A 115,343-nucleotide genomic window follows, 5' to 3' on the forward strand; every position below is an offset into this window, starting at 1 on the left:
GAGCCGGACGCCGGGACAGCTCCGGAGAGCGATCAGCGCTGCGCCGTGCGCGCCGCGGACGGCGTCCAGCGGTTTGGTGACGATCTGACAGTCCCTGCTGATCTGGAACGTGTACGCGGGGAACTTCCGCATCGCGTGGAGGAACGCGCTCGCAGCCCGGTGCCCGGGCCCGCCGCCGATGAGATCCTGCGCCGCGTAGACCACCACGTGGGTCGGCCCGAAGAGGGTGAGGAGCGTGGCGATGCCGCGGGCGATCGAGGTGCCGGCCTTGCGGAAGGCCGCCACCGCCTCGCGCGCCTGCGCGTCGTCGCTGTCGGCGATCGCGATCGCGGCCTCCAGTCCGTCCAGCTCCCGGCCGGTCCGCTCCTTGACCACGGCGGTCAGGGCCCGGTTGCCGACCTGGCTCTCGATGCACCCGCGCATCCCGCAGTCGCAGATGCGGCCCCGCGGCCACACCTGGAGGTGCCCGAACTCCACCGGCGCGGATAACGGTGCGCCCCGGACCACCATTCCGGCGCCCACGCCGTCGCGGATGAGGATGACCCCGAACGTGGTGCTGATGCGGCCCACGCCGAGGCTCTGCTCGTACGCCGCGAAGGCGTGCGCGTCGTTCTCCACCGAGGTGGCGCAGCCCAGCATCGAGGCGAGTTCCGCCCCGAGGCGGACGCCCTTCCACCTGTACGGGGGAGGTTTCTCGTGCCGGTGGTCGTCGGGGCCGTTGACGAGGTGGAGCACCGTACCCGTGTCCGGGTCGACGGGCCCGCCCACCTGGACCCCGACGCACACCCTGCTCCTGGGGAAGGCGCACCCCAGCCTGTCGTCGACAAGATTGTCCGCAAGGTCGGCCACGCGCTTCACCACCTCCGCCGACCCCATGACCGTGAGGTGCCGACGGGAGCGTGCCAGGACCACGCCGTCGGACCCGACAACGACCCCGGTGAGCTTGTACGGCTGGATCTCGATGCCGATCGCGTAGCGCTCGTGGTCGAGTTCGTGCGAACGCCGGAGGATCTGCCGCACTTTCTCGTCGTGCACGTTCACGTTCATGTGCCACCTTGCGTCCGGTGGTGCGCTGGAGGGAGAAAGAGGCTCAGGTGAGGGAACCGGGGGACACCGCCTCCGGGTATCGCTGGACCGCGGAACGGATGGCGATGGGGGTCAGTGTGATGATCTCTTCGGCGTCGGTTTCGGCGTCAACTCCGGCTTCTTCGTCCATGTCCCGGGCCGCACGGCGCAGTTCCTGCGCCCGCCCGGTGGTCACGCAGTCCCACAGTGCGCCGACGAGATCGATATCGTGCGTGTCCTCGAATTCCTCGAAGGACACCTTTTCGGTGATGAGCCGGCGGCTTCGATTGACGTAGGGAAGATGGCGTACGCACTCGGTGAGAAATGCCGTCTTCAAGGCGGGATCGGCCTTCTGCGGTTTCGGAACGGGGAGCAGCTCCTGGTCGCGGAAGCTGCTCAGTGCCCGTGCCACCGTCTCCACCGCGAGTTCGTCGATAGCGTCCCGGCGGAGATGGGCACGTTTCGGGCGGTCCGCCGCGGCAATGGCGAGCAGCCACAGGTGGATGACGTGATAGCCGTAAGCGGCCCAGCCGGCCCGGGAATCGAAGCGGGGGATACCGGTCGTCCGGGCGCCGTCCGGGGCAGGTGCGCCCGGTGCCGGACCGACGAGCCGGTGCAGCCGCTCCTCCACCTCGTCCGGGGTGAGACGGCTCTCGACGTCGGCCCGGACGGCCCGGAGGAATCGCTCGAACGCCGGGTGCACGTGCTGTGCGGCGACTCTGGTGGACTTCGGCTGGGCCCTGCACGTGGCGAGACCGTTTTCATCCCTTGGGGACACGCGAACCTCCTTCTTATTTCTCGTAGTTCTCCAGTGAGCTCCGCAGCGTGGCGATCGCGTGCCGCAGATTGCTGCGGACCGTGCTCGCCTTCACGCCGAGCAGCGAGGCCATTTCCTGTGCGGAATAGCCGTCCAGGTGCAGGGCCAGGACCTGCCCCTGCCGAGGGGGGAGACCGCGCAGGATCTCCAGTACCCTTTTGCGCTCGTCCGGTTCGGCGCGGGGCCGGGCAGCCGGGTGCGGGCCCGCCAGGTGTGCGCTCCGGGACTCCAGGACCAGACGCCTGCGGTTGTGCTCGGCCTTCTTGCAGTACGCGTGCCACGCGACTTTCCAGACCCAGCCTGCGGGTTTTTCGCAGTCCGCCCACCTGAGCAGGAGCTTGTGCATGGCGTCCTGCGTGGCGTCCTCGGCTTCCTCATACGTCGCGCCGACTCTCATCAGGTTGTGTACGACTCGTGGATACTCCGCCGTAAAGAAAGCCGCGAAACCCGGCAGTTCGGCGGGTGCGGCTCCGTGATCTCCTTGGCGGCTCACTCAGCCACCTCCTCGGGATCGGTCACACCCTTATAGGTCCGCGGGGGGCCGGAAGTGTGCAATGCCCCGCCGGAGGCTTACGTTCCTGTTTTCTGCCTTCTCTCATGCTTACCGTCATGCCCGCAGCACTTGCACGAGAACGGCGCGTTCCGCCCCTTCTGCATAACAGCCCCGATGAATGCGAGGACCTCATGCGGCGCAATGGCAGCACAGAGCATCCCGACGCAACCGGCTCCACCCAGCGGAACCGCCACCCGGGCTCCATGGAGGCCGTGGCCCTGGTGAACGGCGTGACGGCGAGCATCGGAGGCACCTATGTGGTGACTTCGTCGCTCCTGATCGCGGCGCTGGCCGGGGTGCTGGCGGTCGCCGTGGTGACCCTGCACCTCAAGTTCGGTTCGTGAGCGGACTCAAGTCCGGTTTGTGAACGGGCCGTTCCGGAGGGCGGCGCCGACGACCGAGGTCACGACCTTGCGGACGGCGCCGGCCTCCGGCCGGGGGCCGGTGCGGTCGGCGAACAGCAGATGACCGGCGCCGATCAGCGCGGGAGCGAGCGTGCCGACGTCCGCATCGGCCGCGATGCGGCCCAGTTCGCGCTCGGCGGCCAGGTACGAGGCGACCATGGCGGTGGCCTCCGTCAGCAGCGGGACGCCGCCGCCGTCCGGCCCGGCGCGGCGCAGCCGGGCGCGCAGGTCGTCCCGGAAGGTGATGAGGGCGACGATCGCTACGGCGACCGAACCGAACAGGTCGGTGAGCGCGGCGGCGAGGTTGCCGGCGACCGAGCCGGTCCCCGCGGCGCCGCGCAGCGCCGCGGCCTGGCTGTCGACGCGGGCGATGCGGTCGCGCACGAGCTCGGCGAGGAAGGCGTCGAAGTCGGCGAAGTGCCGGTGCAGGACGCCCTTGGCGCAGCCCGCCTCCGTCGTGACCGCCCGGCTGGTCAGCGCGCTGGGCCCGTCCCGGAGCAGGATCCGCTCGGCGGCGTCGAACAACTGCTCACGCGCGTCGCGCAGGGCCACCCCTGTCGGCATGCCGCACATCCTTCCGTCTCCCGCCGGACCCTATCCGTTGACGAGTGGGCGCACGCCCACCGATAGTGGGCGCATGCCCACTCTACCGTCAGGGCGATCGCGCCCTTCAGAGCAAGAGCCGCACCAGCACCGGGAGATGGCCGAGTCGTTCGGCTCGGACGCCGAACGGTACGACCGGGCCCGGCCCCGCTACCCCGACGCCCTGGTGGAGCGGATCGTCGCCGAGGGACCCGGTCACGGCACCGGCCCGTACGTCCTCGACGTCGGCTGCGGCACGGGAATCGCCGCCCGGCAGTTCCAGGCGGCCGGTTGCAAGGTGCTGGGGGTGGAGCCCGACCCGCGGATGGCCGCGCTGGCGCGGCGGCTCGGGGTGGACGTCGACGTGTCGGCGTTCGAAGCCTGGGACCCGGCCGGGCGCGCCTTCGACGCGGTCGTCGCCGCCCAGGCCTGGCACTGGATCGACCCGGTCGCGGGAGCGGCCAAGGCCGCGCGGGCGCTGCGGACCGGCGGCCGGCTGGCGCCGTTCTGGAACGTGCCGCAGCTTCCGTCCGAGGTGACGGCCGCCTTCGCCGCCGTCTACCGGCGCGTCGCGCCCGACGCGCCGTTCAGCCTTCCGACGACGACGGAGCAGGCCATGGACGGGCACCGGCGGCTCGCGACCAGGGTCGCCGACGCCGTACGCGGGACGGGCGCGTTCGGGGATCCGGAGGAGTGGCGCTTCGACTGGGAGTGGTCCTACACCCGGGACGCGTGGCTGGACCAGATGCCCACCCACGGCGCGCTCACCCGGCTCCCGCCCGGCAAGGTGGCGGAAGTGCTGGAGTGCGTCGGGTCCGCCGTCGACGCGATGGGCGGCAGCTTCACGGTGCGCTACGCGACGGTGGCGCTCACGGCGGTGCGCACCAGTGGCGCATGAGGCGGCCGGTGTTGCCGCACGCCACTGATGTCTACTGACGCCTGCTGATACCTCCTGATGCCTATCGCGCCGCTGCGAGGACGAGCGACGCGGCGGCCAGCGCCAAGTAGGCGCCGGGGAAGGCCATGTTGCGGTAGACGCGGGCGCGGACGTGTGCCGTGACGGCGCCCACGTAGAAGAGGACCAGCCCGGTCGCTGCCGCGACACCGAGGACGGGGACGCCGAGCAGCCCGAGCAGGAGCCCGGCGGCGCCGGCCCCCTTGAGCGCGGCGAGCCACGGGAGCCAGGACTGCGGGAGGCCCACCTCGGCCGAGTTGGCGAGGACGAACCCGGCCTTCGCCAGGTCCGCGACGGCGATCCCGGCGTTGACCGCGATCGTGACGGCGGTGACGATCACGTAGGAGATGAACACGTGTCTCCCTTCGGTGGGGCGCAGCGTGAGCGCGCTCCGGCCGGCTTCTCTGCCGGCGCTGCCGGCGAGGCTACCCGGGCGCGTCAGACGAGGCCGAAGGGGGCCGGGGAGTGTCCCTCCCAGATGCGGCGGGAGGCCTCTTCCGGGTAGGGCACGGTCTCCGATTCGGCGTCCAGGACGCGAGTGAGCCGTTCGCCGGGCCGGTGGGCGGCCCATCCGGGGGCGCCGGTGGTCGTGATCCGGCCCTCCTGCAACTGGCCGGCCCGCGTGCTCGGGTGGATCCGCGCGTCCTACCCGGGGTTGCGCGGGGTTACGGTCATGCGGATGTCGTCGGCTGCCCGGAGGACGAACCGTTCGACCGGGGTCACCTCGTGCCCCGGGACGGGCCGGAACCGGAAGCGCTTGAGGAGCACGGCCAGCACCAGCTCGGCCGTGACCATGGCCAGGCCGGCGCCTTCGCAGCTGCGCGGCCCGAGCCCGAAGGGGACGTAGGCCAGCCGGTGCCGCCCGGCCTCCTCCTCCGGCGTGAACCGCTCGGGCCGGAACCGCTCGGGCTCGGGCCAGTGCTCCGGGTTCATGTGGACGGCCCAGAAGGGGTAGAAGACGGTCGTCCCGGCGGGGATGTCGTAGCCGCCCAGGACGAGCGGCTCGGTCGTCTCGCGCGCGCCGTAGGGGCCGGGCGGGTACAGCCGCATGGCTTCCTTCACGACCATGTCCAGGTACGTCAGCCGCCGCAGGTCCGCGTACCCGGGCGCGGCACGGTCACCGAGCACGCGGTCCAGTTCGGCGGCGACGCGCGCGGTGGCTTCGGGGTGCCGGCCCAGCAGGTGCAGGGCCCACGAGACGGCCACGCCGGTGGTGTGGTGGGCGGCCAGCATCGTGACCATGACGGTGTCGCGGATCCGCGCGGGCCGCTCGCCCGCCTCGACGAGGGCCCCGATCAGGTCGCTCCTGTCCGTGCGGTTGCCGGAGCGGTGGGCCGCGACGACTTGGTCGACCGTCGTGCGCAGGTGGGCGAGGGCCTGCCGCGCCCGCTCGGCGCGCTCCTCCGGCGAGCCGGGAGCCGGTATGCGGTAGAGCCGCCCCAGGCGTTCGGTGAGCACGTCCTCGAAGGCGGTGACGACGCCGTCGGGGTCGGCGAGCCGGCCCCCCAGCGCGTACGTGCAGATCATCCGCAGGGACAGCGCGGTGAGATCCTTCTGGAGCTCCACGGGTTCGCGGCCGGACCGCTCGGCCCAGCGGTCCGCGAGCTCCGTCGTCAGCGCGGTGAACTCCGCGAAGTGCCGCTCGTGGGACGGACGCCCCGCCAGCACCGACAGCAGCAGACGCCGCCACGGGCCGTGTTCACCGGCCGGCATCACCTGAAGGTTGCCCGTCTCGAACAACGGCGCAAGAAACGCGAACAGTTGCTCCGGCCGCTTGTCGATGCGCGCCGTGGCCTCCAGCAGTACGGGGTCGGAGACGGACACGGCCGTGCCCGTCTCCGACCCCGGGAGCTGGAACCGCACGACCGGCCCGTACGCGGCGTGCAGGTGCAACTGGTAGGTGTGCAGGCCGCCCGCCGCGGCGATGGCACCGAGACCACCGTCCTCCTGGGGCGCGGGACCGGGGATGTCCATGACGGATCCTCCTCGCCGAAACCGTATCCGTATCCGTAACGGCCCGGTCACGGCGTCTCCGTGACCGCTACCGCGGCCCAGGATCAGCTATCGCGGAAGGCGTCGGCCAGTGCTAGTTCCGGTACCGGAACACGATCCGGCCGCGCGTCAGGTCGTACGGCGGGAGCTCCACCAGCACCCGGTCCTCCAGCATGATCTTGATGTAGTTCTTGCGGATCTTCCCGCTGATGTGCGCGAGCACCCGGTGGCCGTTCTCAAGCTCAACGGTGAACATGGCGCTGCGCAGGCACTCGACGACCTTGCCCTCGACTTCGATGACGTTCTTGTCCTTCGTCATCGCACCAGCTCCAGGTTGCTGCTCATCGGCCGGGCGCCGATGCCCTGGAACAGCGCCGAAGCTGCCCGGTTGGACTCGTGGACTTCGGTCCACGCCTCGGCGGACCCGGAGCGGTGCAGCGTCTCCAGCGCGTGGGCGAGGAGCGCCCGCGCGATGCCGCGGCGCTGCTCACCGGCCCGGACCGCGACCAGCCCGATGCGCGGCCGGTTCACCGTCACCACCCGGATCAGGCCCAGGTAGCGGTCCGGTGCCGCGGCCACCGCGTACTTCGACGGATCGACGATGGTGTCGCCTTCGGGGCGGGGAATGACCTCCGCGGGCATCGACCGCCACCCGACGGTCGCCTCGACTTCGTCACGGATCGCGCGGTCCACCGCCCGCAGCAGACCCTCGTCCGCCTGACCGGCGGGCACGATCGTCACGCCCGGAGGCGGCAGGACCGCTTCGAGCCCCGTGACCCGCGGGCTGGTCGGCACGGCGTACTCCCACTCGCGGCGCCGGACCGTGAATCCGGCCCGCTGCCAGGCGGCCGTCAGCTCGGCGTCGGCTTCGTCGACCACCGTGTACAGCGGGGCCGACAGCTCGGCCAGCATTGCCTCGGCGAGCTGGTTGAAGGCGGCGTCGTGCCAGGCGTCGATGCTGACGAACAAGCGACCGTCGGGCCGGTACTCCGCATATCCGCGGCCGACCACCAGGTCGTCATCCAGTGCGTGCCATTGCCTGTCCGCGACGCGCGTGACCGTCACCGCGTTCTCGCTCAGGCCGGATGAGAAAGGCTTCGTGTTCAAAGGCTTCGTGTTCATCGGAATTTCCTTCCAGGAGTGCCTCGATAGCAGGCGCTCCTGGCGACACCGAACGTCAGCCGCCGGACCGTGACGGAGTGAGGGAGCACCCATGGGTAACTGCGTTCACGGTGCTCACCTCCCTACGACGATTTCACGGTCCACCGCGAAAGTAGCAACGGGGTGCTGCCTCGCTCAAATCCTTTTACGAGCTCTCAGGCCGGGGAGCACGTCAAGCCGTGACCCAGGTGCCGGTCACCGCCACCGTGGTGACGCCGGGGCCGAAGGCGATGACCAGGCCCTGGTCTCCGGGGTGCGGCGGGTCGGCGAAGGTCTGCTCCAGGACGTCGAGGACGACCACGCTCGCGGTGTTGCCCCGCCGGGCGAGGGAGTTCTCGCTGAGCTCGAACATCGCAAGCGGAATGCCCAGCCCCTTGCTCACCTCGTACATGATCCGGGGGCCGCCCGTGTGGCTGATGAGGAAGTCGGGCTGCGGCGCGAGGACGGACGTGTTGGCGCGCAGCCACTTGTCGAGGAGCGGCATCGACTCGGCCACGACGCGGGATATCCGCGGGTTGGTGTCGAAGTGGAAGCCGAGTTCGTCGACGTCGTAGGAGATGTGCCGCAGCGTGTCCGGGGCGAGGTCCTCGTAGGCGGCGTCGAGCCGCAGTCCGGGCCGGTCGTCGCGGACCACGCAGGCCGCGGCCGCGTCGCCGAAGAGGGCGGTCGAGACGAACGACGCGATGCGGTCGTCGCCCGGCTGGTAGGAGAGGGAGCACAGTTCGACCGCGACGACCAGGGTGACGGATCCCGGGTGGGCCAGGGACAGTTCCCGGGCGCGCGCGAGCGCGTACGCCCCGCCGGCACAGCCGACCTGGGTGAAGGCCAGCCGCCGGGCGTCGCGCCGTAGCCCGAGCCGGCCCGCGATGCAGGCGTCCAGCCCGGGGAGGAGGTAGCCGGTGCACGAGACCAGCACGAGGTGGTCCACCTCGTCCGGCGTGGTGTCCGCTTGCGCGAGGGCGCGTTCCGCGGCGCCGGCGCCCAGCGCGGTGCCGGCCGTGGCGTAGCGGCGCATGCGTTCGCCGAAGGTTCTCGGGCGCGTCACGGTGTCGAAGGGGTCTATGAGCGATCTGGTGCGTACTGAGGTGTTGCGCATGAGGCCGAGGGCGGACCGGATCCTGGGGTGGCCGGCGTGCAGCTTCGCCATGTGGGCCACGACCTCGTCGAGCGTGGCGGAGTGCTCGGGCAGGCTTAAGGCGGGACGGCAGACGATGGACATGCTTCTCCTCGCTCCGGCATCGGAAAGATCAAGCTCTGCGAGCGAGCCAACCACGGGCGATCGGCCACGTCACCCGACGAAGGGTTACAAGATCTTTACGGTGGTGCGTCCGCGCTCGGCCGGGCGTTAATCCAGTGGCAAATTACGCGGTCAGTGGCTTGGATACGCCCCGTGAACTCTGCTAATGATGATGATCGTCGCGAACTGCCGGCCCGGATCGAGCAGTACTACGACGCGGTGCCCCGGTCGGGCGCCCGCGCCGAGGACTTCGGGCCGTTGACCCTGTTCGTGCGGGAGGGCCGGGGCTGGCCCTTCTACGCGCGCCCCGCGCTCGGGTGGTCCGGGCCGGTGAGCGCCGGCAACGTGGCCCGGGTCCGCGCCCGGCAGCGCGAACTGGGCATCCCGGAGAGCTTCGAGTGGGTCGCCGAGACCACTCCTGCGCTGCGGGCCGCGGCCGAGGAGGCGGGGCTCACGGTGCACGAGCACCCCCTGATGGCGCTCGGCCCGGACGCGCCGCCGCTCGCCCTTCCCGAGCCGGCCGCCGGCCTGGAGCTGCGGATCGTCGGGCCGGAGGATCCCGTGTTGCCGAGCGCGCTGGCCGTCCCCCACCTGGCCTTCGCCGACCCCGGAACCCGTACCGGCACGGCCGGCACGGCGGAACTGCGCGAGGCGACGCGCGCCGTCGCCGCGGACGGGTCGGTGGAACAGATGGCGGCCCGCATCCGGGCCGGGCTGACGTGTGTTGCCGCAGTGGTCGAGGACGGCCTGGCGCTGTGCTCCGGCCAGCACCAGCCCGTCGGGCCGGTCAGCGAGATCGTCGCGGTGGGCACCCTGCCGGCGGCGCGCCGCCGCGGCCTCGGGCAGGCGGTCACGGCGGCGCTGCTGGCCGACGCCCGGTCGCGGGGCGCCGGGACGGTCTTCCTGTCGGCGGGCGACGAGGACGTCGCCCGGATCTACGGCCGCCTCGGCTTCCGCCGCGTGGCCACGGCCCTGATCGCCGAACCGCCGGCCGGGGAGTAGAGGGCCTCCCCGCCCGGCTCCTCGGGATCCCTGCCGCCCTCGTCAGCCGAGGGGCCCACAGAGGGCCGTGAGGACGGGGGCGGCGGCCAGGGCGAGGAGGGCCCAGGCGGTGAGGACCCGGCGGGAGGCCCGGGCGGGGGAGGCGGACGCGGCCGGCCGGAGCGCCGACCAGCAGCGTTCCGTCTCCCGCCGCTCCCGGGCGAGTTCCGCGCGGGCCCGGGACCGCAGCAGGATTCCCGCCGCGACGCCGCCTCCCGCCACGGCGCACAGCGCCGGCCACGGCACCGGGGTGAGCAGCAGCAGGCCGACCGCGGCGAAGGCCGTCCACGCGGTGACGCAAGCCCAGGCGGTGAGCCGCCGGGAGCGCGGGCGGTCGTCGCCGGCACGGAGGTCCGCGACCGCGGGCAGGTACCAGGTGCTGCCCGAGAGGCAGACCGCCAGCGCGCCGACCGCCAGGACGGTGTGGGACATGTGCGCTCTCCTGGGGATCAGGGGGGGAGGGGCGGTACAGGGGGTCAGCGGGGGCCGTGCTGCGCCGTTTCGAGTGCGGCGACTTCGGGGTGGTGCAGGTCGAACGCCGGGGATTCGGAGCGGATGCGCGGCAACGCACGGAAGTTGTGGCGCGGCGGCGGGCAGGAAGTGGCCCATTCCAGGGAGCGGCCGTAGCCCCACGGGTCGTCGGCCCCGACCTTCTTGCCGTACTTGGCGGTCTTCCAGATGTTGTACATGAACGGCAGGATCGACAGGCCCAGCAGGAAGGAGCTGATGGTCGAGATGGTGTTGAGTGCGGTGAAGCCGTCGGCCGCCAGGTAGTCCGCGTAGCGGCGCGGCATGCCCTCGGCGCCCAGCCAGTGCTGCACGAGGAACGTGCCGTGGAATCCCACGGTGAGCGTCCAGAACGTGATTTTGCCGAGCTTCTCGTCCAGCATCTTGCCCGTGAACTTCGGCCACCAGAAGTGGAATCCGGCGAACATCGCGTAGACGACCGTGCCGAAGAGCGTGTAATGGAAGTGCGCGACGACGAAGTACGAGTCGGAGACGTGGAAGTCCAGCGGGGGCGCGGCCAGGATGACGCCGGTCAGACCACCGAAGGTGAAGGTGATCAGGAAGCCGGTGGCCCACAGCATCGGGGTCTCGAAGGACAGCGAGCCCTTCCACATGGTGCCGATCCAGTTGAAGAACTTCACACCGGTCGGGACCGCGATCAGGAACGTCATGAAAGCGAAGAAGGGCAGCAGCACGCCACCCGTGACGTACATGTGGTGCGCCCACACCGTCACGGACAGGCCGGCGATCGAGATCGTGGCCGCGATCAGGCCCCAGTAGCCGAACATCGGCTTGCGGGAGAAGACCGGGATGACCTCGGACACGATGCCGAAGAACGGCAGCGCCAGCACGTAGACCTCCGGATGGCCGAAGAACCAGAACAGGTGCTGCCACAGCAGCGCGCCGCCGTTGGCCGGGTCGAAGACGTGCGAGCCGAATTTGCGGTCCATTTCCAGGGCGAACAGCGCGGCCGCCAGCACCGGGAACACCAGGAGGATGAGGACGGCGGTCAGCAGCACGTTCCAGGTGAAGACCGGCATGCGGAACATCGTCATGCCGGGCGCGCGCATGCAGATGATGGTGGTGATGAAATTGACGGCACCGAGGATGGAGCCGAAGCCGGACAGGGCCACCCCCATGATCCACATGTCGGCGCCGACGCCGGGGGAGTGCACCGCGTCCGACAGCGGCGCGTACGCGAACCAGCCGAAGTCCGCGGCGCCCTGCGGGGTGAGGAAGCCGGCCGCGGCCGTCAGGGAGCCGAACAGGAAGAGCCAGTAGGCCAGCATGTTCAGCCGGGGGAACGCCACGTCGGGCGCGCCGATCTGCAACGGCATCAGCCAGTTCGCGAACCCGGTGAACAGCGGCATCGCGAAGAGCAGCAGCATCACCGAACCGTGCATCGTGAAGGCCTGGTTGAACTGCTCGTTCGACAGGATCTGCGTTCCGGGCCGGGCGAGCTCCGCCCGCATGAGCAGGGCCATGAGGCCGCCGATGAGGAAGAACGCGAACGCCGAGACGAGGTAGAGCGTCCCGATCTTCTTGTGGTCGGTGGTCGTCAGCCACTCCACCACCGTGCTGCGGGGCGCCTTGACGGCCCTTCCGCCGGCCGTGGGGCGCCCGTCCGCGGACACCCTCCCCTTCGTACCCACCGTGTCCACTGGTCGGGGACCTCCGCTCTCGTACTGCTGAAGACGGCGGCCGGGAAGGGCTGATCCGGGAGTCCGGGGGTCCGGGGTCCGGGGAGGGGGGGCTCCTCCCGGCCGCTGTCACATGATCAGCCGAGGCGTGCGGGTGCCGGAGGGGCCGGACAGGCCCTGGACCTGGGGCCATTGGTCCCGGAGGGCGCGGCCCCGGGCTCGCGGACGGCGCCGGCCGGCCAGAAGACCGTCACCGGGATGCCGCGGGCGCGGGCGTAGGCCACGAGGTGCGCCGTGGCGTCCCGGCCGTCGGACGGCGAGCCGTCCCAGAGCGCCACCACCTGCCGGCACGACCTGATGAGCTGCTCGTCGGCGCTCACGGAGGCGTCGCGGTCGGCCGGGTCGTACGGCAGCAGGAGCACGTGCTCGGCCAGCACCAGCAACTCGCCGGCCGCGGTCCGGTCGTACGGGGGGAGCGCGGCCGCGCCCGGCGCCGGCGCGGGCAGCAGCACGACGAGCTTGCGGCCCGCCTCGCGCACGGCCCGCCCCACGACCACGGGCAGGCCCGCTCCGGCACGCACCAGAACCGACGCCCCGGTGGTGCAGCGCTCCAGCAGATGGCGCAGTTCGGCGGCGAGCGACGTGCCCGCGGCCAGGTCCCGGTGCCCCACCACAGCGATCACCAGTCGACTCCGTTCTCTCGATTCACTTCAACTTGGTCGGTTCACTTGGCGCAGGGATTGATGCAGGGATTGATGCCGGGCCTGATGTCGCGGATTGATTGCAGGGACGGCACACCCGGCCGCCCCGCCAGAAGATCGTCCGCAGTGCCCGGCCGGAAAGGGCCGAACGGCCCTGATCACCGTGACGGGCGGCCGTCAGCGTCCGCGCACCGGCCCGTGGCGGGCGGCACGGCCCGTGAACACGCGGTTGAGTGGACTGGCGGGGCGCCGCGGAGCAGCCTGGAGTCATGGGCTCGCTCATCCGCTCACCTCCCCGGCCGGATGCGGGCACCCTCGGACGGGGCCTGTTCACGCTGGGGCAGTGCCTGCCGTTCGCGCTCGCCCTGGTCGTGGTGGGCATCGAGTTCTCGCCCGCCCACTTCCTGTACACCGGCCCGATCCTCACCGCGACGCCGGCGCTGGCCGCCGTGACCATGGGCCCCAGAGGCACCCTCGCCGCGGCGGCGCTCGCGGTGCTCGTGAGCGTGTGCACCGCGACGTACAACCAGGCGTGGGGCAGCCAGCAGGTCTACACCAACTTCCTGGCGCTGTTCCTGGTGTCGGTCGCGAGCATCACGACGAGTAGCGCCGTGCGCACGCGCAGGCAGAACGAGCTGGAACAAGTGCGCCGCATCGCCACGGCGGCCCAGGAGGTCATCCTGCGGCCCGTGCCCGACCGGCTCGGCACGGTCCGCGCCGCCAGCCTGTACCTGGCGGCCGAGAAGGGCGCGCAGATCGGCGGCGACCTCTACGAAGCCGTGCAGACCCGGTACGGGATCCGCCTGCTTGTCGGGGACGTCCGCGGCAAGGGCCTGCCCGCCGTGCGCGCCGCCGCGGCCGTACTGGGCGCCTTCCGGGAGGCCGTGCACTACGAGGACGACCTGGCGGAGGTCATGGACCACTGCATGGCCTCGCTGCGGCGGGAGTGCGCCGTACCGGGCGCGTTCAGCGAGGAGGCGCTGGCGGAGGGATTCGTCACCGCGCTCGTGGCCCAGGTGCCGGACGACCCCGTCGTCGAGATCGTCAACCGGGGCCACCCGCCCCCGCTCCTGCTGCACAAGGGCGAGGCGCGGACCCTCATGCCCGCCTCGCCGCAGCCGCCGCTCGGCCTGGAGGACCTCGTCATCGGCATCTCCGAGGCGGAGACCTTTCCCTTCGGCCCCGGCGACCGCCTGCTCCTGCACACCGACGGCGTGATCGAAGCTCGCGACCGCGACGACGGGTTCTTCCCCTTGGCCGCGGCCATGGAAGCGGTCCACCTCCGCGCCCGCGACCCGGAGGAGTTCCTCGACGGGCTGCACGAGGAGCTGCTCCGGCACACCGAGGGCCGTCTGGCCGACGACGCGGCGATGCTCCTCATCGACCGGTACGAGGAGGAAGGCCATCCCGGCGGCGCGGTGGCCGACTGACACCGCGGTGCTAAGGGGCCGGCTGTCCGTACGGGTCGGGCCGGCTGTCCGTACGGGTCGGCCGTCGTACGGATCGGCCCCGGTACGGAAATCACCCGACTGCCCGGGCGACGATCAGGCCCGCCGCAACGGCAGCGTGCTGAGCTGGGAGCGCGCAGAGGCCGGGCGAGCGCCAGGGAGAGATCGTGACGGACGCCGACGACATCGACCGGCAGGACATCCGGGTGGCCGTCGTCATGAACGGCGGCGTCAGCCTGGCCGTGTGGATCGGCGGAGTCGCCGTCGAACTCCACCACCTGGCCATGGCCCGCCGCTGGGACCAGGCGGTCTACCGGCCGCTCCTCGACCTCCTGCACGCCGACGCACGCGTGGACGTCATCGCCGGGACCTCCGCCGGCGGGCTCAACGGCGCGTTCCTGGCCCTGGGCCTGGCCCGCGAACGCGACATCGGCTCCCTCTGCGGCCTGTGGCGGGACAAAGGCGACCTGGCGGTGCTCCTCCAGGACCCGCTCCGCCGCCGCGTGCCCTCGCTCCTGAAGGGCGACTACTTCCTCGACGAGCTCCGCAACGCCCTGCGCCGCGTCCTCGCGTCGCCGCCTCCCGCCGGCACCGGGGGCGAGCAGGCCGGTGACCGGCCCGTGGAGCTCATCCTCACGGGCACCCTCTGGCACGGCCGGAAGAGCTCCTTCTCCGACGACATGGGCGTACGGATCACCGAGGCCGACCACGACGCCCGGTTCCTCTTCGCCGCGGACGGCGGGGATACGGACCCGGCCGGCGACCTCCGTGACGACACCGTCGTCGACCGGCTCGCCGTCGCCGCGCGCTGCTCCTCCTCCTTCCCCGCGGCGTTCGCACCGCAGTGGGTCGCCGTGTCCCCCGAGCAGGGCCCGGCCGAGGGGCCTTGGCCGTCGACGGCGGGCCGCGCCACCTTCCGCGCTTCGCAGCACGTCGTCGACGGCGGCATCCTGCTCAACAAGCCGGTCCGGCCCGCCCTGGAGGCCGTCTACCGCCGGCCCGCGCAGCTACAGGTCCGCCGGCTCCTGACCTACGTCGTGCCCGACCCGGCGGAAGAACCGGCGACGGCCCCTTCCGTAGAGGCCACCTCCGCACAGGCCCCCTCCGTACCAGGCCCTTCCGCACAGGCCCCTTCCGGGACCGCCCCCCCGCCGCCCGACGCCCCCAGCGCCCCGGACGTCCTCCTCGGCGTGCTGACCCGGCTGAGGACCACCGACTCCGTCTCCCGCGAACTGACCGAGATCCAGGACCGCAACCGGGACGTCCGGCAGCGCCGCCGCGCCCGGGACCGGCTGGCCTCCGCCCTGACCGCCACGGCGGGGACCCTCTCCGAGGCGGCGTGGCAGGGCTACGTGGAGAGCCGGGTGCAGTACGCCGCCGAGACCATCGCCCGGTGGATCGCCGCGGGGCAGCCCACGGCACGCGCGGGCCGGTGGAGCGAACGGCAGATTGCGGACTGCCTGCGCCGCGTCCTCGCGGACAGGCGCACACGACCGGAGTCGTTCATCCCGCGCGGGGAGTCCACCGCCGGGGCCGTCGACCGTACCGGCGCCGAGTGGGACTGGGGGCAGACCACCGTCCGCAGGCTGCGCGACATCACCGTCGACGTCCTCAAGCGGGCCGTCTGGCTCGCGCCCACAGGCTCGCCGCAGCGCGCCGCGATCGTCGCGGAACGCGAGCGCGCGAGCGAGGTGTTCAAGGACGTCCAGGCCGACTGGAGCGAGCTGGAGGCCCACTGGTCCGCCGCGGGAGCCGGCCTGCCGTCTTGCACGTACGACGGGCTCGGCCGGGCGACACCGGACAGCCTCCGCGCCCTGGCGGCATGGCTGCGCCGGACCCTCGCCGACCGGGACGGCTCCCCGGAACCCGGCTCGCCCGGCTTCGCGGCACGGCGGGAGCGGTCGTACGCCCAGGCCCGGGCGCTCGCCGGATGCCTGGAGAACAGCGCGACCGCCCTGCGGGACGTCGCCCGGACCGGCAACGCCGTCGTCGACCCCGACGGCACCGAGCGCGCTCGCCTCCGGGCGCTGACCGGCTTCCTGCTCGGCCCTGGCGAGAACGACGAGAAGGACGAGAACGACGTCCTGCCCCGGATGCTCCGCCTGGAAGTCGTGCAGGAGGCGTACGGCGGCGCCCACCGCGACGCCGAGCAGGAGGTCGAGCTGGTCCAGGTCTCGTCGCACCACCCCGACCTGCTCACGGGCAAACAACTGCACCACTTCGGCGCCTTCTACCGCGCGTCGTGGCGGGTCAACGACTGGATCCACGGGCGGCTGGACGGCGCGGCGCACCTGGTACGGATCCTGCTGTCGGCCGAGCGGCTGCGGCAGGTCTGGGCCCGGGACGACGGCGCCGCCGCGGGCGCCGCGGCCGACCGCCTCGTCGCGCTGCTCCGCGACTGCGCCGTCGACGGCGCCGAACCGGCCGACCGGGCCTGGCTGGAGGAGACCTGGCGGCAGCAGTACGCCTCCGCCTGCCAGGACTTCGTCCGCGAACGGATCGTCCCCGCCGCGCCCGGGCCGGTATCCGAGCCCGAGCCGGTATCCGCACCTGAGTCGGTATCCGCACCTGAGTCGGTATCCGGGCCCGAACCGGTGTCCGAGCCCGCGCCCGAGGGTGGTGGCGTGCAGGACGACCCCCGGCTGGGCCTGTGCGTCGAGGCCGTGACCCACGCCCTCCACACGCGGATCCTCCGGCAGGAGCTGCCCGCACTGGCCGACGCGGTCCGCGCCGAGGGCGACGGCAGGCCCGCGGGCAGTACCCGGTGGCTCGCGGGGTACGACGCGGCGACGGCCGGCGCCGGAGCCACCGGCCGGACGGTGCCACCCACGGTGCTGTGGCAGCTGTGGGAGAGCGCCCACCTGATCGGCAGCCAGCGGATCGGCGAAGAAGCCGGCGGCGACCTCCTCGCCACCACGGCGGCGCAGGCCGCCGCCGTGACCGCCGGCGCCCTCGGCACGCTGTCGCGGGTCAAGGCGGTCGGCGCGGTGCTCGGCGCGCTCCGCGGCTACACCCTCGCCGTGTGGGCCATGGTCCGGTTCCTGACCCGCCCCGACAACTTCGGCAACCGCGTCGTGCAGCTCACCGTGGCCGCCGGGGCCGTCCTGCTGGCGGTGTCCCTGTTCGTCCCCGGCCTGCCGGTGGTCTTCACGCTCGCCGGCGTGCTCCTGCTGCTCGCGGGCTGGTCGGCCGCCGCGCTGCTGACCCGCGAGACGCGCCGCGTGGGCCGGAGGCTGGCCCTCGTCACGGGGTTCGTCGTGCTCGTCGCCGCGGGATACGTGTACACGCGCCTGCACGACCCGCACGCGCGGGAAGGGCTGTGGAGCCTGGCGGTCAAACTGGGCGCCGCGCTCCTCGTCGTCCTCCTGGGCGTCTTCCTCGCCCGCACCCCCGAGCCCCGCGCCGCCGCGCAGCGGCGCCGGAACCCCCCGCCGCCCGCCTGAGGGCTTCTGCCGCGACCTCTCCGAGCGGCCACGCGCGGCTACGTGCGGCTACGCGCGGAGCAGGAATTCGGTGAACGCGGCGAGGAGATTCTGGCCGGTGAGCGGTTCCAGGAAGAGGAACTGGCCCTGGGGATTCACCTCGAACCAGACGGTTTCCCCGCGGTCGGAAATCTTCAGGTCCATCACTCCGGTCCGCAGATCCAAAGCCTCCAGCAGGGCGATCAATTGCTTTTGCAGGGCCGCGTCGATCCGGTGTGCGGAGATGGGCACGTTGATGTCCGGTCTCCAGTCGAGAGCGTCCGTCTCGATCAGCGCGGCGTGGATGTCCGTACCGAAGCAGTTGACGCGCAGATGCGCCGTACCGGGAATGAATTCCTGGTAGAGGCTGGGGACTGCACGGATCTGGGCGTCGGAGATCCTGTCCAGATCGGCCGGCCGCGTCGCGAGGAAGACGCGGCTGCTGTTGAGTGCCGCCTTGATGATGACGCGGCCGCCGTGGCGCCGGTGGAAGGCCCGTACGGACGCCGGGTCGTTCGACAGGAGCGTGTCCGGTACCCGGAGGCCCAGGCGCCGTGCGACGTTCAGCTGGTGGAGCTTGTCCGCGGCGCGGTCCGTGGCCTCCGGGGAGGAGACCCAGGTGCCCGTGAACGAGCCGCGGAGGAACGACCGCAGGGTCGCCTTGCAGTTGGCGTTGACGAAGTGCACCTGGTCCTCGTCGAGGGCGCCCTCGGGAAGGCGCTGGTCGAGGGAGGGCCTGCGCCACCACACCGTCGAGACCCCGGCGGTCTCCACGCGCCCGCCTTCGGTCTCCAGGAACGGCTCACTGCCGAACCCGGAGGTCAGCAGGTGATCGCGGAGCCGGTCGCAGGCCAGGAGATGCACGGGGAATCCCCTGGCCGCGAGCTCCCGCCGGACGGCGAGCGCGTGCAGGTCGTTGGTGTTGCTGACGATGAGGACGCTCTTCCGGGCCATCGGCCGCTGCACCATCGATCGGCTGCGTCGCCGAGGCCGTCAGTCTTCCGCGCTGTCGCCGGGGATGGTCGTCGTTCCGGCGGTCGCCAGATGTACGTCATCCATCGAAACCCCGAATTCGGCGCCCAGTTGTTCTTCGTACGCCGTGACACGGCGGTTCGGAACCTGACCGCCCCGCGGTTCTTCCGCTTGGAGGGCGAAGATGGCGGGAGGCTCCAGGGCTGATGCCTTCATGGCTCCCCACTCCTTTGCAGCAGGTGTTTGAAAGCAAAGTAGCACCGCATGCGGAGAAGCGGGAGGATGAAATTTCCTACTGCATTTGAGGATAAAAAGAACGGCAGCCCGGCAAGCGGGATTTCAGCCGACGGTGATTTCCAAGTCGCCGGCCGTGGTGACCCTGGCGGACAGGGCGGTGAGGTCGGCGACCGAGGCGTCCGCGTCGAGTTGGTCCGGGCGGTGCGTCGTCGTCAGGGCGATCGTCGCCATGCCGGCCGCGCGTCCGGCGGCCAGTCCCGCGGGCGCGTCCTCGACGACGACGCAGCGGGCCGGGTCGAAGCCGAGGCGCTCGGCGGCCAGCAGGAACGGCTCCGGGTGGGGCTTGAAGCGGGTGATGTCGTCGTCCGACGTGATGAGGAACTTGGGGTGGATGCCCACCTGGCCCAGGCGGGTCCCGGCCACGCGCCGGCTGCTGGAGGTGACCACGGCCCAGCGGTCCTCGGGCAGCGAGGCCAGCAGCGCGAGGGCGCCCGGCACGGGCACGACGCCGCCGGCGAGCGCGTCGGCGACCTCCGCGTCGATCAGGCGGCGGAGCCCCTCGGCGGCCTGGTCGGCGGGCAGGAGGGCGGCGACGATCTCGGCGGCCGGGCGGCCGTGCACCTCGACGCGGGCCATGGCCTCTTCGAGCGTCATGCCGTACGACTCGGCCCAGCGGCTCCAGACGCGCTTGACCGACCGCAAAGAGGAGACCAGCGTCTCGTCGCTGTCGAACAGGAGGGCATCCGCCGGGAATCGCATGGCTGGGAGCGTACATGGCGGCCGGTCGCCCGATGCGTGCCGCCCCGGCCCTTGACTCCCCACCCCGTCCGTCTGTACGGGACCGGGCAGCTCTCCACGCGGGCCACGTTGCCCCGAGACGGCATGGGCGCAATCTTGGATCCAGATGCCCTGCCTCAGCAGGTCGCCGACCTGTTGAGGTTTTCCGGGGCGCTGAACATCGTCCAGGTAGACCGCATCGCGGTGGCAGCCGGCGTGTCGAGTGCGGAACTCATGAGTGTCGACACCTTTGATCCACGGCAGTCCCGACGATCTGCGCAATCCATGGGCTTCGGGTATCCGAAACGCGTACTGCGGACGGAACCTGACGAGTCCGTAACTCTGGCTGCCCTCGGGGCTGGCGCTGCGGAGGTTGCCACCCACCTTGCACAAGTGCTGATCTTGCAGGCCGGCAGGTAGCGTGGATTTTGTTGAATCTGCCCAAGCAGACCCGGTTGCCTGAGGCCGTGAACTTCTTGCACAGCAGCACGGCCTTGATCTTTTCGGGGGTCGCGTCCACGTCGTCGCCGGACTGCTCTGTGATGCTCCTGCTGATCTTCATGGACTAGAGGGGAGTCGCAGGAGATCTACTTCTGGGGCTTCTCCGACAACTGAGCCGACCCAGTAGACCAAGTAGACCAAGTGTGGACCGTTTGAGGCGGCGAAGGGATCGGAGGGCGGGGAAAGCAGGTCAGGTCTTACAGAGACGCTTCCCGCAGCACTCTCTTGAAAACCGTTCGGCGACTTTCCGTGTGTCCGGGCACAGTGGCCCCATGAACCGGCGAGGGCTTGATCATGACGGGGCGATTGCGCGCGACGGGTCGCTGGAGCGGGTGTCGGCGGTGTTTGTGCCCGTCGTCGACGCTGCGCGCGCCCGTATCGCCGGGGTGTTCGGTCGGACGCGGCTGCACAGTGCCTACGTCTACGGCAGCATTCCGCGCGGTACGGCCGTTCCCGGTGTTTCTGATCTCGACCTTCTCCTCGCGCTCCGCGACGAGCCCGCCGACCGCGACCGCGCCGACGCCGCGGCCATCGAGGCAGCGCTCGACCACGACTTTCCCGAGATCGACGGCGTGGGGACCCTGCTGGCCGGCACGCGCACGCTGTTGAGTGACCTCGAACGTCACGACCTCGGGTTCTTCGTCGCCTGCCTGTGCACACCGTTGCTCGGCACCGACCTCGCCGGGCAGTTGCCCCGCTACCGGCCCACGTCCCTGCTCGCCCGGGAAACGAACGGTGACCTCGCGCTTGTGCTGCCGCGCTGGCGTGCCCGGGTCGCCGAGGCGGTCACGGACAGGGAGCGCAGGGTCCTCAGCCGTGGTGTTGCCCGGCGGCTGGTGCGTACCGGGTTCACTCTGGTCATGCCCGGCTGGGGCGGCTGGACCAGTGACCTCGCCGAGGCCGCCGAGATCTTCGGTCGTTCGTACCCCGAGCGCGCCGAGCAGATGCGCCGCGCCGCGATCGTCGGCCGCAGCCCCGCGGCCGACCCGGAGGTGCTCGGCATGCTCATTGACGACCTGGGTCCCTGGCTCGCCGCCACTTACACGGCCGTGCACGGGGAGAAGGCGCCCCGTCCCTGAACTGCGCGTGACATTGTCCGCGTCGTGTACCGGGACGGTAACCGGCTGAGGCATGTGCGGAGTCGGGCCCGTACAGGGTGACGACGACCCCGGGACCGCCCGGGGCCAGGAGTGGGGGGACCTCACATGTTCCGCAAGCAGACCGCAGCAGTGATCGTGTCGTCGGCCGCCGTCGGAGCGCTGCTGCTCACCGGCTGCGGGGCCGGTGACGACGACAAGGGCTCCGCGGCGCCGGCCGGCCAGGCGTCCGGGGAGGCCGTGGACTTCCGCAGCGGCACCGCGAAGGCGAACAACGCCGCGCCCATGACGGGTGACTGGGCGAACGAGCCGGGGAAGGCCGCGGTGAAGCCGGAGGCGACGCGGTGGGTGCAGCTCACCGCGTCCAAGGCCGGTGCGCTCGACCCGGTGGTGGTCAACGGCGCGGGCTTCACCCTCTACCGCTTCGACAAGGACAGCGCGAACCCGTCGAAGTCCGCCTGCAACGGCGAGTGCGCGACGACCTGGCCGCCGGTCCTCGTGGCGCCCGGCGGCAGGATCTTCCTCGACGGGGTCGACAAGTCGAAGGTCGGGGTCGTCAAGCGCGACGACGGCACCCGGCAGGTCACGGTCGGCGGCTGGCCGGTCTACCGCTTCAGCAAGGACACCAAGCCGGGCCGGACCAACGGGCAGGGTGCCGGGGGCACTTGGTTCGGCGTGACGCCCGACGGCAAGAAGGCTGCCGGCAAGGCGGCGGGCGGGGGCGGCGGCGGTGCCCAGGCCGGGCCCGCCACCAGCGTCGTCCTCTTCGACGAGCGAAACTTCGGCGACCCGTCGCAGGGGCTGGCGGGCAAGGGCTGCCAGAACGTCGCACGCGACAACGTGGCGTCGTCCCTCCAGGCGAGCGGCAGCCTGAAGATCTGGTCCGAGCGGAACTGCACCGGCAAGTCCAAGGTCGTCAACGGTGACGTCGCCGATCTCGCCACCATCGGCTTCGACAACGACATTTCCTCGGTCTTCTTCGGCTGAGGTGATGCAAGGAGCGGGCCCCGGGGCGGTTCCGCCCCGGGGCCCGCCCACTTACCGCATCAGCCCCAGCGCTGGAGCTTGCCGCCCGCGTCGATGCCGGCGCGGAGCAGGAGCCGCCGGGGAGGGCGGGCGCTTCTGCTCGGTGCCTCGGGCGACCCTGCAACGATCAAGAACGCGTACGAGTTGGGGGCCGGGACTCACGGGGCTCATACGGCCGCCGCCTTCGCCTCCGCAGGTCCGGTTCCCAGGAGGTCGCGCAGCAGGCGGGTGGCGGGGAGGGCGTCGTTCAAGTAGACGTGTTCTCCGCGCTGTTCGACGGCCGAGAGCAGCGTACGGAAGGTCGCCTTCGCCTCTTCGGGGCGGCCCGCGTGGTGCTGGGCCTGGCCGAGGAGCCCCAGATGGAGGGGGTGGCGCAGGCGGGTGCTGGAGCGGCGCAGCTCGGCCAGCGAAGCCTGCATGAGGGTGAGGCCGTCCTCCTCGTGCCCCGAGTGGGTCAGGCCCCACCCTTCGAGCACGCCCAGCATGCCCTTCCAGTACAGCAGCCCGTGTTCGCCCGCCACGCGGACTCCCTCGGCGCCGGAGGAGCGCGCCCGCTGGGCGTCGCCCTCCCAGGCCGCCACGACCGCGTCCACGTAGAGGGCGAAGGACCGGTCGGAGGGCCTGCTGTCGTACTCGGTCAGGTGCAGCAGCTGGTGCCGGCGCGCCCTGGCGGTCCGCCGGTCGCCGAGGAGCCAGTGGGTGAACGTGTTGTACGAGCGGCAGGAGACGCGCGGGTCGTGCTGGAAGGTGCGGGCCAGCGAATGGCCTTGGCCGGCGTAGCGGTCCGCCATGTCGACGCCGTACTCCAGTTCGGCCAGTGCCTGCGACAGGCGGCCGCGGATGTGCAGCACGATGCCCTCGCCGTACGCGGCGCCGAGCACCGCCACGGGCGCCTCGGTCCGGCTCGCGAGGTCCCGCAGCAGGCCGGAGAACCGCCGCGAGGCGTCGTAGCGGCCGGTGACCAGGTAGGCGGCGCACAGCGCCCACAGCACCGACGGGTCCTCGGGGGCCTGGGCGGCCGCGCTCAGGGCCCGGCCGTGCGCGAGCGCCCGCTCGGCCTCGGGGTGGCCGTAGCCGCGGGTCGTGGCCAGCACCTGGCCGAGCTGGACGTGCAGCCGCCGTTCCAGGGGCACGACCGTAGGGTCGTCCTGGGGCAGCAGGTCGACCAGCTGCACCGCGCGGCGCAGCCAGGTCTCCACGCGCTCGTACGCCAGTTGGTGCTCGGCCTGCTCGGCGGCGCGCAACAGCCGGGGGAGGGCCTCCGCCGGGGGCAGGGCGCTCCTCGCGTGCCACGTGTGGTGGGCGACCCGCTCGGCGCCCGTGTCCCCCGCGCGCCCGTGCCGGCGGGTGCTCAGCGCTTCGGCCACCCTGGCGTGCAGCCGGTGCCGGTCCTCGCGCGTGAGCTCGTCGGTGAGCGTCTCCTGGACCAGGGCGTGGGCGAAGAGCAGCCGCCCCGGGTGCCGGAGGTCCTCGCCGAGCAGCCCGGCGCGGATGGCTGACTCCAGCGCGTCGGCGACGGGTTCGTCCTCCCCGGCCGTGCGCTCCAGCAGGTCGGTGTCGACCTCGGCGCCGATGACGGCGCACAGCCGCAGCACCCGCAGGACCGGCTCGGGCAACGCGGCGAACCGCTGGTGCAGCACCTCGCGCACCCCCGTGGGCACGCGCGTCAGCAGCACCTCCACCGCGTCCGGGCTGCGCAGGCCCCGGGCGTCCCCGAGGAGGGAGAGGAGCTGCATGACGAAGTACGGGTTGCCCTCGCTGCGCCGGTGCAGCGCCTCGACGACCTCGGCGTCCACGCCCGGCCCCGCCTGGGCCACGACCAGGTCGGCGACGGCTTGCCGGGAGAGCCCGTCGAGCCGCAGGGTCTCCGTGCGGGGGCCGCGCAGGACCTCGGAGAGCATGCGGCGCAGCGTGGCGTCGGACTCGACCTCGAATTCGCGGGCGGTGAGGACGATCGCGAGCGGGTGGCCCTGGCAGCGGGTGCTCAGCAGCCTGAGCAGGTCGAGGGAGGCGGCGTCGGCCCAGTGCAGGTCCTCCAGGAAGAGGACCAGCGGGCTCCGGGCGGCCAGGGCGAGCAGGACCTCGCAGACCGCGTCGTGGGTGAGGAACCGGGCCTGGCCCCAGTCGGACTCGCTGCCCGGGGCGGGGCCGGGGCCGCCCGACCACTCGGGCATGAGCGGGGCGAGCAGCGAGCCGAAAGGTTTCGCCGCGGAGTGGAAGGCTTCGGGGCGGGTGACGGACAGCCGCCGGAGCACCTGCGTCCACAGCCAGTAGGGCGGCACGCCCTCGCTGCGGAAGCAGTAGCTCCAGACGACTTCGAGACCCTCGCCGTCGCCGTCGGAGCCGTCCCGATCGGAGCTGTCGCGGCCGAAGCTGTCCCGGCCGGAGCCGGCGGCCTCCAGCCGCGGGGCGAGTTCGAGGAGCAGCCGCGTCTTGCCGACCCCGGCGGGGCCGAGGACTCCGGCTATGTGTCCCCGGCCGGCCAGGGCGCTCGCCGCCGCGGTCGTCAGCCGCGTCAGCTCCTCGCAGCGACCGGTGAAGGGGGAGTGGCCCGCTGAATGCGGTGTGTGCCGGGTGGCGTCGGCCGCCTCGTCTGATTCCTTTTCCTTGACGTCTTCCTTTACGTATCCCTTTACGTCAAGTGCTTCTGCTGCCGCAGGTGTTCCAGCCGTGGCGGCGGGTGTGACGGGTACGGTGCGCACGGCATCGTCCGCAGCAGCAGGGGCAGCAGCCGTGGCTGCATGAGCAGCCGTAGCCGTATGAGCGGCCGTGGCCTCTCCGGCGGCGTCGACCGCTCCGGCCTCCGCAATCCCTGTTGCCCTCTTCGCAGGCTGACGTTCCTCCGTCCCCGGCTCGTGGCGGAGTATCGCGGTCCGTACGCGGCGGAGCGCGGCGGTGGTGCCGACGCCGAACTCGCCGGCCAGGTGGCTGCGCGTCCGTTCGTACACCTCCAGCGCCTCGGCCTGCCGTCCGAGCCGGGAGAGGGCGGTCATGAGGTGGCCGACGAGGCGTTCCCGCGCCGGGTTGCGGCGCGCCTCCCGGTCCAGGTCCGCGGCCACTTCCTCGGCCGCGCCGAGGGCCAGCCGGGCCTCCGCGCAGGACTCGACGGCCGTGAGCCGGACGTGTTCGAGCCGGGTGGCTTCGTCGCTGAGCGGCGGGAGGCCGTCGAACTCCCCGTAGGGCGTGCCCCGCCACAGGGCCAGCGCCTCCGTGAGCCGTTCGCGCGCGGCGAGCGGGTCACGGCTGTCCACCAGGCGGCGCCCCTCGGTGACGAGGAGCTCGAAGCGGTGGGCGTCGGTCTGTCCGGGGTCGAGCTCCAGGACGTAGCCGCCGGCCCGGTGGCGCAGTACGGACGCGCCGTCGGGCCCGGCCGCCGGCTGGAGGGCGCGGCGCAGGTGGGAGACGTGGCTCTGGAGCGTGGCGACGGCCCGGCGGGGCGGTGCCCCTCCCCACAGCTCCTCGACGAGCAGCTCCGTGGGCACGACCCGGCCCAGGCGGACGAGGAGCAGGGCGAGCAGCGCCCGCCGGCGCGGCGGTCCGAGCGGGAGGTCCTGCCCGCCGTGGCGGGCCGACATGGGGCCGAGCACGCTCAGAAGTGGCTCGATCAGGACGGTGGCCGGCGGCTGTTCCGCCGGCGACGGGGTCGGCGCGGGGAGTGCGGGCATGTCGGTCCCAATCGCTCTTGCACGCTTGAGGGTGCTGACGGGTGGTCGGCGCGGCACTGCCGGCGCCTTCCAAATCGGATCCTTGCATAAGGAACAGGGCATTCCAAGATCGCGACCAGCCAACGGCAAGCGAACTGCAAGGTCTTTGCAAGGGGTTCGTCAGATCCGTGAAATCCGTTTGAAGGAAGCGGCAAGAAATCGTCAACAGCATGGTCAGGCCGCCCGCAAGGGCAATGGCGCACGATGCATCGTCATCGAGGACCACCGCTCACCGGGGGGCACATGAACATGACGCAAAAGCACGCCGCCGTCATGATGAACGGAACCGGCGTCCCCGCTCGCGACGGTCAGGACATCACCCAGAACCTCGGCCAGAACCTCGCCCAGGAAACGATTCAGGACACGGTCCAGGACATCGCCGTCGTCGGGCTGTCCCTGCGGCTGCCCGGCTCGCGCACCCCCGAGGAGTTCTGGGACCACCTGGCCCGGGGCCGTTCCCTGATCAGCGGGGCGCCCGAGCGCCGCTGGCGCAGTGAGGACCACCCCGGCCACCCGCGCCGCGAGTTCGACAGGGCGGGCAGCGTGTGGGGCGGCTTCGTCGACGACGCCGACTGCTTCGACGCGGACTTCTTCCGGATCTCCCCGGACGAGGCACGGACCATGGACCCGCAGCAGCGGTTGGCCCTGGAGCTGAGCTGGCACGCCCTGGAGGACGCCGGGTACCGGGCCGACCGGATGACGGGCTCCCGCACCGGAGTGTTCATGGGCGTCTGCCACTGGGACTACGCCGAACTGGTCGAGTGCGAGGCCGAGCAGATCGGCGCCCGCTATCCCACCGGCACCACCTGCTCCCTCGTCGCCGACCGGGTGTCCCGCCACTTCGGCTTCCGCGGCCCCAGCGTCGTCGACGACACCGAGTGCACCAGCTCTCTGGTGGCCGTCGAACAGGCCGTGCGGGCGCTGCGCCGCGGCGACTGTGACCACGCCCTCGCCGGCGGCATCAACCTGACCTGGTCGCCCCGCCACCTCATCGCCTTCGCCAAAGCGGGCATGGTCTCGCCCGGCGGCCGGTACAAGGCCTTCGACGCGAACACCAACGGCTACGTGCGCGGCGAGGGCGGCGGTGCCCTCCTGCTCAAGCGCGCCGCGGACGCCCGCCGCGACGGCGACGCCGTCCACGCGCTGATCAAGGGCATCGGCAGCCGCGACGGCAGCCGCACCAGTTCCTTGACGATCACCGGCCCGGCGGCCCAGGCCGAGCTGATCGCCTGGGTCCACCGCCGGGCGGGGATCGCACCCGAGACCGTCACGTACGTCGAGACGCACGGCCCCGGCACCCCCGTCGGCGACCCCATCGAGATCCGCGGCCTCCAGCAGGCCTTCGCCGACCTCCACGAGAACCGGCCGGAGGCGGGAGCGGCGGCGGGACCCCGGACGGGAGCGGACCGGCCCGGGAGCCGTATCGGCAGCGGCCGGCCGGGGAACGGCATGGGCCGCGCTGAGACCGGCAGGAGCTCGGCCGAGACGGGCAGGGGCCGTGGGGGCACGGGCAAGGGCCGGGCGGAGACGAGCAGGGGCCTTCCCGAGGCCGTGCGGGCACACCGCTGCGGGGTCGGCTCGGTGAAGACCGGAATCGGCCACCTGGAGGGGGCCGCCGGCATCGCGGGCATGCTCAAGGTGATCCTCGCCATGCGCCACCGCAAGCTGCCCGCGACCGTCGGCTTCGAGAAGCTCAACCCGCTCATCAAACTGGACGGCAGCCCGCTGTACATCGTGGACCGCCTCACCGACTGGACCCCGGGGCGGCCGGGGGCCGCGGCGGACGCATCGGCACCGCTGCGCGCGGGCGTCAGCTCCTTCGGCTTCGGCGGCACTGACGCCCACGTGCTGCTGGAATCACCCGGCCCTGCCTACGTCCCCGTCCCCGCCCACGCTCCCGCCGCGGCGGGCGGCGAGCAGTGGCTGCCGGTCTCCGCCAAGGACGAGGACCGGCTCCGCGAGATGTGTGCCGGGCTCGCCCGCTGGGCCCGTACCCGCATCGAGCGCAACGACGCCCCCGCCCTGGCCGACGTCGCCCGCACCCTGCGCGAGGGCCGCGTGCCGATGCCCGAGCGCGTGGTGTTCCGCGCGAGCGGCCTCGCCGAGTGGGCGGCCCAGCTGGAGGCCGTCGCCGCGGGGGAGGAGCCGCCGGCCGGCTGCCCGTACGGCCGGGCCGCCACGGACACTCCCGACGGGCTCGACGTGGACGACCCGGACGAGGCGGCGGCGTTCGCCGCCCACTTGCTGGAGCAGGGCCGAATCGACGAGTTCGCCGTCGCCTGGGCCCGGGGCCTGCCCGTCGACTGGGCGCAGTGGCCGGAGCCGGAGCACGGCCGCCGCATCCACCTCCCCGGCTACGTCTTCGCACGGACCCCGCACTGGTTCACGCCCACCGCGGGACCGGAACGCGCGGGGCGCCGGGACGGTGACGGCGACGGTATCGGTATCGGTATCGGTGTCGGTATCGGTGTCGGCGGTGACGAAAACGGCCTGCGCCGTCCACCCTCGCACGTGGTCCCGTCCGTGCCCGACGCACCCGAAGCCCACGCGACGACCTCGGCGATGTGGGCGTGGCTGCGATCGGCCGACCGCGCCGGGGACGAGGGGACCGCCGCCGCTCCCGGCGCGCCGGACTCCCCGGCTCACGCCCCGCTCGCGGCTCTCCTGAACACCGCGCACGAGGAGGACCCCTCCTTCACCGGCAAGCTCGTCCTCCTCGACGACTACGCTCCCCGCGACCGTACGAAAGAGGGCAACGGGGAAGTGGGCAACGAGGCAGAGGGCGACAGGGCAGAGGGCGACGGGGAAGAGAGCGACGTCCAGGACGGCGCGGTCGAGGAGGCCATCCACGACTGCAACGGGCGCAAGCTGCGCCGCACGACCGTCGAACTGCCCCCGGAGGCCACCGAGGAGAGCTTGCTGCGCGACGGCGGCATCTACTGGATCACCGGTGGTGCGGACGGTCTCGCTCTGCTCCTGGCCGAGCGGCTGTGCGAGCGGCACCGCGCGACGGTCGTCGTCGGCGGACGGTCGGAGCACAGCCCGGAGGTCGATGCGCTCCAAGTCCGCCTGCCGCACGGTGAGGTGACGTACCGGTGCACGGACGTCACCGACGAGGACGCCGTACGCGCCGCGGTGTCCGACATCCGCATGCAGTACGGCCGGCTCGACGGTGTTTTCCACGCGGCAGGTGTCCTCGACGACTGTTCCCTCGCGGACAAGCCGCTCGCGGGCGCCGCCGCCGTCCTCGCCCCCACGGTGGACGGCGCGGCGCACGTCGATGCGGCGACCCGCGGGCTCGGCCTGGACTTCCTGCTCCTGTTCGGCTCCGTCGCGGACGCCCCCGGCAACGACAACCCCGGCAACGACAACCCCGGCAACGACCACCTCGGCGACGCCGCAGGGACCGACCGTGCCACCGGCCACGCGACCATCAACGCCTTCCCCGACGCCTACGCGGCACGGCGCCGGCGGGCCTCCGCAGCGTGATCCGCACCGCGGCGGCACGCGACCGCACCGGCCGCCGTCGGTGAACTGCCCTGCTGTTGCCTCCGTTCATGCGGAGGCAACAGCAGGGCAGCGCTGCGTGGGGTGCCGGGGCGTCACTGCCGTCCGGAGCGCGGTCGTGGTCAGCCGACGGTGATGACCGCCATCGGGCACCGTAGGGCGGCCTCTTCCACCGCCGACCGGTGCTCGTCGCCCGGGGCGGCGTCGAGCAGGATCACCGTGCCGTCCTCGTCGTCCTGGTCGAAGACGTCGGGGGCGACGAGCGTGCACGTGCCCGCGCCGCAGCACAGGTCCTTGTCGATCTCTATCTGCATCACGATCTCCTCTTCACCAGCGCACCGGCAGGCCCAGGACGCCGTACGTCACCATCATCTCCCGGAGGCCGATCTCCTCCGCCGGAACGGCCAGTTCCAGCCCGGGGAAGCGGCGCAGCAGCGACTCGTAGCCGATGCTGAGTTCCAGGCGGGCCAGGTGGTGGCCCATGCACTGGTGGGGGCCGCTGCCGAAGGCGAGGTGCCGGGTCGCGCCGCGGCGGATGTCGAAGGCGTCGGGGTCGTCGAAGCCGAGCGGGTCGCGGTTGGCGGCGGGCAGCGACACCGTGACGACCTCGCCCTTGCGGATGGGCCGCCCCTCGAACTCGAAGTCCTCGGCGGCCACCCGGATCGGGCCGATCTGCACCACGCTGAGGTAGCGCAGAAGCTCTTCGACGGCACCGTCCATCAGGGACCAGTCGGCGCGCAGGGCCGCCAGCTGCTCCGGGTGGCGCAGCAGGGCGTAGGTGCCCAGCCCCAGCATGTTGGTAGTGGTCTCCAGGCCGGCGATGAGCAGGACGAACGTGATGCCGAGGAGCTCTTCGTCGGTCAGGTCGGTCTCGACGGTGAGTCTGCCGAGGATGTCCGGGCCCTGGTCCTTGCGCGCTGCCGCGATCAGGGCGTGCAGCATGCCGCCGAGGAGCGTCATCGACTCCTGCATCTCCTCGCCGCTGCTGGAGAGGCTGAAGAGGACGTCTACGTGGTGCCCGAACTGCGCACGGTTCTCTTCCGGCAGTCCGAGCAGCTCTGAAGTGACGAGCGTGGGCAGCGGCTTGGCGAAGGCCTCCACCAGGTCGACGGGCCCGCCCTTGCCCTCCATCTCGTCCAGCAGACGGTCCGTCATTTCCTGGATGCGCGGCCGGAGTTCGCGCACCCGCCGGATGGTGAAGTGCTTGCTGAGCAGGCGGCGGTAGCGGGTGTGCTCGGGCGGGTCCATGTTGACGAACATGCCCGGAGGGAGGACATCGGTGCTCAGCTCGGATCCGGGCACCTTGACCGGAGAGCGCTTCCCGGGCGGCAGTGAGCTGAACCGGGTGTCACCCAGCACGGCCCGCGCGCTCCGCAGGCCGGTGATCAGGTGACCGATGTGCCCGTCGGGGTACCGCAGCGGCGACACCGGGCATTCCTGGCGCGCTTCCGCGAAAGGGGCCGGCGGGTCGAAGGGACAGCCCGAGGGGCGCGCCGTCGGGAAGGGGCGGGTGGTTAAGGGGTGGTCGGATTCTCGCGATTGCGTCATGCCGGGGAAGCCTCTTCGCCAGAGGAGAAAGGGGAAAGGTTATACGGCCCACGACTCTCCTACAACTGCCCCTAGGGTTCTCCTTAGTGATGCTCACCGGCCGCCGGTCTCCGCGCGGCGCCGTCGCGTACCCCGTCCGTTTGGGATTCCCCTAGACCTGATCCCGTACCACGCCGGAATCGCGCTCACTGTGCCGAAACTAGGGTCACACCGCACCGCCATGTGCGCGGTGCCTTTTCGTTCTCTGTGTGGGTGGGTGGAGCGCAATATGGTCGAGTCCGGGCTCAACGGAACGGGGAATCGGGCCGGTTCGGCTTCGGAGGCTTCGGGCGTTTCGGAAGCTTCGGCGGCGCCGGAGGCTGCGGTCAACGGCATGAGCGACGGCACGGGCGAGGGCATGGTGGACGGCATAGCCGTCATCGGTCTGGCCTGCCGGCTGCCGGGGGCCGCCGATCCGGCCGCCTTCTGGCGGCTGCTCAGCGAGGGCACGGACGCCGTCACCGACGTCCCCCCGGACCGCTGGGACGGGGCCGCCGTGGCCGACGCCGACCCGTCCGAGCCGGGCCGGACCGACATCCGCCGGGGCGGGTTCATCGACCGCATCGGCCACTTCGACGCCGGGTTCTTCGGGCTCTCGCCCAAGGAGGCCGCGGCCATGGACCCGCAGCAGCGGCTCGTCCTGGAGCTGGCCTGGGAAGCGCTGGAGGACGCGCACGTGCGCGCCGGGACCCTGCGCGCCACCCGCACCGGCGTGTTCGTCGGCGCCATCTGGGACGACTACGCGACCCTGCACTACCGCTCCGGGCTCACGGCCATCTCCCCGCACACCGTCACCGGCCTGCACCGCAGCATCATCGCCAACCGGGTCTCGTACTTCCTCGGCCTCAACGGCCCCAGCCTGACCGTGGACTCCGGCCAGTCCTCCTCCCTGGTCTCGGTCCACCTGGCCTGCGAGAGCCTCCGCAAGGGCGAGTCGACGATCGCCCTCGCGGGCGGCGTGAACCTCAACATCGTGCCCGAGAGCACCCTGGGCGCCGCCAAGTTCGGCGGCCTGTCCCCGGACGGCCGCTGCTTCACCTTCGACTCCCGCGCGAACGGCTACGTCCGCGGTGAGGGCGGCGGCATCGTCGTCCTCAAGCCGCTGGCCCGGGCGATCGAGGACGGAGACCCGGTCTACTGCGTCATCCGCGGCAGCGCCGTCAACAACGACGGTGGCGGCGACGGGCTGACCGTCCCCTTGCAGTCCGGGCAGGAGCAGGTGCTCCGGCTCGCCTACGAGCGGGCCGGGGTCGACCCCGCCCACGTCGGCTACGTGGAACTGCACGGCACCGGCACCAAGGTCGGCGACCCCATCGAGGCGGCCGCGCTCGGCGCGGTCCTCGGCACGGGGCGCGAGCCCGGCCGGCCGCTGCGGGTCGGCTCGGCCAAGACCAACGTCGGCCACCTGGAAGGCGCCGCCGGCATCACCGGCCTGCTCAAGGCCGCCCTGTCGCTGCGCCACCGCGCACTGCCCGCCAGCCTCAACTTCGAGACCCCCAACCCGGCGATTCCCCTGACGCGGCTGAACCTCCAGGTGCAGACCGAGCACGCCGCGTGGGAGGCCGGGGACGACGACCGCCCGCTGCTCGCGGGAGTCAGCTCGTTCGGCATGGGCGGCACCAACTGCCACATCGTGCTGGCGGAACACCAGGCGGAGACGACGCGTACGGGGACGGGTTCCCGTACGGATACGGGTTCGCGTACGGGTACGGATGCGGGTTCGCGTACGGGTACAGGAGCGGAGACGGGTACGGGGACGGTCACCGGCCCGGTCCCGTGGCCGCTGTCCGCCAAGACCGCCTCCGGGCTGCGCGCCCAGGCCGCCGCCCTCCTCGCGCACACCGAGGCCCACCCCGGCCTCTCCCTGCCCGACGCCGGCTGGTCGCTCGCCACCGGCCGCACCGCCTTCGAACACCGGGCCGTCGTCGTGGGCGAGGACCGCGACGACTTCCTGCGAGCCCTGCGCGAGCTGTCCACCGGCGGAATCGACGCCGCACTGACCACGGGCCGCACCGGCCCGCGCGGCAAGCTCGCCTTCCTCTTCTCCGGCCAGGGCAGCCAGCGGGCCGGCATGGGCCGCGAACTGGCCGAGGCCTTCCCGGCGTTCACCGCCGCGCTCGACGAGGTGTGCGCGCACCTCGACCCGCGGCTGCCGCGGCCGCTCCGCGAGGTCATGTTCGCCCCCGAGGGCTCCGGGACCGCGGCCGAACTGGACCGGACCCTCTACACACAGACCTCGCTGTTCACCGTCGAGGTTGCCCTGTTCCGGCTGCTGGAGAGCTGGGGCATCACCCCTGACGTGCTCATGGGCCACTCCATCGGCGAACTCGCCGCCGCGCACGTCGCCGGCGTCCTCTCGCTCGCCGACGCCTGCGAGCTGGTCGCCGCGCGCGGCCGCCTGATGCAGGAGCTGCCCACCGGCGGCGCCATGATCGCGGTCCAGGCCGCGGAGGACGAGGTCCGCGCCCGCATCGGCGACCGCACGGAGCGCGTGAGCATCGCCGCGCTCAACGGCCCCGACTCCGTCGTCGTCTCCGGCGACGACGACCTCGTCACCGAGATCGCCGACGCCTTCGCGGCCCTGGGCCGCAAGACCAGCCGGCTGCGGGTCAGCCATGCCTTCCATTCCCCGCACATGGAACCCATGCTGGCGGAGTTCCGCCGGGTGGCCGAAGGCCTGACCTTCCACGCCCCGCGCATCCCGATCGTGTCCAATGTGACAGGCCGGCTGTCCGAGGAGCCCGCGGAATACGAGGGCCGCACGGCCGCGTACTGGGTCCGCCACGTCCGCGACGCGGTCCGGTTCGCCGACGGCGTCGCCCGCCTCGACGAGCAGGGCGTCCGCACGTACCTGGAGCTCGGCCCCGGCGGCGTGCTGACGTCCATGGCCCGCTCCGGCGCCGACGGCGATGCCCTGTTCGTTCCCGCCCTGCGCGCCCGCCGCCCCGAGGCGCAGGCCCTGCTGGCAGCGGTCGCCTCGCTGCACGTCCACGGCCTGGAGCCGGACTGGACCGCCCTGTTCGGCGGGCGGGACGCACGCCGCAAGGTCGCGCTCCCCACGTACGCGTTCGAGCGGCAGCGGTACTGGCTGGACGGCGACACCGCGTCTGCCGCCACCATGTCTTCCGCCACCACGTCTGCCGGCACCACTACGGCCTGGGCGCCCGCTCTCCCGCAGCCGGAAGCGGCCGCGGGCGACACCGGTACGGAGCGCGCGCCCGTCGGCGCCCTCGGACAGCGGCTGGCCGGCCTGCCCGAGGCCGAACGCGACGAAGCCGTACTCGACCTGGTCCGCGCGCACATCGCGGCTGTCCTGGGACACTCCGACACCCGCCGGGTCGAGACCGAGTGGACGTTCAAGGACCTCGGCTTCGACTCGCTCAGCTCGGTGGAACTGCGCAATCAGCTCGGCGAGGCCACCGGGCTGCGCCTGCCCAGCGGGCTGCTCTTCGACCACCCGACGCCCGCCGCGCTCGCCCGCCACCTCGGCGCGGAAGCCCTGGGCGAGGCCGCGGCGTTCTCCGCGGCCGGCATGCCCGGGACGCCCGGTACGGCGGCCGACCCCGACGAGCCCATCGCCATCGTGGCCATGAGCTGCCGCCTCCCCGGCGGAGTGAGCTCGCCGGAGGACCTGTGGCGGCTGGTCGCCTCCGGCGGTGACGCCATCACCGGATTCCCGGCCGACCGCGGCTGGGACCTCGAAGGACTCTACGACCCCGAGCCCGGCACCCCCGGCAAGTCCTCGACACGGCAGGGCGGCTTCCTGCACGAGGCGGCCGAGTTCGACGCCGGATTCTTCGGCATCAGCCCCCGCGAGGCCGCGGCCATCGACCCGCAGCAGCGCCTGGTCCTGGAGACCGCGTGGGAGGCGTTCGAGCGCGCCGGCATCGACCCGGCCACGCTGCGCGGCAGCCGGGCGGGCGTGTTCATCGGCGCGACGGCACAGGACTACGGCCCCCGGCTGCACGAGCCGGTCGACGGCATCGAGGGCTACCTGCTCACCGGCACGACCACCAGCGTCGCGTCGGGCCGCGTGGCCTACTCGTTCGGCCTTGAGGGCCCCGCGGTCACGGTGGACACGGCGTGCTCGTCGTCCCTGGTCGCCCTGCACCTGGCCGTCCAGTCGCTGCGGAGCGGCGAGTGCACGATGGCCCTGGCGGGCGGCGTGACCGTGATGTCCACGCCCGGCATGTTCGTGGAGTTCAGCCGCCAGCGCGGCCTGTCGGCCGACGGCCGGTGCAAGGCGTTCGCGGCAGGCGCGGACGGTACGGGCTGGGCCGAGGGCGTCGGCATGCTGCTCGTGGAGCGGCTCAGCGACGCCCGGCGCAACGGCCACCAAGTGCTGGCAGTGGTGCGCGGCAGCGCGGTCAACCAGGACGGTGCGTCCAACGGTCTCACGGCCCCGAACGGCCCGTCGCAGCAGCGCGTGATCCGGCAGGCCCTGGCCTCCGCCGGACTCGCGCCGGCCGACGTCGACGCGGTGGAAGCGCACGGCACGGGCACGCGACTCGGCGACCCGATCGAGGCGGAAGCCCTCATCGCGGCCTACGGGCAGGGGCGGGACGGCGACCGGCCGCTGTGGCTGGGCTCGCTCAAGTCCAACATCGGCCACACGCAGGCAGCGGCGGGCGTGGCCGGTGTGATCAAGATGGTCATGGCGATGCAGCACGGTGTGCTGCCGCAGACCCTGCACGTGGACGAGCCGACGCCGCACGTGGACTGGTCGGAGAGCGGCGTACGCCTGCTGACCGAGGCGGTGGAGTGGTCCGCGAGCGACGTGCCGCGGCGCGCGGCGGTGTCCTCGTTCGGCATCAGCGGTACGAACGCGCACGTCATCGTCGAGCAGGTGCAGACGAGCGAGGAGCCCGCCGGGGAGACGGCCGCTGCGGGTCCGGTGCCGTGGGTGCTGTCGGCGAAGAGCGAGGCGGCGCTGCGGGACCAGGCGGTGCGGCTGCTGTCCTTTGTGGGGGCTGAGGGTGCCGAGGTTCGGCCGATCGATGTCGGCTTCTCGCTGGCTACGTCGCGTGCGGTGCTGGAGCGGCGTGCGGTGGTCGTGGGCGAGGACCTTGCCGAGCTCCGGCGGGGCCTGGAGGCGGTGGCTTCGGGCGCTGCTGTGGTCGGCGGTGCCATCGGGGGCAAGGTCGGGTTCTTGTTCTCGGGGCAGGGGTCGCAGCGGATCGGGATGGGACGTGAGCTGTACGCGGCGTACCCCGTCTTTGCCGCGGCTTACAACGAGGTGTGTGCGCTGCTCGATGCGCCGGTCGATGTCGATGCGGAAACGCTTCACCAGACCGGGTGCACCCAGCCTGCGTTGTTCGCTGTTGAGGTGGCGCTGTTCCGGCTGTTGGAGTCGTTCGGTATCCGGCCGGATTACGTGGCTGGTCACTCCGTAGGTGAGATCGCGGCCGCGCACGTGGCTGGGGTGTTGTCGCTGGAGGACGCGGCGAAGTTGGTGTCGGCGCGTGCCGCGCTGATGCAGGCGCTTCCGGCCGGCGGGGCGATGGTCGCCGTGCAGGCGACTGAGGATGAGGTGCTGCCGCACCTGACGGAGAACGTCGGCATTGCTGCCATCAATGGGCCGCAGTCCGTAGTGGTTTCCGGCGCCGAAGATGCCGTGCTGAAGATCGCTGAGGTCTTCAAGGAGCAAGGCCGTAAGACCTCGCGTCTGAAGGTCAGTCACGCGTTCCACTCGCCCCTCATGGACCCCATGCTGGAGGAGTTCACCGAGGTCGTCGGCGCTCTGACCTTCAGCGAACCGCAGATCCCCGTGGTCTCCAACCTCACCGGCCGTCTCGCCGAGCCGTACACCCCGGAGTACTGGGTCCAGCACGTCCGCGATGCCGTCCGTTTCGCCGACGGCGTGCAGACCCTGCACGACCTGGGCGTGACGACCTTCGTGGAGATCGGCCCCGGCGGCGTCCTGAGCGCCCTCGCCCAGGGTTGCCTGGACGACGGCATTGTCACTATCCCTGCCCTCCGCGCCGATCGCCCCGAGCCGTACGCGTTCGTCACCGCCGTCGGTCAGCTCCACACCCACGGCATCTCCCCGGACTGGCAGGCCCTGTTCCCCAGCGCCCGCCGCATCGACCTGCCCACCTACGCCTTCCAGCGCGAGCGCTACTGGCTCGACGTGCCCCAGGCAGCAATCGCTGGCGCCCCGGAGGCGATGGACGCCGAGTTCTGGGACTCCGTCGAGAGCGAGGACCGTGCCTCTCTCAGTGCGCTCCTGGGGCTGGCCCCCGACGCCCTGGACGTGGTCGGGCCCAAGCTGTCCGCCTGGCGCCGGCAGCGGCGCGAGCAGTCCACCGCCGACGGCTGGCGCTACCGGATCACCTGGCAGCCCCTCGGCAACATCGAGGGCGCTGCTCCGTCGGGAACCTGGCTCTACGTGGTCCCCGAGGAGACCGCATGGACCGCGGCGATCCACGCCGGACTCACGGAACTCGGCGTCGAGCTCGTACCGCTCGTCCTGGGCGAGGACACTGACCGCGACTCCCTGGCCCAGGCCCTGGCCGAGGCCGGGCACGGTCAGGCCGACGGCATCGTGTTCGCCGCGGCAGGAGCTGCGGCAGAGACCGCGGCAAGAACGCAGCCCGGGCCGGACGCCCTCCACCGGCTCGTCCTGCTCGTCCAGGCCCTCGGCGACGCCGGCATCGAAGCCCCGCTGTGGTGCCTGACCGCCGGCGCGGTGTCGACCGGAGCCTCCGACCCGCTCACCGACCCCGCCTCGGCCCGGCTCTGGGGCCTCGGCCGGATCGTCGCCCTGGAGCAGCCGCAGCGCTGGGGCGGGCTCATCGACCTGCCCGCCGTACTCGACTCCCGCTCCCTGGAGCGGCTGGCCGGCCTGCTGGCGCAGGCCGACGAGGACCAGCTCGTCGTACGCGCCTCCGGCGTGTCCGGACGCCGTCTCGTCCGCGCACCGCAGAGCGCGGCACAGGTCGACGAGCCGTGGTCGCCGCGCGGCACCGTGCTCGTGACCGGTGGTACGGGTGCGCTCGGCGGGCACGTGGCCCGCTGGCTCGCCGGGGCCGGAGCCGAGCACCTGCTGCTCACCAGCCGCCGCGGGCCCGAAGCCCCCGGCGCCGCCGAACTCAAGGCGGAGCTGGAGGATCTGGGCGCCCAGGTCACGCTCGCGGCGTGCGACGCGGCTGACCGCGACGCCCTCGCCGCGCTGTTCGACCAGCACACCGTCAACGCCGTGGTGCACACCGCGGGCGTGCTCGACGACGGCCTGGTCGAATCGCTCACGCCCGAGCGCCTCGACCACGTGCTGCGCCCCAAGGTGGACGCCGCGCTCCACCTGCACGAGCTCACCCGCGACCGCCACGACCTCGACGCCTTCGTCCTCTTCTCCTCGATGACCGGCGTCTGGGGCAACGGCGGCCAGGGCGCCTACGGTGCCGCGAACGCCTTCCTCGACGCCCTCGCCGAGCACCGCCGTGCCCAGGGCCTGCCCGCGCTAGCCGTCGCGTGGGGCTCCTGGGCGGACGGAGGCATGGCCGACGGCGCCGCCGGCGACCACCTGCGGCGGCGCGGCGTCCGCGCGATCGCGGCCCTGCCCGCGATCTCCGTGCTGCACGGCGCGCTGACCCACGGCGAGACGTCCGTGACCGTCGCCGACGTGGACTGGGACCGCTTCGTCCCGGCCTTCGCCGGCACCCGCCCCTGCCTTCTGCTCCAGGGCGTGCCCGAGGCCCGTAAGGCCCTCGAAGCGCGCGCCCAGGCCGCGCAGAGCGCCGAAGTGCCCGCGTCCGCGCTGGTCCAGCGCCTCCTGGGCGCGGCGCCGGGGGAGCGGGACCGCACCCTGCTGGACCTGGTCCGTGAGCAGGCCGCCACGGTGCTCGGCCACGCGGGCAAGGGCGCCTTCGACGCCGACCGGACGTTCCGCGAGACCGGCTTCGACTCGCTCACCGCCGTCGAACTGCGCCACCGGCTCAACACGGCCACCGGCCTCAAGCTGCCCACCACCCTCGTCTTCGACCACCCGACCCCCACCGCCCTCGCCCGCCACCTGCGCGAGGAGCTCCTCGGCCGGCACGAGCAGGGGGCGGAGGCCGCGCAGGCGACGGCCGCCGCCGCGACCGACGAGCCCCTCGCGATCGTCAGCATGAGCTGCCGCTTCCCGGGCGGCGTCCAGTCGCCGGAGGACCTGTGGGAGCTGCTCCGCTCCGGCCGCGACGCGGTCTCCGGCTTCCCCACCGACCGCGGCTGGGACATCGACTCGCTCTACGACCCCGACCCCGACCGGTCCGGCCGCACGTACGCGCGTGACGGCGCCTTCATCGACGGCGCCGACCGCTTCGACGCCGGCCTCTTCGGGATCTCGCCGCGCGAGGCGCTGGCCATGGACCCGCAGCAGCGGCTGCTGCTGGAGACCGCGTGGGAGGCCTTCGAGCGCGCCGGCATCGCCCCCGCGTCCGTCCGCGCCAGCCGGACCGGTGTCTTCATCGGCACCAACGGCCAGGACTACGCCAACGGGCTGCGCAACGCGCCCGAGGAGATCGAGGGTTACGCGCTCACCGGCAAGGCGGCCTCGGTCGTCTCCGGCCGCATCTCGTACACGTTCGGCCTCGAAGGCCCGGCCGTCACCATCGACACGGCGTGCTCGTCGTCGCTCGTGGCCCTCCACCTCGCCGCGCAGGCGCTGCGGAGCGGCGAGTGCACAATGGCCCTGGTCGGTGGCGTGACCGTCATGACCACGCCGGACCTGTTCGTGGAGTTCAGTCGCCAGCGCGGCCTGTCGCCCGACGGCCGCTGCAAGGCCTTCGCGGCCGGTGCCGACGGCACGGGCTGGGGCGAGGGCGTCGGCCTGCTGCTGGTGGAACGGCTGTCCGACGCCCAGCGCAACGGCCACGAAATCCTCGCCGTCGTACGCGGCAGCGCCGTCAACCAGGACGGTGCCTCCAACGGCCTCACCGCCCCGAACGGCCCGTCGCAGCAGCGTGTGATCCGCCAGGCCCTGGCCTCGGCCGGGCTCACGCCCGCCGACGTGGACGCGGTGGAGGCGCACGGCACGGGCACCAAGCTGGGCGACCCCATCGAGGCGCAGGCGCTCCTCGCCACGTACGGCCAGGAGCACTCCGACGACCGGCCGGTGTGGCTGGGCTCGGTCAAGTCCAACATCGGTCACACGCAGGCCGCGGCGGGCGTCGCCGGTGTGATCAAGATGGTGCTGGCGATGCAGCACGGCATGCTGCCGCAGACCCTGCACGTGGACGAGCCGACCGCGCACGTGGACTGGTCGGCGGGCGCGGTGCGGCTGCTGACCCAGCCCGTGGACTGGCCCGGGACGGCCGGCCCCCGGCGCGCCGCGGTGTCGTCCTTCGGGATCGGCGGCACCAACGCCCACACGATCATCGAGGAGGCGCCCGCCGTTACGGCCGCGGCCGAGCAGGTGGGGGGGCACCGCCCGGTGCCCGTGCCGTGGGTGCTGTCGGCGAAGAGCGAGGCGGCGCTGCGGGCACAGGCGGAACGCCTGCTGGCCTTCGCGGCGGATGACGTGTCACCGGTCGACGCCGGATTCTCGTCGGCCACGACGCGAACGGCGCTGGAGCACCGCGCCGCGGTGATCGGCACCGACCCGGCCGAGCTGCGGGCGGGGCTGGAGGCCCTTGCCGCGGGCGAAGCGGCGGCGAACGTCGTTGCGGGACGCGCGCACTCGGCGGACAAGGTCGGGTTCTTGTTCTCGGGTCAGGGCTCGCAGCGCCTCGGGATGGGGCGCGAGCTGTACGCGACGTACCCCGTCTTCGCCGTGGCGTACGACGAGGTGTGCGCACTGCTGGACGCGCCGGTCGACGTCGACTCCGAGGAGCTGCACCAGACCGGGTCTACGCAGCCTGCGCTGTTCGCTGTTGAGGTGGCGCTGTTCCGCCTGCTGGAGTCGTGGGGTGTGCGGCCGGATTACGTGGCCGGTCACTCGGTGGGCGAGATTGCGGCCGCTCATGTGGCGGGCGTGCTGTCGCTGGAGGACGCGGCGAAGCTGGTGTCGGCGCGGGCCGCGCTGATGCAGGCGCTGCCCGCGGGCGGTGCGATGGTCGCCGTGCAGGCGACCGAGGAGGAAGTACTCCCGCACCTGACCGATCAGGTCGGCATCGCGGCGATCAACGGCCCGCGGTCCGTGGTGGTTTCCGGCGCCGAGGACGCGGTCACCGCAATTGCTGAGCTCTTCAAGGAGCAGGGCCGTAAGACGTCCCGCCTGAAGGTCAGCCACGCGTTCCACTCGCCCCTCATGGACCTCATGCTGGACGAGTTCGCCGGCGTCGTCGGCGGTCTGACCTTCCACGAGCCGCTGATTCCGGTGGTCTCGAACCTCACCGGCCGTCTCGCCGAGGCGTACACCCCCGAGTACTGGGTCCAGCACGTCCGTGAAGCGGTCCGCTTCGCCGACGGCGTCAAGACCCTGCACGACCTGGGCGTCACGACCTTCGTGGAGATCGGCCCCGGCGGTGTCCTGAGCGCCCTCGCCCAGGGCTGCCTCGACGACGACGTCGTCACCGTCCCCGTACTCCGCGGCGACCGCCCCGAGCCGCAGGCGATCACCACCGCGTACGCCCAGCTGCACGTCAGCGGCGTCGAAGTGGACTGGCACGCCTTCTTCCCCGGCGCCCGGCGCGTCGACCTGCCCACCTATGCCTTCCAGCGCGAGCGCTACTGGCTCGACGCCCCCGCCTCCGCAGGTGACATGCGTGCCGTGGGCCAGGGCGAGCCCGGTCACCCGCTGCTCGGCGCCGCCGTGCCGCTGGCCGACGGCGACGGGCACCTGCTCACCGGCCGGCTCTCCGCGCACACGCACCCGTGGCTGGTGGACCACGCCGTCAACGGCGTCGCCATCCTGCCGGGCACCGCGTTCGTCGAGCTGGCGATCACCGCCGCCGACGCCGTGGGCTGCGACCTGCTGGAAGAACTGACCCTGGAGACACCGCTGCTCGTCCCCGCGCGCGGCGGCGTCGCCCTCCAGGTGCGCGTCGGCGCCGACGACGGCACCGGCCGCCGGCCGCTGACCGTGCACTCGCGGACCGACGACGGGGAGCGGGCCGGGTACGCGCACGAGGACGAGTCCGAGCGCGTGTGGGTCCGGCACGCCTCCGGCTCCCTGGCCGTCGCCACGGGCCCGGTGGACGGTTCGCTCGCCGCGTGGCCGCCCGCGGGCGCGGAGCCGGTCGACGTCGACGGGTTCTACGACCGGCTCGCGGGCATGGCGCTCGACTACGGCCCCGTCTTCCAGGGCCTGCGCGCCGCCTGGCGCAGCGGGGACGACTTCTACGCCGAGGTGGAACTGCCCGGCGCGGAGCGGACGGACGCGAGCGCGTACGGTCTGCACCCCGCCCTGTTCGACGCCGCCCTGCACACCGTCTGGCTGGGGGCGGTCGAGCCCGAGGCCGGGACGGGCAACGGGCTGCTGCCCTTCGCCTGGAGCGGCGTGCGCCTGGCGGCCGCCGGAGCCTCCGTCCTGCGCGTGAAGGTCTCGCGCGCCGGCACCGGCACCTCCACGGTGGCGCTGGTGCTGGCCGACGGCACCGGCGCGCCGGTCGCGCAGGTCGACGCCCTGACGCTGCGCCCGGTCCCCGCCGACCAGTTGCGCGCCGGTTCCGGCAGCGACGACTCGGTCTTCGGCCTGGAGTGGGCACCGCTCACCTTGCCGCCCGTGCCGGACGGCTTGAGGATCGAGACGTACGAAGACCTCGCCGCGCTGCGGGCCGCTGACTCGTCGGCGGATGCCGGAGCCGGAGCTGAGACCGGAGCCGTGGCCGACGCCGTGGTTGTGCCGTGCCCGGCAGGGTCCGGCCCGGACACCGCTGTTCGGGTCCGCGAGGTCGCCCATGCCGTGCTGGAGCTGGTGCAGTGGTGGCTGGCCGAGGAACGCCCGTCGCGCCTGGTGCTGGTGATGCGTACGGGTGACCTGGCTCAGTCGGCGGTCCGCGGACTGGTGCGCTCGGCACAGACCGAGAACCCCGACCGCATCATGCTGGTCGAGACCGATGCTGATCTCGATGTCTCTCTTGCCGGGCTCCTGCCCGCCCTGCCCGCCCTGCCCGCCCTGCCTGCCCTGCCTGCCCTGATCGCCTCCGGTGAGCCGCAGGCCGCGGTGCTCGCGGGCGAGGCCCGGGTGCCGAGGCTGGTCCGCATCGCCGCGCCGGACGCGGAGACGGGGACGGAGCTTCCCGACCTCGGTTCCGGCACCGTCCTGCTGACCGGCGCGTCCGGCGGGCTGGGCGGCCTGTTCGCCCGGCACCTGGTCGCTGAGCACGGCGTTCGCAGCCTGCTGCTCGTCAGCCGCCGCGGCGGGGACGCGCCCGGTGCCGCCGAGCTCGCCGCGGACCTGGCCGCGCAGGGTGCCGACGTCACCTGGGCCGCCTGCGACGTGGCCGACCGCGACGCCGTCCGTGAACTCCTGGCCGGGGCCGGGCAGAGCCTGTCCGCGATCATTCACACCGCCGGCGTCCTGGACGACGGAATCATCGGTTCGCTGACTCCTGAGCGGCTGGACGGCGTGTTCCGCCCCAAGGTGGACGCGGCGCTGAACCTGCACGAACTGGCCGGTGAGCTGTCCGGTGAGCTGTCCGCGTTCGTGGTCTTCTCCTCCGTGGCGGGCACCCTCGGCACGCCGGGCCAGGGCAACTACGCCGCCGCCAACACCTTCCTCGACGCCCTCGCCGAGCACCGCCGTGCCCAGGGCCTGCCCGCCACCTCGCTGGCGTGGGGCCTGTGGGCGCAGGACACCGACAGTGCGATGACCGGCGGCCTCGACCACACCGATCTCACGCGCATCAAGCGCATGGGCCTCGCCGCGATCCCGCCGGCCGCCGGCCTGCGGATGTTCGACGCGGCCCTGGCCGCCGGGCGGGCGGCGGTCGTCCCGATCCGGCTCGACACCTCCGCCTTCCGCGACGGGCAGGGACAGCCCGTACCGGCGGTGCTGCGCGGACTGGTCCGGGTCGCGCCGGCCCGGCGCGCGGCAGCGGCGGCGAAGGCGGCATCGTCCTCCCTCGGGCAGCGGCTGGCCGGGCTGCCGGAGGCCGAGCGCGAGCAGGCGGTGCTGGACCTGGTCCGCACCGAGGTCGCCGCGGTGCTCGGGCACGCCGGCGCACAGGCGGTCGGCGCGGACGACTCGTTCAAGGACATCGGGTTCGACTCGCTGACCGCCGTCGAACTGCGCAACCGGCTCAACGCGGCCGTCGGCATGCGCCTCCCCGCCACACTGATCTTCGACTACCCGAACCCGCTCACCCTCGCCCGCTTCCTCACCGCCGAAGCCGCGGGCTCCGGCGAGGCGGCGGCCGTGCCGGCAACCGTCTCCACGGCGACCGGCGGGGCGGACGAGCCGATCGCGATCGTGGGCATGGCCTGCCGGTACCCCGGCGGCGTGCAGTCGCCCGAAGACCTGTGGCAGCTGGTGTTCTCCGGCCGCGACGCGGTGTCGGGCTTCCCCACCGACCGCGGCTGGGACGTCGAGAAGCTCTACGACCCGAACCCCGACCAGTGGGGCACCAGCTACACCCGGGAGGGCGGCTTCCTGCACGAGGCGGCCGACTTCGACGCCGAGTTCTTCGGGATCTCGCCGCGCGAGGCGCTGGCGATGGACCCGCAGCAGCGGCTGCTGCTGGAGACGTCGTGGGAGGCGTTCGAGCGGGCCGGCATCGACCCGGCCTCGGTACGGGGCAGCAGGACCGGCGTCTTCGCCGGCGTGATGTACCACGACTACGGCGGGCGCGTGCACACCTCGCCGGCAGGCCTTGAGGGCTACCTCGTCAACGGCAGCGCGGGCAGCGTCGCTTCGGGCCGCGTCTCGTACACGTTCGGGCTGGAGGGCCCGGCCGTCACGGTGGACACGGCGTGCTCGTCGTCCCTGGTGGCGCTGCACCTGGCGACCCAGGCGCTGCGGAGCGGCGAGTGCTCGATGGCGCTCGTCGGCGGTGTCACGGTCATGGCCGGCCCGTCCGTGTTCGTGGAGTTCAGCCGCCAGCGCGGCCTGTCGGCCGACGGCCGGTGCAAGGCGTTCGCGGCCGCTGCGGACGGCACGGGCTGGGCCGAGGGCGCGGGCATGCTGCTCGTGGAGAAGCTGTCGGATGCCCGGCGCAACGGGCACAAGGTGCTGGCGGTGGTTCGCGGTACGGCCGTGAACCAGGACGGCGCGTCCAACGGCCTGACCGCCCCGAACGGTCCGGCACAGCAGCGGGTCATCCGGCAGGCGCTGGCGAACGCCGGGGTGTCCTCGGACCAGATCGACGCCGTGGAAGCGCACGGCACGGGTACGAAGCTGGGCGACCCGATCGAGGCGCAGGCCCTGCTCGCGACGTACGGGCAGGAGCGCGCCGAGGACCGGCCGCTGTGGCTGGGCTCGCTGAAGTCCAACATCGGGCACTCGCAGGCCGCGGCCGGTGTCGGTGGCGTGATCAAGATGGTGATGGCGATGCAGCACGGTGTGCTGCCGCAGACCCTGCACGTGGACGAGCCGACGCCGCACGTGGACTGGTCGGCGGGCGCGGTGCAGCTGCTGACCGAGGCCGTGGAGTGGCCTGCGGGCGACGCGCCACGGCGGGCAGCGGTCTCCTCGTTCGGCGTGAGCGGTACGAACGCGCACGTGATCGTGGAGCAGGCGCCTGCTGTGACGGCGGAGTCCGCCCCGGCTTCGGACGCCGGCCCGGATGCGGTGGTGCCGTGGGTGCTGTCGGCGAAGAGCGAGGCGGCGCTGCGGGATCAGGCGGTGCGGCTGCTGTCCTTTGTGGGGGCTGAGGGTGCCGAGGTTCGGCCGATCGATGTCGGCTTCTCGCTGGCCACTTCGCGTGCGGTGCTGGAGCGGCGTGCGGTGGTCGTGGGTGAGGACCTTGCTGAGCTCCGGCGGGGCCTGGAGGCGGTGGCTTCGGGTGCTGCTGTGGCTGGCGGTGCTGTCGGGGGCAAGGTCGGGTTCTTGTTCTCGGGTCAGGGGTCGCAGCGCCTCGGGATGGGACGTGAGCTGTACGCGGCGTTCCCGGTGTTCGCGGCGGCTTACGACGAGGTGTGCGCGCGGCTGGGTGCCCCGGTGGACGTTGACTCGGAGGAGCTGAACCAGACCGGGTCGACGCAGCCTGCGTTGTTTGCTGTTGAGGTGGCGCTGTTCCGCTTGCTGGAGTCGTTCGGTATCCGGCCGGATTACGTGGCCGGTCACTCGGTGGGCGAGATTGCGGCTGCTCATGTGGCGGGTGTGTTGTCGCTGGAGGATGCGGCGAAGTTGGTGTCGGCGCGTGCTGCGTTGATGCAGGCGCTGCCGGCGGGCGGGGCGATGGTCGCCGTGCAGGCGACTGAGGATGAGGTGCTGCCGCACCTGACCGACCAGGTCGGGATCGCGGCGATCAATGGGCCGCGGTCCGTGGTGGTTTCCGGCGCGGAGGACGCTGTGCTGGCCATCGCCGAGGTCTTCGTACAGCAGGGTCGTAAGACCTCGCGTCTGAAGGTCAGTCACGCGTTCCACTCGCCCCTCATGGACCCGATGCTGGAGGAGTTCGCCGAGGTCGTCGGCGCCCTGACCTTCAGCGAGCCGCAGATCCCCGTGGTCTCCAACCTCACCGGCCGCCTGGCCGAGCTGTACACCCCCGAGTACTGGGTCCAGCACGTCCGCGAGGCCGTGCGCTTCGCCGACGGCGTCCGGACCCTGCATGACCTGGGCGTGACGACCTTCGTGGAGATCGGCCCCGGCGGCGTCCTGAGCGCCCTCACCCAGGGCTGCCTCGACGACGGCATCGTCACCATCCCCGCCCTCCGCACCGACCGCCCCGAGCCGTACGCGTTCGTCACCGCCGTCGGTCAGCTCCACACCCACGGCGTCTCCCCGGACTGGCAGGCCCTGTTCCCCAGCGCCCGCCGCGTCGACCTCCCCACGTATGCCTTCCAGCGCGAGCGCTACTGGCTCGATGTGCCCCAGGCTCCTGGTGACGTCCGGGCCGCCGGCCTGGGGGCGGCGGACCACCCGCTGCTCGGCGCCGCGATCGCGACCGCCGACAGCGACGGGGTGCTGCTCACCGGCCTGCTCTCCCTCGACTCCCACCCGTGGCTCGCCGACCACGCCGTGAACGGGACCGTTCTGCTGCCCGGCACCGCGTTCGTCGAGCTGGCGGTCAGGGCGGGCGACGAGGCCGGCTGCGGCTGGATTGAGGACCTCACGCTGGAACTTCCCCTGGTCGTGCCGGAGCGCGGCGCCGTCACCCTTCAGGTGGCGGTCGGCCCGGAGGACGAGTCGGGCCGGCGGCAGCTGAGCGTGCACTCGCGCGTCGAGGACGGTTCCTGGGTGCGGCACGCGACCGGTGTGCTGTCCTCGGCAGAGGCGCCGCCCGCCACGGACATCGGCACCTGGCCGCCCACTCGCGCGGAGGCCGTCGACCTGACGGAGTTCTACGCGGGCATGGCCGCCGCCGGCCTGGACTACGGTCCGGTCTTCCAGGGCCTGCGCGCGGTGTGGCGCGGCGGAGAGGACGTCTTCGCCGAGGTCGAACTGCCGGAGGACGCAGCTGCCGACGCGGCTTCGTTCGCCCTGCACCCGGCGCTGCTGGACGCCGCTCTGCACGCCCTCGCCGCCGGCGGGCTGGTCTCGCTGGACGACGGCCCCGCCCTGCCGTTCGCATGGTCCGGTGTGGCCGTTCAGGCAACCGGCGCGGCCATGGTGCGGGTGAAGCTGTCGCGGACGGGCACCGGCTCGATGACGCTGACCGTGGCCGATGGCGCGGGTGGCCTCGTGGCCTCGGTCGAGTCGCTGTCGCTGCGTGCCGTATCGGCGGAGCAGTTGCGCGGTGCGGGCGACGGCGGCAGCCCGCTGTTCGGGCTGGAGTGGACGCCGCTCGCGCTGCCCTCCGACCCCGCCACGCTGGTGATCGAGTCCGTCGCGGACTTCGGCGCGCTGCGGGAGTCGGAAGCGACGGCGGACGTCGTAGTCGTCCCGTGCCCGACGGGTTCTGAGACGGACAACGACAACAACGACAACACAGCCGCCCGGGTCCGTGAAGTCACCCATGCCGTCCTGGCGCTGGTGCAGTGGTGGCTGGCGGAGGAGCGTCCGGCGCGGCTGGCACTGGTGATCCGTCCTGGCGATCCGGCCCATGCCGCGGTGCGGGGTCTCGTACGGACCGCGCAGTCGGAGAACCCGGATCGGATCGTGCTGATCGAGGCCGAGACTGAGGACATCCAGGAAGCAATCCGCGTACTGCCCACCGCGATTGCCGCCGGTGAGCCGCAGTTCGCGGTGCGCGGCCAGGACGCCCTCGTGCCGCGCCTGGCGAAGCTCACCGGAGCCGGAGCCGGAGACGCCTCCGGCACGGTGGACACGGCGGACTTCGGCGCCGGCCCCGTCCTGCTGACCGGTGCGTCCGGTGCGCTGGGCGGGATCGTCGCCCGGCACCTGGTCGCCGCCCACGGCGTCCGCAGCCTGCTGCTGCTCAGCCGGCGCGGCGCGGAGGCCCCCGGCGCGGTCGAGCTGGAAGCCGAGCTGGCCGCGTGGGGCGCCGAAGTGCGCTGGGCGGCCTGTGACGTGGCCGACCGCGACGCCCTCGCCGCCGTGCTCGCCGAGACGCCGGTGACGGCCGTCGTGCACACGGCCGGCGTCCTCGACGACGGCGTGATCGCCGCGCTGACCCCGGAGCGCATGGACGCGGTGCTGCGCCCGAAGGTCGACGCCGTCCTGAACCTCCACGAGCTGACGAACGACCTGTCGGCGTTCGTGGTCTTCTCCTCGGTGTCCGGAATCCTGGGCAGCGCCGGGCAGGGCAACTACGCGGCGGCGAACACGTTCCTCGACGCCTTCGCCGAAGCCCGCCGCGCCCAGGGCCTGCCCGCGACCTCGCTGGCCTGGGGCCTGTGGGAGCAGGGCAGCGGCATGGCCGACCGGCTCGACCAGGCCGACCTCACCCGCCTCAAGCGGGTGGGCCTGGCCCCGATAGCCGTCGACGAAGGACTGCGGCTGTTCGACGCGGCGCTGGCCCTGGACCGGGCGACCGTCGCCCCCCTGCGGCTGGACCTCAGTGGCCTGCAAGGCACGGTGCCTGCGGTGCTGCGAGCGCTGCGGGGCCCCGTACGGGGCACGGCGCGGCGTGCGGCGCAGACCGCACCGAAGGGAACGCTGGGACAGCGGCTGGCCGGGCTGCCGGAGGCCGAGCGCGAGCAGGCGGTGCTGGACCTGGTCCGTACCGAAGTCGCCGCCGTGCTCGGGCACGCCTCCGTCCAGGCCGTCCAGCCGGAGCACGCCTTCCAGGACGCCGGGTTCGACTCGCTCACCTCGGTGGAACTGCGCAACCGCCTGAACACGGCGACCGGGCTGCGGCTCCCCGCGACCATGGTCTTCGACCACCCCACGCCCACCGCGCTCGCCCGCTTCCTGCTGGCCGAGACGCTGGGCGTCCAGGAGGAGTCCGAGGCCGCGGTCGCCGCGGTCGCCGGCACGGACGAGCCGATCGCGATCGTGGGCATGGCCTGCCGGTTCCCCGGTGACGTGCGGTCGCCCGAGGACCTGTGGCGCCTCGTCGCGTCCGGCGGCGACGCGATCTCCGGGTTCCCCGAGGACCGCGGCTGGGACGTCGAGAACCTCTTCGACCCCGACCCCGACCGCTCCGGCAAGTCCTACGTGCGCCACGGCGGCTTCCTGCACGAGGCGGCCGACTTCGACCCGGCCTTCTTCGGGATCTCGCCGCGCGAGGCGCTGGCGATGGACCCGCAGCAGCGGCTGCTGCTGGAGACGTCGTGGGAGGCGTTCGAGCGGGCCGGCATCGACCCGGCCACGGTGCGGGGCAGCAGGACCGGCGTCTTCGCCGGCGTGATGTACCACGACTACGGCGGGCGGGTGAAGACGGCCCCGGACGGCATGGACGCCTACCTGGGCAGCGGCAGCGCGGGCAGCATCGCCTCGGGCCGCGTCTCGTACACCTTCGGCCTCGAAGGCCCGGCCGTCACGGTCGACACGGCCTGCTCGTCCTCGCTCGTCGCCCTGCACCTGGCGACCCAGGCGCTGCGCACCGGCGAGTGCTCGATGGCCCTGGTCGGCGGCGTCACCGTCATGGCGACCCCCTCGACCTTCGTCGAGTTCAGCCGCCAGCGCGGCCTGTCCGGCGACGGCCGGTGCAAGGCGTTCGCGGCCGGCGCGGACGGCACGGGCTGGGCCGAGGGCGCGGGCATGCTGCTCGTGGAGAAGCTGTCGGACGCCCGGCGCAACGGGCACAAGGTGCTGGCGGTCGTCCGTGGCACCGCGGTGAACCAGGACGGTGCGTCGAACGGCCTGACCGCCCCGAACGGTCCTTCGCAGCAGCGCGTGATCCGGCAGGCCCTGGCGAATGCGGGCCTGTCCTCGGACCAGGTCGACGCGGTCGAAGCGCACGGCACGGGCACGCGGCTCGGCGACCCGATCGAGGCGCAGGCGCTCATCGCGACGTACGGGCAGGAGCGCGCCGAGGACCGGCCGCTGTGGCTGGGCTCACTGAAGTCCAACATTGGCCACTCGCAGGCCGCTGCGGGCGTCGGTGGCGTGATCAAGATGGTGATGGCGATGCAGCACGGTGTGCTGCCGCAGACGCTGCACATCGACGAGCCGTCGCCCCACGTGGACTGGTCGGCCGGCGGCGTACGGCTGCTGACCGAGGCGGTGGAGTGGCCGGCGAGCGGCCTGCCGCGCCGCGCGGCGGTGTCGTCCTTCGGCATCAGCGGCACCAATGCCCACGTGATCGTCGAGCAGGCGCCCGAGGTGGCGGAGGAGGCCCCGGCAACGGGCGCCGGTCCGGATGCGATTGCCGCGCCGTGGGTGCTGTCGGGCAGGACCGAGGCGGCGCTGCGGGCACAGGCGGAGCGTCTGCTGTCCCTCTCGAACGCGGACACGGCCACTGATCTGCGGTCGGCCGACATCGGCTTCTCGCTCGCCACCACGCGCTCGGCGATGGAGCACCGGGCCGCCGTGGTGGGGGAGAGCCGGGACGAACTCCTGGCCGGGCTCCGCGCGCTGGCCGCGGGTTCCCCGTCCGCCCGGGTCGTCCTGGGCGAGCCGGGCGCCGGAGGCAAGGTCGGATTCCTGTTCTCGGGCCAGGGCTCGCAGCGGATCGGCATGGGGCGTGAGCTGTACACGGCGTTCCCGCTGTTCGCGGCGGCGTACGACGAGGTGTGCGCGCTTCTGGACGCGCCGGTGGATGTCGACTCCGAGGAGCTGAACCAGACGGGGTCGACGCAGCCCGCGCTGTTCGCCTTCGAGGTGGCGCTGTTCCGGCTCCTGGAGTCGTTCGGCATTCGGCCGGACTACGTGGCCGGTCACTCGGTGGGCGAGATCGCGGCTGCTCATGTGGCCGGGGTGCTGTTGCTGGAGGATGCGGCGAAGTTGGTGTCGGCGCGGGCTGCGCTGATGCAGGCGCTGCCCGCGGGCGGTGCGATGGTCGCCGTCCAGGCGACCGAGGACGAGGTGCTGCCGCATCTCACCGACCAGGTCGGGATCGCGGCGATCAACGGGCCGCAGTCCGTCGTGGTCTCCGGTGCCGAGGAGGCGGCCGTCGCGATCGGCGAGACTTTCAAGCAGCAGGGTCGTAAGACCTCCCGCCTGAAGGTCAGCCACGCTTTCCACTCGCCGCTGATGGACCCGATGCTGGACGAGTTCGCCGAGGTCGTCCGCGGTCTGACCTTCCAGCAGCCGCGGATCCCGGTGGTTTCCAACCTCACCGGCCGTCTCGCCGAGGCGTACACCCCTGAGTACTGGGTCCAGCACGTCCGGGAGGCCGTGCGCTTCGCCGACGGCGTGCGGACCCTGCACGACCTGGGCGTGACCACCTTCGTGGAGATCGGCCCTGGCGGCGTCCTGAGCGCCCTCACGCAGGGCTGCCTGGACGACGGCATCGTCACCGTCCCCGCCCTCCGCACCGACCGCCCCGAGCCGCAGGCCGTCGCCACCGCGCTCGGCGAGCTGTACGTGCACGGTGTCTCTCCGGACTGGCAGGCGCTGTTCCCCGGTGCCCGTCGCGTCGACCTGCCCACGTATGCCTTCCAGTACGAGCGCTTCTGGCTCGACGCACCCGAGGAGTTCACCGGCAGCGCCGCTGCCACCGGACTCGGCCTGGGTGCGGCCGAGCACCCGCTGGCGGGTGCGGCGGTCGCGCTGCCCGGCGCCGGAGGGTTCCTGGTCACCGGGCGGCTCTCGCTCAAGACCCACCCCTGGCTCGCCGACCACACGGTCATGGGCAGCGTGCTGCTGCCGGGCACCGCGCTCGTGGAACTGGCGGTGCGCGCGGGCGACGAAGCCGGCTGCGCACAGATCGAGGACCTGACGCTGGAAGCGCCGCTGGTCGTCCCGGAGCGCGGCGGCGTGGCCGTACAGGTGTGGGTCGGCGCCGAGGAGGAGGAGCCGGGCAGGCGCGCGCTGAGCGTGCACTCGCGGCTGGAGGACGCACCGGACGACGCGCCGTGGGTGCGGCACGCGGTCGGCTTCCTGACGGACGCGCTGCCCGAGCCGCCGCACGGTACGGACCTCGTCGGCGCGTGGCCGCCGGAGGGCGCGGAGGCCGTCGACCTGACGGCGTTCTACGAGGGCCTGGCCGGACTCGGCCTGGGCTACGGCCCGGTCTTCCAGGGCCTGCGGGCGGTGTGGCGCAGCGGGGACGACGTCCTCGCCGAGGTCGCCCTGCCCGAGGGCACGGAGGCGGGCGCGTTCGCCCTGCACCCGGCGCTGCTGGACTCGGCGCTCCACGCGATCGGCGCGGGCGGGCTCGTGCCCGTCGAGGACGGGCCGCTGCTGCCCTTCGCCTGGTCCGAGGTGAGTGTCCGGGCCGCCGGGGCGGCGGCGCTGCGGGTCAAGGTCTCGCGGACGGGCACTGACGCGGTGTCGCTGACCGTGACCGATGCCGCGGGTGGCCTGGTGGCCACGGTCGGCTCGCTGTCGCTGCGGCCGGTGTCGCGGGAGCAGCTGCTCAAGGCCGGCGGCTCCGGCAGGCGTGGCGACGACTCGCTGTTCGGTCTCGCCTGGCAGCCGCCGGCTCTCCCCGAGGCTGCGGCCGGGCTCGACGTTCGGCGATACGCGGACCTGGCCGACCTCACCGCCCAGACGGCCCTTCCTGACGTCGCGGTCGTGCCGTGCCGGGCAGCATCCGGATCCGGTACGTACTCCGCCTCCGCCTCCGCCGAGCAGGTGCACGCCGTCGCGGCTGAGGCCCTGGAGCTGGTGCAGTGGTGGCTGGCGGAGGAGCGTCCGGCGCGGCTCGCGCTGGTGACGCGTCCTGGCGATCCGGCTCACGCTGCCGTGCGGGGTCTCGTACGGTCCGCGCAGTCGGAGAACCCGGACCGGATCGTGCTGGTCGAGGCCGAGGCCGAGGACATCGAGGAAGCAATCCGCGTACTGCCCGCCGCGATTGCCGCCGGTGAGCCGCAGTTCGCGGTGCGCGGCCAGGACGTCCTCGTACCGCGCCTGACGAAGGCCGCTGCCGATGACGCCGTCACCCCGGGCCTCGCCGACGGCACCGTCCTCGTGACCGGCGCCTCCGGCTCGCTGGGTGCGCTCGTCGCCCGGCACCTGGTGTCCGAGCACAAGGTGCGCCGGCTCCTGCTGGCGAGCCGCCGGGGCGCGGAAGCCCCCGGTGCTGCCGAGCTGGAGTCCGAGCTGGCGGCGTGGGGCGCCGACATCACCTGGGCGGCGTGCGACGTGGCCGACCGGGACGCCGTCTCCGCAATGCTGGACGGCCTCGGCGACCATCCGCTGTCGGGCGTCGTGCACACCGCGGGTGTTCTCGACGACGGGGTCATCGCCTCGGTCACGCCGGAAAGGCTGAGGGAGGTCTTCCGGCCCAAGGTGGACGCCGTGCTGAACCTGCACAACTGCACCCGGGGAATGGACTTGGCCGCCTTCGTCCTCTTCTCGTCCGTCGCCGGACTGGTCGGCAGCGCCGGCCAGGCGAGCTACGCGGCGGCGAACTCCTTCCTCGACGCGTTCGCGGCGCACCGCCGCGGTGAGGGCCTGCCCGCCGTTTCGCTGGCCTGGGGCGTGTGGGAGCAGTCGGGTGCGATGACGGACGGCCTCGCCGAGGCCGACCGGGCGCGGATGGCGCGCAGCGGCGTGCTGCCGCTGCCGCCGGAGGAGGGCCTGCGGCTCTTCGACGCGGCACTGGCCTCGGAGGAGGCGGTGCTGGCCCCGGTCCGCATCGACACCGGTGCGCTGCGTGCCGGTGAGGCGCCCGCGGTGCTGCGCGCTCTCGTGCCGGCCGCGGCCCGGAGGACCGCGCAGGTCGCTGCCGCGCCCTCCGCGTCCTCCCTGACCGACCGGCTGGCCGCCCTGCCGGAAGGCGAGCGGGACAAGGCCGTCGAGGACCTGGTCCGGGCCGAGGTGGCCGCGGTCCTGGGCCACGCGTCGGCCCACGCGGTACGGCCGGAACAGGCCTTCCAGGACCTGGGGTTCGACTCCCTCACGGCCGTCGAACTGCGCAACCGGCTGAACAAGGCCACCGGGCTGCGGCTCCCCGCGACCCTGGTCTTCGACTACCCGACACCCGCTCTCCTGGCCCGGCACGTGCTCACGGAGACGGCCGGGGTCGCCGAACCAGCCCTAGTGGATTCCCTACTTGCTGACCTGGACAGGGTCGAACAAGAATTGGTCACGAAGTTGTCAGAGGGTGATGCTCGCGACCGGATCCTGTCAAAGCTCCAGGCCGTATTGGCGATTGCCGGTGAATCCGGCAAGGCGCCGGTAACAGAAGGCACTGGAACGGGCAGCGATCTGGAATCGGCCACGGACGACGAAGTATTCGATCTGCTCGGCAAGGAATTCGGGATCTCCTGACCGTTTCCGGTTCCGGTGAGTCCCGGTGACCCCTTGCCGAATTCCGCAAAGTCTTCGCAAGGGTGAGGGACGATTTCGGTGGCGAACGAGGACAAGCTCCGCTATTTCCTGAAGCGAGTCACCGCAGATCTCCAGGAGACCCGGCGGCGCCTTCGTGACTACGAGGACGCCGCCGGGGAGCCGGTGGCCATCATCGGGATGAGCTGCCGCTACCCGGGAGGCGTCAACTCGCCCGAGGAGCTGTGGGAGCTGGTCGCCGGCGGCCGGGACACCGTCTCGGAGTTCCCCGCCGACCGCGGCTGGGACCTGGACGCCCTCTACGACCCGGATCCGGAGAACCGCGGCACCAGCTACTCCCGCGAGGGCGCGTTCCTGAGCGACCTGGCGCGGTTCGACGCCGGGCTCTTCGGGATCTCGCCCCGCGAGGCGCTCGCCATGGACCCCCAGCAGCGGCTGCTGCTGGAGACGTCCTGGGAGCTCTTCGAGCGGGCCGGCATCGACGCCGCCTCACTGGCGGGGAGCAGGACCGGCGTGTTCGCCGGAGTGATGAACCACGAGTTCCTCGCCGCCCTCCAGAACTCCCCGGAAGACCTTGAGGGTTACCTGGGCACGGGCACCTCGGGCAGCGTCGCCTCCGGCCGGGTGGCCTACACCTTCGGCCTCGAAGGCCCGGCCGTCACGGTCGACACGGCCTGCTCGTCGTCCCTGGTCGCCCTGCACCTGGCCATCCAGTCGCTGCGCAACGGCGAGTGCTCGCTGGCTGTTGCCGGCGGCGTCACCGCGATGGTCGGCCCCGCCACGTTCGTCGGCTTCAGCCGTCAGCGCGGCCTGGCCCCCGACGGCCGCTGCAAGGCGTTCGCCGCCGGGGCCGACGGCACCGGCTGGGGCGAGGGCGCCGGCCTCCTGCTGGTCGAGCGCCTCTCGGACGCCCGCCGCAACGGGCACGAAATACTCGCGGTCGTACGGGGATCCGCCGTCAACCAGGACGGCGCCTCCAACGGCCTGACCGCCCCCAACGGCCCCTCGCAGCAGCGCGTGATCCGCCAGGCCCTGGCCGCCGCGCAGCTGACCACCGCACAGGTCGACGCGGTCGAGGCCCACGGCACCGGCACGCGGCTGGGCGACCCGATCGAGGCGCAGGCGCTGCTCGCGACGTACGGGCAGGGCCGTAGCGACGACAAGCCGCTGTGGCTGGGCTCGATCAAGTCCAACATCGGCCACACCCAGGCCGCGGCCGGCGTCGCCGGCATCATCAAGATGGTCATGGCGATGCGCAACGGCGAGCTGCCGCGCACGCTGCACGTCGACGCGCCGTCCCCGCACGTCGACTGGTCGGCGGGCGCCGTGCGGCTGCTGACCGAGACCACGCCCTGGCCGGCCTCGGACCAGCCGCGGCGCGCCGGCATCTCCTCCTTCGGCATCAGCGGCACCAACGCGCACACGATCATCGAAGAAGCCCCGTCGGCCGAGGCGTTCACCCAGGACGAAGAGGCCGCACCGGAGACTCCCGAGGAAGGCGCCGAAAGCCCCCGGGCCGTCGTCGCGGAGGCCGCACGCCCGGCCGAGGGCGGGCCCGTGCCGTGGGTGATCTCCGGAAAGACCGAAGAGGCCCTGCGCGCCCAGGCCGAACGCCTGCTGGCCCGCGCGGACGACATCGATGTCTCCCCGCTGGACGTGGCGTTCTCGCTCGCCACGACGCGCACCGCCCTGGAGCACCGGGCCGTGGTGCAGGGCGAGACTCCGGCGGAGCGCGCCGAGGGGCTGCGGGCCGTGGCCTCCGGCGCCCCGGCCCCGGGCGTGGCGCGCGGCCACTCCGGCAGCAGCGGGCGCGTCGGCTTCCTCTTCTCCGGACAGGGCTCGCAGCGCCTGGGCATGGGGCGCGAACTGTACGCGTCCTACCCGGTGTTCGCCGCCGCCTACGACGAGGTCTGCGCGCACCTCGGCGCCGCGATCGACGTTGACTCGGAGGAACTGCACCGCACGGGCGCCGCCCAGCCGGCCCTCTTCGCCGTCGAGGTCGCCCTGTTCCGCCTCCTGGAGTCGTGGGGCATCCGGCCCGACTACGTGACCGGTCACTCCGTGGGCGAGATCGCGGCCGCGCACGTGGCCGGCGCGCTGTCGCTGCCGGACGCGGCGAAGCTGGTGTCGGCGCGGGCTGCGCTGATGCAGGCGCTGCCCGCGGGCGGGGCGATGGTCGCCGTTCAGGCCACCGAGGACGAAGTCCTGCCGCACCTCACCGAGCACGTCGGCATCGCGGCGATCAACGGGCCCCGGTCCGTGGTGGTTTCCGGCGCCGAGGATGCCGTACTGGCGATTGCCGAGGTCTTCAAGGAGCAGGGGCGTAAGACGTCCCGGCTGAAGGTCAGCCACGCGTTCCACTCGCCGCTCATGGACCCCATGCTGGACGACTTCGCGCAGGTCGTGCGCGGGCTGGCCTTCGAGAAGCCGCAGCTCCCCGTCGTCTCCAACCTCACCGGCCGGTTCGTCGACGCCTACACCCCCGACTACTGGGTCCGCCACGTCCGCGAGGCCGTCCGCTTCGCCGACGGCGTCCGGACCCTGCACGACCTGGGCGTGACCACCTTCGTGGAGATCGGCCCCGGCGGCGTCCTCAGCGCCCTCACCCAGGGCTGCCTCGACGCCGATGCCGGCGACGATGTCATCACCGTGCCCGTCCTGCGCGCCGACCGCCCCGAGCGGGCCGCGCTCGTCGCCGCGGTCTCCGAACTGCACGCGCACGGCATCTCCCCGGACTGGCACGCCTTCTTCCCCGGCGCCCGGCGCGTGGAACTGCCCACCTACGCCTTCCAGTACGAGCGCTACTGGCTCGACGCCGCACCGGCAGCGCCCGGCGACGTGCGCGCCGCGGGCCTGGGCTCCGCCGACCACCCGCTGCTGGGCGCCGCCGTCTCCCTGGCCGGTGGCGACGAGCGGCTGCTGACCGGCCGGCTGTCCCTGCGCACGCACCCGTGGCTGAGCGACCACGCCGTCCTCGGGAGCGTCCTGCTGCCGGGCACCGCGTTCGTCGAACTCGCCGTGCGCGCCGCCGACGAAGCCGGCTGCGAGGTCCTCGAAGACCTCACCCTCGAAGCGCCCCTGGTGGTGCCCGAGCGGGGCGGCGTCGCCGTCCAGGTCTGGGTCGGCGCGGACGACGGCTCCGGCCGCAGGCCGCTGACCGTGCACTCGCGCCCCGAGGACGACACCGACCTGCCGTGGGTGCGGCACGCGACCGGCTTCGTCACCGAGGACGCGGGTGCCCTTGCTGCCGGCGAGGCGCTCACGGCGTGGCCGCCGGAGGGCGCCGAGGAGGTCGGCCTCGACGGCTTCTACGACCGGCTGGCCGGCCTCGGCCTGGCCTACGGCCCGGCGTTCCGCGGCCTGCGGAGCGCCTGGCGCGCGGGCGAGGACGTCTTCGCCGAGGTCGCCCTCCCCGAGGGCACGGACACCGGCTCCTTCCTCCTGCACCCGGCGCTCCTGGACGCGGCGCTGCACGCGATCGGCGCGGGAGGCTCTCTGGTGGCCGAAGCGGACGGGCCGCTCCTGCCGTTCGCCTGGTCCGGCGTGTCCGTACGCGCCACGGGCGCCTCGACCGTACGGGTGCGGCTGTCGCCCGCCGGTACGGACACGGTGTCCCTGCTCGTGGCCGACGCCGCCGGCGAACCGGTGGCGTCCGTGGAGTCGCTGACGCTGCGCGCGGTGTCCGCCGACCAGCTCCGCAAGCGCTCCGGCGACGCGATGTTCACGGTCGAGTGGGCGCCGCTGGCCCTGCCGTCGTCCGACGACGCGGACACGACGGCGGTCGCGGTCACGTACGCCCCGGACATCGCGGCCGCGCTTGCCGACGCTGACGCGGCGTCGCAGCCGGACGCGGTCGTGGTCCCGTGCCCCGACGGCCCGGAGGGCGCCTCCGAGGCCGAGCGGGTCCGCGCGGTCACCGCGGAGGTGCTGGAGCTGGTCCAGCGGTGGTTCGCCGAGGACCGGGCGCCGCGCCTCGTGCTCGTGGCGCGCTGCGACGACCTCGCCCACGCGGCGGCGGGCGGCCTGGTCCGCTCGGCCCAGGCGGAGAACCCGGGCCGGATCGTCCTCCTCGAAACCGACCGCCCGGCCGACGCCGCCACGCTCGTGCCCGGGGTTGTGCGCTCGGGCGAGCCGCACGTCGTCGTCCGCGACGGGGAGGTCAGCGCACCGCGCCTGGCCCGCGCCGCCGCCGACCGTACCGAGGGCACGGTTTCCGGCCTCGCCGATTCCCTCGGCACCGTCCTCCTCACCGGCGCCTCCGGCGCCCTCGGCGGGACCCTCGCCCGGCACCTCGTGACCCGGCACGGCGTGCGCCGGCTGCTGCTCGTCAGCCGCCGCGGCGCGGACGCCCCGGGCGCCGCCGCCCTCGGAGCCGAGCTCGCCGAGCTCGGGGCCGAGGCGACGTGGACCGCCTGTGACATCGCCGACCGCGACGCGCTCGCCGCGCTGCTGGCCGCCGGCCCGGTCGACACCGTCGTGCACACCGCCGGCGTCCTCGACGACGGCGTGATCGCCGCCCTGACCCCGGAGCGTCTGGACGCCGTCCTGAAGCCCAAGGCCGACGCCGTGCTCAACCTGCACGAGCTCACCGGCGAGGGCACGGCGTTCGTGCTGTTCTCGTCCGCTGCGGGCGTCTTCGGCAACCCCGGCCAGGGCAACTACGCCGCCGCCAACGCCTTCCTCGACGCCTTCGCCCGGCACCGCCGCGCCCAGGGCCTGCCCACGATCTCGCTGGCGTGGGGCCTGTGGGAGCAGGAAGGCGCCATGGCCGACGCCCTCGACGAGGCGGGCAGGACGCGCATGGCGCGCTCCGGCGTGCTGCCGCTGTCCACCGAGGACGGCCTGCGGCTGTTCGACGCCGCGCTCGCCTCGGACGAGCCCGTGCTCGTACCGGTCCGCCTCGACACCACCGCCCTGCGGAACCAGGCGCCCGGGACCGTACCGGCCCTGCTGCGCGGACTCGTCCGCGTCACCACGCGCGGCACCGCCCAGCGGGCCACCGCCGGATCGCCGGCCGACCGCCTCGCCGGGCTGGCCCCGGACGAGCGCGACGAGGCCGTCCTGGACCTGGTCCGCTCCGAGGTCGCGGCCGTGCTCGGGCACGCCTCGCCCCGGGCCGTCCGGCCCGCGCACGCCTTCCAGGACCTGGGCTTCGACTCCCTGACGGCCGTCGAACTGCGCAACCGGCTGTCCACGGCCACCGGGCTGCGCCTGCCCGCCACCCTCGTCTTCGACCACCCCACGCCCGCCGCCCTGGCCCGGCACATCGGCACCGAACTCCTCGGCGCCGCCCCGGCGGCGACGGCCGCGGTCACGGCGCCGCGGACGGCGGCCACCGACGACGAGCCGATCGCCATCGTCGGCATGAGCTGCCGTCTCCCGGGCGGGGTGCGCTCGCCGGAAGACCTGTGGCGGCTGGTGGCCTCCGGCCGGGACGGCATCTCCCGGTTCCCGGACAACCGCGGCTGGGACACCGACGCGCTCTACGACCCCGACCCCGAGCGTCTCGGCAAGACCTACGCGCGCGACGGCGGCTTCCTGCACGAGGCGGCCGAGTTCGACGCCGGCTTCTTCGGCATCAGCCCCCGCGAGGCCCTCGCGATGGACCCGCAGCAGCGGCTGCTGCTGGAGGCGTCCTGGGAGGCCTTCGAACGCGCCGGGATCGACCCGGCGACCGTTCGGGGCAGCAGGACCGGTGTCTTCACCGGCCTGATGTACCACGACTACGGCCAGGGCCCGCGCGAACTGCCCGAGGGCGTCGAGGGCCTGCTCACCACCGGAGGCTCCGGCAGCGTCGCCTCCGGGCGCGTGTCCTACACCTTCGGCCTCGAAGGCCCCGCCGTCACCATCGACACGGCCTGCTCGTCCTCGCTCGTGGCCCTGCACCTGGCCGTGCAGGCCCTGCGCAACGGCGAGTGCACGATGGCCCTGGCCGGCGGCGTCACGGTCATGGCGACCCCGACGGTCTTCGTGGAGTTCAGCCGCCAGCGCGGCCTGTCGCCCGACGGCCGCTGCAAGGCCTTCGCGGCCGGTGCCGACGGCACGGGCTGGGGCGAGGGTGTCGGCATGCTGCTCGTGGAGCGGCTCAGCGACGCCGAGCGCAACGGCCACCAGGTGCTGGCCGTCGTCCGCGGCAGCGCCGTCAACCAGGACGGCGCGTCGAATGGCCTCACCGCCCCGAACGGCCCGTCGCAGCAGCGCGTGATCCGCCAGGCCCTGGCCTCCGCCGGGCTCGCGCCCGCCGACGTCGACGCCGTGGAGGCGCACGGTACGGGTACGAAGCTCGGCGACCCGATCGAGGCGCAGGCGCTGCTCGCCACGTACGGCCAGGAGCGTCCCGAGGGACAGCCGCTGTGGCTGGGTTCGCTGAAGTCCAACATCGGCCACACGCAGGCCGCGGCAGGCGTGGCCGGCGTGATCAAGATGGTCATGGCCATGCGCCACGGCGTCCTCCCGCAGACCCTGCACGTCGACGAGCCGACGCCGCACGTGGACTGGACGGCCGGTGACGTACGGCTGCTGACCGAAGCCGTCGACTGGCCGGAGTCTGACCGCCCGCGCCGCGCCGCCGTCTCCTCCTTCGGCGTCAGCGGCACCAACGCCCACACCATCATCGAGCAGGCACCTGCCACCGCGGAGCTGCCGCCCGCTCCCGAAGCCGGTGCCGGCGTCGACGGCACGGTCGTGCCGTGGGTGCTCTCGGGCAGGACCGAAGCGGCCCTGCGGGCGCAGGCCACCCGCCTCGCGTCCTTCCTGAACGACAGCGACGCTGACGGTGAGGCTGCTCCGGCGGCCGACGCCGCGTACTCGCTGGCCATGACCAGGGCGGCCTTCGAACACCGCGCCGTGGTCGTCGCGGACACCCCCGAGGAGCTCCGGCAGGGGCTGGCCGCCGTCGCGGACGGCTCCACGCCGGCCAACGTGGTGACCGGCACGGCACGCACCGGCGGCAAGACCGTCTTCGTCTTCCCCGGGCAGGGTTCGCAGTGGGTGGGCATGGCCACCGGGCTGCTGGAGACCTCGGAGGTCTTCCGCGACCGGATCGACGCCTGCGAGCGCGCCCTCGCGCCGCACGTGGAATGGTCGCTGACCGCGGTCCTGCGCGGCACGTCCGGCGTCGAACAGGACCGGGTCGACGTGCTCCAGCCCGTGCTGTGGGCGATGACCATCGCCCTCGCCGAGGTGTGGCGCTCCTTCGGGGTGACCCCCGACGCGGTCGTCGGGCACTCCCAGGGCGAGGTCTCCGCGGCCGTGATCGCCGGAGCGGTCTCGCTGGAGGACGGTGCGCGCATCGTGGCGCAGCGCAGCCTCGCCGTACGCGAACTCCAGGGCCTCGGCGGCATGGCCTCGGTGACGCTCCCGGACGAGGAAGCACAGGAACTGATCGGCCGGTGGGCCGGCCGCCTCGGCATCGCCGCCGTCAACGGGCCCGGCACCGTCGTGGTCTCCGGCGACACCGACGCCATGGACGAACTCCTCGCCCACTGCGAGAAGGAGGGCATTCAGGCCCGCAAGGTCGCCGTCGACTACGCCGCGCACTCGCCGCAGATCGAGCGGGTCCGGGCGCAGGCCGACGAGGGATTCGCCGGCATCAGCCCCCTCCCCGGCGCCGTGCCCTTCTACTCCACGGTGACGGGCGGGAAGCTGGACGCCGCCGAGCTCGGCTCCGGCTACTGGTACCGCAACATGCGGCAGACGGTGCGTTTCCACGACGCGATCCGCTCCGTCCTGGCCGATGGGCACGATGTGTTCGTCGAGGTCAGCCCGCACCCCGTGCAGCTCGCGGGCATCCAGGACGCCATCGAGGCCGCCGAGGCCGAGGCCGTGGTCGTCCCGACGCTGCGCCGCGGCGACGGCGGCCGGCACCGGCTGCTGCTGTCCCTGGCCCAGGCCCACGTGCACGGCGTCGCCATCGACTGGAACGCCGTCCTGCCGGGCGCCCGCCGCACCGACCTCCCGACATACGCGTTCCAGCACGAGCGGTACTGGCTGGAAGCGGGCGCGCCCGCCGGTGACGTGCGGGCGGCCGGAATGGACTCCGCCGACCACCCGTTCCTCGGCGCCGCGGTCGAACTGCCCGACGCCGGCGGCCACCTGCTCACCGGGCTGCTGTCGCTGCAAGCCCAGCCCTGGCTGGCTGACCACGCGGTGCTGGGCACGGTCCTGCTGCCGGGCACGGCCTTCGTGGAACTGGCCGCCCACGCCGCGGCCGAGACCGGCTGCGACCTGGTCGAAGAACTCACCCTCCAGGCACCGCTGCTGCTGCCCGAGCACGGCGGCGTCCAGCTCCAGGTCCTCGTCGGCGCCCAGGACGACTCCGGCCGCCGCCCGCTGAGCGTGCACTCGCGCGCCGGGGAAGGCCCCTGGATCCGCAACGCCACCGGCGCCCTCGCCACCGGAGGCACCCCCGCCGGCACCGACCTGACCAGCTGGCCCCCGGCCGACGCGCAGCCCGTCGACCTGGACGGCTTCTACGACCGGCTGGCGGACCTCGGCCTGAGCTACGGCCCGCTCTTCCAGGGGCTGCGCGCCGCCTGGCGCGGCACCGACGCGGTCTACGCCGAACTGGCCGTCCCCGACGAGGCGCACGCGGACGCGGAAACCTTCGGCGTGCACCCGGCCCTCCTCGACTCCGCCCTGCACGCACTGGGCGCGGGCGGCCTCGTACCGGCGGCCGACGGGCCCCTGCTGCCCTTCGCGTGGTCCCGCGTCACCGTGCACGGAACCGGAGCGGCCGGCCTGCGGGTACGGCTCTCGCAGGCCGGCGGCGACGCGGTACGCCTGGAGGCCGCCGACGGCACGGGCCGGCCCGTCGTCTCCGTGGAATCGCTCACGCTGCGCCCGGTGTCGACCGACCAGCTCCGTACGAGCTCCCGGGACTCCCTGTTCACCGTGGAGTGGGCGCCGCTCGCCGCACCGGCCGACGCGAACGGCACGACCGTACGCGTCTACGACGACATCGCTTCGCTGCTGGCCGCCCCGGAGCCGGAGACCGGGACAGAGATGGACGCGGACGCCGTCGTCGTGCCCTGCCCGGCCGGGTCGGGCAGTAACGACGCCGAGCGGGTCCGGGACGTCCTGGCCGAGGTGCTCGGGCTGGTGCAGTGGTGGCTGGCCGAGGACCGGGCCGCCCGCCTCGTGCTCGTGACCCGGGGCGCGGTCGCCACCGGCGACGACACGGTCCGGGACGACCAAGTGCACAACGACCCGGTCCAGGCGGCCGTGTGGGGCCTGGTGCGGTCGGCGCAGTCCGAGAACCCGGACCGCATCGTTCTTCTTGACCGTAGCGAGGACACCGACTGGAAGGACGCCGCGGCGACGGCCGTCCCCCGGCTCGTCGCCTCCGAGGAGCCGCAGGCGGCACTGCGCGGCGACGCGCTCCTGCTGCCCCGGCTCGCCAGGGCCGCCGCCGACGCCCCGCACCACACACCGGACTTCGGCACCGGCACGGTGCTCCTGACCGGCGCGTCCGGCGCCCTGGGCGGCCTCGTCGCCCGGCACCTGGTCGCCGGGCACGGCGTGCGCAGCCTGCTGCTGATGAGCCGGCGCGGCGCGGACGCCGAGGGCGCGGCCGAGCTCCGGGCGGAGCTCACCGCCGCGGGCGCCGACGTCACCTGGGCCGCCTGCGACGTGGCCGACCGCGACGCCCTCGCCGCGGCACTGGCCGGGAAGGAGGTGACGGGCGTGGTGCACACGGCCGGCGCCCTCGACGACGGCGTGATCGGCTCGCTCACCCCCGAGCGCCTGGACACGGTGCTGCGGCCCAAGGCCGACGCGGTGCTGAACCTGCACGAACTGGCGGGAGAGGCGAAGGCGTTCGTCCTCTTCTCCTCGCTCGCGGGCACGCTCGGCACCCCCGGCCAGGCGAACTACGCCGCCGCCAACGCCTTCCTGGACGCCTTCGCCCGGCACCGCCGGGCACAGGGGCTGCCCGCGGTGTCGCTGCCGTGGGGCCTGTGGCAGCGGACCGGCGCCATGACCGAGGACCTCGGCGGAGTGGACCGGACCCGGCTCGCCCGCGGCGGTGTGGTGCCGCTGTCCGACGAGGACGGCATGGAACTCCTCGACGCCGCGCTCGCGCTGGAGGAGCCCCTGGTGGTGGCGGCACGGCTGGACCTCGCCGCCTTGCGGAACGCGGCCGCCCCGGTGCCGCCGCTGCTCAGGACGCTCGTCGGCGGCCGGCCGCGGCGCACGGACCGGGCAGCCGCCGTACCGCTCGCGCAGCGGGTCGCGGACCTGCCCGGGAGCGAGCGCGAAGAGGTGGTGCTGGACCTGGTCCGCACCGAGGTGGCCGCCGTGCTCGGGCACAGCTCGGCCAAGTCCGTCCAGCCCGACCAGGCCTTCGGCGACCTGGGCTTCGACTCGCTGACCGCGGTGGAGCTCCGCAACCGGATGAACAAGGCCACCGGGCTGCGGCTGCCTGCGACGCTGGTCTTCGACTACCCCACGCCGGCAGTGCTCGCCCAGCGGATCCTCAAGGACCTGCCCGGCGGCACGGGCGGCACGGTGTCGCTGTTCGACGAGCTCGACCGCCTCGCCGCCGCCCTCGACGGCGCCGGAGCGGACAGCGTCGACAACGTCACCCGAACCAAGATCAACATGCGTCTCCAGGCGCTGCTCGCCCGCTGGAACGGGAACGAGCCGGCCGATCCGGGAGGCGCCGGCGGAGCCGGGGACGAAGACGACCTCAGCTCGGCGAGCGACGAGGAGCTGTACGACCTCCTCGACGACGAACTCGGCATCTCCTGAGACCCGGGACCTCCCGGAATTCCGGAGGTCCCGAAACTCGGCAACTCCTGAACTGCGCAGGCCAAAAGGGGCGGGCAACACCGATGATGAACGAAGACAAGCTCCGGGACTACCTCAAGCGGGCCACCACGGACCTGCGCCAGGCCCGGCGGCGCGTGCGCGAGCTGGAGGCCCGGGACCAGGAGCCCATCGCCATCGTGGGCATGAGCTGCCGGTTCCCCGGCGGCATCGACTCGCCCGAGGCGCTGTGGCGGCTGCTGGCCGGGGGCGGCGACGCGATCTCGCAGTTCCCCGACGACCGCGGCTGGGACGTCGACTCCCTCTACGACCCCGACCCCGAGCGGCCGGGCAAGGTCTACACCCGGCAGGGCGGGTTCCTCCACGACGCGGCGGACTTCGACGCGGACTTCTTCGGGATCTCGCCGCGCGAGGCCCTGGCGATGGATCCCCAGCAGCGGCTGCTGCTGGAGACCGCGTGGGAGGCCTTCGAGCACGCGGGCATCGACCCCGCCCCCCTCAAGGGCAGCCGCACCGGCGTCTTCGCCGGCCTGATGTACCACGACTACGGCTTCACGCCCGGCGTCCTGCCCGACGGTGTCGAAGGGCTGCTCAGCACCGGCAACTCCGGCAGCGTCGCCTCCGGCCGCATCGCGTACACCTTCGGCTTCGAGGGCCCCGCGGTCACCATCGACACCGCCTGCTCGTCGTCGCTCGTCGCCCTGCACCTCGCCGTGCAGGCGCTGCGCAACGGCGAGTGCTCCATGGCGCTCGCCGGCGGCGTGACGGTCATGGCGGGCCCGAGCGCGTTCGTCGAGTTCAGCCGCCAGCGCGGCCTCGCCCCCGACGGCCGCTGCAAGTCCTTCGCGGCCGCCGCGGACGGCGCGTCGTGGTCCGAAGGCGCCGGCCTGCTGCTGGTGGAGCGCCTGCGCGACGCCCGCCGGCTCGGCCACCAGGTGCTCGCGGTCGTACGGGGCTCCGCCGTCAACCAGGACGGCGCGTCCAACGGCCTTACCGCCCCCAACGGCCCTTCGCAGCAGCGCGTCATCCTCGAAGCGCTGGCCAGCGGCGGGCTGTCCGCCGAGGACATCGACGCCGTCGAAGCACACGGCACGGGTACGAACCTCGGTGACCCGATCGAGGCGCAGGCCCTGCTCGCGACCTACGGCCAGGACCGCGAACGGCCCCTCCTCCTCGGCTCGCTGAAGTCGAACATAGGCCACACCCAGGCCGCGGCGGGCGTGGCGGGCGTGATGAAGATGGTCCTGGCGATGCAGCACGGAGTGCTGCCGCAGACCCTGCACGTGGACGAGCCGACCCCGCAGGTCGACTGGTCGGCCGGCTCGGTCGAGCTGCTCACGGAAGCGGCCGCGTGGCCGGAGTCGGACCACCCGCGCCGGGCCGGCATCTCCTCGTTCGGCATCAGCGGCACCAACGCGCACGTCATCCTTGAGCAGGCGACTGACCCGGCGGCGGAGGAACAGGCCGACGACACGGCGGCCGGCGGCGAAGGCGCATCCGAGGAGTCGTTGCGGCCGCGCACGTCGGTGGTGCCGTGGGTGCTCTCCGGCAGGACCGAGGAAGCGCTGCGGGAACAGGCACGGCGGCTGCTGTCGTCCGTCGACTTCGCGACCGCGTCACCGGCCGACGTGGGCTTCTCGCTGGCGGCCACGCGATCGGCGCTGGAGCACCGCGCCGCGGTGGCCGGCGCCGACGCGGACGAACTGCGCGCGGGCGTGACCGCACTCGCGGCGGGCGAGCCCGCGGCGCATGTGGTGACGGGGCGTGCCGAGGGCGCCCGGGGCAAGACCGGGTTCTTGTTCTCGGGGCAGGGGTCGCAGCGGATCGGGATGGGGCGCGAGCTGTACGCGGCGTACCCCGTCTTCGCCGCGGCTTACGACGAGGTGTGCGCGCTGCTCGATGCGCCGGTCGACGTCGATGCGGAAACGCTTCACCAGACCGGGTGCACCCAGCCTGCGCTGTTTGCTGTTGAGGTGGCGCTGTTCCGGCTGCTGGAGTCGTGGGGTGCGCGGCCGGATTACGTGGCCGGTCACTCGGTGGGCGAGATCGCGGCTGCTCATGTGGCGGGTGTGCTGTCGCTCAGCGACGCGGCGAAGCTGGTGTCGGCGCGGGCTGCGTTGATGCAGGCGCTGCCGACCGGTGGCGCGATGGTGGCGATCCAGGCGACTGAGGACGAGGTGCTGCCGCACCTGACGGAGAACGCCGGCATTGCTGCCATCAATGGGCCGCAGTCCGTAGTGGTTTCCGGCGCCGAAGATGCCGTACTGGCGATTGCCGAGGCCTTCAAGGAGCAGGGTCGTAAGACGTCCCGGCTGAAGGTCAGCCACGCGTTCCACTCGCCGCTCATGGACCCCATGCTCGACGAGTTCGCCAAGGTCGTCGGCGGCCTGACCTTCAACGAGCCGCAGATCCCGGTCGTTTCGAACCTCACCGGCCGCCTGGCTGATCCCTACACCCCCGACTACTGGGTCCGCCATGTCCGCGAGGCCGTGCGCTTCGCCGACGGCGTCCGGACCCTGCACGACCTGGGCGTGACCACCTTCGTCGAGATCGGCCCCGGCGGCGTCCTCAGCGCCCTCGCCCAGGGCTGCCTCGACGACGACATCATCACCGTCCCCACCCTGCGCACCGACCGCCCCGAACCTCAGGCGATCACCCTCGCCGTCGGTCAGCTCCACACCCACGGCATCTCCCCGGACTGGCAGGTCCTCTTCCCCGGCGCCCACCGCGTCGGCCTCCCCACCTATGCCTTCCAGCGCGAGCGCTTCTGGCTCGAAGGCACGGCCGCGCTCGACGTCTCCTCCGCGGGCCTGGACTCCTCCGGCCACCCCCTGCTGGGCGCGGTCGTGGAGACCGCCGGGGGAGAGGACGTGCTGTTCACCGGCCGGCTGTCCGCGGCCGACACGCCCTGGATCGCCGAGTACACCGTCGGTGGTGTGCCGGTGCTCCCGGTCGCCGCGTTCGTGGAGCTCGCCCTGTGCGCGGGCCGGCAGGCCGGCTTCCCGCACCTGGAGCAGCTGGACGTGGACGCCCCGCTGGTGCTGGCGGAACAGGGCGCCGTACGCATCCAGGTGCAGGTCGGCGCGGGCGACGACGCCGACCGGCGGTCGGTGACGGTCTACAGCCGCGCCGCAGGCGGTGCCGACGAGCCGTGGGTCCGCCACGTCACCGGAGAACTCACCCGGACCGCTCCGGCAGCGGAGTTCGACATGATGATCTGGCCTCCGGCGGGCGCCGAGCAGCTGGACGTCGAGGACCACCCGGGCCTCCGCGCCGCCTGGCGCGCCGGGGACGAGCTGTACGCCGAGGCCGCGCTGCCCGTCGCGGAGCGGGACCGGGCGGACCGCTACGGCCTTCACCCCGTACTGCTGGACGCCTCCCTCGCCGCCTTCGCACTCGGCAGCGCCGGCGCTTCCGGTGACCTGCTCATGCCCTACGCCTGGAGCGGCGCGGCCGTGCACGCCCCGGGAGCGGCGGCCGTGCGCATACGGGTCCGGCCCGTCGCCGCCGGCAGCGGTGACGCGGTGGCGATCGACATGGCCGACGCCGACGGTGCTCCCGTCGCCTCGGTGGCGTCCGTGCGGACGCGCACCGTTTCCCCGCAGCAGGTGCTGGCGTCGCGCGTGGCGCACCAGGACTGGATGTTCGAGGTCGACTGGGTCGAGCACACCGCTCCCGGAGCCGCACCCGCGGCCGACTGGGTGCTCCTCGGCGACGACGGCCCCTATGCCGGCATCGACGCGCTCCGCAAGGCCGTCGACGACGGCGCGGCTCCGCCCGCCCTCGTCGTCCTGCCCTGCGCCCCGAGCGAGGGCGACGCGGCCCCGGCGACGCGCGAGTTGCTGGCCGGTGTGCTGTCGGCCGTCCAGGAGTGGGTCGGCGACGAGCGGTTCTCCGACGCGCGGCTCGTGGTGACGACGCGCGGAGCCGTCGAGCTGGACGGGGCCGCACCGGACCTCGCGCACGTCGCCGTGGCCGGCCTGGTGAAGTCGGCCCAGACCGAGAACCCGGACCGGCTCCTGCTCCTCGACGTGGACGGCCCGGTCACCGGCGCCGTCGCCGACCCCGCACTCGTAGCGGCCCTCGCCGCCCTGGACGAGCCGCAGGCCGCCGTGCGCGGCGGCAAGCTGTTCGTGCCGCGCCTCGCCCGGATCGCCCCGCCCGAGGAGCCCGCCGGTCACGCGTGGGACCCCGAAGGGACCGTGCTGCTGACCGGCGCGACCGGCGGCCTCGGACTGTCGCTCGCGCGGCACCTCGTCGCCGAACGCGGCGCACGCAGGCTGCTCCTGGTCAGCCGCCGCGGCCCCGCCGCCGAAGGCGTCGGCGAACTCGTCGCCGCCCTCTCCGGGCTGGGTGCGCACGTCGACGTCGCCGCCTGCGACATCGCCGACCGCGACGCCCTCGCGGAGCTCCTGGCCTCGGTCCCGGCCGAGCACCCGCTCGTGGCCGTGGTGCACGCGGCGGCGGCCCTGGACGACGGCGTGATCACCGCGCTGACCCCGGAGCGCCTGGACACCGTGCTGCGGCCGAAGGCCGACGGGGCGCTGCACCTGCACGAGCTGACCAAGGACATGAACCTCTCCGCGTTCGTGCTCTTCTCCTCCCTGGCCGGAGTCCTGGGCAGCGCCGGCGCCGCGAGCTACGCGGCCGCCAACGCCTTCCTGGACGGGCTGGCGCGGCAGCGCCGCGCCGCGGGCCTGCCCGGCACGTCGCTGGCCTGGGGACTGTGGACGGACAACGGCGGCATGGGCGACCGCATCACCGACGCCGACCGCAACCGCATGGGCCGGTCCGGAGTCGTGCCGTTCACCTCCGCGGAGGGACTGGCACTGTTCGACGCCGCCCTCACCGTGGACCGGCCGGTGATCGTGCCCGTCCGGCTGGACGTCCCGGGGCTGCGCTCCATGGCCCGCGCCGGCATGCTGCCCGCGGTCTTCCGCGGCCTCGTGGGCGACACCGGCAGCACGGCGGCCGAGGAGGCCGCCGCCACCCCCGCTCTCGCCCGCCGCCTGGCCGGCATGCCGGAGGCCGACCAGGAGAAGGTGCTGCTGGACCTGGTGCGCAACCAGGCCGCCGCCGCCCTGGGCCACGCCACCGCGGCCCGCATCGAGCCCACCACGGCCTTCCGGGGCATCGGCTTCGACTCCCTGACCGCCGTCGAGCTCCGCAACCGGCTCAAGGCCGCGACCGGGCTCCGGCTCAAGCCCACCCTCGTCTTCGACCACCCCAACCCGGTCGCGATCGCCCGGCTCCTGCACAAGGACCTGGTCCTCGACCTCGCCGCCGAGACCTCACCGGTGCTGGACGAACTGGACCGGCTGGACGCACAGCTGGCCGCGCTCGCCCCCGAGGACCCGGTACGGGACAAGGTCACCGCCCGGCTCAAGGCGCTCCTCTGGAAGTGGACCGACACCCACCAGGACGCCGCGCCGAACACCTCCGCCGCCACCCCCGGCACCGACCGCGACATCGACCTCGACCGGATCGACGCGGCCACCGACGACGAGATGTTCGACCTCATCGACCAAGAGCTCGGGTCCCTCTAACTCTTCTCACGCACTGCTACCGAGGACGTAAAACATGTCGAACGACGACAAGCTCAGGGATTACCTCAAGCGCGTGATGGTGGACCTGCGCCACACCCGCAGGCAGCTGGGTGAGCTCGAGGCGAAGGACACCGAGCCCATCGCCATCGTCGGAATGGCCTGCCGCTACCCGGGCGGCGTCAGCTCGCCCGAGGACCTGTGGCAGCTGGTCGCCTCCGGCGGCGACGCCGTGACCGGCTTCCCCGCCGACCGCGGCTGGGACCTGGACGCGATCTACGACCCCGACCCCGCGCGGACCGGCCGGACGTACGTCCGCGAGGGCGGCTTCCTCCACGACGCCGGCGACTTCGATCCCGCCTTCTTCGGGATCTCCCCCCGCGAAGCCCTGGTCATGGACCCGCAGCAGCGGCTGCTCCTGGAGACCTCGTGGGAGGCATTCGAACGCGCGGGCATCGACCCCGCCACCGCGCGGGGCACCCGGGCCGGCGTGTTCGTCGGCACCAACGGCCAGGACCACGCCTACCTCCAGCGGCAGGGCGACAGCGACATCGAGGCCCACCTCGTCACCGCGAACACCGCGGCCGTCGTCTCCGGCCGCATCTCGTACGCCCTCGGCCTCGAAGGCCCCGCCGTCACCGTCGACACGGCCTGCTCGTCCTCGCTGGTCGCCCTCCACCTCGCCGCCCAGGCGCTGCGCCGCGGCGAGTGCTCCGTCGCCCTGGCCGGCGGCGTGACCGTGATGGCCACGCCGAACACGTTCGTCGCGTTCAGCGCGCAGCGCGGCCTGTCGCCCGACGGCCGCTGCCGCGCGTTCTCCTCGACCGCCGACGGCACGGGCATGTCCGAAGGCGTCGGCGTGCTCCTGCTGGAGCGGCTCTCCGACGCCCGCCGGCTCGGCCACGACGTGCTCGCCGTCATCCGCGGCAGCGCCGTCAACCAGGACGGCGCCTCCAACGGCCTGACCGCCCCGAACGGCCCGTCGCAGGTCCGCGTCATCCAGCAGGCGCTGGAGAACGCCCGGCTGACCGCCTCCCAGGTCGACGCGGTCGAGGCGCACGGCACGGCCACCACCCTCGGCGACCCGATCGAGGCCGAAGCGCTGCTCGCCACCTACGGCCAGGAGCACGCGGCGGACCGGCCGCTGTGGCTGGGGTCCATCAAGTCCAACATGGGCCACACGCAGGCGGCCTCCGGCGTCGCCGGTGTGATCAAGATGGTGATGGCCATCCGCAACGGCGTGCTGCCGCAGACGCTGCACGTGGACGAGCCGACCGGCCAGGTCGACTGGTCGGCCGGCGGCGTCCGGCTGCTGACCGAGGCCGTCCAGTGGCCCGAGTCGGACCACCCGCGCCGCGCCGCCGTCTCGTCCTTCGGCGTCAGCGGCACCAACGCCCACACCATCATCGAGCAGGCCCCCGCCCTCGACGAGGAGCCCGCCGGCGAGCCCGCCGAAGCTCCCGCCGCGGGCGCGCTGCCGTGGGTGCTCTCGGCGAAGAGCGAGGCGGCGCTGCGGGCGCAGGCCGAGCGCCTGCTCTCCTTCCTGGAGGCCGGCCCCGGCCGGTCACCGGCCGGCATCGGCTTCTCCCTCGCCACGACGCGCGCGGCCTGGGACCGGCGAGCGGCGGTCGTCGGCGAGAGCCTGGAGGAACTCACCGAAGGCGTACGGGCACTGGCGTCGGGCACCCCGTCCGCGGCCGTGGTCCAGGGCGCGGGCCGCCTCGGCGACAAGACCGGGTTCCTGTTCTCCGGCCAGGGCTCGCAGCGGGCCGGCATGGGGCGCGAACTCTACGCCGCCTTCCCGGCCTTCGCCGCGGCCTACGACGAGATCCGCACCCACCTCGACGTCACCCTCGACGCCGACGCCGAGCAGCTGAACCAGACCGGGTCTACGCAGCCTGCGTTGTTTGCTGTTGAGGTGGCGCTGTTCCGCCTGCTGGAGTCGTTCGGCATCCGGCCCGACTACGTGGCCGGTCACTCCGTGGGCGAGATTGCGGCTGCTCATGTGGCCGGGGTGCTGTCGCTGGAGGATGCGGCGAAGCTCGTGTCGGCGCGTGCTGCGTTGATGCAGGCGCTGCCCGCGGGTGGCGCGATGGTGGCGATCCAGGCCACCGAGGACGAGGTGCTGCCGCATCTCACCGACCAGGTCGGCATCGCGGCCATCAACGGGCCCCGGTCCGTGGTGGTTTCCGGCGCCGAGGATGCTGTGCTGGCCATCGCCGAGCTCTTCGCACAGCAGGGCCGTAAGACCTCGCGTCTGAAGGTCAGCCACGCGTTCCACTCGCCGCTCATGGACCCGATGCTGGACGAGTTCGCCGGCGTCGTCCGCGGTCTGACCTTCCACGAGCCGCGCATCCCCGTGGTTTCCAACCTCACCGGCCGCCTGGCCGAGTCGTACACCCCGGAGTACTGGGTCCGCCACGTCCGCGAGGCCGTCCGTTTCGCCGACGGCGTGCAGACCCTGCACGACCTGGGTGTCACGATCTTCGTCGAGATCGGCCCCGGCGGCGTCCTCAGCGGCATGGCGCAGGGCTGCCTGGACGAGGCCGTCACCATCCCGCTGCTGCGCGCCGACCGCCCCGAGCAGCAGGCCGTCACCACCGCGCTCGCCGAACTGCACGTGCACGGTGTCTCCCCGGACTGGCAGGCACTGTTCCCCGGCGCCCGCCGCGTCGACCTCCCCACCTACGCCTTCCAGCAGCAGCGCTACTGGCTGGAGGCCCCCGAGGCCGAGGCGGCCGCCGTGGACGCGGTCGACGCCGAGTTCTGGGCGAGCGTCGAGCGCGAGGACGCCCAGTCGCTCGCCGCCACCCTGGGCCTGAGCGCCGAAGAGCTGGACGTTGTGGTCCCGAAGCTGTCCGCATGGCGCCGTCAGCGCCGCGAGCAGTCCGTCGTCGACGGCTGGCGCTACCAGCTGACCTGGCAGCCGCTGAACGGCCTGACCGCCACCGACCTGTCCGGCAGCACCTGGCTGTTCGCCGCGCCCGAGGGCGACGCGTGGGCCGAAACCGTCCGCGCCGCCCTCGCCGGACGCGGCGCGCGCCTGATCCCGCTGACGGCCGGCCCGGACGCCGGCCGCGAGACCCTGGCCGCCGAGCTGACCCGGGCCGCCGCCGAAGCCGCCGAAGCCGAAGGGGCTGAAACCGGCGCGCTCCAGGGCGTCCTGTCGCTGCTCGCGGCCGACGAGACCGCCTCGGCCGGACACCCCGCGGTCTCCCGCGGCCTCGCGCAGACCGTGGCACTGGCCCAGGCGCTGGGCGACGCGGGCATCGACGCGCCGCTGTGGTGCGCCACCCGCGGCGCGGCGGCCACCGGCCGCTCGGACGACGCGCCGCTCAGCGCCGTACAGCACCAGGTGTGGGGCTTCGGCCGCGCCCTGGCCCTGGAGCACGCCCGCCGCTGGGGCGGCCTGATCGACCTGCCCACGGCGGTCGACGAGCGCGCCGCCGGCCGTATCGCCGCCGTGCTCAACCAGGGCGCCGGCACCGTCGAGGACCAGGTCGCCGTCCGTGCGTCCGGCGTGTTCACCGCCCGGCTCGCCCACGCCCGCAGCGGCGCCGGCCGGCCCTGGACGGCGCGCGGCACCGCGCTGATCACCGGCGGTACGGGTGCGCTGGGCGGCCACGTCGCCCGCTGGCTCGCCGGCGCGGGCGCCGAGCACCTGGTGCTCACCAGTCGTCGTGGCGCCGACGCGCCCGGCGCGGCCGCGCTCAAGGCCGAGCTCGAAGAGCTGGGCGCACGCGTCACCCTCGCCGCGTGCGACGTCGCCGACCGCGACGCCGTGGCGGCGCTGCTCGCCGAGCACGACTTCACCTCCGTCTTCCACGCCGCGGGCGTGGAGCAGTTCGCCCCCTTCGACGAGCTCACCCCCGCCGACTTCGCCCGCACGAGCGCGGCGAAGGCCGCCGGCGCCGCCCACCTGGACGAGTTGCTGGGCGACCGGGAGCTGGACGCCTTCGTCCTCTTCTCCTCGATCGCCGGCGTGTGGGGCAGCGGACTCCAGACCGCCTACGCCGCCGCCAACGCCTCCCTCGACGGCCTCGCCGCCCGCCGCCGGGCCAGGGGCCTGACCGCCACCGCCATCGCCTGGGGCCCCTGGGCCGACGGCGGCATGGTCACCGACGCCGACGAGGAGCACCTGCGCCGCCGCGGCGTCAACACCCTGCCCGCGGCCCTCGCCGTGACCGCGATCCAGCGCGCCCTGGACTGCGACGACACCACGGCCGTCGTGGCCGACATCGACTGGGAGCGGTTCATCGGACCGTTCACCCTCGGCCGCCCCAGCGCGCTACTGTCCGACCTGCCCGAGGTGCGCCGCGCCGGGACCGCCGCACCGGCCGCCGGCACCGCCGCGGGCACCACACCGCTCGCGGCCCAGCTCGCCGGACTGCCCGAAGCCAAGCGCACCGAGGCCCTCACCGACCTGGTCCGCGCACACGTCGCGGCCGTCCTCGGCCACGCCTCGGCGGCCGACGTCGAGCCCGACCGGGCCTTCAAGGACCTCGGCTTCGACTCCCTGACCGCCGTCGAACTCCGCAACAAGGTCAACGCGGCGACCGGCCTCGCGCTGCCGCCCACCCTGGTCTTCGACTACCCCAACGCCACCGCGCTCGCCCGCTTCCTGCACGGCGAACTGCTCGGCTCGCAGGCCGCGGCGCTCCAGGAACAGCACACGGCCGCCGACGACGAGCCCATCGCCATCGTCGCGATGAGCTGCCGGCTGCCCGGCGGCGTCGACTCGCCCGAGGCCCTGTGGGACCTGGTGACGGCCGGCGGTGACGCCATCTCGGAGTTCCCGGCCGACCGCGGCTGGGACGTCGACGCGCTCTACGACCCCGACCCCGACCGCCCCGGCAAGACCTACGCCCGCGACGGCGGCTTCCTCTACGGCGCCACCGGCTTCGACGCCGGCTTCTTCGGGATCTCGCCGCGCGAGGCCCTCGCGATGGACCCGCAGCAGCGGCTCCTGCTGGAGACCTCGTGGGAGGCCTTCGAACGGGCCGGGATCACCCCCGCCCAACTGCGCGGCAGCCGGACCGGCGTCTTCGTCGGCATGGCCTACCAGGGCTACGGAGCCGACGTGCGCCGCACGCCGGAAGGCGTCGAAGGACACCGCCTGGTCGGCGGCGCGTCCAGCGTCGTCTCCGGCCGCGTGGCCTACACCTTCGGCCTCGAAGGCCCCGCCGTCACCATCGACACGGCCTGCTCGTCCTCGCTGGTCGCCCTCCACCTGGCCGTCCAGTCGCTGCGCAACGGCGAGTGCACCATGGCCCTGGCCGGCGGCGTCACCGTCATGGCCAGCCCCAGCGTCTTCGTCGAGTTCAGCCGCCAGCGCGGCCTCTCGCCCGACGGCCGCTGCCGTGCGTTCGGCGCGGACGCGGACGGCACCGGCTGGTCCGAAGGCGTGGGCGTGGTGCTCGTGGAGCGCCTCTCCGACGCCGTGCGCAACGGCCACGAAATCCTCGCCGTCGTACGGGGCAGCGCCGTCAACCAGGACGGCGCCTCCAACGGCCTGACCGCCCCCAACGGCCCGGCACAGCAGCGCGTCATCCGCCAGGCCCTGGCCTCCGCCGGGCTCGCGCCCGCCGACGTCGACGCCGTGGAGGCGCACGGCACCGGCACGACGCTGGGCGACCCGATCGAGGCGCAGGCGCTGCTCGCCACGTACGGGCAGGAGCGTCCCGAGGGACAGCCGCTGTGGCTGGGCTCCCTGAAGTCCAACATCGGCCACACGCAGGCCGCCGCGGGCGTCGCCGGCATCATCAAGATGGTCATGGCGATGCGCCACGGCCTGCTCCCGCAGACCCTGCACGCGGACGAGCCGACCCCGCACGTGGACTGGTCCGCGGGTGAGGTGCGGCTGCTGACCGAGGCCGTCCAGTGGCCCGAGTCGGACCGCCCGCGCCGCGCCGCGATCTCGTCGTTCGGCGTCAGCGGCACCAACGCCCACACCATCATCGAACAGGCCCCCGCGACCGCGGAGCTGCCGGCCACGCCCGGCACCGACGGCACGGTCGTGCCGTGGGTGCTGTCGGGCAAGGGCGAGGCGGCGCTGCGCGCACAGGCCGCCCGGCTGGCCGGCCACCTCGACACGACGGACGGCTGGACGGCCTCCGACGTCGGCCTCTCCCTGGCCTCCCGCGAGACGTTCGAGGACCGCGCCGTGCTCCTGGCGCAGGGCCCGGACGAGTTCCGGCAGGCACTCGCCGCCCTCGCGGCCGGTGAGCCGGCGGCGAACGTGACGCTGGGGCGCGCCCGCACCGAGGGCAAGACCGGCTTCCTGTTCTCCGGCCAGGGCTCGCAGCGCCTCGGCATGGGACGCGAGCTGTACGAGGCGTTCCCCGTCTTCGCCGACGCGTACGACGAGGTGTGCGCCCGACTGGACGCGCCGGTCGACGTCGACTCCGAGGAGCTGCACCGGACCGGGTCGACACAGCCCGCGCTCTTCGCTGTTGAGGTGGCGCTGTTCCGTCTACTGGAGTCGTTCGGCATCCGCCCCGACTACGTGGCCGGTCACTCCGTAGGCGAAATCGCGGCCGCTCATGTGGCGGGTGTGTTGTCTCTGGAGGATGCGGCGAAGCTCGTGTCGGCGCGCGCCGCGCTGATGCAGGCCCTGCCGGCCGGTGGCGCGATGGTCGCTGTTCAGGCGACCGAGGAGGAAGTACTCCCGCACCTGACCGACGCGGTCGGCATTGCGGCGATCAACGGCCCGCGGTCCGTGGTGGTTTCCGGCGCGGAGGATGCGGTCACCGCGATCGCCGAGGTCTTCGCCGGTCAGGGTCGTAAGACGTCCCGGCTGAAGGTCAGCCACGCGTTCCACTCGCCGCTCATGGACCCGATGCTGGACGAGTTCGCCGAGGTCGTCCGCGGTCTGACCTTCAACGAGCCTCAGATCCCGGTCGTTTCGAACCTCACCGGCCGTCTCGCCGAGTCGTACACCCCCGAGTACTGGGTCCGCCACGTCCGCGAGGCCGTCCGCTTCGCCGACGGCGTGCAGACCCTCGGCGAGCTGGGTGTCACGACCTTCGTCGAGATCGGCCCCGGCGGCGTCCTGAGCGCCCTCGCCCAGGGCTGCCTGGACGACGCGGTCGCCGTGCCGGTCCTGCGCGCCGACCGCCCCGAGCGGCAGGCCGTCACCACCGCGCTCGCCGAACTGCACGTGCACGGCGTCTCCCCGGACTGGCAGGCCCTGTTCCCCGGCGCCCACCGCGTCACCCTGCCCACGTACGCCTTCCAGCGCGAGCGCTTCTGGCTGGAGGGGGACGAGGACCCGGCCGCCGTCGCCGCTCCGGCCGACGCGGCGGACTCCGGGTTCTGGGACACCGTCGAGCGGGAGGACGTGGAGTCCCTCGCCGCGACCCTGGGCGTCGGCGCCGACGCGTCGCTCAGCGCGATCCTGCCCCGCCTGTCCGCGTGGCGCCGTCAGCGCCGCGAGCAGTCCGTGGTCGACGGCTGGCGCTACCGCGTCACCTGGAAGCCGCTCGGCGCGCTTCCGGAGGCCGGCGCGTCCGGGACCTGGCTGCTCGTGACGGCCGGCGAGAGCGCGTGGGCCGACTCCGTGCGCACCGCCCTCGGCGAGCGCGGCCTGGAGCTGGTGACGCTCGTCGCCGGGCCCGGCACCGACCGTGCCGCGCTGGCCGGCGAGCTGACCCGTGAGCTGTCCGGCACCGGCCCCGTGGCGGGCGTGCTGTCGCTGCTCGCCGAGGACGAGAGCGACTCGGCCGGTCACCCCGGCCTGTCGCACGGCCTCGCCGCGACGCTCTGCCTGGTGCAGGCGCTCGGCGACGCGGGCATCGACGCGCCGCTGTGGTGCGCCACCCGCGGCGCGGTGACCACCGGCCGCTCCGACCGCGTCGACCACCCGCTGCAAGCGCAGGTGTGGGGCTTCGGCCGGGCGGCGGCACTGGAGTACCCGCAGCGCTGGGGCGGTCTTCTCGACCTGCCCGAGCTGCTGGACGCCCGCACCGCGGCCCGCGTGGCCGCCGTCCTCGGCCAGAAGGCCGAGGACCAGGTGGCGGTCCGCTCCTCGGGCGTCTTCGGGCGCCGGCTCGTCCGGGCCGGCCGCACCGCCGATGCCGCTCAGGGATGGTCGCCGCGCGGCACGGTGCTGATCACCGGTGGTACGGGTGCGCTGGGCGGGCACGTCGCCCGCTGGCTCGCCGGTGCCGGCGCCGAGCACCTGGTGCTCACCAGCCGCCGCGGCCCCGCGGCGCCCGGCGCCGCCGAGCTCGTCGCGGAGCTGGAGGAACTCGGCGCGACCGCCACCGTCGTGGCCTGCGACGCCGCCGACCGGGACGCCCTGCGGGCGCTGCTCGCCGAACACCCCGTCAACGCCGTCGTCCACGCCGCCGGCGTCGGCGACCACGTCATGATCGAGGACTCCGGCCCGGCCGGGTTCGCGGGCACGGTGTCGGCGAAGGCCGCGGGCGCGACGCACCTGGACGAGCTGCTGGCCGGCCAGGAGCTCGACGCGTTCGTCATGTTCTCCTCGGGCGCCGGCATCTGGGGCGGCGCCAGCCAGGGCGCCTACTCGGCCGCCAACGCCTACCTGGACGCCCTCGCCGAACACCGGCGGGCGAACGGGCGCACCGCGCTCGCCGTCTCCTGGGGCGGCTGGGCCGAGGGCGGCATGGCCGGCGTCGGCGACGGCGAGGAGATGCTGCGCCGCCGCGGCCTGCCGCCCATGCAGCCCGCCCTCGCGATCTCCGCGCTGGAGCAGGCGCTGGCCGACGGCGAGACCACCCTGACCGTCGCGGACTTCGACTGGGAGCGGTTCATCGGACCGTTCACCGTCACCCGCCCCAGCGCCCTGCTCTCCGACGTGCCCGAGGCGCGCCGCGCCCTGGAGGCCCCGGCCTCCGGCGGCGCCGAGGCCGGCAACGCGCTCGCCGCGAAGCTGGCCGGGCTGTCCGCGGGCGAGCAGGACCGCACGCTCGTGGACCTCGTCCGCAGCCACGCGGCCGCCGTGCTCGGCCACGACGGCGCCGCCGCCGTCGAGCCCGGCCGGGCGTTCAACGACCTCGGCTTCGACTCGCTCACCGCCGTCGAACTGCGCAACAAGCTCACGGCCGACACCGGCCTGAAGCTGCCCACCACGCTGGTCTTCGACTACCCCAACGCCACGGCCCTGGCCCGGTTCCTGCGCGCCGAGCTCCTCGGCTCGCAGACCGCCGCGCCGCTGGAGCAGCGCACGGCCGGCGCCGACGACAACGAGCCCATCGCGATCGTGGCCATGAGCTGCCGCCTCCCCGGCGGCGTCGGCTCGCCCGAAGACCTGTGGCAGCTCGTGATGTCCGGCGGCGACGCCATCGCCGGCTTCCCCGAGGACCGCGGCTGGGACATCGAGAACCTCTACGACCCCGACCCGGGCACCCCGGGCAAGACGTACGCGCGCGACGGCGGCTTCCTCTACGACGCGGGCGACTTCGACGCCGCGCTCTTCGGGATCTCGCCGCGCGAGGCCCTCGCGATGGACCCGCAGCAGCGCCTGCTGCTGGAGGCCTCGTGGGAGGCCTTCGAGCGGGCCGGCCTCGACCCGGCCTCGCTGAAGGGCAGCCGCACCGGCGTGTTCGTCGGCATGTCCTTCCAGGGCTACGGCGCCGGCCTCCCGCAGGTCCCCGAAGGCGTCGAGGGGCACCTGCTCACCGGCAGCGCCGCCAGCGTCGTCTCCGGGCGCGTGGCCTACTCGTTCGGCCTGGAGGGCCCGGCCGTCACCGTCGACACGGCGTGCTCGTCGTCGCTGGTCGCCCTGCACCTGGCCATCCAGTCGCTGCGCAACGGCGAGAGCACGATGGCCGTCGCGGGCGGCGTCAACGTCATGGCCGTACCGGCCGCGTTCGTGGAGTTCAGCCGGCAGCGCGGGCTGTCCGCCGACGGCCGCTGCAAGGCCTTCGGCGCGGGCGCCGACGGCACCGGCTGGGCCGAGGGCGTCGGCGTGGTGCTCGTGGAGCGCCTCAGCGACGCCGTGCGCAACGGCCACGACGTCCTCGCGGTCGTCCGCGGCAGCGCCGTCAACCAGGACGGCGCGTCCAACGGCCTGACCGCGCCCAACGGCCCGGCGCAGCAGCGCGTGATCCGCCAGGCCCTGGCCTCCGCCGGGCTCACCGAGACCGACGTCGACGTGGTGGAGGCGCACGGCACGGGCACCGCGCTCGGTGACCCCATCGAGGCGCAGGCCCTGCTCGCGACGTACGGGCAGGACCGCTCCGAGGACGAGCCGCTGTGGCTGGGCTCCCTGAAGTCCAACATCGGCCACGCCCAGGCGGCTTCCGGCGTCGCCGGCGTGATCAAGATGGTGATGGCGATGCGGCACGGCGTGCTGCCGCGGACGCTGCACGCGGACGAGGCCACGCCGCACGTGGACTGGTCGGCGGGCACGGTGCGGCTGCTGACCGAGGCCGTCGACTGGCCGGAGCCGGGCCGCCCGCGCCGCGCGGGCATCTCCTCCTTCGGCGTCAGCGGCACCAACGCGCACACCATTATCGAGCAGGCCCCGGTGGCGGAGCCGGCCGCGGTCGCCCCGGTCGAGGTCGCCTCGGCGACCGTGCCGTGGCTGCTGTCCGGCAAGTCCGAGGCCGCGCTGCGGGCCCAGGCCGAGCGCCTGCTGTCCCTCACCGCCGACGGCGCGCCCGCCGAGCCGTCCCTCACCGACGTCGGCTTCTCGCTGGCCACCACCCGGGCCGCCCTGGAGCACCGCGCCGCCGTCGTCGGAGCCGACCGCGACCGGATCGCCGAGGGCCTGCGGGCCCTGGCCTCGGGAGCGCCCGCGCCCGGCGTCGTCCTCGGCCGCGCCGACACCGGCCAGGTCGGGTTCCTCTTCTCCGGGCAGGGCTCGCAGCGGCCCGGCATGGGGCGCGAGCTGTACGACGCGTTCCCGGCCTTCGCGGAGGCGTACGACGCGGTCTGCGCACACCTCGACCGGCACCTCGACCGGCCGCTGCGGGACGTGGCGTTCGGCGAGGACGGCGATGAGCTGAACCGCACCGCCTTCACCCAGCCCGCGCTGTTCGCCCACGAGGTCGCGATCCACCGCCTGCTGGAGTCCTGGGGCGTACGGCCGGACTACCTGGCCGGTCACTCCGTCGGCGAGATCGCGGCCGCCCACGTGGCCGGGGTCCTGTCGCTGGAGGACGCGGCCACGCTGGTGACGGCCCGCGCCCGGCTCATGCAGGCGCTGCCCGAGGGCGGGGCGATGGTCGCCGTCCAGGCCGGCGAGGACGAGGTCCTGCCGCACCTCACCGACCGGGTGAGCATCGCGGCGGTCAACGGGCCGCGGTCGGTGGTCGTCTCCGGCGCGGAGGACGCGGTCACCGCGATCGCCGAGGCCTTCGCCGGCCAGGGCCGCAAGACGTCCCGCCTGAAGGTCAGCCACGCGTTCCACTCGCCGCTGATGGACCCCATGCTGGAGGACTTCGCCCGCGTCGTCGGCGGCCTGCGCTTCGAGCAGCCGAGGATCCCGGTCGTCTCCAACGTGACCGGCGAGCTCGTCGACGCGTACACGGCCGCATACTGGGTGCGGCACGTCCGCGAGGCCGTGCGCTTCGCCGACGGCATCCGGACCCTGGACGACCTGGGCGTCACCACGTTCGTGGAGGTCGGCCCCGGCGGCGTGCTCAGCGGCATGGCCCAGGGCTGCCTGGACGGCGCGGTCACCGTGCCCTCCGTACGGGCCGGAAGCCCCGAGCCCGAGGCGGTCACCGCCGCCGTCGCGCAGCTCCACGTGCACGGCGTGCCCGTCGACTGGCCCGCGTTCTTCGCCGGCCGCGGCGCCCGCCGCGCGGACCTGCCCACGTACGCCTTCCAGCACCAGCGGTACTGGCTGGAGACCACCGCGCCCATCGCCGCCGTCGCGGCGAGCGACGCCGTGGAGGCGGGCTTCTGGGAGACGGTGGAGCGCGAGGACGCCCAGTCCCTCGCCGCGACCCTCGACCTGCCCGCCGAGCAGCTGGACGCGGTGCTGCCCCGGCTGTCCGCGTGGCGCCGGCAGCAGCGCCGGGAGTCCGCCGCGGAAGGCTGGACCTACCGTGCGGGCTGGAAGCCGCTCAGCGGCCTCCGGACGCACGAACTGCCCGGCACCTGGCTGTTCCTGGTCACCGAGGAGACCGAGTGGACCGCCGCCGTCGCCGACGGGCTCACCGCCCGCGGCGCCCGGCTGACCCCGGTCCTGGTCGACCCGGCCGCCGACCGCGGCACGCTGCTGCGGCAGCTCACCGAGGCGGCAGGCAGCAGCACACCGGTCGACGGCGTGCTCTCCCTGCTCGGCACCGACGAGCGGCCCCACCCCGCGCACCCGGCCCTCTCCGTCGGCACCGCCCTGACCCTCGCCCTCGTGCAGGCGCTGGGCGACGCCGGCATCGACGCCCCGCTGTGGGCGCTCACCAGGCAGGCGATGTCCACCGGCCGTTCGGACGCGGTGCCCAGCGCTGCCCAGAACGCCGTCTGGGGCCTCGGCCGCGTCGCCGCGCTGGAGTACGCGCAGCGCTGGGGCGGCCTGATCGACCTGCCGGAGACGATCGACGACCGGATCGCCGGGCGTCTCGCCGCGGTGCTCGGCCAGTCGGCCGAGGACCAGGTCGCCGTCCGCGCCCGCGGCGTGTTCGGCCGCAGGCTCTCCCACGCCCCCGCCCGCCGCAATGGCCGCGCCGGGCAGCGCTGGACGCCGCGCGGCACGGTGCTCATCACCGGCGGTACGGGTGCGCTGGGCGGGCACGTCGCCCGCTGGCTCGCCGGTGCCGGTGCCGAGCACCTGGTGCTGACCAGCCGCCGCGGCCTCGACGCCCCCGGCGCCGCCGAGCTGAAGAGCGAACTGGAGGAGCTGGGCGCCCGGGTGACGGTCGCGGCCTGCGACGTCGCCGACCGCGAGGCCCTGGCCGCGCTGCTCGCCCAGCACCCGGTGCACGCCGTCGTCCACACGGCGGGCGTGGACCACCTGGAGCCGCTGGACGGCATGACGCCGGGCTCCTTCGCCGACGTGCTCGCCGCGAAGGCCGCCGGCGCCCTGCACCTCCACGACCTGCTCGGCGATCAGGAGCTGGACGCCTTCGTCCTGTTCTCCTCCATCGCCGGCGTGTGGGGCAGCGGCTACCAGGCCGCCTACGCGGCCGCCAACGCCCTCCTCGACGGGCTCGCCGAACAGCGGCGCGCCCAGGGCCTGACCGCGACCGCCGTCGCCTGGGGCCCCTGGGCCGGCGGCGGCATGGCCGAGAGCGACGGCGCGGACGAACGCCTGCGCCGCCGCGGCCTGATCCCGATGCCCGCCGCGCTCGCCGTGGCCGGCCTCCGGCAGGCGCTGGACTCCGGCGAGCCGACCGCGACCGTGGCCGACATCGACTGGGAGCGCTTCCTGCCCCCGTTCACCGTCGGCCGCCCGAGCGCCCTGCTCGGCGACCTCCCGGAGGCCGGGCGGATCCTGACCGCCGGCAGCGGCACCGGTGGCGCGGACGGCGCGGCCGCCGCCTCGCCGCTGGCCGCCCGCCTCGCCGGGATGCCCGGGAGCGAGCAGCACGCGCTGCTGGTCGAGCTCGTCCGCACGCACGCGGCGGCCGTCCTCGGCCACAGCGGCGCCGGCGAGGTCGAGGCCGACCGGGCCTTCAAGGACCTGGGCTTCGACTCCCTGACCGCCGTCGAACTGCGCAACAAGCTCAACGCCGAGACCGGCCTCGCCCTGCCCCCCACGCTGGTCTTCGACTACCCCAACGCCCACGCCCTCGCCCGCCAGCTGCACACCGAGATCACCGGCAGCACCGCCGCGGCCGCACCGGAGACGGCCACCGCCGCCGCGGAGGACGACGACCCCATCGCGATCGTCGGCATGGCCTGCCGCTACCCCGGCGGGGTGCGCTCGCCCGAGGACCTGTGGCAGCTGGTGGTCTCCGGTGGCGACGCCGTCGGGGAGTTCCCGGCGGACCGCGGCTGGGACGTGGACGGCATCTACGACCCGGACCCGGACGCGTCCGGCAAGACGTACACACGCCACGGCGGATTCCTCTACGAGGCCGGGGAGTTCGACCCCGCGTTCTTCGGGATCAGCCCGCGTGAGGCCGTGGCGATGGACCCGCAGCAGCGCCTGCTGCTGGAGACCACCTGGGAGACGTTCGAGCGGGCCGGCATCGACGCGGACGCGGTGCGGGGCAGCCGCACCGGAGTCTTCGTCGGCTCCGGCTACCAGGACTACGCCGCCCAGGCGTTCAACGCCATCGACGACTCCGAGGGCTTCTTCGGCACCGGCAACTCGGCCAGCATCATGTCCGGCCGCATCGCCTACACCCTCGGCCTCGAAGGCCCGGCCGTCACCGTCGACACGGCGTGCTCGTCGTCGCTGGTGGCCCTCCACTGGGCGGTCCAGGCACTGCGCAACGGCGAGTGCTCCATGGCACTCGCGGGCGGCGTCATGGTGATGTCCACCCCGCGGGCCTTCGTGGAGTTCAGCCGGCAGCGCGGCCTGGCCGCCGACGGCCGCTGCAAGGCCTTCGGGGCAGGAGCCGACGGCACCGGCTGGGCCGAAGGCGTCGGCATGCTCCTGGTGGAGCGGCTCTCCGACGCCCGCCGCAACGGCCACCAGGTCCTCGCTGTCGTCCGCGGCAGCGCCGTCAACCAGGACGGCGCGTCCAACGGCCTGACCGCCCCGAACGGCCCGGCACAGCAGCGGGTCATCCGCCAGGCGCTCACCGCCGCCGGCCTCACCGCCGCCGACATCGACGCGGTGGAGGCGCACGGCACGGGCACCCGGCTCGGCGACCCGATCGAGGCACAGGCGCTGCTCGCCACGTACGGGCAGGAGCGTCCCGAGGGACAGCCGCTGTGGCTGGGCTCCCTGAAGTCCAACATCGGCCACGCCCAGGCCGCCGCGGGCGTCGGCGGGATCATCAAGATGGTCATGGCGATGCGCCACGGCCTGCTCCCGCGGACCCTGCACGTGGACGAGCCGACGCCGCACGTGGACTGGTCGGCCGGTGACGTACGGCTGCTGACCGAGGCCATGGACTGGCCGGAGTCGGACCACCCGCGCCGCGCTGCTGTGTCGTCGTTCGGTGTCAGCGGCACCAACGCCCACACGATCATCGAGCAGGCACCGCCGGCCCCGGCCGAGGAAATGGCCGAGGAGCCGGAAGCCGCCCCGGGCCTGCTGCCCTGGGTGCTCTCCGCCAAGACCAGCGCGGCACTGCGCGACCAGGCGCGACGGCTGCTGTCCTTCATGGACGACGGCATGTCACCCGCCGACGTCGGCTTCTCGCTGGCCACCACCCGCAGCACCCTGCGCCACAGGGCGGCGGTCATCGGCGAGACCTGTGACGACTTCCGGCGCGGACTGGGCTACCTGGCCGCCGGAATGCCGTCGCCCGGTGTCGTCCAGGGCCGGCCGGGGGGCAAGGCCGGGTTCCTGTTCTCCGGTCAGGGCTCGCAGCGCCTCGGGATGGGCCGTGAGCTGTACGAGGCGTTCCCCGTCTTCGCCGAGGCGTACGACGAGGTGTGCATGCGCCTGGACGAGCCTGTCGACGTCGAAGCCGAGACGCTTCACCAGACGGGATCCACGCAGCCCGCGCTCTTCGCCGTCGAGGTCGCGCTGTTCCGGCTCCTCGAATCCTGGGGCGTGCGGCCGGACTACGTGGCCGGTCACTCCGTCGGCGAGATCGCGGCCGCTCATGTGGCTGGGGTGTTGTCGCTGGAGGACGCGGCGAAGTTGGTGTCGGCGCGTGCCGCGCTGATGCAGGCGCTGCCCGCGGGCGGTGCGATGGTCGCCGTCCAGGCGACCGAGGACGAGGTGCTGCCGCACCTCACCGACGGAGCCGGGATCGCGGCGATCAACGGCCCCGAGTCGCTGGTGGTTTCCGGCGCCGAGGACGCCGTGCTGAAGATCGCCGAGGTCTTCAAGCAGGAGGGCCGCAAGACGTCCCGCCTGAAGGTCAGCCACGCGTTCCACTCGCCGCTGATGGACCCGATGCTGGAGGACTTCGCCGAGGTCGTCCGCGGTCTGACCTTCCACGAGCCGCGCATCCCGGTGGTCTCCAACCTCACCGGCCGTCTGGCCGAGACGTACACCCCCGAGTACTGGGTCCAGCACGTCCGCGAGGCCGTCCGTTTCGCGGATGGCGTCCGGACCCTGCATGACCTGGGTGTCACGACCTTCGTGGAGATCGGCCCCGGCGGTGTGCTGAGCGGCATGGCGCAGGGCTGCCTGGACGAGGCCGTCACCGTGCCCGTCCTGCGCGCCGACCGCCCCGAGCGGCAGGCCCTCGTCACGGCCCTGGCGCACCTGCACACGCACGGCGTCCCCGTGGACTGGAGCGCGTACTTCTCCGGTGCGCGCAAGACCGACCTGCCGACGTACGCGTTCCAGCACGAGCGGTACTGGGTGGACGCGCCGGAAGCCGCCGCCGCCTCCGCGGTGACGGACCCGGTCGACGCCGAGTTCTGGGAGACCGTGGAGCGCGAGGACCTCCAGGCCCTCGCCGGCACCCTCGACATCCGCGCGGAGGACACGTTCAGCGACGTCCTGCCGAGGCTGTCGTCGTGGCGCCGGCAGCGCAAGGAGCAGTCCGCCGTGGACGGCTGGCGCTACGGCATCACGTGGAAAGGGATCCCCGACCCCGGGGCACCGGCCGCCGACCGGAACGGTGTATGGCTGGTTCTGGTCAGCGCTGCTCAACTCGGCGACGACTGGGTCACCGCCTGCCTGAGCGGGCTGACCGGCCGCGGCCTGGCAGCGCTGCCCGTCCCGGTCGAGCCGGCCGCCGGCCGCAAGGACCTGGCGGCGCAGCTCGCCGGCGCGGCCGGTGACGAGAGCGTCGCGGGCGTCCTGTCCCTGCTCGCCGTCGACGGCTCGCCCTCCCCGGCGGCCCCCGCACTGACCAGCGGCGTCGCGCTGTCCGTCCTGCTCGTGCAGGCCCTGGGCGACGCGGGCGTCGACGCCCCGCTGTGGTGCGCGACCCGCACCGCGATGAGCGTGAGCACCGCCGACGCGGTGGCCGACCCCCACCAGTGCCTGGTCTGGGGCCTGGGCCGGGTGGCGGCGCTGGAGCACGCGCAGCGCTGGGGCGGTCTGATCGACCTGCCGGCGGCGGTCGACGACCGGGTCGCCGGGCGTCTCGCCGCGGTGCTCGGCCAGTCGGCCGAGGACCAGGTCGCGATCCGCGACCGCGGCGTGTTCGTGCGGCGCCTGTCCCGGATGCCCGCGGGCCGGACCGGCCGTACGTGGTCGCCGCGCGGCACGGTGCTGATCACGGGCGGTACGGGCGCGCTGGGCGGGCACGTCGCCCGCTGGCTGGCGGGCGCGGGTGCCGAGCACCTGGTGCTGACCAGCCGCCGCGGCCTCGACGCCCCCGGTGCCGGTGAGCTGAAGGCCGAACTGGAGGAGCTGGGCGCACGGGTGACGGTCGCGGCCTGCGACGTCGCCGACCGCGAGGCCCTGGCCGCGCTGCTCGCCGAGCACCCGGTGAACGCCGTCGTCCACACCGCCGGCACCGCCGAGGCGGGCATGCTCGCCGAGACGAACCTCGGCGACTTCGCGGCCACGGTCGCCGCCAAGGCCCTCGGGGCCGTACACCTCCACGACCTGCTGGGCGATCAGGAGCTGGACGCCTTCGTCCTCTTCTCCTCCATCTCCGGCGTGTGGGGCGGCGGCGGGCAGGCCGCGTACTCGGCCGCGAACGCCTTCCTCGACGGCCTGGCGCAGCACCGGCGCGACCGGGGCCTCGCAGCGACCGCGATCGCCTGGGGCCCGTGGGGCGAGGGCGGCATGGTCGCCGACGCCGGGGACGAGGAGCGGCTGCGGCAGCGCGGCCTGACGGTGCTGCGGCCCGACCGTGCCGTCTCCGCGCTGCACGGTGCGCTGAGCGACGGGGACGCGGCGGTCACCGTGGCGGACGTCGACTGGGAGCGGTTCGTCGTCCCGTTCACGCTCAGCAGGCCCAGCGTGCTGCTGAGCGAGCTGCCCGAGGTCAGGGACGCCCTGGCCGAGGAGCCCGCCGAGCCGTCCGCGGAACCGTCGGTGCTGAAGCAGAAGCTGTCCGCGCTGTCCGAGGGCGAACAGCAGCGCCTGCTCGTGGACACGGTGTGCGCCCACGCGGCGGCTGTTCTCGGCCACAGCGGATCCTCGGCGGTGGAACCGGACCTGGCGTTCCGCGACCTCGGCTTCGACTCCCTCACCGCGGTCGAGCTGCGCAACCTGCTCACCGCCGACACCGGCCTGACCCTGCCGGCGACGCTGGTCTTCGACCACCCGACGCCCGAGGCGATCGCCCGGTACCTGCGGAGCGAACTCGCGGGCGGGGCAGGGCCGGACGAGGTGTCGGTCTTCAGCGAACTCGACCGGCTGGAGTCGGTGCTCTCGACGGCCGCCTCCGCCGAGGAGACGGTCCGGGCAGGGGTGCGCAGGCGCCTGACGGAACTGCTGTCCCTGGTGAACTCCGCCGGGGACCAAGGGGCGGAATCCGCTGACGCACAGCGGCAGCTGGAGGACGCGACGATCGACGACATCTTCGATCTGATCGATCAAGATCTAGAAAATTCCTAGTTCTTGGCGCTCTACCTTTAACGACAGCCGAGGACGGATGGGGCGGATGAGCAGCAACGAAGACAGGCTTCTCGAGTATCTCAAGCGCGTCACCGGGGACCTTCGCCAGGTCCGCGAACGCCTTCGCGAGGTCGAGGAGAAGGACCAGGAACCCATCGCGATCGTCGGCATGGCGTGCCGGTATCCCGGCGGGGTGCGGTCGCCGGAGGACCTGTGGCAGCTGGTGGCCTCCGGTGGCGACGCGGTCGGGGAGTTCCCGGCCGACCGGGGCTGGGACGTGGACGACGTCTACGACCCGGACCCGGACGCGCAGGGAAAGACGTACGCGCGGCACGGCGGATTCCTTTACGAGGCGGGGGAGTTCGACCCCGGCTTCTTCGGGATCAGCCCGCGTGAGGCCGTCGCGATGGACCCTCAGCAGCGTCTGCTGCTGGAGACGACGTGGGAGACGTTCGAGCGGGCCGGCATCGACGCGGACGCGGTGCGGGGCAGCCGCACCGGAGTCTTCGTCGGCTCCGGCTACCAGGACTACGTCAACCTCCTGGTCGGGGTGGCCGGCGAGTCCGACGGCCACCTCGGGACCGGCAACTCCGCCAGCGTGATGTCCGGCCGCATCGCCTACACCTTCGGCCTGGAGGGCCCGGCCGTCACCGTCGACACGGCGTGCTCGTCGTCGCTGGTGGCGCTGCACTGGGCGATCCAGGCGCTGCGCGCCGGCGAGTGCTCGATGGCGCTGGCCGGCGGCGTGCAGGTGATGACCACGCCCACCGCGTTCGTGGAGTTCAGCCGCCAGCGCGGACTGGCCCCGGACGGGCGGTGCAAGCCGTTCGCCGCCGGTGCCGACGGCACCGGCTGGGCCGAGGGCGTCGGCATGCTCCTGGTGGAGCGCCTGTCCGACGCCCGCCGCAACGGGCACCAGGTCCTGGCCGTGGTGCGCGGCAGCGCCGTGAACCAGGACGGCGCGTCCAACGGCCTGACCGCCCCGAACGGCCCCGCGCAGCAGCGGGTCATCCGCCAGGCCCTGGCCTCGGCCGGGCTGTCCCCCGCCCAGGTCGACGCGGTGGAGGCGCACGGCACGGGCACGACGCTGGGCGACCCCATCGAGGCGCAGGCGCTGCTCGCGACCTACGGCCGGGAGCGGCCGGAGGGACGGCCGCTGTGGCTGGGCTCGCTGAAGTCCAACATCGGTCACTCGCAGGCCGCGGCCGGTGTCGGCGGGATCATCAAGATGGTCATGGCGATGCGCCATGGCGTCCTCCCGCAGACGCTGCACGTGGACGAGCCGACGCCGCACGTGGACTGGTCGGCCGGTGACGTACGGCTGCTGACCGAGGCCATCAACTGGCCGGAGTCGGACCACCCGCGCCGCGCTGCTGTGTCGTCGTTCGGTGTCAGCGGCACCAACGCCCACACCATCATCGAGCAGGCACCGGCTACCGACGAGGAGCCCGCGGGGGCTCCCGCCGCCGGCCCGCTCGCGTGGGTGCTCTCCGCCAAGAGCGACGCGGCGCTGCACGCCCAGGCGGCCCGGCTGCTGCCCTTCGTACGGGACGAGGCCCGGCCCGCGGACATCGGGCTGTCGCTGGCCACGACCCGGGCGGCGCTGCGCCACAGGGCCGCGGTCGTGGGGGAGACCCACGAGGAACTGCTCCTCGGGCTGGAGGACCTGGCCGCCGGGACCCCTTCGTCCCGTGTGCTGCTGGGACGCCCGGCCGGCGGCAAGACCGGCTTCCTGTTCTCCGGTCAGGGCTCGCAGCGCCTCGGCATGGGCCGTGAGCTGTACGAGGCCTACCCGGTCTTCGCCGAGGCCTACGACGAGGTGTGCGCCCGCCTGGACGCGCCCGTCGACGTCGATGCCGAGACGCTGCACCAGACCGGGTGCACCCAGCCCGCGCTCTTCGCCGTCGAGGTCGCGCTGTTCCGGCTCCTCGAATCCTGGGGAATCCGGCCGGACTTCGTCGTCGGCCATTCCGTGGGCGAGATCGCGGCCGCACACGTGGCCGGCGCCCTGTCGCTCGACGACGCGGCCAAGCTGGTGTCCGCGCGGGCCGCGCTGATGCAGGCCCTGCCGGCCGGCGGGGCGATGGTCGCCGTACAGGCCACCGAGGAGGAGGTGCTGCCGCACCTCACCGACGGAGTCAGCATCGCGGCGGTCAACGGCCCCTCGTCGGTGGTGATTTCCGGTGACGAGACGGCGGCTCTGGCGATCGCCGAGGCCTTCAAGGAGCAGGGCCGCAAGACGTCCCGCCTGAAGGTCAGCCACGCCTTCCACTCGCCGCTCATGGACCCGATGCTGGAGGACTTCGCGCAGGTCGTACGCGGCCTGTCCTTCCAGGAGCCGCAGCTGCCCGTCGTCTCCAACGTCACGGGCGAGCTCGTCGAGGCCTACACCGCCGAGTACTGGGCCCGGCACGTCCGCGAGGCCGTGCGCTTCGCCGACGGCGTGCGGACCCTCAGCGACCTGGGCGTCACGACCTTCGTCGAGATCGGCCCCGGCGGCGTCCTGAGCGGCATGGCGCAGGGCTGCGTGGACGGTGCCCTCACGGTGCCGCTGCTGCGCGCCGACCGCCCCGAGCGGCAGGCCCTCGTCACGGCCCTCGCCCAACTGCACACCCACGGCGTCCCCGTGGACTGGAGCGTCTTCTTCTCCGGAGCGCGGACGACCGACCTCCCGACGTACGCCTTCCAGCACGAGCGGTACTGGGTGGAGACGCCGGAGCACACCGCTGCCGGCGCGGCGGCGGACCCGGTGGACGCCGAGTTCTGGGAGACCGTGGAGCGCGAGGACCTCCAGGCCCTCGCCGAGACCCTGGACATCGGCGCCGACGACACGTTCAGCGACGTCCTGCCGAGGCTGTCGTCCTGGCGCCGGCAGCGCAAGGAGCAGTCCGCCGTCGACGACCGGCGCTACCGCGAGACGTGGAAGCGCCTGGGCGAGCTCGCCCCGGCCGGCCCCGGCGGCACCTGGCTGCTCGCCGTGCCGGAGAAGGAGAACGAGCAGATCGCCGCGGTCCGCGCCGCGCTCACCGCACGCGGCTGCGAGCTGACGACCCTGGTCGTCGGCGCGGCGAGCGACCGCGCCGGGCTGGCCGGGGAACTGGCCGGGCTCGGACCCGTCGACGGCGTGCTGTCCCTGCTCCTCACCGGCGACCCCGTGCTGCCCACCCTGCTGCTCGCCCAGGCCCTGGGCGACGCGGGCATCGAGGCCCCCCTGTGGTGCCTCACCTCCGGCGCGGTGGCCGTGAGCGGCTCCGACACCGTACGCAACGCGCGCCACACCCAGGTCTGGGGCCTGGGGCGGACCGCCGCCCTCGAACTGCCCCGGCGCTGGGGCGGCCTGATCGACCTGCCCGAGACCCTCGACGACCGCACCGCCGCACGCCTCGCCGAGGTGCTGGGGCAGGCGCGGACCGGCCGGTGGGAGGAGGACCAGCTCGCCGTGCGCGCCTCCGGCGTCCACGCCCGGCGGCTCGCCCACGCCCCGGCCCGCCCGGCCGGCCGCCACTGGCGGCCCCGCGGCACCGTCCTGATCACCGGCGGCACGGGCGCGCTGGGCGGCCACGTCGCCCGCTGGCTGGCGGGCAACGGCGCCGGGCACCTCGTCCTCGCCGGCCGCCGGGGCGAAGCCGCCCCCGGCGCCGCCGCACTGCGGGCCGAACTGGAGGCCCTCGGCGCCCGCGTCACCCTCGCTGCGTGCGACGTGGCCGACCGCGACGCCGTCGCGGCCCTGCTCGCCGAGCACACCTTCACCGCCGTCGTGCACACCGCCGGCGTCGCCGACGCCGGCATGCTGGACGACACCACCCCGGCCGCCTTCGCCGCCGCGCTCGCCGCGAAGGCCGGCGGCGCCGCACACCTGGACGAGCTGCTGGGCGATCAGGAGCTGGACGCCTTCGTCCTCTTCTCCTCCATCTCCGGCGTCTGGGGCAGCGGCGGCCAGGCCGCCTACGCGGCCGGCAACGCCTTCCTGGACGGCCTCGCGCGGCAGCGCCGCGACCGCGGCCTCACCGCGACCGCCGTCTCCTGGGGCCCCTGGGCCGGCGGAGGCATGGTCGAGGACGGCGACGACGAGGAGCGGCTGCGCCGCCGCGGGCTCCGCGCCATGGCGCCCGCATCGGCGATCACCGCCCTGCAACGCGCCCTCGACCGCGACGAGACCCTGCTGACCGTGGCCGACGTGGACTGGTCGCGCTTCATCGTGCCGTTCACCCTCGGCCGCCCCAGCCCGCTGCTCGGTGACCTCCCCGAGGTCCGCGCCACGCTCGCGGAGGAGGCCCCCGAGGCCGGCCGCGGCTCCGGCGAGCTCGCCGGGAGCCTGACCGGGCTGTCGCGCGACGACCGCGAACGCCTCCTCACCGACCTCGTGCGCACCCACGCCGCCGCAGTCCTCGGCCACCGCGGGGCAAGCGCGATCGAGGCCGACCGGCCCTTCCGGGATCTCGGGTTCGACTCCCTGACCGCCGTGGAGCTCCGCAACCGCCTCAACGACGCGACCGCTCTCGCCCTGCCCACGACCCTGGTCTTCGACCACCCCACGGCCGCCGACCTCGCCGCCCACCTCCTCGCCGAACTCACCGGCGGCGAGGACCCGCAGGCCACGGCCGCGGCCGCCGCCACGGTGCTGGACGAGCCCATCGCCATCGTCGGGATGGCCTGCCGCTACCCCGGCGGCGTGCGCTCGCCCGAGGACCTGTGGGAGCTGGTCGTCTCCGGCCGCGACGCGATCTCCCGGTTCCCCGGCAACCGCGGCTGGGACGTCGAGGCCCTCTACCACCCCGACCCCGACCACCCCGGCACCACCTACACCACCCACGGCGGATTCCTCCACGACGCCGACGAGTTCGACCCGGCCGTCTTCGGGATCAGCCCGCGCGAGGCCGTCGCGATGGACCCGCAGCAGCGCCTGCTGCTGGAGACCACGTGGGAGACCTTCGAACGCGCCGGGATCGCCCCCCACTCCGTGCGCGCCACCGGCACCGGCGTCTTCATCGGCTCCGGCTACCAGGACTACGCCGCACGCCTGCTCAAGGTGCCCGACGGCGTCGAGGGCTACCTTTCCACCGGCAACTCGGCCAGCGTGATCGCCGGCCGCCTCTCCTACGCCTTCGGCCTGCAAGGCCCCTCCGTCACCGTCGACACCGCGTGCTCGTCCTCGCTGACCGCCCTCCACCTCGCCGTGCAGGCGCTGCGCAACGGCGAGTGCTCGATGGCGCTGGCCGGCGGCGTGATGGTGATGGCCGGCCCGTCCGCGTTCACCATGTCGAGCAGGCAGCGCGCGCTGTCCGCCGACGGCCGCTGCAAGGCGTTCTCCTCGACCGCCGACGGCACCGGCTTCGCCGAGGGCGTCGGCCTGGTCCTGGTCGAGCGCCTGTCCGACGCGCGCCGCAACGGACACGAGGTCCTGGCCGTCGTGCGGGGCAGCGCGGTCAACCAGGACGGCGCCTCCAACGGCCTGACCGCCCCCAGCGGCAAGGCCCAGCAGCAGGTGATCCGGCAGGCCCTGGCCAACGCCCGGCTCGCCCCGGGCGAGGTCGACGCCGTGGAGGCCCACGGCACCGGCACCCGCCTCGGCGACCCCATCGAGGCCCAGGCACTGCTCGCCACGTACGGCAAGGAGCGCCCCGGGGACCGGCCGCTGTGGCTCGGCTCGCTGAAGTCCAACATCGGCCACGCCCAGGCGGCCGCGGGCGTCGGCGGCGTCATCAAGATGGTCATGGCCATGCGCCACGGCGTCCTGCCGCAGACCCTGCACGTCGAGGAGCCGACCCCGGACGTCGACTGGAACAGCGGCGCCGTGCGCCTGCTGACCGAGCAGACCGCCTGGCCCGAGCAGGGCAGGCCCCGGCGCGCCGCCGTCTCCTCGTTCGGTATGAGCGGCACCAACGTGCACACCATCATCGAGCAGGCCCCCGAGACTGCTCCCGCCGCCGAGGACGAGCAGACACCCGCCGTCCCGGACGCGGCCACCACCGCCCGGTCCGCGGACGTGGTCCCGTGGGCGCTGTCCGCGAAGACCACGCGCTCCCTGCGCGAGCAGGCCCGCCGGCTGCTGAACCACCTCGACCGCACCGAAGGGCTCTCCCTCCCCGGCGTCGGCCGCGCCCTCGTCACCACGCGGACCCAGCTGGAACAGCGGGCCGTGGTCGTCGGCCGCGACCGGCACGAGCTGCGGGCCGGACTCGCCGCGCTCGCCGACGGCGCACCCGCGGACCACGTGGTCCAGGGCACCACCACCGCCTCCGGCAAGGCCGTCCTCGTCTTCCCCGGCCACGGCTCGCAGTGGACGGAGATGGCCAAGGACCTGCTGGACGCCTCCCCGGTCTTCGCCGAGCAGGCCAAGGCCTGCGCCGAAGCCTTCGCCCCCTACCTCGACTGGCCGCTGCTCGACGTCCTGCGCGCCGAGCCGGGCGCGCCGGACATCGCCGGAGTGGAGGTCGCCCAGCCCGCGCTGTTCACGGTGATGGTCTCCCTGGCCGCCCTGTGGCGCTCCTACGGCGTCACGCCCGCCGCCGTCGTCGGCCACTCGCAGGGCGAGATCGCCGCCGCGTACGTCGCGGGGGCGCTGACCCTGGACGACGCGGCCCGGATCGTGGCCCTGCGCAGCCGCGTGCTGACCAAGCTCAAGGGCAAGGGCGCGATGCTGGCGGTCTCGATGCCCGCCGACCGGGCCCGCACGAGGCTGGAGAAGTACGGGGACCGGCTGTCGGTCGCCGCCGTCAACGGGCCCGCCGCCCTGACCGTCTCCGGCGAGCCCGGCGCGGTCGACGAACTCCTCGCGGAGCTCGAAGCCGAAGGCGTGCGCGTCCGCAAGGTCCGCGGCGCCAACGGCGCCGGGCACTCCGCCCAGGTCGAGAACCTGCGCGCCGAACTGCTGGAGCTGCTGGCCCCGGTCGCGCCGCGCGCGGCGGACGTCCCCTTCTACTCCACGGTCACCGGCACCGTGCAGGACACCGCCGCCCTGGACGCCGAGTACTGGTACCGCAACGCCCGCCGCACGGTGGAGTTCGAGCGGACCGTACGGACGCTGCTGGAGGACGGGCACGGGGTGTTCATCGAGTGCAGCCCGCACCCGTTGCTGGCCGGCGCCGTGCAGGAGATCGCGGAGGAGGCCGGTGCCGACGCCGTGACCGGTGCCTCGCTGCGCCGGGACCAGGGCGGCATGGACCGCTTCCTGCGCTCGGTGTCCGAACTGCACGTCAACGGCGTGCACGTCGACTGGACGGTCCCCTTCGCCGGGCACCCCGTAGAGCACGTGGACCTGCCGACGTACGCGTTCCAGCACCAGCGGTACTGGCTGGAGAGCGCCGACCAGGCGCCCGCGGGCGCCGACCCGGTCGAGGCCCGGTTCTGGGAGCTGGTGGAGAACACGGACCTGCCCGCGCTCACCGGTGAGCTCGGGGCGGACGACGCCGCCCTCATCGGCCCCGCGCTGCCCGTCCTGTCCGCGTGGCGCCGGCGCAGCCGCGAGAAGTCCACGGTGGACGCCTGGCGCTACCGCGTCTCCTTCCGGCAGCTCACCGACCACCCGGCACCCGACCTCGACGGCCTGTGGCTCGCCGTCCTCCCCGCCGGCCTGGCGGACGAGGAATGGGCACCCTGCGTCGTCGGCGTGCTCGGCGCCCACGGCGCCAAGGTGCGGGTCGTCGAACTCCCCGTCGACTGCGACCGGGCGGACGCCGCGAACCGGCTCGCCGAGGAGCTCGGCACCGAAGAGCCCGCCGGAGTCCTCTCGATGCTCGGCCTCGCGCCCGGCGTCCACCCGGCCCACCCGACGCTCTCCGCGAGCCTCGGCGCGACCGTGACCCTGCTCCAGGCGCTGGGCGACCTGGACGTCCAGGCACCGCTGTGGTGCGCGACCCGCGGCGCCGTGTCCACCGGCGCGTCCGACCCGCTGCGCGACGCGGGCCAGGCACAGCTGTGGGGCCTGGGCATCGTCGCCGCACTGGAACTGCCCCGGCGCTGGGGCGGTCTGATCGACCTGCCCGAGGCGCTGGACGAGCACGCCCTGCGCCGCCTGGCCGGAGCGCTGGCCCAGCACGACGAGGACCAGCTGGCCGTACGCGCCGACGGCGTCTTCGGCCGCCGCATGGTCCGGGCCCGGCCCGCCGACGCCGAACCCGCCACGCCGTGGCAGCCCCGCGGCACCGTCCTCGTCACCGGAGGGACCGGCGGCGTGGGCCGCCACCTCGCCCGCTGGCTGGCCGGCGCCGGAGCCCAGCACCTGGTGCTGACCAGCAGGAGCGGGCCTGACGCCCCCGGCGCGCGGGAACTGCACGCCGAGCTGACCGCACTGGGCGCCGAAGTCACCATCGCCGCCTGCGACATCGCCGACCGTGACGCCGTCGCGCGGCTCCTGGCGGGCATCGAGACCCGGCACCCGCTCACCGCGGTGCTGCACGCCGCCGGCACCGCGCGGTCGTCCGTGCTCACCCACGCCGGCCTCGACGAGTTCGCCGAGGCCGCGGCCTCCAAGGTCACCGGCGCCGTCCACCTGGACGAGCTGCTCGACGGCCGGGAGCTGGACGCCTTCGTCCTCTTCGCCTCCGGCGCCGGCGTCTGGGGCAGCGGCGGGCAGGCCTCGTACGCCGCCGCCAACGCCTTCCTCGACGCCCTGGCCCTGCGCCGGCGGGCCCGCGGCCTGACCGCGACGTCCCTCGCCTGGGGCGGCTGGGCCGGCGGCGGCATGGTCGACGACGCGGTCCAGGAGCGCGGCGAGAAGCGGGGCCTCGGCTTCATGGCCCCCGAACTCGCCATCTCCGCCCTGCACCAGGCCGTCGAGCACGACGAGTCGGCCCTGACCGTCGCCCCGATCGACTGGGAGAAGTTCCTGCCCGCCTTCACCGTGGGACGGCCCAGCCCGCTGCTGGCCGACCTGCCGGACGTCCAGCGGCTCCTGGAGGCCGAACAGGCCGCCGACGAGGAGACCGGCGCCGAAGCGGGCCTGGCGGCCGAACTCGCCGGGCTCGCCCCGGCCGAGCAGGAGGAGCGGCTGCTGGAGCACATCCGCTCCCAGAGCGCCGTGGTCCTCGGCCACGCCTCGGCCGGGGACGTCCAGCCCACCGCGCAGTTCCTGGAGCTGGGCTTCGACTCGCTCACCGCGATCGACCTGCGCCGGCGCCTGTCGGCCGCGACCGGCCTCAAGCTGCCCGCCGGACTCGCCTTCGACCACCCCACGCCCGCCAAGCTCGCCAAGCACCTGCTGGCACAGCTCGGCAGCGCCGGCCGCGGCGCCGAGCAGGAGCGGCCCGCCGACATGCTGGTGCAGCTCTACCAGCACGCCGGCGAGAACGGGAAGGCCGCCGAGGCCATGGGGATGCTGATGGAGGCGGCCCGCTTCCGGCCCTCCTTCGAGCGGCCGGAGGAACTGGCCCAGCGGCCCGAACCGGTCCGGTTCTCGCAAGGCGACCTGCCCTTCGCCCTGATGTGCTTCTCGCCGTACGTCGTACCGGCCGGGGCGCACCAGTACGCGCGCTTCGCCGCGCCCTTCCGCGACCGGGTGGACATGTGGGCGCTGACCCACCCCGGCTACGAACAGGGCGAACCCGTCCCGTCCGACGTGGAGGCCGTCCTCGGCCTGCACGCGCAGACCGTACGGGAGTGCGCCGGCGGCAAGCCCGTCGTCCTGCTCGGCTACTCCTCGGGCGGCTGGATCGCCCACGGCGTGGCGGCCCGCCTGGAGGCCATGGGCGAGAAGCCCGCGGCCGTGATCATGGTCGACAGCTTCAGCCGTGAGATCCCCTTCGACCACCAGGTGCTCAACGCCATGGCCCAAGCGCAGTCGCAGCGCCTGGACTTCATGAAGTCCGGCGGCGAACAGCTCACCGCGATGGGCCGCTACATGCACCTGTTCGACAACTGGGCCGCGCCGGAGATCGCCGCGCCGACCCTGCTCGTCCGCGCGAGCGAGCCCATGCTGGCCGGCGCCGCGGACGGCGACGGGCGCGCGGCACCGCCCGAGCACGTGGACACGACCGTAGAAGTGGCCGGAAACCACTACTCGATGATGGAGGACCACGCAGGCACCACCGCGGCGGCGGTGGAGACCTGGCTGGCCGACGTCGTCACACGTCCCTCCGGCCCCGCCGTCCCTCCGGACGCAACGACCGCATGACAGGCCCCGGCCCCTGCGAGGCGGCCGGACGAGACAGAGCAAATGTGGGAGAGAGACATGACGAAGTCCCTGTATGAGATCGGCGAGACCCCGCCGCTCGGCGAGGTCCCCCGGCAGATGTACGCCTCGGTGATCCGGCAGGACCGCTTCGGCGAGCCGAAGCAGGCGTTCCGCACCGAGGTCGTCGACACCCCCGCGCTCGGCCGGGGCCAGGTGCTGGTCTACGTGATGGCCGCGGGCATCAACTACAACAACGTGTGGGCCTCGCTGGGCACGCCCGTCGACGTCATCGGCATGCGGCAGCGGCAGGGTCAGCCGGAGGACTTCCACATCGGCGGCTCGGAGGGCTCGGGCGTGGTGTGGGCGGTCGGCGAAGGCGTCCGCAACGTCAAGGTGGGCGACCACGTGCTGCTCACCAGCGGCCAGTGGGACGAGGCCGCCGAGGACATCCGGATGGGCACCCACTCCATGGTCTCCGACAGCTTCCAGGCCTGGGGCTACGAGACCAACTACGGCTCGTTCGCGCAGTTCTGCCGCGTCGAGGAGTACCAGTGCCACCCCAAGCCCGCCGACCTGTCGTGGGAGAAGGCCGCGGCCTTCCTGCTCACCGGGCCCACCGCCTACCGGCAGCTGTTCGGCTGGCCGGGCAACGACGTCCGCCCCGGCGACCCCGTCCTGATCTGGGGCGGCGCGGGCGGCCTCGGCTCGATGGCCATCCAGCTCGTCAAGATGGCCGGCGGCGTGCCGATCGCGGTGGTCTCCGACCAGGACCGCGCCGACTACTGCCGGAGCCTCGGGGCCGCGGGCACCATCAACCGCCGCGACTTCGACCACTGGGGCCGCCTGCCCGACACCGGCGACGCCGAGGCCTCGGCGCGGTTCCTGCGCGGCGCGCGCGGGGTCGGCAAGAAGATCTGGGAGATCCTCGGCGAGCGCAAGTCCCCGCGGATCGTGCTGGAGCACAGCGGCCAGGACACCCTGCCGACGTCGATGTACCTGTGCGACAACGGCGGCATGGTGGTGATCTGCGGCGGCACCTCCGGCTACAACGGCGACGTCGACCTGCGGCACCTGTGGATGCGCTCCAAGCGACTCCAGGGCTCGCACTACGCCAACGGCCGCGAGTGCCGCGAGGTCATCAACCTCGTCGGCGCCGGCCTGCTCGACCCCTGCCTGTCCGCCTGCGAGGGCTTCGAGGAGATCGGGCACATGCACCAGCTGATGCACGACAACGTGCACCCCTCCGGGAACATGGCCGTCCTCGTGAACGCGCAGCGGCGCGACGAGACGACGCTCGCCCTCCCCACCGCCTGACCGTTCCCCTCGCCTGACCCGCCCGCCGCAGGCGCACTCCCTCCCCCTCCGATTCAGTTAAGCGCAAGGAGAGCCATGTCCGAGACCACCGCCGCCGGCGCGCCCGCCGTCCCCAAGGCCCGCAGCTGCCCGTTCCTCCCGCCGGACGGCCTCGCCGGCATCCGGGAGGAGGCCCCGGTCACCCGGGCCACCTTCACCAGCGGCCAGGAAGCGTGGCTGGTGACCGGCTACGAGCAGGTGCGCGCCGTGCTGCGCGACCCGTCGTTCAGCGTCAACGTGCCCCACGCGCTGCACACCCAGGACGGCCTCGTCACCCAGAAGCCCGGCCGCGGCAGCCTGCTGTGGCAGGACGCCCCCGAGCACACCGACGACCGCAGGCTGCTCGCCAAGGAGTTCACCGTCCGGCGCATGCAGGCGCTCCGGCCGAACATCCAGCGCATCGTCGACGAGCACCTCGACGCCATCGAGGCCCAGGGCGGCCCGGTCGACTTCGTGAAGGCCTTCGCCAACCCGGTGCCGTCCATGGTGATCTCCGACCTCTTCGGCGTCCCCGTCGAGCGGCGCGAGGAGTTCCAGGACATCGCCGAGGCCATGATGCGCGTCGACCAGGACGTCGCCGCCACCGAGGCCGCCGGCATGCGCCTGGGCGGGCTGCTCTACCAGCTCGTCCAGGAGCGCAAGGCCAACCCCGGCGACGACCTGATCTCGGCGCTGATCACCACCGAGGACCCCGGCGGGGTCATCGACGACATGTTCCTCATGAACGCGGCCGGCACCCTGCTGATCGCGGCCCACGACACCACCGCCTGCATGATCGGCCTCGGCACGGCGCTGCTGCTCGACCGGCCCGACCAGCTGGCCCTGCTCCGCGAGGACCCCTCGCTCGTCGGCAACGCCGTCGAGGAGCTGCTGCGCTACCTCACCATCGGCCAGTTCGGCAGCGAGCGCGTCGCCACGCAGGACGTGGAGTTCAGCGGCGTGCGCATCGCCAAGGGCGAGCAGGTCGTCACGCACGTCCTGGCGGCCGACTTCGACCCCGCCTTCGTGGAGGACCCGGAGCGCTTCGACATCACCCGCCGCCCCGCACCGCACCTGGCCTTCGGCTTCGGCGCGCACCAGTGCATAGGTCAGCAGCTCGCCCGGATCGAGCTCCAGATCGTCTTCGGGACCCTCTTCAAGCGCTTCCCGACCCTGCGCCTGGCCAAGCCGGTGGAGGAGCTCCGGTTCCGGGACGACATGGTCTTCTACGGAGTGCACGAGCTGCCCGTCACCTGGTAGCCGCCGGCCACGGTGAAACCCCCCCACAGATGAGCAGCGCCCGCGTCCGCGGGTGCTGCTCATCGCATTTTTGCTGCTTATAGCATTCTGGTGCGCCGGTTTGTGCTGGAGGCCACTGAGTCCTAAGTGAACAACTAGGGGTTGCCCTACAACAGGACCCATAGCCTCCGGACATGGAGATTCCGCATTCCGGTTACCGCGCGGCAACCCTGCTCGCGGCGGCTGCCGCGGCCCTGGCGCTGACCGCTCCCGCAGCCCTCGCCGCACCGCTCCGGCCCACTGCGCCGGCCTCCCCGTCGGCCGGGCAACAGGCGTCCGAGCAGCGGGCGTCCGAGCACGCCGTGCCCTTCACCGAGGCCGCCGTCACGGACCACGGCGACGGTTCGTACACCGTGTCCTGGCACGCGCCCGGCGTCCGGTCGGTGACCGTGTACGCCGGCGGCCGCCAGGTCGCCCGGGGCGGCGCGCGGGAGACCGTGACCGTACGCGGCCTGCCGGCGGCCGACCGCCAGTGGTTCCGCCTCGCCCCCGACCGGGGAGAGCCGCTGACGCTGGCGGACCGTTCGCTGCACCTGGCGAGCGCCCCCAACTTCCGGGACGCGGGCGGCTACCGCACCGCCGACGGACGGTGGGTGCGCATGGGCGTGCTCTACCGCACGAGCGAGCTGTCGAAGCTGACCGACGCCGACGTCGCCAAGCTCCGCCGCCTGGGCATCCGCACCGACTACGACCTGCGCTCGCCGGGGGAGCGGGCGAAGGCGCCGGACCGCATCCCGGAGGGCACCCGCTACGTGGTCGCCGACGTCAACGGCGGGGACGTGACCGAGGTGCCCACGACCCCGGAGCAGGCCGTCGAGCTGATGACCGCCGGCGGCCGTGCGTACGTCTCCTTGGAGTCGGCGCGCACCGCCTACGGCGCCCTCTTCCGCGACGCGGCCGATCCGGGCGCGCAGGCGCTGATGTACCACTGCAACGCCGGCAAGGACCGTACCGGCTGGGCGAGCGCGGCCCTGCTGACCGCGCTCGGCGTCGACCGCGAGACCGTCATGCGCGACTACCTCGCCACCAACGAATACCGGGCGAAGGAGGTCGCGGCGATCCTCGCCCCGCTGTCGCCCCACGACGCGGCCGTCCTGCGGCCCGTGCTCGAAGCGCGCCCCGAATTCCTCAATGCCTCCTTCACCGAAGTGGAGGACCGGTACGGCACCTTCGGCGATTACCTGAGAAAGGGGCTGGGTCTGGACGACCGGGTGCTGACCGGACTGCGCAACGCCCTGCTGACGGACTGAAATATGTCAACCGCAGCCGTTCCCGTAACCCTTGCCGCTGCCATTCCGGCAGCCATTCCCTTATCCGATTCCTTACCGACTCCTTGCCGATTCATTACAGCACTGCCGATCGCTTGAAAGGCACGACATGACCGAGACCGAAATCCGCCCCACCGGATCACCGGCCCCGTCCTTCCCGCAGGACCGAACCTGCCCGTACCAGCCGCCGCAGGCCTACACGGACTGGCGCGGCGAGCGCCCGCTGACTCAGGTCACGCTGTTCGACGGCCGGCCCGCGTGGATGGTGACCGGGCACGCCGAGGGGCGGGCGATGCTCGTCGACCCACGGCTGTCCGCGGACTGGGGCCACCCGGTCTTCCCCGTCGTCGTCCAGCGCACCGAAGGGCGCGGAGGGCTGTCGTTCCCGCTGATCGGCGTCGACGACCCCGTGCACGCGCGGCAGCGGCGCATGCTGATCCCCAGCTTCGGCGTCAAGCGCATGAACGCCATCCGGCCCATGGTCCAGGAGCTCGTGGACCAGCTGCTGGACGACATGCTGGCCAAGGGGCCGACCGCGGACCTGGTGTCGGCCTTCGCCCTGCCCGTGCCCTCGATGGCGATCTGCGAGCTGCTCGGCGTCCCGTACGCCGACCACGACTTCTTCGAGGAGCGCTCCCGCAACTTCGTGGGCGCCAAGACGACGGCGGAGGCCGACGCGGCCTTCGGCGAGCTCTACGGCTACCTGCACGGCCTGGTCGGGAAGAAGCAGGCCGAGCCCGGGGACGGCCTCCTCGACGAGCTGATCGCACGTCAGCTGGAGGAGGGCGAGCTGGACCACAACGAGGTGGTCATGATCGCGCTGGTCCTGCTGCTGGCCGGCCACGAGACCACCGTCAACGCGATCTCCCTCGGAGCCCTCACGCTCCTCCAGCACCCCGACCAGCTCGAGGTGCTGCGCCGCGACCCCGAGGCCGTCACCGGGGCGGTCGAGGAGCTGCTGCGCTTCACCTCCGTCTCCGACTACATGGTCCGGATGGCGAAGGAGGACATCGAGCTCGGCGGCGAGACCATCAAGGCCGGGGACGCGGTGCTGATCTCCATCTCGCTGATGAACCGTGACGGCAAGGCCTACGAGGACCCCGACACGTTCGACGTCCGGCGCAAGGCCCGGCACCACGTCGGATTCGGCCACGGCATCCACCAGTGCCTCGGTCAGAACCTCGCGCGCATCGAGATCGAGATCGCCCTCGGCTCGCTCATCGCCCGCATCCCCGGCCTGCGGCTGGCCGTGCCCGTGGACCAGGTGCCCATCAAGGCCGGCCACGACGCCCAGGGCCCGGTCGAGCTCCCGGTCACCTGGTGAGCGCCCGGGTGGAAGGGACGGAAGCGAGGGAAGGACACCGCGCCGTGCGCATCACCATCGACCGCGACCGGTGCATCGGCTCGGGCCAGTGCGCCATGACCGCGCCCGGCGTCTTCACGCAGGACGACGAGGCGCTGGTCGCCCTGGTGCCGGGGTACGAGGACGGAACGGGCGACCCGCGCCTCCTCGACGTCCCGATGGCCTGCCCGGTCCAGGCGATCGAGATCTCCGAGGGCTGAGCGGCACCGGCCGGGAGGCCCGGGGCCCGCGACCGCGCGAGCGGCCGCGGGCCCCGCAGCCGTCGTCGGGGTCCGGTCTCCGCTTCGGGTCTGGTCTCCGCGGCGCTCCCGTGCGACAGTGTGTGCCAGTGATTTATTACCGGCGCGTGACAGCCGGGTAAGCACTTGTTCATGGAAGGCGAAATAGCGCCCCGGGTGTGGCGTGAACGCACCGGAGAAGCTGGCGCGACTCCGACCGTACCGAACCCCTGCGGAAGCCGGCTTCGGGTACCGAACTTTTTCCGCGGAGCCGCAGTCTTAAGCCCGCGCCGCCGGGCTGTCGTTGACCGCCGGTCCGGCATCTCACTAGCCTCCCAATTGATTTCACCCTCCATGAACTTTCCTGAAGGGGATCCATCCCTTGTTGAATGCAGCACCTGCGGCGCCGGGCCTGTGCATGGCAAGTCTCGATAAGAGCCTGACCATCCAGCAGGCGAATCAGGAGTTCTTCCGCCAGTTCAACGGCTCGTCCGAGGAAATATGCGGTCGCAGCTTTCGTGACGTCGTGCACCCGAGTGTTCAGCAGCCGCTGATGCGCCAGTTCTCCCACTTGCTCGAAGGAAAGCACCAGCGCTTCGTCACCCCCGTCATCGCCGTGGGGCCCGGCGAGGAATCCGCCTTCACCGTCCCCCTCACCGCGGTCGCGGTGCGCGGCGGACTGCCCGACACGACAGCGATCCTGGTCATGATGCCCACGGCCCGGGACGCCGAGGGGACGCGCGTGGTGACCAACCGCAAGAAGATCCTTTCCGCGATGGACGCGCGCATCCTCGAAGGGATCGCCGCCGGTGTCTCCACCGTCCCCCTGGCCTCGCGCCTCTACCTGAGCCGGCAGGGCGTCGAGTACCACGTGACCTGCCTGCTGCGGAAGCTGAAGGTGCCCAACCGCGCCGCGCTGGTCTCCCGCGCCTACTCCATGGGCGTACTCAAGGTCGGCACCTGGCCGCCGGAGGTCGTGGACGACTTCGTGAAGTGAGCTGAGCCCCTGGGCAGGCTCCCGGGACGCCGGGGGTGCCGGGGACACCAGGGGCGCCAGTTTGCGCCAGTGGTGACAATTCGGCCATAAGATTCCTGTTCTGACTCAAAGACAGGTGGAAATGTTCACTTCCGTTTCCTACTGTCGTGTTGACTGGATCTTGCTGGCCGGCCCCCTCCCCAGGGCCGGCCGCCGACGCGCCGGCAGTCCCCCGAGGTCGCGTCAGGCTTCGTGAAAGGAACCGTGTGACGGTCATCCCCGAGACACGTCATGAGTCTTCCCGGACCCTGGTCGGCCGCTCCGCCGAACTGAACAGCGTGCTGCGGCAGGCGGGCCGGGCCCGTGCCGGAACCGCACAGGCGATGCTCGTCCGGGGCCCGGCCGGCATCGGCAGGAGCAGCCTGCTGACCGCCGCCGCCGTCCACCTGCGCGCCGACGGCTTCACCGTCCGCACCCTGACCGGCAGCACGGCACCGGCCCTCGGCGCCGGCGAACCGGCCGGCCCCGCCGGGCCCGTGGCCGCGGACCCCGCGGTACCGCCGCCCGATGACCCGTACGCGGACCGCCGCCGCTTCCACGCCCACCTCGCCCGGCGCCTGGCCGCGGGCCCGCTCGCCCTCGTCGTCGACGACGCCCAGGGCTGCGACGAAGCAACCCTGCGCCGCCTCGACTTCGCCCTGCGCCGCCTCGCCGGGCAGCCCCTCCTCGTGCTCCTCGCCCAGCGCACGGAGAGCGACGGCCCCGGCACCGCCGTCCTCGCCGAGCTGCTGGCCCAGGACCGCTGTACGCTCCTGGAACTGGGCCCGATGAGCGAGACCGGCACCGGCCGGATGATCGACCGCGCGCTGGGCGGGCCCGTCGACCCGCTCTTCGCACGGCGCTGCGCGGAGCTCTGCGGCGGCAACCCGCACCTCCTCGGGCGGCTCCTCGCGGGGCTGCGCACCGCCGGGATCCGCCCCGACCGCAGCGGCCTGCGCCGGCTGCGCTCGGTCTACGGAGGCATCCTCGCCTCCCTGATACCCGACTTCCTGGCCGTCCAGCCCGGCCCCGTCCGCCAGGTGGCCACGGCCCTGGCCGTCCTCGGCCGCGCCGACCCCGACCTGCTGGGCGCGCTGGCGGGCATACCGGCCCGGCGCGCCGAGACCGCCCTGGCCGTGCTGCGCCGGTTCGAGGCCGCCACCCCCGGAACGCGCGGCGCGGTGATGCGCGACCCCGTCCGCCGGGCCGTCCTCGCCGGCCTGCCCGCCGGCGCCGTGCGCGAACTGCGGACCCGCGCCGCCAGGCTCCTCAACGACGCAGGCCGGCCGGCCGCCGACGTCGTCGCCCAGCTCCTGTTCCTGGACCGCATCGACGAACCCTGGATGCTCGCCGTCCTCCGCGACGCCATCGCCGCGACACCCGGCCGGGCCGCCGGCCCGGACGTGGTCGGCTGCCTGCGCCGCGCCCTGACGGCACGGCTCACCGCCGCCGAACGCAAGGACGTCCACCGCGAACTGGCCAGGGCCTGCGCCCCCACCGCTCCGGCCGCCGCCCTGTGGCACCTCCACAAGGCCCTCGCCGCGACCGAAGACGCCCGGGAGAAGGCCTCCATCGCCATGGACTACGGCCTCTCCGCCGCCGGCACCCGCCAGGCGACCGAGGCCGTGCGCACCCTCGGCAGCGTCCTCGACGACTTCGACGCCGGCCCGGGCGCCGACCCCGGGCCCGCCGACCGCGAACTGCGCACCACCATCGCCTCGGCCCTCCTGGTCACCGCCGTCAACGACACGACGGCCATGTCCGTCGCCCGCGAACGGGCCCTCACCTGGACCCTGCCCCGCGGCGACAGCCCCGCCGAACGCCAGCTGCTCGCCGCCATGAGTGTCATGACGTGCCTGGACGGCAGACCGGCCGCGGAAGCGGCCGCCCTCGCCCGCAAGGCCTTACGCGTCGAAGAGGCCGCCCCCGCGGGCTGGTGGGTCCTCGGGCCCTCCACCGTCCTCAGCCAGGCCGACGCCGTCGACGAGGCCCTCGCCGGCCTGGAGCGCTCCTGCGCCGGCGGCCCCGCGCGCCAGGCCGCCCGCGTGCGCGTCCCCGCGCTGGCCGGCCGCTCCCTCATCCTCCACAACGCCGGCGACATCGCCGGCGCCCTGCGGCAGGCCCGGGCCTCGCTCGCCCTCGCCGAGCGGTCCGGGCCGGGCGACCCCGCGCCCCTCGCGCACATCGCCCTGGGCAGCGCCCTGCTCTCCGCCGGCCGCACCGCCGAGGCCGCCCTCGTCCTGGACCGCCTCGTGCGCACCGACGCCGCGCTCGAACGCCGCCTCTACGAATGGCACCACTACCTCTACGTCCGGGGCCGGGCCCTGCGCGAACACGGCGACCTGGAAGGCGCCCTGGCCGTGTGGCGCAGGTGCGGCCGCAGCCTGGCGGAGGCCGGGGTCGCCAACCCGCTCCTGGCTCCCTGGTGGCTGCCCGCCGTCAGCACCCTCGCCCGCTTCGGCCGGACCGCCGAGGCCGCCGCGATCGTCGAAGAGGTCCAGCCGAACCTGCGGCGCTGGGGCACCCCCCGGGCCCTGGGCCTGGGCATGCTCGCCGCCTCCTGCGTCGCCGACGGCCGGGCCCGGCTGCGGCTGCTCAACGACTCCGTGGACGTCCTCGCCTCCTCCCCGGCCCGCCTGGAACTGGCCAAGGCCGAATACCAGCTCGGCCACGAACTGCTGCTCCACGGCGACGCCGACGGCGCCCGCCGCCACCTGCGCCGCGTCATCGAACGGGCCACCCACTGCGGCTACCACCTGCTGGCCGCCACCGCGCGCCGGCTGCTGGTCCACGCGGGCGGGCGGATGCCGCAACTCGCCACCAGCGCCCTCGACTCCCTCACCGGCAGCGAGCGCCGCGTGGCCGCCCTGGCCCGCGACGGCGTCAGCAACAAGAAGATCGCCGAGACCCTGTTCATCACCACGCGCACCGTCGAGATGCACCTCACCAACGTCTACCGCAAGCTCGACGTGCGGGGCCGCTCCGAGCTCCCCGGCGGCCTGCGCCCCTCCGGACTGCTGGCGACGGGCCGGTGACGGAGACGACGGCCATGCCACCGACCAGCACCCCCCTGCCCGGCCCCCGCCCGGGCGGCGACGCCCCCGGCGGGCCCTCGCCGCTCGCCGGGCGCGAACAAGAAGAGGCCCTGCTCACCGCGGCCCTCCTGAACCTGCGCCGGGGCCTGCCCGCCGTCGCCGACGTGCACGGCCCGCCCGGCACCGGCCGCAGCGCCCTGCTGGACCGTACGGCCGTCCTGGCCGCGCGGGCAGGCGTACGGGTCGCCGCCGCCCAAGCCTGCCCGGAGGAGGCCGGCCGCCCGCACAGCCTCGCCGCCCGGCTCTACGGCGCCCTGGCGCGCAGCGGCCACGCCGCGGCCCCGCCGCCCCACCGGGAACCACGGGACCTGGAACGGGCCGCCCTGTGCCGGGTCTTCCTCGCCGCCGCCCGCACCGAGCCGCTGCTCGTCGCCGTCGACGACGTCCAGTGGGCCGACCAGGCGTCCCTGCGCTGGCTGCAAGCCCTCGGCCGCCGCCTCGGCGGAACCTCCCTGATGCTGCTCACCGCACGCAGCGACGCCGCCCCCGCGGAGCCGGGCGAGCGCATCGCCCCCTGCCCGCTGGACGGCGAAGACACCGTCGCCCGGCATACCCTCACCCTCGGCCCGCTGCCCGACCAGGCCGTCGGCCGGCTCCTCGCCCAGGCCTGGTCCGCCCCGGCCGACCCCGCCTTCCAGGAGGCCGCGACGCGGGCCGCCGACGGCAACCCCGCCCTGCTGCGCTCCGTCATCAGCCGGTTCGCCCGCCACGGATGGTCTCCCACCGGCGAGCACCTGCCCCGCCTCGCCGACTGCGTCGCGGAAGCCGTACGCCACCGCACCCGCCGCACCCTCACCGCGCTGCCCGAGGAGCTCCACACCATCCTGCGCGTCATCGCGGCTGCCGGCCCCGACTGCACCCCCGCCATGGTCACCGCACTCGCCGGGGCACACACACCCCGCGCCCTCGCCCGCCTCTCCGGAACCGGCCTGCTCCGCCCCGGCGACCGGCCCGCCTTCCGGCACCCGGCCGCGGCCGACACCGTCCTGGCCGCCCTGAGCGTCCAGAGCCGCGAGGAACTCCACGCCGACGTCGCCGCATGGGCCTACCGGACCGCCGCCCCCGACAGCGCCGTCGCCCGCATGCTGCTGAGCGCCCGGCCCACCGGCGCCGCCTGGGCCGTCGGCCTCCTGCGCGGCGAGGCCGCCCTCCACCGCGCCGCCGGCCGGCCGGCCGACGCCGCCCGGCTGCTCCGGCGCGCCCTGCGCGAACCCGTGCCGCCCGCCCAGCGCGTCCAGCTGCTGACCGAACTCGCGGCCGCCGTCCTGCCCACCGACCCCGAGACGGCCGACCGGCACCTGCGCCAGGCCCTGCTCGCCCCCGCCGGCACCACCGCCGGACCCGCCTGGGTCGACGCCGCCGAACTCCTCGTCGCCCGCGGCGACATGGCCGCCGCCCAGCCGCTCATCGCCCGCGCCGCCGGACGCGCCGCACCGGACGGCGACGACGCGACCGCCCTGCGCGCCCTGTACTGGCTCGCCGAGCAGAGCGAGCCGGAAGCCGCCCACGAGCTGGACGGCCCACCGGTCCCGCCCCTGCCCCCGCGGCCCGCCACGCCGGCGGAAGCCGCGGCCGCGGCCTGGCGCACCGCCCTGCGCGGCCACGACATCGACCGCGCCCGCGACCTGGCCCGCACCGCCCTCGCCCCGGCCGCCCGCCGCACCGTGCCGCTCCTCCTCCAGACCGCCGCCTGCCACGCGCTGGTGCTCAGCGGTGACCACGACGAGGCCGGCACCGCCGCCGACACCGTGCTGCTGCACGCCCGGCACGCCGACGTGCCCCCGGTGGCCGGGCTGGCCCTGGTCGTCATGGGCCTCGCCGAACTCGGCCGGGGACGGCCCGACGCCGCGGCAGGCGCCCTGGACCGGGCCCGCGAGATCATGCGCGGCCGCGGCCGGACCCCCTTCCTCACCCCCGGGCTGATCGCCTTCGAGGCCCTCGTACGACTGGAACAGGGCGAACTGGACGAGGCCGGGCAACTCCTCGGCCCGGCCCACCCGTACGGCACCGCGGCCGGGCTGTCCGGCGCCCTGCTCCTCTACGCCCGCGGCCGCATCCACCTCTCGCGCGGCCACCGGGAACAGGCCCTGACCGACCTGCTGGAGTGCGGGCGCAGACTGCTCGCCCGGCAGGTGACCAACCCCGCGTTCCTGCCCTGGCGCAAGATCGCCGCCTCCGCCTGCGACCCCACGGCGGACGGCACCACGGCCGCCGCCCTCCTCGCCGAAGAACAGCGCCTCGCACGCGCCTGGGGCGCCCCCGCAACTCCCGCGGGCACCCCGGCGGACGAACCGCCGCCGCCCGGGCAACCCGCCGGCCGGCACACACCGCCCAGCTCCCCGCAGGCCGCCGCCCCCACCGCCCGCCGCACCGCGCGCGATGACCGGCAGCCCGCCGCCCGGCCGGAGGACCGGAGGCTCCCGCCCCCGCCCCCCTCCGGCCCGGCACCCCGGCAGCAACTGACCGGAGCCGAACAACGGGTGGCCGCACTGGCCGCCGACGGCCTGCCCAACCGGGCCATCGCGGACCGGCTGTCGGTCACCCCGCGCACCGTCGAACTGCACCTGACCAAGACCTACCGCAAGCTGGGCATCCAGGGCCGGGCCGAACTGGCCGCTGCACTGGGTCACCGACCGAAGGCGACACCATGACACCTCTTCGCGGACGGGAACGCGAACTCGACCTGATCTCCGCGGCGATGGAGTCAGCCCGCCGCGGCGACGGCCGCCTGCTGGCCGTGACCGGCGGCCTCGGCAGCGGCAAGACCGCCCTGCTGCGCAGACTGCCCGCACTCGCCGAACGCCGCGGCCTGCGCACCCTGACCGCCGGCTGCGCGCCGCAGGAGCAGGACTTCCCCTTCGGCGTCGTCGGCCAGCTCCTCGACCCGCTCCCGGGCTGCGGGCCCCTCGACCTCGTCCCCGGCCCGGACCGGTCCGCCGAACTCCTCTCCTCCGTGGCCGACCTCAGCCGGGACCAGCCCCTCCTGCTGCTCGTCGACGACCTCCAGTGGGCCGACCCCGCCTCCCTGCGCTGGCTCGGCGAGCTCGCCCAGCGCCTGGCGGGCCTGCACGCCGTCGTCGTCGTCAGCCTCCGGGAGGGCGAGCCGGGCGCGGACGCCCCTCCGGTGCAGACGTGCGTCGAACGCGCCGCCCGCCTCGTCCACCTGGCCCCGCTGCCCGTCGAGACCGTCGCCGACCTCGTCGCCGACCACCTCGGGCACCCCGGAGAGCCCGGGCAGATAGCCGCCTGCCACGAGGCGTCGGGCGGCAACCCCCTGTTCCTCAGCGCGGCCCTGACCGCCCTCGCCGCCGCCGGGCCGGCGGCCGGCCACGCCCTCGCCGCACCGGAACCCCGGCGCGTGGCCCTCCACGAACGCCTCGCCGTGGCCCTCCGCTCCCAGCCGGCACCGGTACGCCGGCTCGCCAGGGCACTGGCCGTCCTCGACCAGGGCCCGGACCGGGAAACGGACCCGGACCACGAGCCCGGCCGGGAAGCGGACCCCGCTCAGGAACCGGGACGGCCGGCAGAAGGCCAGGAGCCGGACCTGCTCGCAGTGCCCGGACACGAGCACTGCCGGGAAGTGGACGTCGAACTGGTCAGCCGGCTCGCGGAGCTCGACACCGCCGGCTGCGAAGACGCCGCCCGCTCCCTGCGCCGCCTCGGCCTCCTCACCGACGGCCCCGCACCGTGCTTCGCCCACCCCGCCGTACGGGAGGCCGTCGAGGAGTCGATGACACCCGCGGAGCACGAGGACATCCACCTGCGCGCCGCACAACTGCTGCACAACGGCGGCCACCCCGCCGAGCGGGCCGCCGCCCAGCTCCTCGCCGTCACCTCCTGCCACGACGCCTGGACCGTCGAAGTCCTTCAGGCCGCCGCGACCGCCGCCCGCCGGCGCGGAGCCCTCCGGGAAGCCTCCCGCTACCTGCGCCACGCCCTGCTCGGCAGCTCGCCCTCCGGCGCCGACCGCGCCGCCCTGCTCCTCGACCTGGCCGCGTCGGAGCGCGACATCGACCCCCAGGCGGCCCTGCGCCACCTCTCCCAGGCGTTCCTGCTGCTCCCCACCACCACCGCCCGCGCGCTCGCCGCCGCCCGCACCCCGCCGTTCCTGCTCGGCAGCTGCCCCCCGCCCGTCATCGACATCGTCGCGAAGGTGGCCGCCGACCTGGGCGACCCGGACACCCTCACCGGCGCCGAACGCCAGGCCGCCCTGCGGCTGGAGGCCCGCCTGCGCCACGTCGCCGTCGCCGGGCCGGGGGAGATGAGCCAGTGCGCGCCGCGCCTGCGCGCCCTGGGCGCCGCGCCCCCCATGGGCACCGCGGCCGAACGCGAACTCGTCACCGTACTGCTGCACGGCGCCACCGTCACCCAGCGGATGACCGGCGCGGAAGTCGCGCACCAGGCCGAGCGCGTCCTCCAGCACGAACCGGCGTCCCCCGGCCACGTCCACACCGCGCTGCCGCACCTGTGCGGCGTCCTCGCGGCCGCCGAGTCGCTGGACGCCATCGGCCCCTGGCTGACGATCGCGCAGGAACGCGCGCGCCGGGACGGCGCCTCCGTGCCCCGGGCCGTCATCGCCGCCGAACTCGCCCACGTCCTGCTGGCCCGGGGGCGGCTCCAGGAGGCCAGGGCCCACGCCGAGGAGGCCGTCGCCCACGGCATCATGGAGTGGGCCACGCTGCCTGCCATGACCGCCCTCGTCATGGTCGCCGTCCAGAGCCGCGACACCGGGCTGGCCCGGCTCCTGCTCGGCCACCGCCGCGAGACCGCCGACCACGACTACCGGCCCTCGCCGCTCCAGCTCCTGCGCGGCTCCGTCGCCGTGACCGGGGGAGACCCGGCCACGGCCCTGGAATACGTCCTCGACTGGGGCCGCTCGGCCGAACGCGCCGAGTGGCGCAACCCCGCCCTCGTCCCCTGGCGCAGCTGGGCGGCCGGCCTGCACCACCGGCTCGGCCAGACCCGGAAGGCCCACGACCTCGCCGACGAGGAGTACGAACGGGCCGTCGCCTGGGGCACGCCCGTCGTCATCGGCCGCGCCCGGCGCGTCAAGGGCGCGATCACGGAGGGGGAGCGGGGCATCGAGCTGCTGCGCGAGTCCGCCGCCCTCCTCCAGGGTTCGGTGAACGCCATGGAAGCGGCACGGACCGAACTGCTCCTCGGGCGGCGGCTGCTGGCCGCCGGCCGCGGTGCCGAGGCCGAGGAGCGGCTGGGCCGCGCCCGCGACCGGGCCCTCGCCTGCGGCGTGCCGTGGATCGCCGAGGTGGCGTCCCGGGAACTCGCCGGCCCGGCCGGCTCCGGGCAGCAGCCGGTGGCCGTGTCCGCGCTCACCCGGGCCGAACGCAGGGTCGCCGGGCTCGCCGCCCACGGCGTGCCCAACAAGAACATCGCCGAGCGGCTGGAGGTCAGTTCGCGCGCCGTGGAGAAGCACCTCACCAGCGCCTACCGCAAGCTCAAGGTCGCCGGCCGGGCCGAACTGGCGGCGTTCTCACCCCTGCTGCCCGGCCCGGCGGACGCCTGAGCGACACCGGGCCACGGGGTGCCGACCGTACCGTAACGCCCGCCTCCGTACCCGGGGTAACCGAACCTCCGGGTACGGGCGTCCACAGGGTTAGCCCACCCCGTCCGGAATTCGTTGACAGCCCTCGCACGGTCTTAATACCGTCCATTTCGCCCCCGGCCGCGCCGCTCCGGCCGGCCTTCCGGCACACCTTCCTCTCCCCGAAAGCTCAGGAGAATACAGCGTGGTAGCACACCAGCCCCTGTCGCGCCGCCGCATGCTCGGCCTGGCGGCCTTGGGCGCCGCGGCACTCGCCGGCCAGACCACGATCACCGCCGCCCCGCGGGCCGCCGCGGCCACCGCGGCCGGCGGCTCCGGCGGCACGTTCGTCCCCGCCGTCGTGATCGGCACCGGCTACGGCGCGGCCGTCTCCGCGCTGCGCCTCGGCGAGGCAGGGGTCCCCACGCTGATGCTGGAGATGGGCCAGCTGTGGAACCAGCCCGGCCCCGACGGCAACGTCTTCAGCGGGATGCTCAAGCCCGACAAGCGCTCCAGCTGGTTCAAGAACCGCACCGAGGCCCC

42 protein-coding genes (2 of these 42 cut by a window edge) are annotated in these 115,343 nt (G+C 73.7%); 23 read left to right on the forward strand and 19 right to left on the reverse strand.

Translation table 11 applies throughout. From position 1 onward, the window contains the following. From D7231_RS00270 to D7231_RS00280, 3 genes are all read right to left on the reverse strand, one after another. A protein-coding gene (locus D7231_RS00270; protein WP_120752841.1) for an ROK family protein crosses the window boundary here: on the reverse strand, nucleotides 1-1,047 show its 5' portion. It extends 12 nt beyond the left edge of the window; 1,047 of the gene's 1,059 nt are visible here — the first part of the coding sequence; it begins with the start codon at nucleotides 1,045-1,047; the stop codon falls past the left edge of the window. A gap of 43 nt (nucleotides 1,048-1,090) precedes the next feature. Continuing rightward, nucleotides 1,091-1,768 carry a hypothetical protein gene (locus tag D7231_RS00275; protein WP_120752842.1) on the reverse strand — a complete coding sequence of 226 codons (678 nt, stop codon included), beginning with the start codon at nucleotides 1,766-1,768 and terminating at the stop codon, nucleotides 1,091-1,093. 88 nt (nucleotides 1,769-1,856) lie between these two features. Further along, nucleotides 1,857-2,375, reverse strand: a complete 519-nt coding sequence (locus tag D7231_RS00280; protein ID WP_120752843.1) for an RNA polymerase sigma factor — start codon at nucleotides 2,373-2,375, stop codon at nucleotides 1,857-1,859. Between the two features lie 116 nt (nucleotides 2,376-2,491). Here D7231_RS00280 and D7231_RS00285 point away from each other — a divergent pair, with 116 nt between their 5' ends. Beyond that, nucleotides 2,492-2,779, forward strand: coding sequence for a hypothetical protein (locus D7231_RS00285; RefSeq protein WP_147449658.1), 288 nt, complete (start codon nucleotides 2,492-2,494; stop codon nucleotides 2,777-2,779). A gap of 6 nt (nucleotides 2,780-2,785) precedes the next feature. Here the strand turns inward: D7231_RS00285 and D7231_RS00290 are convergent, their stop codons facing one another. Continuing rightward, the gene (locus D7231_RS00290; protein WP_120752845.1) at nucleotides 2,786-3,403 is read right to left on the reverse strand and encodes a TetR/AcrR family transcriptional regulator; all 618 of its coding nucleotides are present in this window, start codon (nucleotides 3,401-3,403) and stop codon (nucleotides 2,786-2,788) included. 73 nt (nucleotides 3,404-3,476) lie between these two features. Between D7231_RS00290 and D7231_RS00295 the strand changes: the two genes are divergently transcribed. Further along, nucleotides 3,477-4,319 (forward strand): class I SAM-dependent methyltransferase, encoded by an 843-nt coding sequence (locus D7231_RS00295; protein WP_120752846.1) that lies wholly within the window; start codon nucleotides 3,477-3,479, stop codon nucleotides 4,317-4,319. Nucleotides 4,320-4,380: 61 nt separating this feature from the next. Here the strand turns inward: D7231_RS00295 and D7231_RS00300 are convergent, their stop codons facing one another. The 6 genes from D7231_RS00300 to D7231_RS00325 all read right to left on the reverse strand — a co-directional run bounded on the left by D7231_RS00300 (nucleotide 4,381) and on the right by D7231_RS00325 (nucleotide 8,748). Beyond that, nucleotides 4,381-4,731, reverse strand: a complete 351-nt coding sequence (locus D7231_RS00300) for a DoxX family protein (protein WP_120752847.1) — start codon at nucleotides 4,729-4,731, stop codon at nucleotides 4,381-4,383. An 83-nt stretch (nucleotides 4,732-4,814) separates the two neighbouring features. Continuing rightward, on the reverse strand, nucleotides 4,815-4,985 hold the full coding sequence (locus D7231_RS00305; RefSeq protein WP_199739275.1) for a hypothetical protein: 171 nt from the start codon (nucleotides 4,983-4,985) through the stop codon (nucleotides 4,815-4,817). A 36-nt stretch (nucleotides 4,986-5,021) separates the two neighbouring features. Continuing rightward, nucleotides 5,022-6,350, reverse strand: coding sequence for a cytochrome P450 (locus D7231_RS00310; protein ID WP_120752848.1), 1,329 nt, complete (start codon nucleotides 6,348-6,350; stop codon nucleotides 5,022-5,024). Nucleotides 6,351-6,462: 112 nt separating this feature from the next. Continuing rightward, nucleotides 6,463-6,687, reverse strand: coding sequence for a translation initiation factor IF-1 (gene infA, locus D7231_RS00315; RefSeq protein ID WP_120752849.1), 225 nt, complete (start codon nucleotides 6,685-6,687; stop codon nucleotides 6,463-6,465). Beyond that, nucleotides 6,684-7,475, reverse strand: a complete 792-nt coding sequence (locus D7231_RS00320) for a GNAT family N-acetyltransferase (protein ID WP_120753362.1) — start codon at nucleotides 7,473-7,475, stop codon at nucleotides 6,684-6,686. The genes infA and D7231_RS00320 overlap by 4 nt, the downstream gene beginning before the upstream one ends. 226 nt (nucleotides 7,476-7,701) lie before the next feature. Further along, nucleotides 7,702-8,748 (reverse strand): type III polyketide synthase, encoded by a 1,047-nt coding sequence (locus D7231_RS00325; RefSeq protein ID WP_120752850.1) that lies wholly within the window; start codon nucleotides 8,746-8,748, stop codon nucleotides 7,702-7,704. A 171-nt stretch (nucleotides 8,749-8,919) separates the two neighbouring features. Between D7231_RS00325 and D7231_RS00330 the strand changes: the two genes are divergently transcribed. Then, nucleotides 8,920-9,768, forward strand: coding sequence for a GNAT family N-acetyltransferase (locus D7231_RS00330; RefSeq protein ID WP_120752851.1), 849 nt, complete (start codon nucleotides 8,920-8,922; stop codon nucleotides 9,766-9,768). A gap of 42 nt (nucleotides 9,769-9,810) precedes the next feature. On the opposite strand, the gene D7231_RS00335 is transcribed toward D7231_RS00330, so the two are convergent. From D7231_RS00335 to D7231_RS00345, 3 genes are all read right to left on the reverse strand, one after another. Further along, nucleotides 9,811-10,239, reverse strand: a complete 429-nt coding sequence (locus D7231_RS00335; protein ID WP_199739276.1) for a hypothetical protein — start codon at nucleotides 10,237-10,239, stop codon at nucleotides 9,811-9,813. 44 nt (nucleotides 10,240-10,283) lie between these two features. Continuing rightward, on the reverse strand, nucleotides 10,284-11,975 hold the full coding sequence (ctaD, locus tag D7231_RS00340) for an aa3-type cytochrome oxidase subunit I (RefSeq protein WP_435844789.1): 1,692 nt from the start codon (nucleotides 11,973-11,975) through the stop codon (nucleotides 10,284-10,286). 116 nt (nucleotides 11,976-12,091) lie between these two features. Then, nucleotides 12,092-12,637, reverse strand: a complete 546-nt coding sequence (locus D7231_RS00345) for a nucleoside 2-deoxyribosyltransferase (protein WP_241999482.1) — start codon at nucleotides 12,635-12,637, stop codon at nucleotides 12,092-12,094. A 287-nt stretch (nucleotides 12,638-12,924) separates the two neighbouring features. Between D7231_RS00345 and D7231_RS00350 the strand changes: the two genes are divergently transcribed. Together D7231_RS00350 and D7231_RS00355 are read left to right on the forward strand one after the other, a co-directional pair. Beyond that, a complete protein-coding gene (locus D7231_RS00350) occupies nucleotides 12,925-14,085 on the forward strand; it encodes a PP2C family protein-serine/threonine phosphatase (protein WP_120752852.1) in 1,161 nt (386 codons plus the stop codon). 185 nt (nucleotides 14,086-14,270) lie between these two features. Then, nucleotides 14,271-17,546 carry a patatin-like protein gene (locus D7231_RS00355; RefSeq protein WP_120752853.1) on the forward strand — a complete coding sequence of 1,092 codons (3,276 nt, stop codon included), beginning with the start codon at nucleotides 14,271-14,273 and terminating at the stop codon, nucleotides 17,544-17,546. A 48-nt stretch (nucleotides 17,547-17,594) separates the two neighbouring features. Here D7231_RS00355 and D7231_RS00360 read toward each other — a convergent pair whose 3' ends face one another. The 3 genes from D7231_RS00360 to D7231_RS00370 form a co-directional block, all read right to left on the reverse strand. Then, the gene (locus D7231_RS00360) at nucleotides 17,595-18,518 is read right to left on the reverse strand and encodes an MvdC/MvdD family ATP grasp protein (RefSeq protein WP_147449659.1); all 924 of its coding nucleotides are present in this window, start codon (nucleotides 18,516-18,518) and stop codon (nucleotides 17,595-17,597) included. 39 nt (nucleotides 18,519-18,557) lie between these two features. Then, entirely contained in the window at nucleotides 18,558-18,752 is a 195-nt protein-coding gene (locus tag D7231_RS00365; protein WP_120752855.1) for a hypothetical protein, read from the reverse strand. A gap of 123 nt (nucleotides 18,753-18,875) precedes the next feature. Beyond that, on the reverse strand, nucleotides 18,876-19,532 hold the full coding sequence (locus D7231_RS00370) for an HAD-IA family hydrolase (protein ID WP_120752856.1): 657 nt from the start codon (nucleotides 19,530-19,532) through the stop codon (nucleotides 18,876-18,878). Nucleotides 19,533-20,323: 791 nt separating this feature from the next. On the opposite strand from D7231_RS00370, the gene D7231_RS00380 reads away from it, so the two are divergent. Together D7231_RS00380 and D7231_RS00385 are read left to right on the forward strand one after the other, a co-directional pair. Next, nucleotides 20,324-21,130 carry a nucleotidyltransferase gene (locus D7231_RS00380; protein ID WP_120753363.1) on the forward strand — a complete coding sequence of 269 codons (807 nt, stop codon included), beginning with the start codon at nucleotides 20,324-20,326 and terminating at the stop codon, nucleotides 21,128-21,130. Between the two features lie 126 nt (nucleotides 21,131-21,256). Beyond that, nucleotides 21,257-22,135 (forward strand): hypothetical protein, encoded by an 879-nt coding sequence (locus D7231_RS00385; protein ID WP_120752858.1) that lies wholly within the window; start codon nucleotides 21,257-21,259, stop codon nucleotides 22,133-22,135. A gap of 206 nt (nucleotides 22,136-22,341) precedes the next feature. On the opposite strand, the gene D7231_RS00390 is transcribed toward D7231_RS00385, so the two are convergent. Beyond that, nucleotides 22,342-25,839 carry an ATP-binding protein gene (locus tag D7231_RS00390; protein WP_241999483.1) on the reverse strand — a complete coding sequence of 1,166 codons (3,498 nt, stop codon included), beginning with the start codon at nucleotides 25,837-25,839 and terminating at the stop codon, nucleotides 22,342-22,344. A gap of 282 nt (nucleotides 25,840-26,121) precedes the next feature. Between D7231_RS00390 and D7231_RS00395 the strand changes: the two genes are divergently transcribed. Beyond that, nucleotides 26,122-29,367, forward strand: coding sequence for an SDR family NAD(P)-dependent oxidoreductase (locus tag D7231_RS00395; RefSeq protein WP_158673694.1), 3,246 nt, complete (start codon nucleotides 26,122-26,124; stop codon nucleotides 29,365-29,367). Nucleotides 29,368-29,507: 140 nt separating this feature from the next. Here D7231_RS00395 and D7231_RS00400 read toward each other — a convergent pair whose 3' ends face one another. Both D7231_RS00400 and D7231_RS00405 read right to left on the reverse strand, forming a co-directional pair. Then, nucleotides 29,508-29,699, reverse strand: a complete 192-nt coding sequence (locus D7231_RS00400) for a ferredoxin (protein ID WP_120752860.1) — start codon at nucleotides 29,697-29,699, stop codon at nucleotides 29,508-29,510. 13 nt (nucleotides 29,700-29,712) lie between these two features. Then, entirely contained in the window at nucleotides 29,713-30,813 is a 1,101-nt protein-coding gene (locus tag D7231_RS00405) for a cytochrome P450 (RefSeq protein WP_241999484.1), read from the reverse strand. A gap of 493 nt (nucleotides 30,814-31,306) precedes the next feature. Here D7231_RS00405 and D7231_RS00410 point away from each other — a divergent pair, with 493 nt between their 5' ends. The 15 genes from D7231_RS00410 to D7231_RS00480 all read left to right on the forward strand — a co-directional run. Further along, a complete protein-coding gene (locus D7231_RS00410) occupies nucleotides 31,307-54,721 on the forward strand; it encodes a type I polyketide synthase (protein WP_241999485.1) in 23,415 nt (7,804 codons plus the stop codon). Nucleotides 54,722-54,799: 78 nt separating this feature from the next. Next, nucleotides 54,800-65,488 carry a type I polyketide synthase gene (locus D7231_RS00415; RefSeq protein ID WP_120752863.1) on the forward strand — a complete coding sequence of 3,563 codons (10,689 nt, stop codon included), beginning with the start codon at nucleotides 54,800-54,802 and terminating at the stop codon, nucleotides 65,486-65,488. Between the two features lie 83 nt (nucleotides 65,489-65,571). Beyond that, nucleotides 65,572-71,052, forward strand: a complete 5,481-nt coding sequence (locus D7231_RS00420) for an SDR family NAD(P)-dependent oxidoreductase (RefSeq protein WP_479685686.1) — start codon at nucleotides 65,572-65,574, stop codon at nucleotides 71,050-71,052. A 34-nt stretch (nucleotides 71,053-71,086) separates the two neighbouring features. Then, the gene (locus D7231_RS00425) at nucleotides 71,087-89,560 is read left to right on the forward strand and encodes a type I polyketide synthase (RefSeq protein WP_120752864.1); all 18,474 of its coding nucleotides are present in this window, start codon (nucleotides 71,087-71,089) and stop codon (nucleotides 89,558-89,560) included. 37 nt (nucleotides 89,561-89,597) lie between these two features. Continuing rightward, a complete protein-coding gene (locus D7231_RS00430) occupies nucleotides 89,598-99,671 on the forward strand; it encodes a type I polyketide synthase (RefSeq protein WP_422396654.1) in 10,074 nt (3,357 codons plus the stop codon). Nucleotides 99,672-99,728: 57 nt separating this feature from the next. Further along, entirely contained in the window at nucleotides 99,729-100,985 is a 1,257-nt protein-coding gene (ccrA, locus tag D7231_RS00435) for a crotonyl-CoA carboxylase/reductase (RefSeq protein ID WP_120752866.1), read from the forward strand. A 75-nt stretch (nucleotides 100,986-101,060) separates the two neighbouring features. After that, nucleotides 101,061-102,263, forward strand: coding sequence for a cytochrome P450 (locus D7231_RS00440; protein ID WP_120752867.1), 1,203 nt, complete (start codon nucleotides 101,061-101,063; stop codon nucleotides 102,261-102,263). A 173-nt stretch (nucleotides 102,264-102,436) separates the two neighbouring features. Further along, the gene (locus tag D7231_RS00445; protein ID WP_120752868.1) at nucleotides 102,437-103,552 is read left to right on the forward strand and encodes a tyrosine-protein phosphatase; all 1,116 of its coding nucleotides are present in this window, start codon (nucleotides 102,437-102,439) and stop codon (nucleotides 103,550-103,552) included. Nucleotides 103,553-103,679: 127 nt separating this feature from the next. Next, nucleotides 103,680-104,894, forward strand: a complete 1,215-nt coding sequence (locus D7231_RS00450; protein ID WP_120752869.1) for a cytochrome P450 — start codon at nucleotides 103,680-103,682, stop codon at nucleotides 104,892-104,894. 44 nt (nucleotides 104,895-104,938) lie between these two features. Next, complete coding sequence (locus tag D7231_RS00455; RefSeq protein ID WP_120752870.1) at nucleotides 104,939-105,133, forward strand: ferredoxin; 195 nt, start codon at nucleotides 104,939-104,941, stop codon at nucleotides 105,131-105,133. A gap of 436 nt (nucleotides 105,134-105,569) precedes the next feature. Continuing rightward, nucleotides 105,570-106,148 (forward strand): LuxR C-terminal-related transcriptional regulator, encoded by a 579-nt coding sequence (locus D7231_RS00460; protein WP_106679608.1) that lies wholly within the window; start codon nucleotides 105,570-105,572, stop codon nucleotides 106,146-106,148. A 245-nt stretch (nucleotides 106,149-106,393) separates the two neighbouring features. After that, nucleotides 106,394-109,201: a helix-turn-helix transcriptional regulator gene (locus tag D7231_RS00465; protein WP_158673695.1), complete on the forward strand. Its 2,808-nt coding sequence runs from the start codon at nucleotides 106,394-106,396 to the stop codon at nucleotides 109,199-109,201. 14 nt (nucleotides 109,202-109,215) lie between these two features. Then, complete coding sequence (locus D7231_RS38060; RefSeq protein WP_120752872.1) at nucleotides 109,216-111,912, forward strand: AAA family ATPase; 2,697 nt, start codon at nucleotides 109,216-109,218, stop codon at nucleotides 111,910-111,912. After that, nucleotides 111,909-114,782: an AAA family ATPase gene (locus D7231_RS00475; RefSeq protein ID WP_120752873.1), complete on the forward strand. Its 2,874-nt coding sequence runs from the start codon at nucleotides 111,909-111,911 to the stop codon at nucleotides 114,780-114,782. The genes D7231_RS38060 and D7231_RS00475 overlap by 4 nt, the downstream gene beginning before the upstream one ends. 256 nt (nucleotides 114,783-115,038) lie before the next feature. Next, nucleotides 115,039-115,343, forward strand: the 5' portion of a protein-coding gene (locus D7231_RS00480) for a GMC oxidoreductase (RefSeq protein ID WP_120753366.1). 1,306 nt of this gene lie beyond the right edge of the window; only the first 305 of its 1,611 coding nucleotides appear in the window; the start codon lies at nucleotides 115,039-115,041; its stop codon lies off the right edge, out of view.

The organism is Streptomyces klenkii (genome assembly GCF_003626645.1).
GTDB classification, from domain to species: Bacteria; Actinomycetota; Actinomycetes; order Streptomycetales; family Streptomycetaceae; genus Streptomyces; species Streptomyces klenkii.

Coding starts and splice junctions, on each gene's coding strand:
- D7231_RS00285 (WP_147449658.1), top strand. CDS start 2,492: ATGCCCGCAGCACTTGCACGAGAACGGCGCGTTCCGCCCCTTCTGCAT.
- D7231_RS00290 (WP_120752845.1), bottom strand. CDS start 3,403: ATGCCGACAGGGGTGGCCCTGCGCGACGCGCGTGAGCAGTTGTTCGAC.
- D7231_RS00295 (WP_120752846.1), top strand. CDS start 3,477: ATGCCCACTCTACCGTCAGGGCGATCGCGCCCTTCAGAGCAAGAGCCG.
- D7231_RS00310 (WP_120752848.1), bottom strand. CDS start 6,350: ATGGACATCCCCGGTCCCGCGCCCCAGGAGGACGGTGGTCTCGGTGCC.
- infA (WP_120752849.1), bottom strand. CDS start 6,687: ATGACGAAGGACAAGAACGTCATCGAAGTCGAGGGCAAGGTCGTCGAG.
- D7231_RS00325 (WP_120752850.1), bottom strand. CDS start 8,748: ATGTCCATCGTCTGCCGTCCCGCCTTAAGCCTGCCCGAGCACTCCGCC.
- D7231_RS00335 (WP_199739276.1), bottom strand. CDS start 10,239: ATGTCCCACACCGTCCTGGCGGTCGGCGCGCTGGCGGTCTGCCTCTCG.
- D7231_RS00350 (WP_120752852.1), top strand. CDS start 12,925: ATGGGCTCGCTCATCCGCTCACCTCCCCGGCCGGATGCGGGCACCCTC.
- D7231_RS00360 (WP_147449659.1), bottom strand. CDS start 18,518: ATGGCCCGGAAGAGCGTCCTCATCGTCAGCAACACCAACGACCTGCAC.
- D7231_RS00365 (WP_120752855.1), bottom strand. CDS start 18,752: ATGAAGGCATCAGCCCTGGAGCCTCCCGCCATCTTCGCCCTCCAAGCG.
- D7231_RS00370 (WP_120752856.1), bottom strand. CDS start 19,532: ATGCGATTCCCGGCGGATGCCCTCCTGTTCGACAGCGACGAGACGCTG.
- D7231_RS00380 (WP_120753363.1), top strand. CDS start 20,324: ATGAACCGGCGAGGGCTTGATCATGACGGGGCGATTGCGCGCGACGGG.
- D7231_RS00385 (WP_120752858.1), top strand. CDS start 21,257: ATGTTCCGCAAGCAGACCGCAGCAGTGATCGTGTCGTCGGCCGCCGTC.
- D7231_RS00390 (WP_241999483.1), bottom strand. CDS start 25,839: ATGCCCGCACTCCCCGCGCCGACCCCGTCGCCGGCGGAACAGCCGCCG.
- D7231_RS00395 (WP_158673694.1), top strand. CDS start 26,122: ATGAACATGACGCAAAAGCACGCCGCCGTCATGATGAACGGAACCGGC.
- D7231_RS00400 (WP_120752860.1), bottom strand. CDS start 29,699: ATGCAGATAGAGATCGACAAGGACCTGTGCTGCGGCGCGGGCACGTGC.
- D7231_RS00410 (WP_241999485.1), top strand. CDS start 31,307: ATGAGCGACGGCACGGGCGAGGGCATGGTGGACGGCATAGCCGTCATC.
- D7231_RS00420 (WP_479685686.1), top strand. CDS start 65,572: ATGATGAACGAAGACAAGCTCCGGGACTACCTCAAGCGGGCCACCACG.
- D7231_RS00425 (WP_120752864.1), top strand. CDS start 71,087: ATGTCGAACGACGACAAGCTCAGGGATTACCTCAAGCGCGTGATGGTG.
- D7231_RS00430 (WP_422396654.1), top strand. CDS start 89,598: ATGGGGCGGATGAGCAGCAACGAAGACAGGCTTCTCGAGTATCTCAAG.
- ccrA (WP_120752866.1), top strand. CDS start 99,729: ATGACGAAGTCCCTGTATGAGATCGGCGAGACCCCGCCGCTCGGCGAG.
- D7231_RS00440 (WP_120752867.1), top strand. CDS start 101,061: ATGTCCGAGACCACCGCCGCCGGCGCGCCCGCCGTCCCCAAGGCCCGC.
- D7231_RS00445 (WP_120752868.1), top strand. CDS start 102,437: ATGGAGATTCCGCATTCCGGTTACCGCGCGGCAACCCTGCTCGCGGCG.
- D7231_RS00450 (WP_120752869.1), top strand. CDS start 103,680: ATGACCGAGACCGAAATCCGCCCCACCGGATCACCGGCCCCGTCCTTC.
- D7231_RS00460 (WP_106679608.1), top strand. CDS start 105,570: ATGGCAAGTCTCGATAAGAGCCTGACCATCCAGCAGGCGAATCAGGAG.
- D7231_RS38060 (WP_120752872.1), top strand. CDS start 109,216: ATGCCACCGACCAGCACCCCCCTGCCCGGCCCCCGCCCGGGCGGCGAC.
- D7231_RS00475 (WP_120752873.1), top strand. CDS start 111,909: ATGACACCTCTTCGCGGACGGGAACGCGAACTCGACCTGATCTCCGCG.